Annotated in this window: 79 protein-coding genes (1 of these 79 running past the window's edge); 48 read left to right on the top strand and 31 right to left on the bottom strand. The window is 74.8% G+C overall.

The features are described from left to right. Together ACFTWP_RS23110 and ACFTWP_RS23105 are read left to right on the top strand one after the other, a co-directional pair. Positions 1-1077, top strand: the 3' portion of a protein-coding gene (locus tag ACFTWP_RS23110) for an MFS transporter (protein WP_380266561.1). It extends 213 nt beyond the left edge of the window; the window shows 1077 of its 1290 coding nt (coding positions 214-1290); the start codon falls outside the window, past its left edge; its stop codon occupies positions 1075-1077. A 173-nt stretch (positions 1078-1250) separates the two neighbouring features. Further along, complete coding sequence (locus ACFTWP_RS23105) at positions 1251-3173, top strand: glycoside hydrolase family 5 protein (protein WP_380266560.1); 1923 nt, start codon at positions 1251-1253, stop codon at positions 3171-3173. Positions 3174-3439: 266 nt separating this feature from the next. Here ACFTWP_RS23105 and ACFTWP_RS23100 read toward each other — a convergent pair whose 3' ends face one another. The 6 genes from ACFTWP_RS23100 to ACFTWP_RS23075 form a co-directional block, all read right to left on the bottom strand. Further along, positions 3440-3691 (bottom strand): hypothetical protein, encoded by a 252-nt coding sequence (locus tag ACFTWP_RS23100; RefSeq protein WP_380266559.1) that lies wholly within the window; start codon positions 3689-3691, stop codon positions 3440-3442. Positions 3692-3991: 300 nt separating this feature from the next. Further along, a complete protein-coding gene (locus tag ACFTWP_RS23095) occupies positions 3992-4519 on the bottom strand; it encodes an Imm1 family immunity protein (RefSeq protein ID WP_380266558.1) in 528 nt (175 codons plus the stop codon). Between the two features lie 46 nt (positions 4520-4565). After that, entirely contained in the window at positions 4566-4775 is a 210-nt protein-coding gene (locus tag ACFTWP_RS23090; RefSeq protein ID WP_380266557.1) for a hypothetical protein, read from the bottom strand. A gap of 78 nt (positions 4776-4853) precedes the next feature. After that, on the bottom strand, positions 4854-5882 hold the full coding sequence (locus ACFTWP_RS23085) for a formylglycine-generating enzyme family protein (RefSeq protein WP_380266577.1): 1029 nt from the start codon (positions 5880-5882) through the stop codon (positions 4854-4856). A gap of 137 nt (positions 5883-6019) precedes the next feature. Next, positions 6020-7435 (bottom strand): sulfatase, encoded by a 1416-nt coding sequence (locus ACFTWP_RS23080; RefSeq protein WP_380266556.1) that lies wholly within the window; start codon positions 7433-7435, stop codon positions 6020-6022. A 429-nt stretch (positions 7436-7864) separates the two neighbouring features. Next, the gene (locus ACFTWP_RS23075; RefSeq protein WP_380266555.1) at positions 7865-8236 is read right to left on the bottom strand and encodes a hypothetical protein; all 372 of its coding nucleotides are present in this window, start codon (positions 8234-8236) and stop codon (positions 7865-7867) included. Positions 8237-8370: 134 nt separating this feature from the next. Here ACFTWP_RS23075 and ACFTWP_RS23070 point away from each other — a divergent pair, with 134 nt between their 5' ends. Then, positions 8371-8769, top strand: coding sequence for a nuclear transport factor 2 family protein (locus ACFTWP_RS23070; RefSeq protein WP_380266553.1), 399 nt, complete (start codon positions 8371-8373; stop codon positions 8767-8769). A gap of 145 nt (positions 8770-8914) precedes the next feature. On the opposite strand, the gene ACFTWP_RS23065 is transcribed toward ACFTWP_RS23070, so the two are convergent. Continuing rightward, on the bottom strand, positions 8915-9346 hold the full coding sequence (locus tag ACFTWP_RS23065; protein ID WP_380266552.1) for a hypothetical protein: 432 nt from the start codon (positions 9344-9346) through the stop codon (positions 8915-8917). 253 nt (positions 9347-9599) lie between these two features. Between ACFTWP_RS23065 and ACFTWP_RS23060 the strand changes: the two genes are divergently transcribed. Then, positions 9600-10148: a hypothetical protein gene (locus ACFTWP_RS23060; RefSeq protein ID WP_380266550.1), complete on the top strand. Its 549-nt coding sequence runs from the start codon at positions 9600-9602 to the stop codon at positions 10146-10148. A 68-nt stretch (positions 10149-10216) separates the two neighbouring features. On the opposite strand, the gene ACFTWP_RS23055 is transcribed toward ACFTWP_RS23060, so the two are convergent. The 3 genes from ACFTWP_RS23055 to ACFTWP_RS23045 all read right to left on the bottom strand — a co-directional run bounded on the left by ACFTWP_RS23055 (position 10217) and on the right by ACFTWP_RS23045 (position 12991). Beyond that, a complete protein-coding gene (locus ACFTWP_RS23055; protein ID WP_380266549.1) occupies positions 10217-10849 on the bottom strand; it encodes a hypothetical protein in 633 nt (210 codons plus the stop codon). Positions 10850-11092: 243 nt separating this feature from the next. After that, positions 11093-12004: an aminoglycoside phosphotransferase family protein gene (locus ACFTWP_RS23050; RefSeq protein ID WP_380266576.1), complete on the bottom strand. Its 912-nt coding sequence runs from the start codon at positions 12002-12004 to the stop codon at positions 11093-11095. Positions 12005-12343: 339 nt separating this feature from the next. Then, on the bottom strand, positions 12344-12991 hold the full coding sequence (locus ACFTWP_RS23045; protein WP_380266548.1) for a TetR family transcriptional regulator: 648 nt from the start codon (positions 12989-12991) through the stop codon (positions 12344-12346). A gap of 378 nt (positions 12992-13369) precedes the next feature. Between ACFTWP_RS23045 and ACFTWP_RS23040 the strand changes: the two genes are divergently transcribed. The 3 genes from ACFTWP_RS23040 to ACFTWP_RS23030 all read left to right on the top strand — a co-directional run bounded on the left by ACFTWP_RS23040 (position 13370) and on the right by ACFTWP_RS23030 (position 18285). Continuing rightward, entirely contained in the window at positions 13370-14809 is a 1440-nt protein-coding gene (locus tag ACFTWP_RS23040) for a lipase family protein (RefSeq protein WP_380266547.1), read from the top strand. 306 nt (positions 14810-15115) lie between these two features. Further along, positions 15116-17425 carry a M9 family metallopeptidase gene (locus ACFTWP_RS23035; protein WP_380266546.1) on the top strand — a complete coding sequence of 770 codons (2310 nt, stop codon included), beginning with the start codon at positions 15116-15118 and terminating at the stop codon, positions 17423-17425. A gap of 341 nt (positions 17426-17766) precedes the next feature. Then, entirely contained in the window at positions 17767-18285 is a 519-nt protein-coding gene (locus ACFTWP_RS23030) for a hypothetical protein (RefSeq protein ID WP_380266545.1), read from the top strand. Between the two features lie 90 nt (positions 18286-18375). On the opposite strand, the gene ACFTWP_RS23025 is transcribed toward ACFTWP_RS23030, so the two are convergent. Then, positions 18376-18942: a helix-turn-helix domain-containing protein gene (locus tag ACFTWP_RS23025; protein WP_380266544.1), complete on the bottom strand. Its 567-nt coding sequence runs from the start codon at positions 18940-18942 to the stop codon at positions 18376-18378. A 47-nt stretch (positions 18943-18989) separates the two neighbouring features. Between ACFTWP_RS23025 and ACFTWP_RS23020 the strand changes: the two genes are divergently transcribed. From ACFTWP_RS23020 to ACFTWP_RS23000, 5 genes are all read left to right on the top strand, one after another. After that, positions 18990-19961, top strand: a complete 972-nt coding sequence (locus tag ACFTWP_RS23020) for a class I SAM-dependent methyltransferase (protein ID WP_380266543.1) — start codon at positions 18990-18992, stop codon at positions 19959-19961. A 199-nt stretch (positions 19962-20160) separates the two neighbouring features. After that, positions 20161-20499, top strand: a complete 339-nt coding sequence (locus ACFTWP_RS23015; protein WP_380266542.1) for a carboxymuconolactone decarboxylase family protein — start codon at positions 20161-20163, stop codon at positions 20497-20499. A gap of 508 nt (positions 20500-21007) precedes the next feature. Then, positions 21008-21811 carry an endonuclease I family protein gene (locus tag ACFTWP_RS23010; protein ID WP_380266541.1) on the top strand — a complete coding sequence of 268 codons (804 nt, stop codon included), beginning with the start codon at positions 21008-21010 and terminating at the stop codon, positions 21809-21811. Positions 21812-21963: 152 nt separating this feature from the next. Beyond that, positions 21964-22560 carry a hypothetical protein gene (locus tag ACFTWP_RS23005; RefSeq protein WP_380266540.1) on the top strand — a complete coding sequence of 199 codons (597 nt, stop codon included), beginning with the start codon at positions 21964-21966 and terminating at the stop codon, positions 22558-22560. 671 nt (positions 22561-23231) lie between these two features. Beyond that, entirely contained in the window at positions 23232-23648 is a 417-nt protein-coding gene (locus tag ACFTWP_RS23000; protein WP_380266539.1) for an SHOCT domain-containing protein, read from the top strand. Positions 23649-23742: 94 nt separating this feature from the next. Here ACFTWP_RS23000 and ACFTWP_RS22995 read toward each other — a convergent pair whose 3' ends face one another. After that, entirely contained in the window at positions 23743-25425 is a 1683-nt protein-coding gene (locus ACFTWP_RS22995; protein ID WP_380266538.1) for a hypothetical protein, read from the bottom strand. A 605-nt stretch (positions 25426-26030) separates the two neighbouring features. Here ACFTWP_RS22995 and ACFTWP_RS22990 point away from each other — a divergent pair. Together ACFTWP_RS22990 and ACFTWP_RS22985 are read left to right on the top strand one after the other, a co-directional pair. Next, positions 26031-26900, top strand: a complete 870-nt coding sequence (locus ACFTWP_RS22990; protein WP_380266537.1) for a GNAT family N-acetyltransferase — start codon at positions 26031-26033, stop codon at positions 26898-26900. Beyond that, a complete protein-coding gene (locus ACFTWP_RS22985) occupies positions 26897-27895 on the top strand; it encodes a lysophospholipid acyltransferase family protein (protein ID WP_380266536.1) in 999 nt (332 codons plus the stop codon). The genes ACFTWP_RS22990 and ACFTWP_RS22985 overlap by 4 nt, the downstream gene beginning before the upstream one ends. A gap of 33 nt (positions 27896-27928) precedes the next feature. Here ACFTWP_RS22985 and ACFTWP_RS22980 read toward each other — a convergent pair whose 3' ends face one another. Next, positions 27929-29002: a restriction endonuclease gene (locus ACFTWP_RS22980; RefSeq protein WP_380266535.1), complete on the bottom strand. Its 1074-nt coding sequence runs from the start codon at positions 29000-29002 to the stop codon at positions 27929-27931. 320 nt (positions 29003-29322) lie between these two features. Here ACFTWP_RS22980 and ACFTWP_RS22975 point away from each other — a divergent pair, with 320 nt between their 5' ends. Continuing rightward, positions 29323-29796, top strand: a complete 474-nt coding sequence (locus ACFTWP_RS22975; protein WP_380266534.1) for a carboxymuconolactone decarboxylase family protein — start codon at positions 29323-29325, stop codon at positions 29794-29796. 51 nt (positions 29797-29847) lie between these two features. On the opposite strand, the gene ACFTWP_RS22970 is transcribed toward ACFTWP_RS22975, so the two are convergent. Further along, positions 29848-30444 carry an HdeD family acid-resistance protein gene (locus tag ACFTWP_RS22970; RefSeq protein WP_380266533.1) on the bottom strand — a complete coding sequence of 199 codons (597 nt, stop codon included), beginning with the start codon at positions 30442-30444 and terminating at the stop codon, positions 29848-29850. Between the two features lie 352 nt (positions 30445-30796). On the opposite strand from ACFTWP_RS22970, the gene ACFTWP_RS22965 reads away from it, so the two are divergent. Beyond that, positions 30797-31945 carry a hypothetical protein gene (locus ACFTWP_RS22965; RefSeq protein ID WP_380266532.1) on the top strand — a complete coding sequence of 383 codons (1149 nt, stop codon included), beginning with the start codon at positions 30797-30799 and terminating at the stop codon, positions 31943-31945. 158 nt (positions 31946-32103) lie between these two features. Here ACFTWP_RS22965 and ACFTWP_RS22960 read toward each other — a convergent pair whose 3' ends face one another. From ACFTWP_RS22960 to ACFTWP_RS22940, 5 genes are all read right to left on the bottom strand, one after another. Continuing rightward, on the bottom strand, positions 32104-32448 hold the full coding sequence (locus tag ACFTWP_RS22960) for a RidA family protein (protein ID WP_380266531.1): 345 nt from the start codon (positions 32446-32448) through the stop codon (positions 32104-32106). 167 nt (positions 32449-32615) lie between these two features. After that, positions 32616-33278, bottom strand: a complete 663-nt coding sequence (locus tag ACFTWP_RS22955; protein WP_380266530.1) for an ABC transporter ATP-binding protein — start codon at positions 33276-33278, stop codon at positions 32616-32618. Continuing rightward, on the bottom strand, positions 33275-34135 hold the full coding sequence (locus ACFTWP_RS22950) for an ABC transporter ATP-binding protein (protein ID WP_380266529.1): 861 nt from the start codon (positions 34133-34135) through the stop codon (positions 33275-33277). Before ACFTWP_RS22950 ends, ACFTWP_RS22955 begins: the two co-directional genes overlap by 4 nt. Next, positions 34132-36060, bottom strand: a complete 1929-nt coding sequence (locus tag ACFTWP_RS22945; RefSeq protein WP_380266528.1) for an ABC transporter permease — start codon at positions 36058-36060, stop codon at positions 34132-34134. The genes ACFTWP_RS22950 and ACFTWP_RS22945 overlap by 4 nt, the downstream gene beginning before the upstream one ends. Beyond that, entirely contained in the window at positions 36057-36632 is a 576-nt protein-coding gene (locus tag ACFTWP_RS22940) for a hypothetical protein (protein WP_380266527.1), read from the bottom strand. The genes ACFTWP_RS22945 and ACFTWP_RS22940 overlap by 4 nt, the downstream gene beginning before the upstream one ends. A gap of 191 nt (positions 36633-36823) precedes the next feature. On the opposite strand from ACFTWP_RS22940, the gene ACFTWP_RS22935 reads away from it, so the two are divergent. Continuing rightward, on the top strand, positions 36824-37411 hold the full coding sequence (locus ACFTWP_RS22935; protein WP_380266526.1) for a hypothetical protein: 588 nt from the start codon (positions 36824-36826) through the stop codon (positions 37409-37411). Beyond that, a complete protein-coding gene (locus tag ACFTWP_RS22930) occupies positions 37402-38754 on the top strand; it encodes an ABC transporter substrate-binding protein (protein ID WP_380266525.1) in 1353 nt (450 codons plus the stop codon). Before ACFTWP_RS22935 ends, ACFTWP_RS22930 begins: the two co-directional genes overlap by 10 nt. 223 nt (positions 38755-38977) lie before the next feature. Here the strand turns inward: ACFTWP_RS22930 and ACFTWP_RS22925 are convergent, their stop codons facing one another. After that, entirely contained in the window at positions 38978-39493 is a 516-nt protein-coding gene (locus ACFTWP_RS22925; protein WP_380266524.1) for a hypothetical protein, read from the bottom strand. Between the two features lie 424 nt (positions 39494-39917). Between ACFTWP_RS22925 and ACFTWP_RS22920 the strand changes: the two genes are divergently transcribed. After that, positions 39918-40943, top strand: a complete 1026-nt coding sequence (locus tag ACFTWP_RS22920) for a helix-turn-helix domain-containing protein (RefSeq protein ID WP_380266523.1) — start codon at positions 39918-39920, stop codon at positions 40941-40943. A 240-nt stretch (positions 40944-41183) separates the two neighbouring features. Here the strand turns inward: ACFTWP_RS22920 and ACFTWP_RS22915 are convergent, their stop codons facing one another. Then, on the bottom strand, positions 41184-41807 hold the full coding sequence (locus ACFTWP_RS22915) for a TetR/AcrR family transcriptional regulator (RefSeq protein WP_380266522.1): 624 nt from the start codon (positions 41805-41807) through the stop codon (positions 41184-41186). A 105-nt stretch (positions 41808-41912) separates the two neighbouring features. On the opposite strand from ACFTWP_RS22915, the gene ACFTWP_RS22910 reads away from it, so the two are divergent. Beyond that, positions 41913-42347, top strand: a complete 435-nt coding sequence (locus ACFTWP_RS22910; RefSeq protein ID WP_380266521.1) for a DUF4345 domain-containing protein — start codon at positions 41913-41915, stop codon at positions 42345-42347. 36 nt (positions 42348-42383) lie between these two features. Here ACFTWP_RS22910 and ACFTWP_RS22905 read toward each other — a convergent pair whose 3' ends face one another. Next, entirely contained in the window at positions 42384-45626 is a 3243-nt protein-coding gene (locus ACFTWP_RS22905; protein ID WP_380266520.1) for a BTAD domain-containing putative transcriptional regulator, read from the bottom strand. Between the two features lie 950 nt (positions 45627-46576). Here ACFTWP_RS22905 and ACFTWP_RS22900 point away from each other — a divergent pair. Both ACFTWP_RS22900 and ACFTWP_RS22895 read left to right on the top strand, forming a co-directional pair. Next, positions 46577-47311, top strand: coding sequence for a hypothetical protein (locus ACFTWP_RS22900; protein ID WP_380266519.1), 735 nt, complete (start codon positions 46577-46579; stop codon positions 47309-47311). A gap of 189 nt (positions 47312-47500) precedes the next feature. Beyond that, entirely contained in the window at positions 47501-48706 is a 1206-nt protein-coding gene (locus tag ACFTWP_RS22895; protein WP_380266518.1) for a hypothetical protein, read from the top strand. 40 nt (positions 48707-48746) lie between these two features. Here ACFTWP_RS22895 and ACFTWP_RS22890 read toward each other — a convergent pair whose 3' ends face one another. Both ACFTWP_RS22890 and eccCa read right to left on the bottom strand, forming a co-directional pair. Further along, the gene (locus tag ACFTWP_RS22890; protein ID WP_380266516.1) at positions 48747-51875 is read right to left on the bottom strand and encodes a hypothetical protein; all 3129 of its coding nucleotides are present in this window, start codon (positions 51873-51875) and stop codon (positions 48747-48749) included. 126 nt (positions 51876-52001) lie between these two features. Then, positions 52002-56138: a type VII secretion protein EccCa gene (gene eccCa, locus ACFTWP_RS22885; protein ID WP_380266575.1), complete on the bottom strand. Its 4137-nt coding sequence runs from the start codon at positions 56136-56138 to the stop codon at positions 52002-52004. Between the two features lie 279 nt (positions 56139-56417). Here eccCa and eccD point away from each other — a divergent pair, with 279 nt between their 5' ends. The 19 genes from eccD (at position 56418) to ACFTWP_RS22790 (ending at position 98680) form a co-directional block, all read left to right on the top strand. Then, positions 56418-57791 (top strand): type VII secretion integral membrane protein EccD, encoded by a 1374-nt coding sequence (eccD, locus tag ACFTWP_RS22880; RefSeq protein WP_380266515.1) that lies wholly within the window; start codon positions 56418-56420, stop codon positions 57789-57791. Between the two features lie 141 nt (positions 57792-57932). Then, complete coding sequence (gene eccB / locus ACFTWP_RS22875; RefSeq protein WP_380266514.1) at positions 57933-59393, top strand: type VII secretion protein EccB; 1461 nt, start codon at positions 57933-57935, stop codon at positions 59391-59393. 132 nt (positions 59394-59525) lie between these two features. Then, positions 59526-59873 (top strand): WXG100 family type VII secretion target, encoded by a 348-nt coding sequence (locus ACFTWP_RS22870; RefSeq protein ID WP_380266513.1) that lies wholly within the window; start codon positions 59526-59528, stop codon positions 59871-59873. Between the two features lie 138 nt (positions 59874-60011). Further along, positions 60012-60317, top strand: coding sequence for a hypothetical protein (locus tag ACFTWP_RS22865; protein ID WP_380266512.1), 306 nt, complete (start codon positions 60012-60014; stop codon positions 60315-60317). A 5-nt stretch (positions 60318-60322) separates the two neighbouring features. Further along, positions 60323-60763 carry a hypothetical protein gene (locus ACFTWP_RS22860; RefSeq protein ID WP_380266511.1) on the top strand — a complete coding sequence of 147 codons (441 nt, stop codon included), beginning with the start codon at positions 60323-60325 and terminating at the stop codon, positions 60761-60763. 85 nt (positions 60764-60848) lie between these two features. After that, entirely contained in the window at positions 60849-62864 is a 2016-nt protein-coding gene (locus tag ACFTWP_RS22855; RefSeq protein ID WP_380266510.1) for a hypothetical protein, read from the top strand. 147 nt (positions 62865-63011) lie between these two features. After that, a complete protein-coding gene (locus tag ACFTWP_RS22850; RefSeq protein ID WP_380266509.1) occupies positions 63012-63452 on the top strand; it encodes a YbaB/EbfC family nucleoid-associated protein in 441 nt (146 codons plus the stop codon). Next, complete coding sequence (locus tag ACFTWP_RS22845; protein WP_380266508.1) at positions 63445-63753, top strand: hypothetical protein; 309 nt, start codon at positions 63445-63447, stop codon at positions 63751-63753. Before ACFTWP_RS22850 ends, ACFTWP_RS22845 begins: the two co-directional genes overlap by 8 nt. A gap of 59 nt (positions 63754-63812) precedes the next feature. Then, a complete protein-coding gene (locus ACFTWP_RS22840) occupies positions 63813-85784 on the top strand; it encodes an EndoU domain-containing protein (RefSeq protein WP_380266507.1) in 21972 nt (7323 codons plus the stop codon). Between the two features lie 287 nt (positions 85785-86071). Beyond that, a complete protein-coding gene (locus ACFTWP_RS22835) occupies positions 86072-87478 on the top strand; it encodes a hypothetical protein (RefSeq protein ID WP_380266506.1) in 1407 nt (468 codons plus the stop codon). A 100-nt stretch (positions 87479-87578) separates the two neighbouring features. After that, entirely contained in the window at positions 87579-90956 is a 3378-nt protein-coding gene (locus tag ACFTWP_RS22830) for a right-handed parallel beta-helix repeat-containing protein (RefSeq protein ID WP_380266505.1), read from the top strand. Further along, positions 90953-92281 carry a S8 family serine peptidase gene (locus ACFTWP_RS22825; RefSeq protein WP_380266504.1) on the top strand — a complete coding sequence of 443 codons (1329 nt, stop codon included), beginning with the start codon at positions 90953-90955 and terminating at the stop codon, positions 92279-92281. The genes ACFTWP_RS22830 and ACFTWP_RS22825 overlap by 4 nt, the downstream gene beginning before the upstream one ends. A gap of 235 nt (positions 92282-92516) precedes the next feature. Beyond that, positions 92517-93209, top strand: coding sequence for a sigma-70 family RNA polymerase sigma factor (locus tag ACFTWP_RS22820; protein ID WP_380266503.1), 693 nt, complete (start codon positions 92517-92519; stop codon positions 93207-93209). Between the two features lie 175 nt (positions 93210-93384). Next, positions 93385-93723, top strand: a complete 339-nt coding sequence (locus ACFTWP_RS22815) for a hypothetical protein (RefSeq protein WP_380266502.1) — start codon at positions 93385-93387, stop codon at positions 93721-93723. Between the two features lie 260 nt (positions 93724-93983). Next, the gene (locus ACFTWP_RS22810; RefSeq protein WP_380266501.1) at positions 93984-94571 is read left to right on the top strand and encodes a GNAT family N-acetyltransferase; all 588 of its coding nucleotides are present in this window, start codon (positions 93984-93986) and stop codon (positions 94569-94571) included. 106 nt (positions 94572-94677) lie between these two features. Then, positions 94678-95634: a GlxA family transcriptional regulator gene (locus tag ACFTWP_RS22805; protein ID WP_380266500.1), complete on the top strand. Its 957-nt coding sequence runs from the start codon at positions 94678-94680 to the stop codon at positions 95632-95634. A gap of 153 nt (positions 95635-95787) precedes the next feature. Further along, positions 95788-96786, top strand: a complete 999-nt coding sequence (gene gap / locus ACFTWP_RS22800; protein ID WP_380266499.1) for a type I glyceraldehyde-3-phosphate dehydrogenase — start codon at positions 95788-95790, stop codon at positions 96784-96786. A 174-nt stretch (positions 96787-96960) separates the two neighbouring features. Beyond that, complete coding sequence (locus ACFTWP_RS22795; protein WP_380266498.1) at positions 96961-97584, top strand: DUF4383 domain-containing protein; 624 nt, start codon at positions 96961-96963, stop codon at positions 97582-97584. Between the two features lie 10 nt (positions 97585-97594). After that, positions 97595-98680 (top strand): MerR family transcriptional regulator, encoded by a 1086-nt coding sequence (locus ACFTWP_RS22790; RefSeq protein ID WP_380266497.1) that lies wholly within the window; start codon positions 97595-97597, stop codon positions 98678-98680. 114 nt (positions 98681-98794) lie between these two features. Here the strand turns inward: ACFTWP_RS22790 and ACFTWP_RS22785 are convergent, their stop codons facing one another. Then, entirely contained in the window at positions 98795-100381 is a 1587-nt protein-coding gene (locus tag ACFTWP_RS22785; RefSeq protein ID WP_380266496.1) for an MFS transporter, read from the bottom strand. A gap of 112 nt (positions 100382-100493) precedes the next feature. On the opposite strand from ACFTWP_RS22785, the gene ACFTWP_RS22780 reads away from it, so the two are divergent. Continuing rightward, the gene (locus ACFTWP_RS22780; protein WP_380266494.1) at positions 100494-101153 is read left to right on the top strand and encodes a TetR/AcrR family transcriptional regulator; all 660 of its coding nucleotides are present in this window, start codon (positions 100494-100496) and stop codon (positions 101151-101153) included. 123 nt (positions 101154-101276) lie between these two features. Next, positions 101277-101732, top strand: coding sequence for a PGPGW domain-containing protein (locus ACFTWP_RS22775; protein ID WP_380266493.1), 456 nt, complete (start codon positions 101277-101279; stop codon positions 101730-101732). Between the two features lie 55 nt (positions 101733-101787). On the opposite strand, the gene ACFTWP_RS22770 is transcribed toward ACFTWP_RS22775, so the two are convergent. After that, positions 101788-102738, bottom strand: coding sequence for an aldo/keto reductase (locus ACFTWP_RS22770; RefSeq protein ID WP_380266492.1), 951 nt, complete (start codon positions 102736-102738; stop codon positions 101788-101790). Between the two features lie 98 nt (positions 102739-102836). Between ACFTWP_RS22770 and ACFTWP_RS22765 the strand changes: the two genes are divergently transcribed. Next, complete coding sequence (locus ACFTWP_RS22765) at positions 102837-103424, top strand: TetR family transcriptional regulator (RefSeq protein ID WP_380266491.1); 588 nt, start codon at positions 102837-102839, stop codon at positions 103422-103424. Between the two features lie 105 nt (positions 103425-103529). Here ACFTWP_RS22765 and ACFTWP_RS22760 read toward each other — a convergent pair whose 3' ends face one another. Then, complete coding sequence (locus ACFTWP_RS22760; RefSeq protein WP_380266574.1) at positions 103530-103850, bottom strand: hypothetical protein; 321 nt, start codon at positions 103848-103850, stop codon at positions 103530-103532. 330 nt (positions 103851-104180) lie between these two features. Between ACFTWP_RS22760 and ACFTWP_RS22755 the strand changes: the two genes are divergently transcribed. Genes ACFTWP_RS22755 through ACFTWP_RS22745 form a run of 3 tightly spaced genes read left to right on the top strand, consistent with a single transcriptional unit; the run spans position 104181 to position 109670 of the window. Next, complete coding sequence (locus tag ACFTWP_RS22755; RefSeq protein WP_380266490.1) at positions 104181-104777, top strand: hypothetical protein; 597 nt, start codon at positions 104181-104183, stop codon at positions 104775-104777. Continuing rightward, positions 104770-108069 (top strand): FxSxx-COOH system tetratricopeptide repeat protein, encoded by a 3300-nt coding sequence (gene fxsT / locus ACFTWP_RS22750; protein ID WP_380266489.1) that lies wholly within the window; start codon positions 104770-104772, stop codon positions 108067-108069. The genes ACFTWP_RS22755 and fxsT overlap by 8 nt, the downstream gene beginning before the upstream one ends. Positions 108070-108107: 38 nt before the next feature. Further along, on the top strand, positions 108108-109670 hold the full coding sequence (locus ACFTWP_RS22745) for a hypothetical protein (RefSeq protein ID WP_380266488.1): 1563 nt from the start codon (positions 108108-108110) through the stop codon (positions 109668-109670). A gap of 13 nt (positions 109671-109683) precedes the next feature. Here the strand turns inward: ACFTWP_RS22745 and ACFTWP_RS22740 are convergent, their stop codons facing one another. From ACFTWP_RS22740 to ACFTWP_RS22725, 4 genes are all read right to left on the bottom strand, one after another. Next, entirely contained in the window at positions 109684-109845 is a 162-nt protein-coding gene (locus ACFTWP_RS22740; RefSeq protein ID WP_380266487.1) for a hypothetical protein, read from the bottom strand. Positions 109846-110034: 189 nt separating this feature from the next. Then, a complete protein-coding gene (locus ACFTWP_RS22735; protein WP_380266486.1) occupies positions 110035-113010 on the bottom strand; it encodes an ATP-binding protein in 2976 nt (991 codons plus the stop codon). A gap of 156 nt (positions 113011-113166) precedes the next feature. Beyond that, complete coding sequence (locus ACFTWP_RS22730) at positions 113167-113565, bottom strand: hypothetical protein (protein WP_380266485.1); 399 nt, start codon at positions 113563-113565, stop codon at positions 113167-113169. 714 nt (positions 113566-114279) lie between these two features. Next, a complete protein-coding gene (locus ACFTWP_RS22725) occupies positions 114280-114756 on the bottom strand; it encodes a hypothetical protein (protein ID WP_380266484.1) in 477 nt (158 codons plus the stop codon). A gap of 252 nt (positions 114757-115008) precedes the next feature. Between ACFTWP_RS22725 and ACFTWP_RS22720 the strand changes: the two genes are divergently transcribed. Continuing rightward, the coding region (locus ACFTWP_RS22720; protein WP_380266483.1) for an SRPBCC domain-containing protein at positions 115009-115343 on the top strand (335 nt) is incomplete at its 3' end.

Raw genomic sequence — 115343 nt, 5'->3', positions numbered from 1 at the left:
GGCGCGCTGCTCGGGGGCGCCGCGGCGGACCGGTTCGGCTGCCGCCCGGCCCTGCTGACCGCGCAACTGGGCACCGCGGCGGCCGCGGCGGCGCTCGGCCTCAGCTCCGGCGACGCGCCGCTGGCGGCTTCGGCGGTGCTGCTCGGCCTCTGCGGCGGCGCCGCCCGGCCGGCCGCCGCGGCGCTGATGGCCGGCCTGCTCGGCCCCGGCGACCGGATCCGCGCCTTCTCCCTCGACTACTGGGCGATGAACCTGGGCTTCTCCGTCTCGGTGCTCCTGGCCGGCCTGGCCGTCGGCGCCGGCTACCCCGTGCTGTTCCTGGCCGACGCGTTCGCCACCCTGCTCGCCGCGGGGGTGGTGCTGCTGCGCGTCCCCGAGCCCGAGCGGGCGCCGCAGGCGGAGCGGGCGGCCGGCCGGCCGTCGGGAGAGCAGGCGGTGAGCGGGCAGGCGGAGAGCGGGCCGGTGCGGGAGCCGGGGCGGCGCGGGGCCGGTGGGCTGGGCGAGGTACTGGCCGACCGCCCCTTCCTGGGCTGCGCGGTGCTCTTCGCGGTGGTCGCCGCGATCCTCCAGCAGATGACCACGACCCTGCCGGTGGACATGGCGGCCGGCGGCCTCACCCCGGCCGCCTGCGGCGCCGTCATCGCCGTCAACGGCGTGCTGGTCTGCCTGCTCCAGGTGCCCGTCGGCGGCCTGCTCGCCGGGCGTTCGCCGTTCGGGCTGCTGGCCCTGTCGGCGGCCCTGTGCGGCGTCGGCTTCGGCCTCACGGCGCTGGCCGGGTCCGCGGCGGCCTACGCGCTGACGGTGGCCGTCTGGACCGTCGGCGAGGTCGTCGCCGGGCCGGTGGGCCTGGAGGTCACCGCCCGCTTCGCCACCGCCCGCACCCGGGCCCGGTACCAGGGCGTCAGTGCGTTCGCGTGGTCCGTCGGCGGGGTGCTCGCGGGCGCCGTGGGCGGCTGGACCTACGACCGGCACGGCGGCGGCGCCCTGTGGGCGGGCTGCGCCGGGGCGGGGCTCGCGGCGGCGGCCGGGTTCCTGGTGGCGGGCCGGTACGCCCCGGGCGGGGTCCGCCGCCCGTGACCGGCCCCCGCCCGGCGTCGTCCGGGACGAGCGCGCGGCGCCGACGGCGTTCCGTTCCGCTCCGTCGGCACCCTTGGCGGGGCCTGGGTTCGTGTGAATAATCGTCACATTACTTGCGGGTAGCGGTCTGAGAGGGCCTTCGCCCGTACTCGCCCACCACCCCGGGGCCGGCCATGAACACCCTGATCGTCCGCACGCTCGCGGTACTGGCGACGCTCGCCCTGCTGCTCACCGGTTCGGCCGCGGCGGCCGCCGGGGGAGCCGGGCCGGCCGACCGGCCGGCGCCCCTGACGGCCGCCGGCCTCGCCGCCTCCTGGACCGGCCCGCTGAGCACCAGCGGCCGCTACGTCGTCGACGCCACCGGCAACCGCTTCAAGCTCAAGTCCGGCAACTGGGACGGTGCCCAGGGGCACTGGCTGGGCAGCGGGGACATCGCGGACCCGGCCAACCACGAGCACGCGGAACCCTCCGGCAACATGCCCCTGGGCCTGGACCGGGTGCCGATCGCCCGGATCCTCGGCGACTTCCACGCACTCGGCCTCAACAGCATCCGGCTGCCGTTCTCCAACGCCCTGATCCACGACACCGCCACCGTCCCCGACGCGGCGGTCGCCGCCAACCCCGGGCTGCGCGGGCGGACCCCGCTGCAGGTGCTGGACGCCGTGATCGCGGCGCTCACCGCGGACGGCTTCGCGGTGATCCTCAACAACCACACCACCACCGCCCGTTGGTGCTGCGGTCTGGACGGCAACGAACGCTGGAACAGCGGCCAGAGCACCGAGCAGTGGATCGCCGACTGGGTGTTCATGGCCGGGCGCTACCGCGACGACAAGCGGGTGGTCGGCGCGGACCTGCGCAACGAAGTCCGCCGCGACGTGCTCGACGACCCCAACTGGGGCTGGGGCGACGCCCACGACGAGTACGCCGCCTTCGAGGCCGCCGGGAACCGGATCCTGCAGACCGCCCCCGACCTGCTGGTCGTCATGGAGGGCATCAACTGGCAGGGCGTCCCGCTCGACGGGCTGCCGCACGGCCGGCCCGTGCTGACCCCGGTGCAGAACCTCTCCAACACCCTGGTCCGTTCCGGCAAGCTGGTCTACTCGGCGCACTTCTACGCCTACACCGGCCCCAACCACAGCGGCGCCACCGGCCTCGGCGAGACCCACGACCCGCGCTACCAGGACCTCACCCCGGAACAACTGGCCCAGGCGGTCGACCAGCAGGCCCTGTTCGTCACCCGCGGCGGCCAGCACTTCACCGCGCCGGTCTGGATCAGCGAGTTCGGCGCGGGCGGGCGCGGCCCGGCGGATCCGAAGGAGCGCGCCTGGCTCGACCGCTTCACCGACATCCTGGTCGCCAACGACACCGACTTCGCCGTCTGGCCGCTGGTCGGCTGGACCCGCGACGGTGTGCCGCAGGACAATTGGGCGCTGCTCTCGTACGACGCGGCCGGCACCCGCCTGGGCATCGAAGAACCGGGGGACTGGCGGGCCGCCGACTGGCACCGGCTGGTCGACGCCGCCGGCCACACCGGGCCGGTGCCCGCCACCGAGCGCTGGAACATGCTCGCCCTCGACCACGCCGACCTCGACACCTCCGCCCGGATGCTCGCCCTCCCCGACTGGGATCGCGGTGCGCGCAAGGGCAGTTGCCCCGACAGCGAGCGGCTGGCCGGGCTCGGACGCGGCGACGGACGCGGCCTGTGCACGGACGCCGGCGGCCCGGCCCGGTCCGCGGCCCCCTACCCGGTGGTCACCGACGAGCGGTACGTTACCGGTGGGGACTGGGCCTCGGGCTACAGCAAACTCCAGTGCCCCGACGGCACCTTCGCGGCCGGGTACAGCGTGCGCGGCGACGCGATGTCGGCCCTGCTCTGCGCCCCGGCGGCGACCGCCCTGCCCACCGCCGGGCGCACCGTCTGGTTCGACCACGGCGACAACCGCCCCGCGGGCGGCGGCTCGACCGGCAGCGACTGGGCGCCCGGCTCCTACAAGGGCCAGTGCGCCGACCACGAGTACCTGGCCGGCGTCGCCTTCACCTGGCGCTGGAGTCACGGCGGCGTGCCGGACGCACTGCTCTGCCGTCCGCTGGGATAGCGAGTCGGGCGGCGGGATCGGCCGGTCCGCGGCGAGGCGGCGGCCGGAGCCGCTCGGCCCCGCCCGCGCAAAGGATTGTGAGGCGGACGGCCTCCAGCTTCGACGAGGAGCGATACAAGAAGCCCGACACCGTCGAGAGGGCCATCAACAAGCTGAAGAACTCCCGCGTCGTCGCGACCCGCTATGACAAGCGCGGCTGCGTCCTCGTCGGCACCGTGACCGCAGCCACCGCTCGTCATCCGGCTGCGAACGTGAGCCCGCCAGGTTCAGGAGATGGCCCACGCGTCGCTGCCCAGCTTGCGATAGCAGTCGTCCATCGTGTCGGAGGAGAGGCAGACCGGCCTCGTGAGCAACCGGTCGCCGGCTCGTTGCACGCACAGCGCCACGCCGAGACCCACCGACCCGAGCTCCCCTCCGGGTAGGTAGAGGAGATCCGGTTCTCGGTGCTCGGCACGTGCTTCCATCCACCGCTCCAGCTCGGAGGGAACTCGGCCGACCAGCGCTGTACCGTCCGCCAAGACCTGCAATGACGGCGGTCGCGTCGTCGACCGGCCCGAGGCGGACGGCGTCCAGGAAGGCCAGCCAGGACGTGCGGCCGGGCCCGGGGCCTGACGGTGGACCAGGTCGGGCTGACGCGCTGCATCGCCTCGCCGCCGCCTGCCCCATGAGCAGCTGACCGTCAGTCTCGCCCGCCGAGTCATTCGAACCAGCGAGTACGCAAGGCGGGTGGCCGTACCTCGAAGTACGGGGCTACCCACCTCCAATTCGATCACCGAAAGAGCGGATTCAGGCGATTTCCGGCCGAATCATCTCGGGCTTCATTTTGATTCTCGGTGGAAGGTGTCGAGCCACCCGTTGAATCGCGGTCCGTCGTGGCGTGCGCCGTCAAATTCTCCGGTAACCCAGTCGATGCACGTGGGGCGTTCGCCGGTTTCGGATGCGCAGTATTCCTCGATCGCGGCCCTGACCTGTGCTAATGGCAGGGCGCTGGCTGGTTCGTAGCACTCGCCGGAGCCCGTGTCCGCTATCAGTTCGGGTCCCGAATAGGACGGGTCCGGGTTGTCGGAGAGCCAGAAGAAGTCGTACATCCCGCCGGTTTGTGCACTGGACCACCAACTGAGGGCCCCATGGCCGCTTCGCTCGTCCGCTGTGACGCGAAGGTATGCGATGGGGCTTTGGGCATCTGGCTCACTGACGGTGAACCATGCCTCAGTGCCAATGGAGTAGATGCCGGGAGAGATTTCCTTCGGTGTGATCGACCGGAAGGCTTCGGAAGTGAGGTCGACAATTTCTTCCAGGCGCGTCGGATAGTACTCGTCGCGCTCTATTTCGACTCGGAGGATCAACTCCCACCCCCCGGGAGTTTCCTCGTTCCCAGGATCTCGGCCTCGATCATTTTACCCTCCTCGTCCAGCCAGTGGACACCCGGCTGGCGCCCGGATAGCCGCCGTCGGCGATGGCCGTCGCCCGCCGGCGGCGGCCTTCGCGCCGGACTCCTCCCAGAACCTCGATGGTCAGCAGGTGATTGGACCAGAACCCGGCGCGCTGATGCAGCCGCTCACCCGCGACCAGCGGTCCGTAGGTGTATCCCTTGATCATCACGGACCAGAGTGTCTCAGGCCCCACCGACACGTCTCCGCCGCCGGGCCGCCTGGAGGAGCGGGACAACCCTTAGCGACATCACATGGTCGGCCGGGCCGTCCGTCCCGCGCCGGTCGCGCCGGCGTCGGCGGCCACCCGGAAGCCGGTGTTCCCGGTGGAGCTGTCCGGTGTGTTGGAGCTGCGGGCCGCCACCCGGTAGCGGTTGCAGTAGGAGTCGTGGCACAGGTGCGATCCGCCGCGCATCACGCGCGCCGTGCCGGTCGGCGGCCCGGCCGGGTCGATCCGCGGCCCGGTGCGGTGGAAGTCCGCGCTGAAGCGGTCGGCGCACCACTCCCAGACGTTCCCCACCGTGTTGTAGAGGCCGAAGGCGTTCGGGCGGTAGGAGCGGACGGGCGCGGTGCCGCGGTGCCGACCGGTGTTCGAGGTCGGGAAGACGCCCTGCCAGATGTTGAGCAGTTCCCTGCCGCCCGGGGCGAGCTCGTCGCCCCACGGGAAGCGGCGCTGCTCCAGGCCGCCGCGCGCCGCGTACTCCCACTCGGCCTCGGTGGGCAGCCGGGTGCCGGACCAGGCGCAGTAGGCCAGGGCGTCGCGCCACGAGACGTGCACCACCGGATGGTTCTGGCGGGAGGCGAAGCCGGAGCCGGGACCTTCGGGATGCCGCCAGTCGGCGCCCTCCACCGCGTACCACCAAGGGGTGCCCTCGACCGTCCGGGAGGCGGCCCGCAGCGCGTCGGGCAGGAAGCCGCCGAAGACGAAGGAGAAGCCGAACAGTTCGGCGTCGGTGCGGTGGCCCGTCTCCTTCACGAAGGACGCGAACTCGGCGTTGGTGACCGTGGTCGGGGCGATCCGGAACGCGCCGACCTCGACCTCGCGGATCGGTCCCTCACCGTCGGCCGGGAAGCCCGCAGGGTCGTCGGTGCCCATCAGGAAGCGCCCGCCGGGCAGTTCCACCAGGCCGCGGGCGGCCCGCACCGCCGCCGGGGAGGGCGGGGAGGCGGGCGTCGGGGGCGCGGGGGCGGTGAGCGTGAGGAGCACGGGAGCGGCGGCCTCCGCAGCGGCGAACTCCGCTTCGAGCGCCGGGTTTCCGGGGGCGCAGCAGTCGCGCATGGGTACGTCCAGGGGGTCGTCGGGGCGGGCGGGGGAGGTCACGGCCGCCGGGCGGTCCGGAGGGTGGGGCACTCCGGACCGCCCGGGCGATGACCGGCCGTACGGGCCGGTGGGGGGGCCGTACGGGCCGTCCGGGGTCAGCCGGTCCGGTCGGCGGCCAGGGCCGCGGCCAGCGCGGGGATGCCGAGCTGCTGCTCGTCCTGCGGGGTCGCCTGGTACAGCTTGTTGGTGAGCTGGTGCGGGTCGTTGACCAGGTCATAGTACTCACGGAACAGCACCGACCCGGTGCCCGCGGGCTTGCCGGCCGCGTCGGTGTGGATCTGGTAGTACTCGGTGTACTGCCGGGTGTCGCTCACGTACGAGGACCAGGTGTGCGGGCCGCCCGCGGCCGTGCCGTGCTTCCACCACTCGACCAGCAGGTGGTCGCGGCGGTAGCCGCCGAGCAGCGAGTGGCCGTCCTGCGGGGTGTTGGGGGTGATGCCCGCCGCGTCCAGGATGGTCGGGGCGATGTCGATGTTGGCCACGATCCGGTCGTCGGTGGTGCCGGAGCCGAGCCCGCCGGCGGGCCAGGACACGTAGAACGGCACCTCGATGGACGGCCGGTAGGGCACCGACTTCTTGAGCCACCCGTGGTCGGCCCAGGTGTAGCCGTTGTCACCGAGGTAGAAGACCAGGGTGTTGTCCAACTGGCCCAGGGCGGCGAGCTTGTCGTGGATGGCCTGGACCGCGTCGTCGACCGAGAGCAGGGTGCGCAACTGGCGGCGGCGCAGTGCCTGCGCGTCGGCCAGGGTGGCGGTGGCGTTCTGGATGAAGTCCGGCTTGTCGCTGCGGTCCGGCTCGGTGACGCCGGGCCGGCCGTTCCAGGCGGGGACGGGGGTGTCGGCGTACTTCGCCTCGGGCGTGTTCGGCTCGTGCGAGGCCTTGGGGGCGACGAACGCGAACCACGGGCGCGGGTCGGTGGCGGCCTTGTCGAGGAAGGCGAGGGTGCGGTTCTTGATGACGGTGGTGCTGTAGCCGGGGATGGTGTGCACCGTGCCGTTGTCGTTCCAGGTGCCGTCGTTGTAGACGACCGGGCTCTCCAGCAGCCACTCCTCGAAGTGCGGCGGGTTGTCGGCGGCGTGCCAGGCGTTGAGGTACTTGCCGAACAGGCCGGTGCGGTAGCCGGCCTGCTTGAGGTAGCGCTGCACGGTGGTGTTCTGGTCGAGGTTGTACGGCGAGGAGTTGTCGAGGACGCCGTGGTTGTGGGCCTGGCGGCCGGAGAAGATCGAGGACCGGGAGGGCGCGCAGAGCGGGGTGGCGACGTGGCCGGCGGTGAAGCGGACGCCCCGGTCGGCGAGCCAGGCGACGGTCTTGGGGGTGGCCCACTCGGTCTGCTTGGGCTGGTCGTCGGTGAGGATGACCAGGATGTTGGGGCGCGCGGCGGCGGGAGCGGCGGCCGCGGGGGTGGCTGCCGCGAGGGCGCCGAGGGAGGGTGCGGCGCCCGCTGCGGCGACGGCGGCGGCTCCGGCGAGGAATCCCCGCCGGCCGACGTGGTTCCGGTCGTTCCGGCTCATCAGGCTTTCCCTTCGTTCACGGGTGGACGGGTGGACGGGTGCGCGGTGGTCGGCTCCGGCCCGGGCGTGTTCGCTCCGGTCCGGCACGTCGGGTCCCGTCCGTGGCGTGCGCGCCCGCGGGGCCGGTCCGTGGTGTCCGCGCTGGGCCGTGCGGCCGCCCGGTCGGCGGTCCACTACGGGTACGGCGACCGGGCGTCCCCGGCCGGCACGGGCGCTTGGGGAACGATCTCCCGTACTCCCGGAAGCGACGGTAGGGTCCGCCCGAAGCCGTCCGCAATGCGGTCACGGCGTTCATCATGTGCATTTCACGATCCCGTTGCGCGACGTCACGCGCCGGTTGCCGACGTACCGTCAGCGGACGCACCACCCCGCTAGCCGGGACATGTCAAATAGTGCCGCCGGCCCGTGGGCAACCTCCGGCGCGACGGGTCAGATCCCCGGCCCGTAGCCGGGATTCGTCCGCAGGCGCGGGTTCCACCACTCGCTGAGGCCCCACGCCCCGAGCCCGAGGACGGCCAGGGCGGCGAGCGCCGCGATCCAGGGGCGCCGGGACAGCCGCAGGGTGAGCGTCCAGGTGAGGAGCGGTAGCAGGACGCCGCCGAGCACGATCAGCGGCAGGTCGACGAAGAGGACGCTCAGGTCGCGGCCCTCGCCCTCGAACCCGCCCCGCAGGCTGGGCGCGGCCCGCGGTGCCCACACCAGCGCCGCCGTCGCCGCGCCGAGGCCGGCGAGGAGGTGGCCGACCGTGCCCACGGCCCTCGTCCTCACGTGCGCCGCCCGGTCCTCGGATTCCTGCCCCATGTCCGCTTCGGACGCGCGGGCGCGGCGGACGGTTCCCGGCGCCGGGCCCGCCCCCATGGAATCCGCCCCCGCGAGTGCGGCCCGAGCGGCGAGGGCCCCGGGACGGCGGTGGTCGGGCGGTGTTACCGTCTCGCATGTCCAAGAGCGAGATCGACGCGGTGACCGCGGAATTCTTCCGGGCCTTCGACAACCGGGACGGCAGGGTCGTCGACGTGGCCCGGATCCGCCGGCTGGTCCTGCCGAGCTGCGTGATCGTCAAGACCGGCGCGGAGCTGACGGTCTACACCGTGGACGAGTTCGTGGAACCCCGTCAGCGGCTGCTGACCGAGGGGCGACTGACCGGGTTCTCGGAGTGGGAGACCTCCGAACGGACCGACATCGCGGGCGACATCGCCTCGCGGTTCGGCGAGTACCGGAAGTCCGGGATCATGGACGGCGAGCCGTTCGAAGGCGGCGGGACGAAGACCATCCAGTTCGTCCGGACCGCGGAGGGCTGGCGGATCGCCGCGTTCGCCTGGTACGACCGGCCCTGACCGGGGGATTCCGTCCGCAGTCGCGACCGGTCCGGTGCCGCGACCGGTTCTGAGACGGTCGACGTTTCGAGCGGGTCGACGTCCGGCCTTCGATGCCGCCGTCCCGGGTCCCGGCCCGGGACGGCGGCCCTACTCGCCGCCGGGGCTACTCGTGGAACTCGAACCGCCACGCCTGGGCGATGTTCCCGGGCTCCGCCGGCCGAAGCGCCGTCATCGGCGGGAAGATCCGCAGCAGGCTGAGGTCCGCCACCAGTTCGACCCCGTCGACCGGGCCGCCGGGGACGACGACGTGGAACGTGGACGGCTCGGCGGACTGCCGGAGCTGCCACTCGGTGGCCTGCGAGGAGCCGCGGAGCATCTTGTTGACCTCGGGCACGCCGTCGAAGCTGAGGTACGTGTCGTGCCGCAGGTTCTTGAGGGTGACGTTGCCGTTGGAGAGTCCCTCGACGTGCCACTCCTGCTCACCGGGCTGACCGGTCGGCGGCAGGACGACCGCGGGGGCCTTCGCGTCGTTGAGGGTCAGGTACTGCTCGCCGCGCCTGGCGATGCCGTAGGGGCCGTTGGGGATCGGTGCCATGACGGTGTTCTCCTCTGCAGGGGAAGGGCTTGGTGTGCCACCCCGGGTGGAGCGCACACGGATGATCCTTGCGCTGGTGCGACGTCACATGGGGGCAGCTCGCCCAACCATCGCCCGATCGGGTGAGTGGTCGGAGTGCGGGGCCGTCTCCGCCGCACCGGTGGCCCACGGGGTGGCCTGCCAGGCAATGTCAGCGGCGCGCGGGGTGTCGCAGCAGGTACGGTGCAGTTCGTGATCGAGGGGGGTGGGCCGGATGCGCCCGGCACTGCTGGTGGACGTGGACGGACCGCTCAACCCGTACGCCGCGAAGCCGTACCGGCGTCCCGAGGGCTATCGGACGCACCGGCTGCTGACGCCCGCCTGGGAGGCCGCGGAACGGCGCCGGCTCACCGAGTGGGGCCTGCCCCACAAGGAGGTGAAGCCGCTGCGGGTCTGGCTGAACCCGGACCACGGGCCGGCGCTGGCGGCGCTTCCGTTCGACCTGGTCTGGGCCACCACGTGGGAGGAGGAGGCCAACGACTTCCTCGCGCCGCTGCTGGGCCTGCCCGCGCTGCCCGTCATCACGTGGTCGTCGCCACGGCGCGAGCCCGGCGACGGGGTCTTCTGGAAGACGCCCGAGATCGTCGCCTGGGCCGGGGGCCGCGCCTTCGCCTGGGTGGACGACCAGGTCACCGACGCGGACCGCGCCTGGGTGGAGGCCCATCACGACGGACCCGCCCTCCTGCACCGGATCGAACCCCGGGTCGGGCTGGTCGCCGACGACTTCACGGCCCTGGGCGCCTGGGCCGCGGAGCTGAACTGACGGACCGGCTGGTAGGGGGCCGGGCGGCAGCGCGTCGCCCGGCCGTTCGTCGGAGCCCGCGGCACGCGCTACCCGGTGTAGCGGGCGACGGCCGTGGTGGCGGCGTCGCTCGCCCGGGCCGGCGACGTCCCGTACATCAGCAGCTCGATGTTGGCGCCGTCCGCCACCCGGGCCCGGAGTTCGACGGTGTTGCCCGACGCCTCGACGGTGCCGTCCACGTTGCCCGGGCCGCCGGGAGCGGACCGGACGGCGACGTTGATCGTGGCGCCGGCGGCGTCGAACCGGGAGCACAGCTTGAGGGCTTCGAGGAGCGGGGTCTCCTTCGCGCCGGTCACGACGAACTCGGCGATGCTCAGGTCCTGGTCGCCGCTCTCGAAGCCGACGAACGAGTCCGCCTCCTTCCCCAGATCCGCCAGCGCGGGGCAGCCGGGGGCCGTGCTCCGGCCGCGTCCTGAGGAGTCGACGCGCTGAACCGCCACGCCGAGGATGCGCTCGGCGTCGGCCTGGGTGAGCAGGGCGTGCCGTACGCCACCGGCAGCAGCGGTGGCGGTGGCCGGGCCGGCGGACGCGGTCGGGCTCGCCGATCCGCTGTTCGCACCCGTCGGGCGCGGGGACGTCGGCGGGTCGGCCCCGCAGCCGGCCAGCAGGGCGGCCGTGGTCGCTGCGGCCAGCAGGAGGGCGAGGCGCCGGCGGCTGCTCACGGTCCACCTCCGATGGGTCACGACGGTACAGGCAGGGCGAGGCGCGGCCGCTGCCCGGGCGGGGCCGGTGTCGTCGGCGGGGTTCGGTCGCCAGTCCTACTGCTCCCCACCCGGCGGCCCTTGTATGCGGTGCTCCGGCAGCCGGAGCGGCGCGCGGGTCGCCCGGGCTCCGCCCGGGAGCGCGCGCCTCGGGCGGCGAGGGTGGTCGCGGCCGGCCGGGGCCGTCGCCGGCCCGTCGGGGACTCAGGCGCCGGTCAGTGCCCGGGCGATGGCCGTCTGCTCCGGGCGGAGGGCGACGGCGCCGTCCGCGATGTCCCAGAGAGCGTTCTGCAGGACGCGGCCGAGGGTCCACCCGACCGCCCTGTCCCGGTCCAGGTCGAGGACCTCCGTCATGAGGTGGAAGCGACGGCGCACGGCACCGGACACGTCCCCGGTGGCGACGACGTCCTCCCACCGGTTCCGCAGTGCGGGCAGCAGGTCGAAGGCGGGGTCGCCGGCGAGGGGCTTGGGGTCGATGGCGAGCCAGCGGGCCCGCCCGGGGGACTGTCCGGTCGGCAGGGGAGCGAGGACGTTGTCGTAGTGGAGGTCCCAGTGCAGCAGCCGGTCGCCGGGCTCGTCGAGCAGTTCCCGGACCGCGGCCGCGCAGGTGGCCAGCAGCCGGCGCTCGGTACGGTCCGCGAGCAGGGGCGCGCACGCGGGGGCCCGGTCGACCATGGCCCCCGCGAGGTCGGCCAGTTGACGCAAGCCCCCGGGAGCCGGAACGGCGCTGAGCTGCGCCAGCAGTTCGGCGAGGCACTGCAGGGCGGCCGTGCCGTCGGGCTCCGCCGCGAGGGTCCGGGTGGCGTCGAGGCGTTCCAGGAGCAGGGCCCCTGTGGCCGGATCGTTGTCCAGTACCCCGACCGCGTGGCGGGGGCCCCAGGTGCGCAGGGCGAGTGGCTCGTCCCTGGTCTCCTCGTCGACGGGTTGGAGCTTGAGCGCCGCCGGCGAGCCGTCCGCCCGGAGCACCGGGAGCACGAGTGCGACGGCGCCGTGGGCGGGTCGGCCGTCCGGCCGCAGGCTCCAGCGATCCAGGAACTCCTCGGCCAGGGCCGGCAGGGCGGCGGTCCACGCCCGCCAGGCGTCGCCCTCCAGCGAGGCCGCCAGGGCGTCCGGCACGCCGACCCGGTGGCCGGACCGTGCTTCGGGCTCCCGCGAGGCCCGGGAGTCGGACGGGGACCGGAGGTCGGACGGGGACTGGAACCGGTTGAAAGCCACGATGCTCCCGGACGTCGACGGTGGCGGGACGCCGGCCCGGCCTGCCCGGACAGGTGTTTGCGGAGTGCCGCGATCCTAGGCCGTGTCTGACGATTCCCGCCGGGCGCGCGACGCCGGGCATCCCATCTGAACGCACGCCGGAATCGCCCGAGTACGGCCCAGTACGAGGACGATCCGGGCGCACGCCCGGCCGGGCGCCCAACGCCGCGCGCTGATCCGACGCGAATTGTCAGACACGGCCTAGTAGGGGACTCCCTCGGAGGCGGCGCGCAGGGCGGTGTGCAGGCAGACGGCGAGTTCGTCGGCGGCGGCGTCGGGGGCGGCGGCGAAGCGCTGGGCGAACTCCTCCGCGGCGGCGCGCAGGGCCCCGTTGACGGTGGCCGCGTGCACCTTGACCCGCAGGTCGTCGGGGCTTCGGCCGGAGCGTCGGGCGAGGAGCGCGCCGAAGACGGGCAGCGCGTCGTCGTGGGCCTGGAGCCAGACGGCGCGCAGGGCCGGTTCGCCGGGAGTCATCCGGATGAGGTCGAGGACCGCCGGGTCGGGGTGCGGCAGCGTGCCCTGGGCCCAGGAGCGGGTGAGGAAGTCGAGCAGCGGGGTGTCCGGGGGCCAGTGCCGCAGTTGCTCGGTGGCGGCGTCCAGGCCGGCGGTGAGGAGCGGGAGGACGCAGCTCTCCTTGGTGGGGAAGTGTCGCCAGAGCGTACGGGCCGAGATGCCCACGGCCTGCGCGATCTGTTCGCCGGTGGTGCCGGTGACGCCCTGTGAGGTGAACAGGCGTACGGCCTCGCGGGCGATGTCGAGGCGGAGCGCCGTTCTGCGTCGCTCGCCGAGCGAGGGCCTGGCGGCGGGCACCGTCGCCGTGCCGTCCGCGGGTGTCGCCTCAGTTGGCATTGCTCACGTCCTCGTGTCGCCGATCCCCGGCAGCATAGCGATCCACCCATGAATGACACATGCAGAAGTCTTGTCACTGAGTGACACGCGCCCCTAGTCTCTCGATGTGACTCGCCGGTAACTACCTTGCCGTTACGAGTAGTTCGGTGATCAAGCTGTTGACGCACCACCGGTGGCGCCCCGACCCGACCCTCCCTCCGCCCGACCACGGCGCAGGCGCCGCCGCGCGATCCCGTGTGCCCGACGGGCGGCCGCATCCACCGGCGGCGGTCGCCGCACGCCGCACGCCGCCCGCCACCTGCCACCTGCCGCCCGCCGCGCAGCGGGTCGTAGCCACGGCCAGGGCCCGTACCTTCCGACGAAAGGGAAGTGAGCCGCATGAACCGCGCCCACCGCACCAGCCCGCCCGAGCCCACACCCGCCCCGAGCTCCGGAGCCGGGCCCGCCGGGTCCTCGGTGCCCCCCGTGCCCACCGGGAACGCCAGACGCTCCGGTGCGACCCGCAACCGCCTGCTCGCCACCGCCCTCACGGCGCTGGCCTGCCTGAGCGTCCAGGCGCTCCCCGCCGCGGCCGCCGGACCGGGGGAGGTGGTCTCCCGGGGCGTCACCATCCCCGCGTTCTACCAGCCGCCGGCCGCCCTGCCTTCGGCCGACGGCGCCCTCGTCCGTACCGAGCCGTTGCCGCTGGCCCTCAGCCTGCCGGGTGTCGGCGGCCCGCTCCCCGGCACCGCCACCCGCCTGATGTACAAGTCCACCGACTCCACCGGTCGGCCCGTCGCGGTGACCGGCGCCTACATCGAGCCCTCGGCGTCCTGGAAGGGCGGCGGCCCCCGCCCGCTGGTGGCCCTGGCTCCCGGGACCATGGGTCAGGGCGACCAGTGCGCGGCCTCGATGGGACTCCAGAACCCGATCACCCTGAACGGCGACACGGTGTCGGTCGGCTACGAGGACGTGGCGATCCACCGGATGCTGGCCGCGGGCGTCGCCGTGGTCGTCACCGACTACGTCGGGTTGGGCGCGACCGACCGGCTGCACACCTACGTCAACCGCCTCGACGGCGGGCACGCCCTGCTCGACGCCGTACGCGCCGCGCGCGCCCTGCCCGGGGTGTCGCTCGCGCCCGACTCGCGCGTCGGCCTGTACGGCTACAGCCAGGGCGGCGGTGCCAGCGCCTCGGCCGCCGAGCTCCAGCCCTCCTACGCCCCGGAGATCAAGCTGGCCGGTACCTACGCCGGCGCTCCTCCGGCCAACCTCACCGAGGTCCTGAAGGGCATCGACGGCAGCGCGCTGGCCGGTGCGCTCGGGTGGTCCCTCAACGGCTTCCTCCAGTCCGATCCCGACCTGCGGGCCATCGCCGACGCGCGTCTCAACGCCACCGGCAAGGCCGCGCTGAACGACCTCTCCACGATGTGCGTGGGCGACGCGATCCTCGGCTACGCGTTCAAGAAGAGCACCGCCTGGACGAACGGCGGCGTGTCGGTCGGCGCCGTCGTCGCCGCCGAGCCCAGGCTGCGGGCCGTGCTCGACGCCCAGCGCATCGGCACCCTGAAGCCGACCAGCCCGGTGCGCCTGGCCACCGGCATCCAGGACGACATCGTCCCGCACGCCCAGGCCCGCCAACTCGCCGTCGACTGGTGCCGCAAGGGTGCCGACGTCACCTACGACGCCGTCGTGCTGCCCGACCTCGGCGACGGACTGCTCACCAACCACCTGGTGCCGCTGCTCACCGACCAGGGTGACGCCATCTCCTGGCTGACCGACCGGCTCTCCGGCAAGGCCGCCGGCTCCAACTGCTGGACGATGCCCCTGCAGCCCTGACGCACGCGTGCTCCGGCCCCGCCCTCGCCGGTCGGCACGGCGCTCGATCCCACCGAGCGCCGCGTCGGCCGGCGTCCGCGTGCCGTCCGCACCCTCCGGCCCGTTCGCCCGGCCCGTTCGCCCGGTCCGTCCCGTCCACGGCGCCCGTGCCGGTTCGGCGGCGGCCGGGTGCTGACAACGTTTCGGCTTCGGGCGCGACCAGTCTCGGCAGGGGGCTTCCCTGTGGTGTGCGACATGTGCCATTTTACATGTCACACACCATGCCGCGTCGTCATGCGGCTGCTACGGCCCCGGAGGCCCCCACACATGCGTCTCTTCCGGACATGTACGTCGAGGGCGGGCCGCCTCTCGGCGCTCGCCATCGCCCTTCCCGTCGCGCTCGGCCTACTGGCTCCCCAGGCCCAGGCCCGGACCGCGGCCGAGCCCCGGCCCGCCCCGCCGGCCACCACGGCGCCCGCCTCGCCCCACGCGATACCGGTGCCGAAGTCCCCCGACGTCCCCCTCGACGGTCGCCCGCTGGCCTCACAGGCCGACGCGGCCCGGGCCAAGGCGCCGCAGGCCGGCGGCCAGGCCGACCACAAGGTCTCCAAGCAGCTCCGGTCGGCGCCCTCGGCGACCGCCGCGGCACCCTGCCGGATCTCGGACTTCACCTCGCGCACCGGTGCCGCACTCGTGCAGCAGGTCAAGGCGGCGGACCTGGACTGCATCAACTCGCTGTTCCCGCTGACCGGTTCCGACGCCCAGGGCACCTTCCGCGAGGCGCAGATGGTGAGCGTCGCCGACGCCCTGCGGGTCGACTCGGCGAGCTACCCGGGCGACAACTCCGCCTCCACCGGGCAGCTGGTGCTCTTCCTCCGCGCCGGGTACTACGTGCAGTGGATCGACCCGGCCGCGGTCGGCTCCTACGGCACCGCGCTGCAGACCTCGATCCGCGGCGCCCTCGACGCCTTCTTCGCGGCCCCCCGCTCGCGGGACGTCAGCCAGGCCAACGGCGACACCCTCGCCGAGGCCGTCACGCTGATCGACAGCGCCCAGGAGAACGCCCGCTACACCGGCGTCGTCAAGCGGCTGCTCACCGACTACGACGGCGCCACCTGGACGGGCACGATGTGGGGGGCGGTCTACAACACCAAGACCGTCGTCGAACGCGGCCTCGACCTGCCCGCCTTCGTCGGCGCCCTCCAGGCCGACCCGGGCTTCGCCGCCTCCCTGGCGTCGTTCGTCACCCGCAACAGCGCCATGATCAAGGGCAACGACCTGGCCACCTCCCTCGGCATCCAGGTCGGGAACCTGCTCTCCTACCCCGAGTTGAAGACGCAGGCCCGGCCGCTGGTGAAGGACCTGATCAACCGCTACCCGCTGGTCGGCGACACCGGTCCGCTCACCATGAACCTCGCCTGGTTCACCGAGAAGCGCGACGGCGGCAACTGCGCCTACTACGGCACCTGCGACCTGCCCACCCGGCTGATCCCGCTGGTGCTGACGGTGCAGCACACCTGCAACGCCAACCTGCGCATCCGGGCCGAGCAGATGACCGCCGCCGAACTCGCGAGCACCTGCACCAGCCTGGTGAACGAGGACAGCCACTTCCACAAGATCATCAGGGACAGCGGTCCGCTCCCCGGCGACCTCAACACCAGCCTTGAGGTCGTGGTCTTCGACTCCTACTACGACTACAGCCTCTACGCCTGGTCGATCTACGGCATCGAGGTCGACAACGGCGGCATGTACGAGGAGGGCAACCCCGCCAACCCGGCGAACCAGGCCCGGTTCATCGCCCACGAGGCCACCTGGCTGCCCTCGTTCGAGATCTGGAACCTCAACCACGAGTACACCCACTACCTCGACGGCCGGTACGACATGTTCGGCGACTTCGATGCCGGGCTGACCACGCCGACCATCTGGTGGGTGGAGGGCATCGCCGAGTACATCTCGTACAGCTACCGCGGCGAGCGCAACGCCAACGCGATCACCCAGGCCGCCGCGAAGACCTACAAGCTCAGCGAACTCTTCGACACCACCTACGACATGACCGCGGACGCCACCGTGAACTCCACCCGGGTCTACGCCTGGGGCTACCTGGCCGTGCGCTACATGCTCCAGTCCCACCCGCAGGACGTCCAGGCGGTGCTCGCCAAGTACCGCACCGGCGACTGGGCCGGCGCCCGCACCCTGCTCAAGAGCACCATCGGCACCCGCTACGACGCCGGCTTCGCCACCTGGCTGACCGCCTGCGCGGCCGACGACTGCGGCACCCTGCCGCCCCCGCAGGCACCGCTCTGCACCGCGGCCGACACGCGCCAGTTCGACAACAACTGCCGCCGCGACAACCTCGCGGCCACCACCGGCAACTACAGCTACCACTTCCTCTACCTGCCGGCCGGGGTGAAGCAGCTCACCATCACCACCGAGGGCGGCACCGGCAACGCCGACCTCTACTACAACGGCACCAACTGGGCCACCACCGGCTCCTACCTGTCCAAGTCCACCGGCTCCGGCAACGGCGAGACCCTCACCGTCGCCAACCCGCCCGCCGGTTGGGTCTTCTTCAGCCTCGCGGCCCAGCAGGGCTTCTCCGGGGTCACCGCCACCACCGCCTACACCACGGCGAGTTGACGAACTCCCGTACGGGGCCGCTGTCCTGACCGCTTCCGCAGCGCTCCCGTACGGGCACCGGTGGTCGCCGAGCCGGCCGGGCCCGCCCGGCCGGCTCGGCCGTGGGGTCCGGCCGTTCCGCCGTTCCGGTGGCCGGCCGCCGTAGCCCTCGGCCGCCGTAGCCCCCGGCCGCCGGCGGTCGGGTCCCGCCGTCCTGCCGGCGCCGCCGGCCCCTGCATCGGGCATGGTCAGGCGGGGACGCGGCGGTACCGGGGGAGAGCGGGAGAAGCGGGACGCGGCGGCGAGCGACACGGCCGCGTGCGGTGCGCCCCAGGACGGACCGGCGCCTATAGGTTTGTCGGGTGAACCGTCTCATTCCCTGGCCGCGCAGGGACCCGGCCGGTCGGCCGGCATCGCGGACGGACTACGCGGGAGCCCTCTACGGCTCCCTCCTCGCCGCCTCCGTCATCGCCGCGTCCAGCGCGGGCGGCGAGTTCCCCCGTGTCCAGCTGATGGTGCTGCTCCTGGTCACCGGCCTGGTCTTCTGGGCCGCCCACGTCTACGCCCGCCTCGCCGGCGAGCGGCTGATCGGACAGACGGTCGGCTGGGCCGAGGTGCGGATCGTCGGACGGCACGAGTGGCCGATCGTCGAGGCGGCGGTGCTGCCCGCCGCGGCGGTGGCGTTGAGCCCGCTGCTGGGGCTGGGACTCGCCGGCGGCGCCTGGCTCGGACTGGCGGTCGCGGTGGCCCAGCAGGTCGCCTGGGCCTGCATCGGGGCGCTGCACGCCGGTGCCTCACGTACCCAGGCGGGTGTCGAGGGCCTGGTCAACCTCGTTCTCGGGCTGGTCATCGTGGGTGCGAAGGCGACACTCGGGCACTGAGAGGCCCGCCTCACCCGGCGGGGGCGGGTCTCCCGTGGGCCGGGTGGCCGGCGGTCCGCTCCGAGCGCCTGCGCCGGTGGCCGCGGTCCGTCAGGACTGCTCGCGCAGGTGGCTGCGCCGCCCCTCGCGGTCGAAGATGCCGAGCAGGTCCGCCGGCCCGCCCAGCGCGCCCACCGCGTGCGGGAGCATCGTGGAGAACTCCGCCGCCTGCCCCGTCTCGACCCGTAGCCGCTGCTCTCCCAGCAGTAGCAGAGCCGTGCCGGACAGCACGGTGAACCACTCCCGTCCGGGGTGCGCCTTCAGCGCGGACGGCCCCTCGGGCGGTGGATCGGTCAGTCGCATCCGGGCCACCGTCACGCCGGGCTCACCGCGCAGCGCCCACTGCGTGAGGCCACGCGCCGCGTTGTAGGTGGGGTTGTGGACGACGTCGTCGGCGGCGGTCTCGACGAGCTGGTCGAGCGTGGTGTTCAGTGCCCGGGCGATCGAGGTGAGCTGGTCGAGTGCGATCCTGCGGTGACCGGTCTCGATCCGGCTGAGGGTGGACGGACCGATGTGGCAGCGGGCGGCGAGATCGTCCAGCGACCAGCCGTGCGCGGCCCGCAGCGCCCGGATCCGCATGCGTACGAGGCCGTCGAGATCGCCACCTTCTTGCTTCATACGCAAGAGTGTATGCGTAGCCGGCATGGATGCGTAGGGTCTCTCCCATGGCACACCCCGCACCCCAGCCGCACACACCCGAACCGCACGGCACCCAGCCGCACCACCACGGCCACGAACACGAACACGGCCACGGCCAGAGCCACGCGAACGACTCCCACGGGAGCCACGGCCACCGGCACCCGGAGGGCGCCGACCCGCAGGACGGACTCGCCGAGATGCTCGACCTCGACGCCGAGCTGTTCGCCGCCCACCTCGCCAACCTGACCGAGCGCCTCGCGCACCTGGCCGGCGACGGCGTCACGCAGGTCGTCGACCTCGGCGCGGGTACGGGCACCGGTACGTTCGCGTTGCTGGAGCGCTTTCCCGCCGCCCGGGTGACCGCCGTCGACAACTCGCCCGTCATGCTCGCCCGACTGCGCGCGAGCGCCGACGCGCGGGGCGCGGGCGACCGCGTCCACACCCTGGAGACCGACGCCGGTACCGGCCTGCCCGGCGTCACCGACGCCGACCTCGTCTGGGCCTCGGCCTCCCTGCACCACATGGACGACCCCGCGACGGCCCTCGCCGAGATCCGCGCCGCACTGCGCCCCGGTGGACTGCTGGCCGTCGCGGAACTCGACGGCCTGCCGCACTTCCTGCCCGAGGACGTCGTCCCGGAGCGGCCCGGCCTGGAGGTCCGCTGCCGCACGGCCCTGGACGCCCTCCACGCCGAGCAGGTGCCGCACCTCGGTGCCGACTGGCGCGTACTGCTGACGGCGGCCGGCTTCACCGTGGAGGAGGAGCACACCGAAGTCCTGGAGCTGCGGGCCCCGTTCCCCGCCGACGCGGGCCGGTACGCGTACCTGGTGCTCAACCGCATCCGCGGCACCCTCGACGGCCGGGTCGACCCCGTGGACCTGACCGCGCTGGACGCCCTGCTGGACGGCGGACCGGGCGACGTGCGCCACCGCGACGACCTCGTGGTGCGCTCCACCCGCCGGACCTGGACGGCCCGACGCCCCGCGGACCGCCCCTGACGCCCGGGCGACGACGCGCCCGCCGCGGGGCCGATGACCGGCCGGTCGTCGGCCGGTCTCCGGGTCGGAGGCGACCCGCCGCCCCGCAGGCGCTCCGCACCGTTGGCCCCTACGGTGGAGTGAGCTCGCCGACGCCCGCGGGCGGCCCCTCGCCGGCCGCCCCGGCGTCGGCCACCTGCCATCAGGAGGTCATCCCGCCATGTCCATCGCCTCGGAAACCCCCGTTCTGGACACCATCGCCGCCATGACCGTCGATTCCCTGGAGCGCTGCGGCCTGTCCCCGGACACGCTCATCCTCACCCGGATCGCCGCGCTCGCCGCCTCGGACGCGCCCCCGATCTCCTACCTCGCGCACATCGACCCCGCGCTGCGCACCGGCCTGACCGTCGAGCAGCTGCAGGACGTCCTGGTGGCCATCGCCCCCATCGTCGGCACCGCCCGCGTCATGACGGCGGCCGGGAACATCGCCTCCGCCCTCGGCGTCGCGATCGCCGTGGCGGAGGCGGAGATCGAAGCCGAGGTCGAAGCCGGCAGCTGAGCTCCGGCGATCCCGGCGACGACCGCCGGCCGAGCCGCAGCGACTCCGACGACCGGCCCCGCACGCCCCACCGGCGCGCGGCGGCCGGTCGTCGCACGTCCGGCCCCGGCCGATGGGCCGCCCTCCCCGCCGTGACACGACCGGCAGGGTGTCGCCGGCGGCCCCGGGTTCGGCGCGGCCCGGTGGCTCCTGAAGTCGTCCCGGTGACGGTCACCGCGCAGTGACGGTGGAAGCCCTGCGCCGACCGCTCCTCGCCGGTCGTCCGCTCACACGCGGGGTGCCGCACCCGGCCCCCAGGCCGAGAGACCGTCAAATGACGCCAGGCTGAGTGGTGTTGACGGCTCTCGGCGTATGCGAGAACGTCACGGAAAGGCCTTCTCCCGGTTACACGACCGGCTCTCTCCTCGTGTCATGCTCCCGATTACCAAAAAGTCAACACGCGTAGATCGCGGCGCCGCCGAGCGGGGCGCCGTGCTCCCACGCGTGCTCGATCGGGAAAGGCACCCCCATGCCCGTTGCGCAGATAGGCAGATGGAAGGCGCTGGCGGCGGCCGTCTCCGCCGTCCTCGTCGGTCTCACCCTCCCGGCGGTCGCCGCGACTCCGGCGAGTGCCACGACCACCGCGTACGACAGCACGTACTACAAGAACGCGATCGGCAAGAGCGGCACCAGCCTGAAGTCGGCGCTGCACACCATCATCAGCAGCCAGACGAAGATCTCGTACGACGCGGTCTGGAACGCGCTGAAGGCCACCGACCAGGACCCGAACAACAGCAACAACGTGGTCCTGCTCTACAGCGGCACCTCGCGCAGCAAGAGCCTCAACGGCGGCGCCGTGGGCGACTGGAACCGTGAGCACGTGTGGGCCCAGTCCCACGGCAACTTCGGTACGTCGGCCGGCCCGGGCACCGACCTGCACCACCTGCGTGCGGCGGACGTCCAGGTCAACAGCACCCGCGGCAACAAGGACTTCGACAAGGGCGGCAGTGCCGTCAGCGGCGCGCCCGGCAGCTACACCGACTCCGACTCCTTCGAGCCGCGTGACGCCGACAAGGGCGACGTGGCCCGCATGATCCTCTACATGGCGGTCCGCTACGAGGGCGGCGACGGCTTCGCGGACCTGGAGCCCAACGAGACCGTCCCCAACGGCAGCATCCCGTACATGGGCAAGCTCTCCGTCCTGAAGCAGTGGAACGAGCAGGACCCGCCGAGCGCCTTCGAGGAGCGGCGCAACCAGCTGATCTTCGACACCTACCAGAACAACCGCAACCCCTTCATCGACCACCCCGAGTGGGTCGAGGCGATCTGGTAGACCGCCCTGTGCCTGGGTCGAACCCTCCTTCCGGGTAAGGCGGTTCCGGCCCGCTGCAATGGCCGACGGTGACGCCCGGGCTGTTCCGGCAGTCCGGGCGTCTGTCAATGAATCCTTGACAAGAGACGGCCCGTCAAGGTTTCCTTGACAGCATGCCGACGACGAACGAGGACGCACCGCTCAGCCCCGAGGACCGGGCCCGGATCCGGGAGGGGATCGCCGCCGCCGTCCTGGGCGGCACGCAGGGGCTGGCCGAATCCCTGGAGCACGACCCCGCCGGATACCTGCGCCTGGTGGACGCGAGCAGCGTCGCCGCGGAGGAGGCGGGCCGCTTGCTGCGCGAGGCCGTCCAGGGTGCCCGGGCGGCCGGGCACAGCTGGGAGACCGTGGGCGAGGTGCTCGGGGTGAGCCGCCAGGCCGCGCAGCAGCGCTTCGCCGCCAAGGCGCCGATCACCGAGGCCGGCGGCCCCGAGCGGCGCATCCTGACCCCGCTGACCGCGTTCAACGAGATGGCGGCCCTGGCCGAGGCCGGTCGGGACGGCTGGCACCTGGTCGGCTACGGCGCCCTCTACCACGAGGTCGAGGCGTCCGACCGGCCGTGGGAGCACACCCGGAGGCCGCTGGCGGGCGGCGGACGGCAGCGCCGGTTGGAGGCCGAAGGGTGGATCCCGGTCGGCGAGGGCTGGTTCCCCTGGCGTTACTTCAAGCGCCCGCTGCACCGGGACGACAGCGGCCGCTCGGACGGCTAGCGCGCGACGGGCGGCCCGTACGGCCGCGCCACTGTACGGGCCGCCCGTCCCGACCCCGCCCCGGCGGACCGAGCCCGCGCCGGAGGACCGAGCCCGCGCCGGAGGCCCTCGCGGCGACGTCCGCCGACCCGACCGACTGCGGCGCGGCGCCGGCCCGACGCGTCGGTTCTCACCCGAACGGCCGCACTCGCCGGCTGCGATGCGCGCCGGTCCCCTCCCTCGCCCTGATCGACCCTCACGCCGAGAGCCGCCCCGACCGCCGAGCCCGTGGCGGCCGTGCCGGCGCGCGGCGCCCCCGTCGCCGGTTCCGTCCGCGGCATGGCGGTCGTCGCCGAGAAGCCCCAGCCCAAGGGCCCTCGGCCGCTGTCGCAGCACCGCGGTCCGGGTTTCTGCGGCGTCCCGGCCGTCACCGGCCGGCTCGCTGTGACGGCCCACCCCGGCTCGGCCCCCGCTGCCGCGCTGCCGCGCCGCCGGAGCCGCCGGACCCGGAATCCGGCTCCGGCCGTTGCGAGGAACCCGGGCGGCCGGATGCGCCGGTCGGGGGAGGACCGCAGCATGGGGGCATCAGCGCATGCCCGTCCATGTCGTCCATGCACGTCCATGCCGTCCACGCCGCCCTCGGTGCCGCATCCGGGAGGCAGCCGGTCCCGTCCGGACAGGAGACCCCTCCCATGAACCTCGCGGTGAACCTCGCGGCGGACTACCCGCTGCTCAACGTCTTCTGGACCATGCTCTGGTTCTTCCTGTGGATCCTCTGGTTCATGTTGCTCTTCCGGATCCTCGTCGACCTCTTCCGCGACGACTCGCTGAGCGGCTGGGGCAAGGCCGGCTGGGCCGTCTTCCTGATCCTGCTGCCCTTCCTGGGGGTCTTCGTCTACCTGATCGCGCGCGGCCGGGGCATGGGCGAGCGCGACATGCGCCAGGCGCAGGAGAGTCAGGACCGCTTCCGCTCGTACGTCCGCGAGAGCGCGGGCAGCTCCGCCCGGACCTCGACGGCCGACCAGCTGGCCAAGCTCCACCAGCTGCACGGCGCGGGCCAGATCACCGAGGAGGAGTACGCCAAGGCCAAGGCCAAGGTCCTGGCCTGACACCGGACTTCGCGCCCGCCGTGGCCCGGAGCGTGCCGCACCGCGTACGGTGCGGCACGCTCGCTCCGGGCCCGGCTCCTGGTTCCCGGGCTCGCTACGGCTGCACCGTGATCTCGGGGAGCCGCGCCGACAGGTAGCCGCCGAAGGCGACCAGGTTGAACACGCCGGTGTGGATGCCGTCGACCGTCTGCTGGATGGCGGCGTTCGTGAATCCCAGCTCCACCACCTTGAAGGTGTTCCACGCGGCCGTCGGGAAGGCAGCCGCCAGGTCCCGGCTCCAGGTCGCGAACCTGAAGTGCCCGTTCAGCTCGATGACATGGACGGGCCGGTCCCTGCTCCAGGCCCTGCAGGCGCGTCGGTTGGCCTGGTCCAGGTCGTCCCAGAAGTCCGCGAACTCGTCGACGGTGAAGATGTCCTCGCTCGACGACGAGGAGGAGCTCAGGACGGGAACGGACTTCGTGGCGGCCCTGGTCGCGGCGGCCGACGCCGCGGCCAGCTCCCGCCGGTAGGAGTCCAGCCAGGCGGCCAGCGGGTTCGTCCCGGTGGTCGGTTGGGCCTCCCGCTCCCACACCTTCGGGTCCTCGACGCGGGTCACCGTGCTCAGCAGGCGCCGGGCTTCGGGGTTGCCCTCGAAGTGGCGCCAGAGCGCGAGGCAGGCGGCCGGGTCGGCGGTGCGGCCGAACGCCATGCAGGCGTCGAAGGAGGCCACGTAGCCCGGTGCGAGCTGGGCCTCCGCCTCGCCGAACTCGGTGAGCGGGGACCGGAATGAGGCGCTGGCGAACCACCCGGCCGGCTGGTCGGGGCTCTCCCAGCCCTGCTGGTAGACGTCGATGACGGGGACGATGTGGGTCGCCCAGAAGCCGAGCAGGTGGTTCTCGGCGCCCCGCTGCCGATCCTGCGGGGTGAGGGCGGCCCAGCCGGCCCGGCGCTCCAGGGTGCCGGCGGTGAAGAAGGAGGCGACGAAGCGGTCCAACGCGGTCACGGGCGCGGGGCCGATCGGCGTGAAGGCCTCCGTCCGCAGTCGCCTCGTCACCTTGGCGCGGGACTTCTCCGGCAGCCCGTACAGGTAGGTGAGGAAGTCCCAGGCGCTCAGCGAGCGGCGGTGCCGGCGGGCGTCGTCCAGCACGAGCGCGGACTCCAGCTTCCGGGACGAGGCCAGGACGAAGGACGCCTCACGCGCTCCCTGGGCGGTGGTGGCGAGCTTGTGGAACTCGGGGATCGCCACCTCCGGGTTCCGGGTGATCCGCTCGAACCAGTCCTTGGCCCGTGCGACGTAGAGCGCCAGGTGGGCGTTCGCCTCCTGGTACGCGGCCGTGTCCGGGAGCGTGGTCGTCATGCCGCTCAGGCCGGACGCGCTGGCCTTGCCCACACAGAAGGTCAGCCGGATGTCGGGGTCTTTGACCCGGCCCAGGATCCCCTGACACGTGTGCCGGCCGTTCCGGCAGCCCTTCAGGTCGGTGCAGAGCTGGGTCTCGGCCTCGAAGCCCGGCGTGAAACCGATGTAGATGATCTGGTTCTTCGCGGACTCGACGGTGTGCATCCGCGCGTACTCGGGATGGGTGAGCGGCCCGATCCGGTAGTTGTGGACCACGGGCGGTTCGTCCGTGGACCGGAAGACGGTCGGCGGCTCGACACCGCCCACCCGGGTCAGCACCGCCATGCCGATCGTGATGGCCAGCAGGGTGTCGGTCTGGGCGTAGATCCCCACGCTCCCGCCGGCCGGGACGAAGGTGTCGGGCCCGCTGTAATTGCCGTGGCCCATGATGAAGGTGGTCAACTGCTGCTCCCGGTCTGCGGCTCACCGGCCCGCGAAGCGGGCCCCCGCACCGAAATGTACGTCAAACAGCGCACATCACAGGGGATTTGGAAGAATTAGCCGAACGGTGCCGGTCCCGGCGGCGGACCGGTGGGCCGGTGGGCCGGTGGAGCCGCCCTCGCCCCGCCCGCGTCCTTCCCGCGCCCTACTCGATCCCTGCCCGTGCCCGGCTCACATCCTGCCCCGTCCGCCCGTCCGCCCGTCCGCCCGTCCGCCCGTCCGCCAGCCCGCCCGTCCGTCCGTCCGCCAGCCCGGCGAGTGCGGGCGGCGCCGGCGACGACCCCGCGGCGATGCGGAAGGCTCCCAGGACGCCGTGTCCGGAAGGCCACGGCACACCCATCGCGAGATGACGAACGGCTGACCACCCGGGCACCCGGCGCCCCGAACGGCCCTCCGGCCAGCACTTCAGCAGGTGCACATCTCCGCTCTCCCGAATGGCCACCCGGACGCCAGCCGCCTCCGCGAGACATACGGGTGCCACCCCCTGCGGGGCAGCCGTCCGGCCGGCGAGCCGGCGCCTCGGTTGCACACGCCGGCCCCCACGCTCGCGTATCCGGAGAGTCCACATGACCACCGCTCCCGTCCTGACGCCGCCCCTGCCCGCCGCCCGTACCGCACCACCGCGGCGCACCACCGCGCCGACCCCGAGCTACTCGGTGCTGATCGCCCGCACCGAGGCCGACCTGCGCGCCGCCCAGCGCCTGCGGCACCTGGTGTTCGCCGGGGAGATGGGCGCCCGACTGGACACCCTCCGCCCCGGCCTGGACGTCGACGCCTTCGACGAGCACTGCGAACACCTGATCGTCCGCGAGGACGCCACCGGCGAGGTCGTCGGCACCTACCGACTGCTCCCGCCCGAGCGCGCCGCCCGGGCCGGCCGGCTCTACTCCGACACCGAGTTCGACCTCACCAACCTGGCCGCCCTGCGCGGCAGCCTGGTCGAGGTCGGCCGCTCCTGCATCCACCCCGACCACCGCGCCACCGGCGCCGTCATCAACCTCATGTGGGGCGCCCTGGCGCGCTACCTCGTCGAGTCGGGCAACACCTGGATCGCCGGCTGCTGCTCCGTCCCGCTGGCCGACGGCGGCACCGCCGCCGCCGGGGTCTGGGACACCGTGGCCGCCAGGCACCTCGCCCCCGAGGAGTACCGGGTCCGCCCGCTGCGCCCCTGGGACCCGGCCGGCATCACCCGCCCCGCCCGGAGCAGCCTGCCGCCGCTGCTGCGCGGGTACCTGCGGCTCGGGGCCTGGGTCTGCGGGACGCCCGCCCACGACCCCGCCTTCGGCGTCGCGGACCTGTACGTCCTGCTCTCGCTGGAGCGCACCGACCCCCGCTACCTGCGGCACTTCCTGTCGGCGGGCGCGAGCGAACCCGCTGCCGCGAGCGACCCCGGTGCCGCCGACGGACCGGTCGGGGCGACGGGCAGCGCCGGATGAGCGCCTGGTTGCCGACCGCGCCCTGCACCCCCGAGGCCTGCGTCAGCGGGTCGGTCGCCACCGTCCCGGTTCCCCGGCGGGTCCTGCGCTGCGCCGTCCTGGCGGCCGTACTGGCCGTCGGCTTCGCCCTGGCACCGGTGCTGGCCCGCCCCGGCCGGGCCGGGGCGGGAGCCCACGCCGGGCCGGAGGCACCGCCGCGCGAGCTGCCGGCGGAGCGACTGATGCGCGGCTGGACGCGGCTGCTGGTGGCCGCCCTCGGAGTGCGGATCAGCGCCGCCGTACCGCCTCGCAGCGCCTCGGCGGGCGTCGGGCCGGGGGCCCTGCTGGTCGCCAACCACGTGTCCTGGCTGGACATCCTGCTGATCGGGGCGCTCCGGCCCGGGCGCATGCTGGCGAAGACCGAAGTCCGGGGCTGGCCGCTGTTCGGCCGGCTGGCCGCCGGGATCGGCACCATCTTCATCGAACGCGACCGGCTGCGGGCCCTGCCGCGGACGGTGGAGGAGGTCGCGGCGGCCCTGCGGCGAGGGGAGGACGTGGTGGTCTTCCCCGAGGGCAGTACCTGGTGCGGACGCGGCGGCGGGCGCTTTCGGCCCGCCGCCTTCCAGGCGGCGCTGGGGGCGGGCGCCCCGGTGCAGCCGGTGGTCATCCGCTACCGCCTGGCCGGCGGGGAGCCGACGACCGCCCCCGCGTTCGTGGGGGACGACGGTCTGCTCGCCTCGGTGTGGCGGGTGGCCGGCGTCCGCGGCCTGGTCGCCGAGGTGACGCTGCTCCCCGAGATCCCCGCCGGCCGACACCTCGAACGCCGCGCCCTGGCCCGGGCCGCCCAGGCCTCCGTCCAGGGCCGGCCCGGCCGGCCGCACCCCGGCCACCTGCACCCAGGCCACGTGCACCCAGGCCACCCGGAGCCCGCCCACTCGCAGCCCGGTCAATCAAACCCCGGTCACCCACACCCCGGTCACCCGCAGCCGCGCCGGCTGGCCGGTCATCCGTCCTGAGCGGCTGCGCCGGCCCCGTCCCCGGACGCCGCCCTACGCGTCCTCGACCTCCAGGCCGTAGGCGACCACGGCCTGGCGCAGTCCGCCCGGATACCCGGCGAGGGCGGGGGTGAAGTCCCAGTCCCCGGCGGCGTCGCGGTCGAACCGGCCCAGCCGCATCGCGGTGTTGGTCGGTGCGCCGTCGGCGAGGTGCACCACGGCCGAGGCCTGGTCGGCGCCGGGTTCGAGGATCAGCGCCGGGCCCGCGAACCCGCCCATGGTCGCCGCCGGGTGGTTCTCGGTGTCGGCCGCCGCGACGATGACGAGCCGGTCGGCGTCGGGCGGCAGGGCGTCGAAGTCGACCATCAGGCAGGCGTTCGCGTCGCCGTAGCCGGTGACCAGCCGCACCGAACCGTCCGGGGTCGAGCCGTTGTTGTAGAACACCAGGTGCCCGTCGGACAGCGCCGTGTTCCCCCGGCACACCAGGGCGGCGATGTCGTACTCCTCCTCGCCGGTCCAGTGCAGGAGGAGTCGGGCGGGTTCGGTCGCGACCTCCACCTCGGGCAGTCCGCCCTCCTCGGGGGGTGCGTCGGCACCGTGGCGGGCCGAGGTGAACACCTCGTGGAAGCCGTGGTGCTTGAGCAGTCCGACCAGTTCGGCGCCGTTGATGAGGGTGATCGGTTTGCCGCTGACGAACTGGTGCGAGCTCGGGCCGAACCTGCTGGTCGTGACGAGCACGGCCTTCGTCGCGGCCTGGTCGTGCTGCAGGGTGCCGTACAGGTCCCGTACGGCCGACGGCGCCACCGTGTCCCGGTACCGCTTCACCTGCACGATCACGTTCCCACCCCGGAAGGGGTCCGTGTCGATCCCGCGCACGTCCACCCCGCCGTCCCGCGAGCGCGCCGTGAGCGCGACCTTCATGCCCATCGCCTCCATCAGCCGGGCGATCAGCTGCTCGAACTCCACCGGGTCCATCGCCAGCAGGAGCTGCAGCTCGCGCACCCGTTTGGTCATCCGGCCGCGGTTCGCGTTGGTGTCGTTGCGAAGGTGGCGGAAGAGCATGCGCTGCGCGTTGCGCTCATCGGTGTCGGGGTTGCTGAGGCGGTGGAGCTTGTGGCTCCGGGACATACGGTGCCCCCTCGGGGGTTGGCTGCGTGGTGGTACGCGCCAGGGTAGGGGTGGAGCTGACGCGGTGTCAGTCGCCTCCGGTGATTGATCGTTTTCGACAGGGATTGATCAGGATCCGCCCGTTCGTCGCGGCTGCCCCGGCGGCCCGGACGAGGCGACGGGCTCGGGCCACCGGGGCGGCCGCGGGTGGGATCGGCTGACGGGTGCGGGCCGGCTGCGGGTGTGACGCGGGTCACTGTCCTCCCGCGCGTCCCGCTGTCACGTTTCGCCGGCCGGATCCGTCAGTGCTGTGCAACCGTCCACACGGCAAGGAGATCGTCATGGAAGCCCGTCTGAACGCCTACGGCAACCCCGTCGCCGCCAGGTTCCTCAAGCACGTCAACGCGGCCGGGAGGGTCGTCACGGACTCCACCCTGCCGGCCGCGACGCAGGAGCTGGTGAAGATCCGCGCCAGCCAGATCAACGGCTGCGGCTTCTGCACCGACATGCACACCAAGGACGCCGCGCACGCCGGGGAGACGTCGGTGCGCCTCCACCTGATCGCGGCCTGGCGGGAGGCCACGGTGTTCACCGAGGCGGAGCGGGCCGCCCTGGAGCTGACCGAGCAGGGCACCCGCATCGCCGACGCCGCCGGCGGTGTCTCCGACGGGGCCTGGGCGGACGCCGCCGAGCACTACGACGAGGAGCAGCTGGCCGCCCTGGTGTCGCTGATCGCCCTGATCAACGCCTACAACCGGATGAACGTGATCATCCGGCAGCCCGCGGGCGACTACCAGCCGGGCCAGTTCGGCTGATCGCGGGGCCCGGACCTGCCGGCGCGGCGGCGGCCACCGCGGTCCCGGGCCCTACTGCCGGGGGCCGCCGCCCTGCCGGACGGCGCCGCGCAGGAGGAAGGCCGCCACGACCTCGAACAGGCCGAGCAGGAGTAGCCACAGGCCCAGCAGCCGGGCGAGCGCCACCGCGGACTCCACCGGGTACGCGAGGACGACGACGCCCGCGATGATGCCGATCGCGCCGAGGAAGACGGCCAGGCCGCGGCCCGGCACACCGCGGGCGGCCAGGGCCACGAAGAGCGTGAGGATGCCCGCCAGCAGCCAGTAGGCGCCGACGATGAGGGCCAGGAATCCGACCGTCTGCAACTGGTGACGCAGGCACAGCACACCCGCGAGCACCGACAGCAGGGAGAGCACCACCTGGAGCACGCGGGATCCGGTGGCCTCCGGGTGGGTGAAGGCCGTCACGAAACGGACCACGCCGGCGACCAGCAGTTGCAGTCCGATGATGATCGCGACGACCCGGGCCGTCTCCTCCGGCCAGGTCAGCATCACGACTCCGGCGACGACGGTGAGGACGCCGAAGCCCAACGCCCACCACCACGACCTGCCCAGGCCGGCCAGCCAGTCCTGCGGGTCCGTCGTCCCGGGTCCGACTTCTGTTGCCACGGCTCGACTCCCTCGCTGGTCAGGGCTGCCGGGGAGCGCGCCCGCGACTCGTCGGGGCACGAACCCTCAAGGGAAGTGTCGCGCTTCCGGCACCGCCCGGCGACACGGGCGGGCCGGCCGACCCGGATCCGCGGCGGGTGCACCCGGTGCCACCCTCGGACGGTGCCGGTCTGCCCGGTCTGCCCGGTGCGGGTGAGGCGGCTGAGGTGGGTGAGGCGGGTGAGCGTGGCACCGGGCGCGGGACCGTCCGGTGCGGGGCCCGGCCCCCGGCCGGTTGGTCGCGACGGCGGCATCCCGTAACGTCCACCCGACTCGGGGATTCCCCGGACAGGCGATCAAGGCGGGGGCAGACATGACATACCGGCGTGCGGCGATACCGGCACTGGTCGGAGGGCTGGTGCTCACGGCGCTCCTCTGGTGGGCGGGGGCGAGCCTGCAGGCGCTGCACCTGCGGGGAAGCGCCGGGGTGTTGGGCGCGCAGGGCGTCGCCGACCTGGAGCGCTGGCTGGCCCCCTGGGCGTACGACCCGTCAGCCCTGGCCGGGGCCGGCGCCGAGACGTCCGGTGGGATCGGGGACACGGCCGCGGCCGACACCGGTCGGTACCACTCGCTGTACACCACCGCGCTGCAGATCCGGTTCGGCGCGGTCTTCGCCTTCTTCGTTCCCGGGGCGCTGCTCCTCGTCCGCAGGCTGCCGCCGGTGGAGGGCCGGCTGCCGGCCGCGCTGCTAGCCCTGTGGACCTGGGGCCTGGTGGCCGGGACGCTGGCGGTGACCGTCTCCGCGCCGTGGCTGATCGCATCGCAGGGGCACGGCAGCTACCGGTTCCTGCCCCAGCTGGCGGGCGTGATCTCCTCCGGACGGCAGGCGCTGGTGGCGACGGCGCTGCTCGCGGCGGCCGTCACGGTGCTCGCGGCGCGGATCACCGCCAAGGGCGCCGGTCCGCTGCCGCGTGCGGCCGTCCCCGTCCGCGCCGCGCGCCTGGCCGCCACCACCGGGACGGCGGTGATCGCCCTGTCCCTCGTGGTCCTGTCCTACCAGCCGATCGCCGCCACCCTCCAGCAGGTCTCGCCGGACGGCGGGCTGTTCGTCGAACCCGGTGACCTGCTGCGCCAGTGGCTGCTGCTCGGCACCTGGGCGGGCCCGGCGGGCGGACCGATCGGCGAGTGGCTGCTCTACCGGGCCGCCGACCTGCTGGTGCTCGCCGTGGTCTGGTGGGCCCTGCGGCTGCTGCCCGGCCTGCTCGTCCGGGCCACGGTGCCGGCGATGGCGGTGGGAACGGTCTGCGCGACCGTCCTCGGCCTGCTGGCCGGCCAGCTGCTGCGGGTGGCCCTGGTCGACGCGGGCCCGCGCCAGGGGCTGCTGCACCTGCTCGGCGGCGTCGACGGCGGTGTGCCCGCCGCCCTGACCAGCGGGCTGGTGGCGGGCCTCGCGGCTGCCGTGACGCTGCGGGCGGCCACCGGTCGTACCGGGGCCGCGGCCCTGCCGGCGGGCGCCGCCTGACCCTGCGGTCCGGCCCGGCCGGCCGGGCCGCTGCCTCCGCCGTGCCGCCCGGCTCCGGTGCGCTGCCCCGGGACCGAGCGTCGGTGTCGGGCCCGGGGCTGGTTCGCGCCGTACCGGTTCGCGTGGAACCGGATCCCGGCGGTTCGGATCGTGGTGGTTCAGACCGCGGCGGTCACGACGATCTCGACGAGCACCTCGGGGCGGTAGAGCGAGGCCTGCACCGTGGCGCGGGCGGGCGTCGCCCCGGCGGGCACCCAGGCGTCCCAGGCCAGGTTCATCTCGGCGAAGTCCTTGATGTCCGCCAGGTAGATCTCGGCGCGGAGCACCTTGGTCCGGTCGCTGCCGGTCTCCGCCAGCAGACGGTCGACGGAGGCGAGCACCTGCTTGGTCTGCTCCTCGACGCCGAGGGTGATGTCCGCGGCGACCTGACCGGCCAGGTACACCGTGCCGTTGTGCACCACTGCCTCGCTCATCCGCTCGCCCGAACCGAAGCGCTGGATCATGGGGTACCTCCTGTTGGATCGTTGGGAGCGCCGATCGTATCGGCGCTCCCACGCCGTCGTCGGGCCCGTCCACAGAGTGGCCCCCACCTGCGCGGAGCGGCTGCGCGGGCGCCACCGCACCGGTTCGGCGGACGACAGGACGCCCCGGCCGACGCCCTGCCGGACCGTCAGCCCGGCCGGCCGGCGTCACCGGAGCGCAGCTCCGCCGGCTCGCCGCTGAACACCACCCGCCCGCGGCGCAGCACGTGCACCACCCCGGCAGCCGAGAGCGCCGCGGGGACGGCCGCGGCGGCCACCACGACCGTCCGGCCCTCGGCCGCCACCGCGACCAGCCGGGCGTGCAGCCGGGTGGCGACCGCCGGTGCCAGCCCCCGGTCCGGCTCGTCCAGCAACAGCAGCCGCGGGCGCGCGCCCAGCGCCCGGCCGAGCGCCGTCATCTGCTGCTGGCCGCCCGAGAGGCTGCCGGCCGGCCGGCCGAGCAGCGGCACGAGCTCGGGGAAGAGGCCGGTGGCCGCCTCGATCCCGGGGCCGAGGTTCTCGGCGACGGTCAGCGCGGCGAACACCGCCCGCTCCGCGGGGACGAGGGCGAGCCCGGCCCGCGCCCGGCGGTCGGCGGGCAGCGCGGTGACGTCCCGTCCGGCCCACAGCACCCGCCCGGCGGTCGGCCGGACCGCACCGGCCAGGGTGCGCAGTACCGTGCTGCGCCCGGCGCCGTTGCGGCCCAGCAGCAGCGTCACCCGGCCGGCGGGGCAGACCAGGTCGACCCCGTGCAGGGCCTCGACCAGCCCGTACCGGACCCGGACGGCGCGCAGCTCGGCCTCGACGGTCATCCGCCGCCCCAGGCCGCGGCGACCAGCGGGTCGGCGAGCACGGCGGCGGCGGGACCGCTGGTGCGCATCCGGCCGCTCTCCATCACGTACACGGTGTCGGCGAGCCGGCCGACGAAGCGGAGGTCGTGCTCGACCAGCAGCAGGGCCGTGCCCTCGGCGGCCAGTGCCCGCAGGACCGGGGCGAGCCGGTCGGCCTGCGCGAGGTCGAGGCCCGCGGCGGGTTCGTCGAGCAGCAGGACGGCGGGCGCGGCGGCGAGCGCCCGGGCGAGTTCGACCAGGCGCAGGGTGCCGGTGGGCAGGCCGTCGGCGGGCTCGTCGCGGAGGGCGTCGAGGCCCAGCAGGCGCAGTGCGCGGTCGGCCGCGCTGGGGTCGGCCGCGCTGGGGTCGGCCGCACTGCGGTCGGTGGCACTGCGGTCGGTGGCACCGCGGTCGGCGGGCCCGCCGCGGTGCGACCGGCCGAACGGACGCGGCAGCCCGTGGGCGCGCTGCTCGGCGCCGACCAGCGCGTTCTGGCCGACCGTCAGCCCTTGGAAGACGGCGATCTGCTGGAAGGTCCGGGCGAGGCCGAGACGGGCCCGGGCGTGGTCGGGCAGGCGGGTGACGTCGCGGCCGGCCAGCAGCACCCGGCCGGCGTCGGGCCGGGCCGCGCCGGCGAGGCAGTCGAAGAGGGTGCTCTTGCCGGCGCCGTTCGGCCCGATCAGCGCGGTGACGCGGCCCGGCGGCACGTCGAGGTCGACGCCGTCCACCGCGGCGATCCCGCCGAACCGGCGCACGAGGCCCCGCGCCGCGAGCCCGCCGCCCGCGGCCGGACCTCCCGGGCCGGGCTCCGGGGAGGTCGGGGGCGTCGGCCGGCTCATGGGCGGCGCTCCGGGAGGCGGGCGCGGAGCCGGGCCCGGGCCCGTTCCCCGTACGGTGTCAGCCGGGGCGGGGCGGCCGGCGGGCGGGGGCCGGTGCGCCGCAGCAGGCCGGCGAGCCCGCCGGGCAGCCGCCCGACGGCGGCGGCGAGGGCGCCGACGACGACGGCGGCGACGCCGGGCACCGTACCCGCGTCCAGGCCGGTCAGCAGCGCCGCGGCCAGGACGGCGCCGAGCGCGCTGTCCGCCCCGGCCACCACCACGGTGGCGAACCACAGCAGGCTCTGCACCGGGTCGAAGGCGTCGGCGGAGAAGGCCCGCCCGCCCAGGGCGGTGAGGCCGCCGCCGAGCGCGGCCAGCCCGGCACCGGCCATGAAGACCACCAGCTTGAGCCGGGGTACGTCCACGCCCGCGGCGCCCGCGCCGGCCTGGTGGTCGCGCATCGCGGCCAGCGCCCGGCCGAGCCGACCGCGGTGCAGGGCGCGCACCAGCAGCAGGGCGAGCCCCAGCAGGACGAGCTCCGCGGTGTAGAAGGCGGCGTCGCCGTCGAGGAACGCCGGCCGGTCGACGGCCAGCCCCGAGGTGGCGTACGGCTGCTGGAAGACCAGGCGACTGAGGGCGGTGCCGACCGCGAAGGTGACCAGGGCCAGCGCCAGGCCGCGGCGGCGGATCGCCGGCCACCCGGTGAGCAACCCGAGTGGCACCACGGCGGTCACCGCCAGCAGCAGTGCCGCCGCCGCGGGCAGCGCCGCCACCCCGGGCACCCGGCCGGACGTCAGCAGGGCGGTGCCGAGCGCGCCGAGGCCCGCGTACCCGGCCTGACCGAGCGACACCTGACCGCCGTACCCGGTGACGACCACGAGCGACAGCAGCACCAGGGCCAGCGCGGGAACCGCCACCGCGTGCCGCAGGTCCTCGCTGCGAAAACCCAGCGGCAGCAGCAGGAGCACCGCGCAGGCGGCCCTGGCGGCGCCCGTCGCCGGGCCCGGGCGGACCGGGGTGGCGGGCCGGGCGATGGCGCTGTCGTCGGCGGCGCCGCGCCACGGCAGCAGTGCGGCCACCAGCAGTGCGACGGTGAACAGGTTGGCCTGCACGGCCTCGGCGAGCGGCAGCAGCTGCCCGGCCGGGCGCAGCCGGGTCAGCTCGCTCTGCGCGACGCCGAGGGCGAGGCCGGTGCCGACGGCGACCGGCAGGCTGCGCAACCGGGCGGCGACCGCGACCGCCATGGTCTCCATGACCAGCAGCGGCAGCCCGTACGGATCGAGCAGCAGGAACGGCGCCAGCAGCACGCCCACCAGACCGGCGGTGAACGAGCCGAAGGCCCAGCCCGCGGCGGAGACCCGGTCGGCGTCGATGCCGGTCAGCGCGGCGAGCGGCCGGTTGTCCACGACGGCGCGCACCCGCAGTCCGAAGGCGGTGTACCGGGTGACCAGCCCCACCCCGCCCGCCAGGGCGAGCACGGCGGCGAGCTGCACGGCGGTGTCGAGGCGCAGCGCCCGGCCGCCGAGGTCGGCGAGCCGCCGCGGCCCGACGAGGGCCGGCGCGTCGGCGAACGGCGCGGTGCCCCAGAGCAGCACGACGGCGCCGACCAGCAGCACGAACACGCCGATCCCGGCCACCATCGTCTCGCCCGTGCCGGCGCCGCGGCGCTGCAGCGGGCGGAACACGGCGAGGTCCAGCAGCACCCCGAACGCGGGGGCGGCCACGAGGAGGCAGAACACCGCGGCCGGGGCGAGCGGCCAGCCGCGGACGACGACGAGCTCACGCAGCAGGTAGGCGGTGGCGACGGCCTGGGCGCCCTGCGCGAGGTTGAGCACACCGGTGGTGCGGTGGGTGACGACGAGGCCGACCCCGCTGAGCGCGGCGGCACTGCCGACCGACAGGCCGGCCAGGGCGAGGTCCGCGGTCAGGCCGGCGCCGGTGGTCACGGGCCCGGCGCCGCGGGGGGCTCGGCGCCGGCGGGCGGCGCGGGCTCGCAGACCGGGCACGGGGCGAGGCCGCGGGCGCGGACGGCCGGCGGGTCGAGCGGGGCGGCGGCCTCCTTCCCCGTGACCAGCGGGCAGCCGGGCCGGTGGTAGAGCGTGCCGCCGGGCAGGGCGAGCGGGGGGCGGTCGTCGGGGCCTCCGGTCCCGGCGGGTTCGACCGCCTTGCCGTCGGTGGCCGTGCGGTCGGTGGCCGGGGCTCCGCCCGCGGGCCCGTCGACGGGCGGTTCCTCGGTGACCAGGAGCTCGTACAGCCGGTCGAGGCGGGGGTCGGCCCCGGCACCCTGGCCGGGCGGGCGGCGGGCCGCGATCAGGACGGCGCCGGCGACGATCAGGGCCGCCCCCGGTGCGGTCGCGGAGGCCAGGTAGGGGAGCTGGCGGGCGGTGAGGCTCTCGCCGGAGACGCCGTACCAGCCGAGGACGCACAGGGCCGCACCGGCGGCGAGCGTGAACCAGCCGGGCCACTCCCGCAGGGCCCGCAGCAGACCCGCGGCGCTCGGCCGGGGGAGCCGGTTCATCCGCTTTCCTCCCGTTCCGTTACTTTGCGTCCGTTCCTCTTGCGGTTCGTCCCGATATCGGCCTTCATAGTGTCACGCGCGGTGAACCGCGCCGCAGTGACGGCTCCGGCACGAAGCCGTCTTCGAGACGAACGACCGGGGCCGGCGGCGGGAGGTCGGCCCGCAGGTCGGAAGGACGCGGTGAGGGACTCATGCGCACCACCCGCAGCGAGCCGGCCGGGGCGGCCGGACCCGCTCCCGCGCGGCGACCGGTCGCGCACCGGCGCCCCGCCACCGCCGCCGCAGCCCTCCTCGCCGCACTGGCGCTGGCCCTGACGGCCGGCTGCGGCAGCAGTTCCTCCGATTCCGGCACGGCGTCCGCGAGCGCCTCGCCGACCGCGACCGCCACGGCCTCCGCCTCCGCGGCCGGCACGGCGCCGGCCGACGTGGCCGCGGCCACCGCCGAGGTCACCGCCAACTGGCAGAAGTTCTTCGACCCGGCCACGCCGATCGCCGACAAGGCCGCCCTGCTGCAGAACGGCGAAGCCCTGCAGCCGGCCCTGCAGGGCTTCGCGTCCGACCCGCGGGTGGGCCAGGTCAAGGCCGAGGTCGCCGCGGTGGACTTCACCTCGGCCACCGAGGCCACCGTCACCTACTCGCTGTCGCTGGAGGGCAACGTCGTCCAGCCCGCCGCCACCGGCACGGCCGTGCTGGACGGCGGCACCTGGAAGGTCTCGACCGCGAGCCTGTGCGGGCTGGTCGCGCAGGCGGGCAACACGACCGTGCCGGGATGCAGCTGACCGCGTTCCGCAGAGCGGCCCGCCGCGCCGGGCCGGTAGTGGCTGCCGCGCTGCTGCTGGCCCTGGCGGGCTGCGGCAGCCGGCTGCCCGAGAGCGCGTTCGGCCCCGCCGACGCGGCCGGAAGCCAGCGGACCACCGACGTCGGCGCCGGCCCCGACACCGTGAAGATCGGCATCATCACCTCGCTCACCAGCCCCGTCGGCTCCGAGACCTTCGCCGGGCCGCGCTACGGCGCACTGGCCTTCTTCCGCGCCCTCGACGACGCCGGCGGCCTGGGCGGTCGCACCGTGCAGGTCGTCACCTGCGACGACGGCGGCAGCGGCATCGGCAACCAGGACTGCGTCCACCGACTGATCGACCGCGAGCGGGTGTTCGCCCTGGTCGCGGGCAGCGTACTGACGTACGCGGGCGCGCCGTACGTCAGCGCCAAGGGAGTACCGGACGTGGGCGGGCAGCCGATCGGCACCGCCTACGACCGCTGGCCGCACCTCTACGGCATCTACGGCAGCAGCGCCCCGCGGGACGGCCGGGCGGTCGGCTGGGACGGCACGCTTTACCAGACCACCGAGGTCTACCGCTTCTTCAAGGAGCGGCTCGGCGCGACCAGCGCGGCCGTGGTCTCCTACGACCAGGCCGACTCGGCGCGCTACGCCCGGCAGATCGAGGCCGGGCTCCGCGCCGAGGGGTACCGGGTGCTGAGCCGGACGGTGGACCTGGCGCTGCCCGGCTTCCAGGCCGTGGCCGCCGCCATGAAGGCCGACGGCACCGAACTGCTCTTCGACGCGATGGACACCCGCGGCAACGCCGCCCTCTGCCAGGCGCTCGACGCGGCGGGCGTACCGCTGCGCGCCAAGGTGACCAACGTCCAGAACTGGTCCGAGACGGTGCGCACCGACTACCGGGACGCCGCGGGCTGCCGCACCGTCCTGTGGGCGACCTCCGCGAGCCGCAACTACGAGGACACCGGCCACCCCGCCGTCCAGGCGTTCCGCACCGCGATGGCCCGCTACTACCCCGAGCGGGCGGCCCTGCTCTCCGCCTGGGAGCTGGAGGGCTGGGCGGCCGCGCAGTGGCTGACCGACGCCATGCACTCCTGCGGGGCCGACCTGACCCGCCGCTGCGTCACGGCCTTCATGGACAGCGGCACGCCGTACGACGCCCACGGACTGCTGCTGCCCGCCGCCTTCCACCCCGAACCCCGACCCTCCGGCCCCGCCCGCGCCTGCCTGGACGCCGCCCGCTGGGAGGACGCCGCGAACGGCGGCCGGGGCGGCTGGGTGACGCAGGTGCCGGACATGACCACCACCTGCTTCGACGTTCCCCAGCTGCCCTACCGGCCGTGAGCGCGGCCCGGCGTGGGGCCGGGCTCGAACCGGGCTGGGAGGCACCCGGTGGCGAGCGCAACGCGGCCTCCACCGCCCGGACGGCCGATCTGCGGCAGCGGACCCGGGACTTGATGCCGACCGTCTCGCCCTGATGCGGGTGGCCCCGAAGTGCAGCGGCGCGGCCGCCCGCCCGGAGGGGGAGGCCGCGCCGACGGAATTCACCGGACGTCAGTGGATTGTTTCAGCTGACGTACTTGATATTGATCCAGAACATCTCCATGGGACGATTCTGGCCGGTCGTGCCGATCGTGCCCGTTCGGCCGGAGTAGGTCATGCCGTCCAGCCACCCGACGTTCCTGGAGTAGGCGTTTCCTTCGACGGCGTTGAACTGTGCCCGGACCTCGACGGCCTCGATGGGGGAGTTCATCCCGGTGGTGCCGATCTGGAAGGTCCCGGAGCTCGCGCACTGCGAAACGCTGTCCCAGCCGTAGTTGCTGCGGTGGGCCCGCGCGCAGAAGGTCTCCTGATTCGCCGGGTTGATCTGGAACTCGATCGCCTCAAGATTCTTGGCCAGCCCCTGCGTGCCCGCCCACTGCCCCCCGCAGACCCAGGGCTGCCAGTCGAGGTCCTGCACGTGCGCCCGGTAGGCGAACTTGCCGCCGCAGACACCGGCCGCGCTCGCCGGCGCGGTCGTGACGGCGAGTCCGCTTCCTGCCAGTGCCACCGCGACCAACAGTCGCAGCACGATCTTCCGCATTTCCTCCCCTAACCGGACACCCCGCGAAGCGATTCGTCATTCGCGGCGGAGCCCCTCCCTGTGGCAAACCTCCGCGATCATGCCTCAGTGCTGATGGTGCGTCAATCGCTTTTGTTCCTTCCGGTGACCCTCCTGTGCAGGTGTCGGGTGGGGGTGGGAGAGGTGAACGCCGAATTGATTCCCGACCCCGAGGATCAGCCGGCCGGCGCCCCCACGCGATCGCCGGAACTCGCCGGAACTCGCCGGCACCTCCGGCCGGCCGGAGGGTGGCGAGCGGCGAGGCGGTGTTCTCGGTCGATTGTCGGCGTCCGCCTGATCGGTTTCGGCCCCCCTGCGTCACACGGGGACCCGGCAGGCGATCCTGAAGGGGTGGGGTCGCGTGAGGTCTTCGCAGTGGGTTCTTCAGTTCAGGGGGTCGTGGGGAATGGTGTCGATGATGTCCTCGGAGGACGTGCCGGCAAAGGATCGATTCGAGTGGTTTGCGGATGTCGTCGCCCATGCGTTGGCGCCCACGCAGATCAGCCACGAGGGGTCGGATGACTTCAGGGCGGAGGCCTCGGTCGTGGATCTGGGTTCCGTGAGGCTTTCGGAGTTCTCCTACGTTCCACTGCGGTCGCGCCGCACGCCGGCACTCATCAGGAAGGGCGACCCGGAGCAGTACAACCTGGCGTTCGTGACGGGAAGTCCCATGTGGATGTCACAGCGCCGGAACGAATCCGGACTGGTCACCGGTGACATGCTCCTCTGGGACACCTCCTTCCCCTACGAGTCCGGCGCCCGCGACGAAGGGCAGGCCGTCCGGGCCGCAATCCTGCAGTTTCCCAAGAGCGTCATGCCCATTCCGGTCGACAAGGTCGACCGGATACTCGCCCACCGCATCTCCGCCCGATCGGGAGTTGGGGCCGTCCTGGCGCAGATGATCGGGACCCTCGGGTCCCACGGGGCCGAATGCACGGAACAGGAGCGGGGCCGGCTCGGACGCGTGGCGCTCGACCTCGCCGGTGCCTGCATCGCCCGCCACCTGAACGCCGTCGACGACCTTCCACCCGAGTCACGGGCGACAGCCCTGAGGGCGGAGATCCATGCGTTCATCAACGACAACCTCGGCGACGGCGCACTGACGCCGTCCTCCATCGCGGACCGTCATCACATCTCGCTCCGCCGCCTGCACCTGCTGTTCCAGGGGCAGGCGGAGAGCGTCGCAGCCGTCATCCGGCGCCGCCGCCTCGAACAGTGCCGCATCGACCTGACCAGAGACGATCTGCTGCACCATCCCGTCCACGCCATCGCCGTCCGGTGGGGATTCACCAGCGCCTCGGTCTTCAACCGGGCGTTCCGCCAGGCCTACCGGACCACCCCGACCGAGCTGCGCCGCCAGGCGGGGCGGGCCGCGCGCATCGTCGAGGATCCTTGCGCGGACGGCCAACCCGTGAGGCGCGGCCGTCCCTAGGCTCGCTCGATGTACGACCGAGTCGGCGCGGGCTCCAGTTTCGACGCTGGGCAGTAGCGAAGCGATGTCCTGGGCCAGGGCGGTCAGGTGAGCGGCAGCGGCGGCGCCGTGAGGCCGGTTCGCGGACCTTCGGCATCAGCGCGCAGTCGGCGAGGTCGTTTCAGGGCCCGGGCACACCGCCCGGGCCCTGCGCTTCCGCCCTGGTGGTCGGGGGTGACCGGGAGTCGGGGCGGCCGTGGGTCAGGCCTGGTCCGGTACCGGGTCTGCGGGGAGCAGGGGGAGCAGGGGGAGCAGGGGGTGCAGGGCGCCGAGAGCGGCGCCGACGCAGATGTCGCGGAGTTCGGTGCGGGTGCAGGCGGGTTCGGTCAGCCAGTCGACGACGAGGACCTGGACGAAGACCAGCCAGCTCTTCAGTACGGCTGAGACGGTCCGGCGGGCGCTCTCGTCGGCGAGGGGCAGGACGGCGAGCAGGCGGGTGCGGAGGGCGTCCAGCTCGTTGTTCATGATCGTCTGGATGACCGGGTCGCCCGCGAGTACCCGGTTGGCGGCGAGGACGGCGTGGCGGTTGGCCACGAAGTAGTCGAGGTGGATGTCAAGGCCCTGGACGAGCTGTCCGACCAGGGTGTCGCCGGGGTCGATCCTGGTGTCGGCGAGCAGCCGGTCGGCGGCCTGCTGGTAGACGGCGGCGAAGAGTGCTTGCTTGCTGGGGAAGTGACGGTAGAGCAGGGCCCTTGAGACGCCCGCCTGCTGGGCGACGTCCTCCATCAGCACGTCCTCGTAGGCGTGGGCTGCGAACATCTGCGCGCCGACGGCGAGGAGCTGGTTTCGGCGGTCGGCGGGGCTGAGGCGTTGGCGGGGAGGCACGGGCCGAAGCTTACTTGACATGTGTCTACTAATCCGCGCACGCTGGTGTCGGGGTTAAGTAGACACGCGTCAACTACGGTGTCGGATGGGGACAGGTGGGAAGTCATGGCCAGGACTCTGCGCGTACTCGTCACTCTCATGGGATGGTCGTGCGTGGCGATCGGGTTGTTCCACGTGGCCCTCGGCAACGCCGCCATCCCGGGCGCGGGCTCTGCCGGGGCGACCGTAGACAGCTGGGGGCGGTTCATGGGGGCGAGCTTCGTCGGCTACGGACTGGCCTGGCTCTGGGCCGCCCGGCAGCGGCCCGTCCCGTCGACACCCGTACGGGTGCTGGCCGCCGTCTTCCTGCTCGGCGGGCTCGGCCGGCTGATCTCCCTGGCGGTCCACGGCCGGCCGCACTGGTTCCAGATCGTGCTTGCGGTGATCGAGCTCGGCCTGCCACCCGTCCTCCTCTGGCTCGCCCCGTCCGCGGAGCGCGCGGCGTTGCCAACAGTGCGATCCGGCGCACGAGCGAACCGCGTCCCGGCCCGGGGCCTGTGACGGGTCGTGGGCCCGGATCGCGGGCCCCGGCCAGGCTCACTGCGCCGCGCCGGGGCCTGCGGCGACCGGGCGGCTCGGGGCGGCGGCGCCATTCCGGGCCACGGCATCAGTGCACCCCGGTGGCAGGCCGACCTCCGGCGCGAGTCGACCGGCGGCGAGGCGGGCCGTTGGTTGTGGCCCGCGAGTGAACGCGGAGCGGGGTGGCAGCCGTTCTCGTTCACATGACGGTGATGACGGGGGTGGTGGTGATGTCGGTGATGACGGAGCGCGGTGCTGGCATCCTGGCGGACATGACGGAGACGGCGGGGGAGCAGGATATCCGGGCGTTGCTCGGATCGTGGTTGGCGGCGGAGGACGTCTCGGCCCCGGAGGCGGGGCGAGCGACGCACGGGGCAGCGGGAGGACCGGGAGGGACGACCGCGCGGGGCGAGGGCCCCGGCGGACCGCCGGTGCCGCCGGCGGGCGGCCGGGAGGTGGCGGAGGCGGCTCGCCGACTCGCCCTCCGCGGACTGGACGGGGCACCGTCGCCGGCGGTGGCGGACGGGCTGCGACTGGTGGCCGAGGCGCTGGTGGTGGACGAGCTCCCGTCCGCGTCCCGCTGGACGGCGCGGGAGCGGGCCGAGGCGGTGCGGTGGGTGGCGCTGCTGCTGGACCGGTTCGGCGAGGACGGCGTGCAGGAGCTTCTGGACGAGCTGGCGGGGTGACCGAGGCCGGGCGGACCTGTCCGGCGGCCGACGGCCTGCCCGTCTCCGGCCGGGAGGGACATCCCGGGCAGGTGCGGTCGGTGCGGTCGGGAGCTCGTCCACCACCGGCGAACCACCGGGACGCCGGCCTCGACTCCGAGCCCGTCCTCGGCCCGGCGGGCGCGCCCGCCGGGCACCAGGGCGAGTGCCCGGCGAGGCCGATCAGGGCACCGAGGTGGCAGGTCGGCGGCGGTTGGTCGGGGAGCAGGGACCGCCCCGGCCCGCCTGCGGACCGGGGTCGGGTGGCGGCGTCGTCGAGGGCGAACCAGACGTGCTCGGTGCGGCCGTTCGGGCCGTCCGGGGTGATCGCGTATGCCGCCCGCTCGGTGCGGCGGACGCCGCTCAGGGCGCTAGCCGTCGAGATCTTCGGCGCGGCCCCGGCGGCGCGGTCGCCGGTCAGCAGGACCTCCCTCAGGCCCGTTCGCAGGCCGGCCGGCCGGTCCGACCGGCGGCCCGCGGCACGGTGGAGGACGTCGGCCAGGTGGGCGAGCCGCCAGGCGCGCCGGTGGTCGCCGAGTTCGGCCGCCGAGGCGACCAGACCGCGGATGGTCGGCTCCTCGGAGCGGAACCAGTCCAGCGCGGAGCGGGCGTCGGGCAGTTGCAGCGCGCCCGCGGCGGCGGGCAGCGACGGCGCACCGGAGGGGTCGACGGCGGGTCGGAGCAGGGCGGCGCCGTGCGCGGCGGTCGACAGGAAGTGGTCGACCAGCGCGCGGGTGGCGGCCGAGCGGTCGGACGCGGGGCGCTCGGCGAGGAGTTCGGCGCCGTACAGCCGGACCAGGTCGGGCTGCCGGTAGCGGCCCGGGGAGTCCTCGGTGAGCAGGTGATGGGCGGCCAGTGAGCCGAGAGCCCGCCGGGCCCCGGCGGGCTCGGTCCGCAGTAGGGCCGCGGCGGCGTGCGCGTCGGTCTCCGGCCCGGGGTGGGCGGCGAGCAGTGCCAGCAGGTCCACCGCGTCGGCGGAGAGCCGGCGGACCGTCAGGCCCAGGGCGCCGCGCACGCTCATGGCGCCCTGGGTGTCCAGGGTCTGCAACCGGGTGCGCTCGTCGGCGAGTTCGGGGACGAGGTCGGCGATCGCCCAGCCGGGTTGCGCGGCCAGCCGGGCGGCGGCGATCCGCAGCGCCAGCGGCAGCCGGTCGCAGAGCGCGGCGACCCTGGCGGCGGCCTCGGGCTCGGCGCGCACCCGCGCCGGGGTCAGCAGGTGCTCCAGCAGGCCGAGCGCGTCGTCGGGGGGCAGCGCTCCTAGCCGCAGCAGAGCGGCCCCCTCGGTGACCACGACGTCCTCCAGCGAGCTGCGGCTGGTGATCACGGTGGCGCAGTGCGGCCCGGCCGGCAGCAGGTCGGCCACGTCCGCGGCGTCGCGCGCGTCGTCCAGCACCACCAGCAGCCGGCGCCCGTGACTGAGCGAGCGGTAGAGCGCGGCCCGGGCGAACCGGTCCGTCGGCAGTTCGTGCTGCGCGACTCCCAGCGCGCCGAGGAACCGGGCCAGCACGTCGGCCGGTTCGGTGCGGGGGCCGGGGCCGAACCCGTTCAGGTCGGCGAACAGCCGCCCGTCCGGGAAGGCGTCGGCCGCCGAGTGCGCCCACTGGACGACGGTGGCGGTCTTGCCGGCGCCCGCCGGTCCGACCACCACGGCCAGGGAGCCGGTGTCGCGCTGCCCGCCGCAGGTGGCCTCCAGCCAGCGCTGCTCGGCCGACCGACCGACCACACCCGCGGCCTGGCGCGGGAGTTGGTTGGCCGCGGGGCCGGGCGCGGACGTCCGGGGGCCGGCCGGCGCGGGTGGCCGGGCGGGCGCCGTGGCCGGATCGGCGGCGAGCACGTCGTCCACGGCCGACTGCAGGACGCGGCCCGGGGGTACGCCCAGCTCCTCGGCGAGCCGGTGACGGGTGCGGCGGTAGACGGTGAGCGCGTCGGCGAACCGTCCGGCCTGGTGCAGGCACCGGACCAGCAGGGCGGCGAGCGGTTCGTACAGCCCGTCGGCCGCGGCGGCGCGGTCGAGGTCGGGGATCGCGTCGGCGCCCCGGCCGAGCCGGAGCAGTCGCTCGGCCCAGCACTCCAGCGCGCGGGTGCGGTGCCGGTCGAGGCGGTCGGCGACGGCGTGCCGCAGGTCGGTCTCGGGCAGGTTGGCGAGGGCGCAGGCGCCGTGCCAGAGGTCCAGGGCCTCGCGCAGGAGCTCGGCGGCGGGTTCGTCGCCGCCGGGCGCGCACTCCTCGGCGGCGCGGGTGGTGAGCCGTTCGAAGCGCAGCGCGTCGACGAGTTCGGCCGGGCCGTCGAGACGGTAGCCGGGTGCGCGGGTCAGCAGCGTGAAGGCGGAGCCGGCGATCTGCTTGCGCAGTGCGGCGATGTGCCCCTGGAGCGCGGCGCGGGCCTGGGCGGGCGGGGTCTCGCCCCAGAGCAGCTCGAAGAGCCGCTCCACCGGGACGACACGGCCGAGTTCGAGTGCGAGCAGGGCCAGGACGGCGCAGCGCTTGGCGCCGGCCGGCTCGACGGCGTGGCCGTCCGCGGTCCTCAGCTCGACCGGCCCCAGCAGTCGAATGAACACGGATCCCCCCAGGTAGAAGCGGATCGTCTCGGCTTTCCGTCCACATCTCGGCGGCAGTCTGCCACGCGCTGTCGGCGTCTCCGATCCGCCGGCGGACGGCTGTGCACCGCCGAACGGTCGGTGCTCCGTACCCCGGCGGCGGCCCGATCCGTGCCTCGCCGCCCGGCGTACGGGTGCCGTTCGGTCGGAGTTTACTGACGTGAAGTCAGGGGTTTGGCGGCACTACGTGGGCCGCGTGGTGCCCGAGGGGCCGCGGATCCGTGCGGTCACTGGGAGAGCCGGGCCCGGGGGCGGCCCGGTGGCCTGGGCATCGCCCGGTTGCGGGGGTGGACCGACCGTTTCGTGGGTCGCGGGCGGAGCACTCCGGGGCGGGCGTCTATGGACATGCCAAGCCTGCGCATCGGGTCATGGGGATGTGCCCGAAAGGGCGGCCCCTTCGGGCAGGTTTTCCGCCGGGCTCCCGGCAGGCCGCCTGCCCGGCGGCCGGCGGAGGGCGGGTCAGGCAGGGGCCGGCAGGAGGTCGGGCATGAGGTCAGGAGGCTGCTCAGGAGGGTGCTCGGGCGGGTGCTCAGGGAGGTGCTCAGGCCGTCAAACGGTTAAAACGGCCGTCGCCGATCAGCGCCGCCGGCTCGCGGGCCGCCCGGCGCGTGCGGTGACCGCGCCGGCCCGGCTCGAACGCGGCCCTTGCGGCGAGGTGGTCGTCGAACGGCGGTTCCACCACAGCCCGGCAGCAGGCGCCGAAGGAGGCCGGTGGTCATGGCGGTCGCTCCCTCGGTCGCGGGCTGCGGCGCAGCGTCCACCCCGCTCTACGGCCCGCCGCCGCGGCACAGTTCAGCACCGTGCTCGGCCGCCGGGAGCTGAACCGGACGGCGCCGCACCGCCGTAGAGGAGGTGCGGGGCCCGCGGCCGCCGGCGGCGACCCGTCCCGCGGGACCTGGAGGAGATGAGTGATGAAGCACGTTCGAGCGGCCCTGGTCACAGGTGGCGCCGTCACGGCGCTCGCCGTGGCGGGCTCCGGGACGGCACTGGCCTGGAACCCGTCCGACGCCTCCCTGAGCGTCGGCTGCCGCACCGAGGCGGGGCGGGTGGACCTCGTCCTGGGCAACAACTACCGTGCGGCCGGCGAGTACACGCTGACCCGGGTCGGCAGCGAGGAGAAGTACCACGGGACGGTGGAGGCCCACGGTTCGGTGAAGGTGACGGTCGGCTACTCGGGCAAGGGGGACACCTGGCGCTACCGGTTGGCCGACACCCAGGTGGAGAAGCGCGTCGCGGACGTGCCGCTCTGCACCACCCCGACGCCCACGTCCACGGTCACCCCCACCCGCACGCCGTCGGCCACGCCGTCGAGCCCGGCGCCCACCACGGTGTCGCCGAGCGCGACGGTCACCCCGAGCCGGACGGCGTCCGCGTCGGCGACTCCCAGCGGGACCCCGAGCCGGACGGCGACGTCCTCGGCGAGCGCCCGGCCGACGTCCACGCCGTCCGGGTCGTCCTCGCCCTCCGCCACCCGGAGCCCCTCGGCCCCGACGTCGGCGACGGCGGTCCCCGTGGCGGCGGACCTCGCGCACACCGGTGGTGGCGGCGGTGCCGCGCTGCTCGCGTGCTTCGGCGGCGGAGCCCTGCTGCTCGGCGGCAGCGTGCTGGCCGCCGCCCGGAACCAGCGCAGGCGCCGGACCTCCTGAGTTCTGCCGGAGGTGCGGTGGAGCCCGTCCCGCCGCCGTGCGGGCCAGACGGCCGGTGAGGCGCCCCGGTCGGGCCCGCTCGGGCCTGCGGCCGGCCGGTGAACCCGCGGTGTCCGGTGGGCCGTCGAGCAGGGTGCGGGGCCGACCGGTCCCGCACCCACCGACCTGGGGAGGGCTCCCGTGCTGCGGATGAGCGGAGCATGGCGGATCACCGTGATCGGCAAGGACGCCGACTTCGACCAGCGGGCGGTGGTGCGGACCCCGTACGGCACGTGGGTGCTGCCCGGCCGGGTCGGGGCCCACCTGGACGTACCGGCGCAGGAGTGGGAGCTGACGCTGGAGCACCGGGCCCCCGGTCGCGGCTGGCAGCCCAACGTCCGGGTGCTCCCGGGCCCGTTGCAGGATTCCGGCGGCCACCGGAGCCGGATCGTCCGCAGCAAGGACGTCGACTGGGCCGGGGGTGATCCGGCCGAGCGCAACTTCACCCTGCAGCTGGCCTGCCTGGACGCCCGGGCACCGCGTGAGGTGTCCGCCCCGGCGCCGATTCCGGCGGCCACCCCGGTGGCGCGTACGTCCTCCGATCCGCACCTCGGGGTCGGCGGGGTGGGTGGTGCCGTCGGCGCCGTCCGGTCTACCGGCGGCTCTGAGCAGAGGCACGGGCAGGGGTACGGGCAGGGGTACGAGCAGGGACGGCGGACGCGCGGTGCGGCCGAGCACGCGGGCGGCCGCCCGGCGCCGGGCGGCCGGGGTGCCGCGGAGGCGTGGGCCGGCCTGGATACGGCGGGGGAGACGTCCGCCGGGTGGCGGAACGCCCCGCCGGTGCCGGAGGGGTGGGAGTACGTCCCGGTGCCGGACTCCCGGTTGGGGCCGGGGGAGACACGGGCGATCCGCCCGAAGACGCGGGAGCTGCCGGTGGGTCAGCAGGCCCTGCACGGGCTGCTCGCCGGGCAGGAGGCGACCCGTGCCGTGCCCGCACGCCGGCGGGCGGATTCGGACACGCCGGTGGAGCAGGACACCGTGCTGGAGGTGCTCGCGGGGCGGGAGACGGTCCGCGGCGTACCTGCCGGGCGGGAGGGGAACGCCGAGCGGACGAGTACACGGGAGCCGTCGGCCGAACGGGTGGTGCCCGCGGTGTGGAACACCGGGGAGGACCTGCCGGCCGGGCCGGAGGACTCCCGGGATGCGGCCGGCGGGTGGCCCGACTGGGAGCCGTCCGGCGCTCGAAGGACGGTTCAGGGCGGCCCGACCGGGGCCGAGACGACCGGGAGCCGGTCGGTCGAGGCCGTTCGCGGCGTTCCGGTGTCCGCGCCGACGGCCGCGCGGGCGGTCCCCGCGGCAGAGGTCGGGCCCGGGGTGGCTGCGGTCGAGCAGGGCACCTCGGCCCGGCAACGGTGAGGCCCGGCCGCCGGTGGTGAAGCCCTGTTGGTTGTCGGCCTTACTCAGGATCGGGTTCGGGTTCGGGTTCGGACCCGGGGCCGGGTTCGGGAGCGGGGACCGGTAGCAGTTCGACGCCCGGGGTGAGGTGGAAGCGCTCGGGGTTCTCGACCCGCCGGCGGTCGCCCGGGGCCAGCCGGTCCCTTCGGTCCAACCACGCCTGAAGGCGGATCAGGGCGCTGCGGTCGCGTTCGGCCGGATCGGCGCCCGCCACGCCGCCGGATTCGCGCATCAGCACCCGGGTGGGGCCGTCCGAGGGGTCGGCGGGGACGACGGCGAGCACGGTGAAGACCGTGCCCGGGGTGAAGGTCACCCGCAGCTCGTCCACGCCGGTGGCGAAGGCGGAGGTGCGCCGGCCGGTGGCCGACCAGATCACGAACTCGACCGATGCGCCCGGCAGTTCGGCGGCGGTGGCGGTCAGGCCGGTGACCGGGGCGGGCTCGGTCAGCTGCCGCCCGACCGGGTAGTGGGCGACCAGTGCCGCCGGGTCGGGGCCGGGCGGGGCGCAGAGCAGGACCGCGCCGTGGTGGCTGGGGAGCCGGCGCAGGCCCGAGCCCAGGCAGCGCAGGAAGGGCGCGAGCTCCGGATCGTTCGAGCGCGCGGCCGCCACCAGGGTGGCACGGTCGACCGGGATCCCTGTGTCGCCCTGGTACAGCAGGACGGCGGCGAGGTCGGGCTTGATGTCGTCCCTGGAGGTCGAACGCAGCCCCGGAAGCCGGGTGGAGACCTGGTCGACCCGGCCGGAGCACCGGTGGTAGTGCTCGCCGAGCAGTGTCCGGACGGCGTCGCGGTCGTCGGCGCCGCTCACGGCGACGGGAGCGGGGAAGTCCTCCGGACGGAGGTGTCGGACGAGGGGCGGAGCGGGCGCCGGGACGCCGCCGGGGCCCTCGGCGGGCTCCGCCGGTGGATCCTCGGTCGTCGGCGGGCCCGGCGACGGATCCGGTGCCGTACACGGTGCACCGTCAGGTGCCGTGCGCGCTGCACCGTCAGGTGATGGGTCCGGTCCCGTGCCCGGTGCCTCGTCCGGATCGGACGCGGTTGCGGCAGGGCGCTCGGGCCAGGGCTCCCCGAGAGGCTCGGCGGCCGGCCCGATCCGGGGGTTGCCCTCCGTCGCGGCCGGCGGGGAGGCCGGTGCGGCCGGGTCCACTGCGTACGCGGAGGCAGCAGCGGAGTGGACCGGTGCGGAGGCCGAAGTCGCGGGGAGCCCCGGGCCCCCGGTGGTCGCGGTCCTGGTGGGCGGTCCGACCGGCCCGGGCAGCGGGTCGGCGGAGGTGGTCACCGCGGCGGGTGCGGGAGCGGGTCCAGCAGCGGATGCGGCGGTGAGCGGTCCGGCCTGTGAGCCGGCCTGTGATTCGGCCTGCGGTCCGACGAGCGGCCCGGCCTGCGGTCCGACGAGCGGTCCGGCCTGCGGTCCGACGAGGGGCCCTGCGAGGGGTCCGGCGAACGGCGCGGCCGGCGTCCCGGACAGCGCCGCCACCGGGGCCGGCGGCGCGGCGGCGGCCGGTGCGTGCTGCGCCGCCGGCCGGCCGGCCGTCCCGAACCGCGGCCGCGCCGCCGGGTGCCCCGTCCCGTAGGTGACCGCTGCCACGTCGGGTGGGGCCCCGGCGGGCTGCTCGGGGCCGAGCCAGTCCAGGTCGTGCATGCGGGCGACGAAGCGGGCGATCCGCTCGGTGGACGGCTCCAGCAGCCCGTGGACGAGCAGCCCGAACCCCTCGGTGCCCGCCGCCGGCAGGCGGTCGAGCAGGCCGCCCAACTCCTCGAAGACGTCGGGTGACACCGGGCGGTCGCGCTCGCCGACGATCAGCAGCGGGCGGGCCGGTTCGGGCCGGCGGAAGCGCGGGGTGAGCACGTGCGGCGGCTCGGGGCGCAGCCAGAGTCCGGCCGGTACGGCCTCCAGCGCCCAGTACGGGAAGGCCTCGAAGACGGCCGGACCGTCGGTACGCCAGCTCGCACCGCCGTTGCGCCAGCTCACGGGCGCGGTGCCGTCGCCCGGCGCCGCGGCGAGGCGCAGCAGGTACGGCTCCCAGCGGGCGTGGCCGTGGGCGTCGAGGATGCGGGAGGTGGGGCCGCCCGGCCCGAGGACGGGCAGGCCGATCGCGGCGTGCACGGGTCGGGCCAGTCGGGCGCAGAGGGCGCCGGTGAGGGCGGCCAGCTCGTCGGGGGCGGCCCAGGGGGCGCTGACCAGCAGTCGGGCGGTGTCGACGGGCAGGTCGGCCACGGTCTCCGCGAAGTCCTCGGGCAGCAGGACGGGCCGGGCCGGTGTGCCGACGACGAGGACGGTGGTGCCGGGCGGCGCGCCGGTCAGCGCGAGGCCGGGGAGCGGGCCGGCGGGCGGGGCGGTGGGGTGGGTGAGCCAGTAGCCGGCCGGCAGTCGCAGCACCTGGACGGCCGGTGGGCGGCGGGGCGGGGCGGCGGGGCCGTCGGCCGCGAGGTGGCCGGGCCACTGGGCGACGGCGGCCGGCACGGCGGTGGGGAGGGGTTCGACCGGGGCGGTGGCGCCGATCGTCTCGCGGGCCCGGCGCGGCGCGGTCCCGGGGGCGCAGTGCCACCAGGAGGCACCGGCGAAGGCGCCGTCCGGGGCGGTGACCTTGAGGTTTCCGTCCGGGGTGATCTCCACCAGGCCGTCCGGTGCGATCACCGGCAGGCCGGCCCGGTCGGCGACGACCTCGGCCGGGCGGCGGCCGTTGGGGGCGAGCGCGGCGAGGCCGGAGGCGGCGAGTACCAGGGTGGCGGCGCCGCGGGAGCGGGCGATCACCCCGAGGTCGGCCATTCGGTCGCGCAGCACGGGGGCGGAGTCGGGTGCGGCGGCGACCACGATGATGCTGCCCGGCACCGGGCGCAGGGCGCCGACGGCCGCGGACAGTTCGTCGTCCCCGGCGGTCAGCGGGGCGATGACGAAGTGCGGGCCGACCGGGCGCAGTTCGGACCTGGGTACGTCCGTGGCGGACCCCGGTACGGCAGGCGGGTGGGTGGCCGGGGGGTGGGTGGCAGGCGGGTGCGCGCCGGGGTGCGGGGTGCCCGACCCGGCGGGCAGTGCGGCGGCCGCGCCCCGCCGGCGGGCGAACCGGCTGCGGGGTGCGGCGGTCGGCGCGGGGTCGCCGGTGGGCGGGCCGAGGCGGGAGAGGCTCATCGTGGGGGTATACGGGCGTCGGCCGGTCGCGGGTTCACCGGCCGTCCCCGCGACCGGGACCGGTGGCGGTCGGGGCGCCCTGCCGGCCGCGTCGTGCCGGCCCTCCCCGCGGCCCGCCGGACGAGGTCATCCGGTCCCCCCGCCGGTCCCGCCGGCCGCACCGGCGCCGACCTCGCCGACCACGTCGTCCGCGCCGTCCGGGTCCGGCATCAGGCCGGTCTGCACCTGGACGGTCCGTCGCCGGGTGATGTGCAGGGCGCGCCCGGGCGGCAGCTGGCGCGGCTTGACGTTGCCGAACAGGGTGCCCTCGCTCGGCGGGCAGGAGAGCAGCGCCACCGGGGTGTTGACGTCCTGGAGCCGGCGCAGCAGCTGGTCGGAGTAGGCCCGCCCGATGCCGTTGGCGGAGCGGGCGACGATCAGGTGGAGGCCGAGCTCGGCGCCCTGCGCGAGGTGGTCGAGCACCGGGCCGAACGGGTTGCCGCCGATCTGGCTCGGGATGAGGTCGTAGTCGTCGACGATGACGAAGAGTTCCGGGCCCGTCCACCAGTCGCGCAGCCGCAGCCGGGCGGGGGTGATCTCCTCGCCGGGCAGCCGGGCCTCCATGGCGCGGGCGGCGCCGGTGACGACCTGCTTGAGGACGTCCACCGCCACGGCGTAGCCCAGCCGGTACTCCTCGGGGACGCTCTCGTAGAGCCCGCGCCGGAAGTCGACGAGCATGATCCTGGCTTCGGCCGGGGTGTAGGCGGTGGTGATGGCGGAGACCATCAGGCGCAGCAGGTTGGTCTTGCCGCTCTCGCTGTCGCCGACCACCAGCAGGTGGGGCGACTCCTCGAAGTCGTGCCAGAGCGGGGAGATCGCGGTGTCCTCCAGGCCGATGGCCACCCGCAGCCGGCCCTCGGGCGCGGGCAGTGCGGCGGCGTCGAGCTGGAGCGGCAGCATCCGCACCTGGGGGGCGCGCGGGCCGGTCCAGTGCTCGTTGACGGCGTCCACCAGGTCCGCCACGCCGTCGGTGAGGTCCTCACTGTCGCCGACCCCGTCGATCCGGGGGAGGGCGGTGAGGAAGTGCAGCCGGTCCTGGGTGAGGCCGCGGCCGGCGGTGCGGGGGACGGTGTCGGCCGCCCTCATGTTGATCATGGAGTCGATGGGGTCGCCGAGCCGCAGTTCGAAGCGGGTGCCGAGCTGGTCGCGCAGCCCGCTGGAGATGTCGCCCCAGCGGGCGGCGGCGACGACCAGGTGCACGCCGTAGTTGAGACCGCGTCCGGCGATCAGGGTGAGGGCGGGCAGGTAGTCCGTGAACTCCTGGCGCAGGGTGTTCCAGCCGTCGATCACCAGGAACACGTCGCCGTGACGGTCGTCGGCGAGCGCCGGGTCCCCGGCGGCCCGGCGGCGCCGGAAGGCGGCGGCCGAGTCGATGCCCAGCTGGGCGAAGCTCAGTTCGCGGCGGGCGATCACGGCGTTGACCTCGGCGAGGGTGCGTCCGACCCGCTCGGGTTCGTGCCGCCCGGTGACGCCGCCGACGTGCGGCAGCCCGCGCAGCCCGGAGAGCGTGCCGCCGCCGAAGTCCAGGCAGTAGAACTGGACCTCCTGCGGCGTGTGGGTGAGCGCCAGGCCGGTGACCAGGGTCCGCAGCATCGTGCTCTTGCCGCTCTGCGGGCCGCCCGCGATCCCGACGTGGCCGCCGGCCCCCGAGAGGTCGGCGGTGAGCAGCTCGCGCATCTGCTGGAACGGGCGGTCGACCACGCCGACCGGGACGCTCAGGGTGCCGACCGCCGCGCGGCCGTCGGGGGCCAGACCGTGGTGCGGGGTGGGGGCGAGCGGGGGCAGCAGCTCGTCCAGGGTGGGCGGGGTCTCCAGCGGCGGGAGCCAGACCCGGTGGGCCGGCGGGCCGGCGTCGAGCATCCGCTCCGCCGCCAGCTCCAGCAGGGTGACGGTGTTCTCCTCCTCCTCGGCCCGGCGCGCCTGCGCCGCCGCCGCCAGCGTCTCCGGGTCGGGACGGCGAGGCGCGGTGTACTCGGTGCCGTACGGGACGATCTGGCCGGCCGCCGCGGCCTGCTGGGCCGCCCCGCGCCGGCGGCGGTACGGCCCTGAGACGTAGGCCGCCTTGAACCGGGTGAGGGTGGCGGTGTCGCTGCGCAGGATGCCGTTGCCGGGCTGGGAGGGCAGCTGGTAGGCGTCGGGCACGCCGAGCACGCCGCGGCTCTCCATCGCGGAGAAGGTGCGCAGGCCGATCCGGTACGACAGGTGGGACTCCAGGGCGTGCATCCGGCCCTCGTCGAGGCGCTGCGAGGCGAGCAGCAGGTGCACGCCGAGCGAGCGGCCGAGCCGGCCGATCATGATGAACAGGTCCATGAAGTCGCGGTGGGCGGAGAGCAGTTCGCTGAACTCGTCGACCACGATGAAGAGCGTCGGCAGCGGGTCGAGCTGGGCGCCGCCGGCCCGGGCGCTCTCGTAGTCCAGCAGCGAGCTGTAGTTGCCGGCCGAGCGGAGCAGCTCCTGGCGGCGGTTCAGCTCGCCGTGCAGGGCGTCGCGCATCCGGTCGACCAGGGCGGCCTCGTCGGCCAGGTTGGTGATCACCGCGGAGGTGTGCGGGAGTTCGTCCAGTCCGAGGAAGGTGGCGCCGCCCTTGAAGTCCACCAGGACGAAGTTCAGCGTCTCGGAGGAGTGGGTGAGCGCGAGCGCCAGCACCAGGGTGCGCAGCAGCTCGGACTTGCCGGAGCCGGTGGCGCCGATCAGCATGCCGTGCGGGCCCATGCCGCCCTGCGCGGACTCCTTGAGGTCCAGTTCCACCGGGTTGCCGTCCGCCCCGACGCCGATCGGCACCCGCAGCCGCTGACTGCGCGGCCGGGCCGCCCAGCTCGCCGCGACGTCGTGCTGGTGCAGGTCGTTGACGCTCAGCAGCGCGGTCAGGTCGAAGTCGGTGCTGAGCGGCTCGGAGGCGTCCAGCGAGTCGCCCAGCCGGTGCGGTGCCAGCACGGTCGCGAAGCGGGTCACGGCCGGGAGGGGCAGGGCGTCCGGGCGGCCGAGCGGGGTGAGCTCGTCGTGCCGGTTGCGGTCGGCGGTGACCAGGTCCAGCCGGCCTCCGGTGATCCGCAGCCGCAGCCGGAAGGGCGCGTGCTGCCAGTCCACCGCCCCGGCCAGGTCCAGCAGGACGGCGTTGCGGTAGCCGGCCAGCAGCGCCCGGCTGCCGCCGGGCAGTCTGACCCCGTCCAGGACGATCACCGTGAACGGCTCGTCCCGGCCCGGCTGCGCGTCCGGCTCGTACGGGGGGCGGTCGGTGAACTCCGGGCCGAGGAGCTGCTCCAGCTCCAGCAGGGAGTCGGCGACCAGCCGCACCGGGCCCGCGCCGTCCGTCTCGGTGGGGTGCAGGGCGTGCGGGAGCCACTTCAGCCAGGCCCACTCGGCGCGCAGCTCGGGGGCGACGGCGGCGGCGATCCGCAGCTCGTCCGGGGCGTGGAAGAACGCGAGTTGGGCGAGCATCGCGCGGGCGAGCGCGCGGGCCGGGCCGGGGTCGGCCGCCGGGCCCGGGGCCTGGGCGGAGGCCGGCGCGGAGCCCGGCGCACCCTCACCACCCGCGGCGCCGATCAGGCCCGCGGGCGCCGGATCGCCGGCCGGGTGCGCACCGCCGCCGTCGGCGTCGTCGCCGGGCTCCTCGCAGCGGATCAGCAGATGGGCGTAGCCGCGCACGTGGACGGCGATCGGCTGGTCGGCGATCGAGCCGTACGCGTGGATGAACCGGCGCAGCGCGTGCGCGCACAGCGGCTCCAGGTCCTCCACCGGCTGGGTGGCCAGGGGCGCCAGCCGCACCGCCAGGCGCTGGGAGCCGGTGGCGATCCGCACGTCGCCGAAGTCCGGGTGAGCCGCGCGGCGCTCCCACAGGCGGGAGGTGCGCACCAGCGAGCCGAGCGCGCCCGGCTCGGGGTGGCGCCAGGCCAGCGCCAGCCGCTGGTTCACGATGTGACGGCGTACCTGGCGGCGCATCTGGGAGAGGTAGCGCAGGTAGTCCCGGCGCTCGGCGCGCAGTTGGCGCTTGCGGTCGCTGGCGCCGCGGATCAGCTGGGTGACGAGCATGCCGACGGCGGACAGGCCCATCATGCCCATCGCCACGTACGTCAGCGGGCCGCCGCCGGACTGCGGGTTGAGGAAGATCATGACCATCGAGAGCGAGCTCAGCGCCATCGGCGCCATCGCGATCATGTTGGACATGCCGCTCTGCTGCTCGGGCAGGACCGGCGGCTCCTGGAGCTGGAGCTCGCCGTCCGGCATCGCCGGTCCGGGACGCCGGGGCGGACGGTCGACCAGGACCACGCTCAACGGGGGTTCTCCTCTCGCGGCGCCGGTGACGCCGCCGGTGGCGGTGGGCCCGGCGGCTCGGGCCGCGCCGCACTCAGGCGTACGGCCCGCGGGGCCCCGGCGGTTCACCGGACACCGGACGCGGCGGCGCCCGGTCGACCGCCGACCGGCCCGGTGAACCGCCGGCCGGGTGCCGCCCGTACCTCTGTGACGGGACACCGGGCAGGCCGGCACCCCAGGAGGGCGCGACAGGTGAGCGGTACCACGGTGGCGGCAGGACTGGTCCGGCTGAGGTTTCGCGCGCCCGAGGCCGCGTTCGAACTCGCCCTCCCCGGTGACGTCGTCCTCGCCGACCTGCTGCCCGCCGTCCTCGGCTACGCCGGCCCCGGCGTCGAGGAGAGCGGCAGCGAACACTCCGGCTGGGTGCTCCAGCGCCCCGGCGGCCCGCCGCTGGACGAGGAGCGCACCCTGGAGGGGCTCGGGCTCCACGACGGGGAGGAGCTCTTCCTGCGCCCGGGCCTGGAGGCGCTGCCCGAGGTGCACTTCGACGACCTGGTGGACGGCGTCCGCGCCGGCACCACCGCCCGCGGCGACTCCTGGCGGCCCGCCGCGACCCACCACCTCGCCCTGGCCCTCGCCCTGACCGTGCTCGCCTGCGGCCTGCTGCTGCTCGCCCTGCCCGGCCCGGCCGGCCCCCGCTGCGCCGCCGCCGCCGTCACCGCCGTCCTGTTGCTCGGCGGCGGCGCCGCGGCCACCAGGCTCGTCGGCGACCCGCCGGCCGGTGTCGCGCTCGGCGTCGCCGGCGTTGGCTACGCGGCGGCCGCCGCCGCCCTGCTGCCCGGCGTCACCGGCCCGGCCCGGCTGCTGGCGGGCGGGTCTGCGGCCGTCGGCGCCACCGTGCTGGCGCTGGCCGTTGTCGGCGCCGGCCCGTTCTTCGTCGGGCTCCTGGTGGCCGCCGTCCTGGCGCTCGGCGCGGGCGGCCTCGCCGCGTACGGGGTCCCCGCGACGCACTCCGCGGCCGTGACCGCCGCCGCCGCCGTGCTGTTCGGCGCGTTCGTACCCGGGCTGGCCTTCAAGCTGGCCGGGCTGAGGCTGCCCGCGCTGCCCCGCAACGCCGACGAGCTCCAGGAGGAGATCGAGCCGTTCCCGGCCGAGGACGTGCTCGCCCGCAGCCTCGTCGCCGACGGGTACCTGGCCGGCTGCTTCATCGCCGTGGGGGCGGTGTGCGCGACCGCCCTCGCGCTGCTCGGCACCGCCCGGGGCGGCGGCTGGGGCGTGACCGTGCTGTCCGCCGACCTGTCGGCGCTGCTGCTCCTGCACGCGCGGGACATCGGCGGCGTCCGCCAGCGGCTCGCCCTGTTGCTGCCGGGGGCGCTGGGCTTCGCCCTGCTGGCGGTGCGCTCCGGGCAGGACGCGGACCAGGGCGGCCGGCTCGTCCTGTTCACCGTCCTGCTCGCGGTCGCGGCCGGACTCGCGGTCACCGCCTGGACGGTGCCGGGCCGCCGGCTGCTGCCCTACTGGGGCCGGGCCGGTGACCTGCTGCACTCGCTGGCCGCGCTCGCCCTGCTGCCGCTCGCGCTCCAGGTGCTCGGCTTCTACCAGGCGATGCGCGGCCTGGCGGGCTGAGCCGGCGCGCCCGGCGGACCCCGCCCGCCGTCCCGCTGCCCTCGGACCCCGCCCGCCGCAGCCCGCCCGCCGAACCCCCCGCCCGCCGAACCCCCCGCCCGCCGAACCCCCGCCGCACCCCGTACTCAGGAGGACGACCGCATGCAGTCCCGACGCGACCAGGTGCAGGCCCACCTGTTCGTGATGAGCCGGGTCGCCGCCGGCGTGCTCCGCGCCGAACCCGACGCCCCCGACACCCCCGTCGGCCGCACCAACAGGGGCGCCGCGCTCGGTCTCGCCGTCGCGCTGCTGATCGGCGTCGGCGCCGGCGTCTACGGTCTGGTCAAACCCGGCGGCGCGAGCGGCTGGAAGAAGCCCGGCACCCTGGTGGTGGTCAAGGAGACCGGCGCCAGCTACCTGTTCGCCGACGGCCTGCTCCACCCCGTGCTCAACGAGGCCAGTGCCAGGCTGCTCGCCGGCGACCAGCTGACGGTCGCCCAGGTCTCCGCCCGCTCGCTGGCGGGCGCCGAGCGCGGCGTTCCGATCGGCATCGTCGGCGCCCCCGACGGGCTGCCCGGCGCGGCCACGGTCGCCGGCGCCGACTGGCTGGTCTGCAGCGTCCAGACCGCGGGTTCCGGCGCGGTCAAGTCCGTTCCGCAGCTCACGGTCGGCGTCGGCACCCGCCAGCCCGGCCGGGACGCCGGTGAGCAGGCCGTCCTCGTCGGCGCGCCCGACGGCACCGTCCATCTCCTGTGGCACGGCAGCCGGTTCGCCCTCGACGCCGCCGGCGGGGCCGTCCGCGCCCTGGGCTACGCCGCGGCCGTCCCCGTGCCGGTCACCGCCTCGTTCCTCGCGGCCTTCCCCGTCGGGCCGGACCTGCGCGCCCCCGAGCTGCCGGGCCGGGGGAACGCCGGCCCCGCTCTGTCCGGCCACGCCACCCGGATCGGCCAGCTGTTCACCGGCACCGGCACCGGCGACGAGCGCTACCTGCTCACCGAAGCCGGCCTGGTGCCCGTCACCGCCACCCAACTCGCCCTGCTCCAGGGCGATCTGCGGACCCAGCGGGACGCCTACGGCGGCGGCCAGGTCACCCCCGCCCCGGTCGGCGCGGCCGATCTCGCCGCCCACTCCGCGCCGGCCGCCGCCACCGCCGCCCTCAACCCGGCCGGCCTGCCCGGCCGTCCGCCGGCGCTGCTGCTGCCCGGCGCGGAGCGCGCCGTCTGCGCGGCCCTGCACCCCACGGCGGACGGCGGCGACCTCGAACTCGCCGTCCCCGACGCCGTCACCGTGCTCGGCCTGCCGCCGGCCCTGCAACCCGGCGTCATCCCGAGTTGCACGCCCGCCGACCGGATCGCGGTGCGCCCCGGCGGCGGCGCGCTGGTGCGGGCCCTCTCCGGCGGGGGTTTCGGCAGCACGCTCTACCTCGTCACCGACACGGGCGTGAAGTACCCGCTGGCCTCCGCGGCGGTGGCCGAGCGCCTCGGCTACGCCAAGGCCGCTCCCGCCGCCGTGCCCGGCCGCCTGCTCTCCCTCCTGCCCACCGGACCCAGCCTCGACCCGGCACCGCTCGCCGCCGGCGTCGTCCAGCCCCCGGCCGCCGCCGAGGGCCGCTGCGCGCGGTGAACCGCCGGGGCCGGGACGGTCGGTGAACCGCCGGACGCCGCCGCGCCGTTCACCCTGGCGGGCCGAGTTCGCCGGCTCCGCGACACGCCTCGCCGACCGTTCCGGGCCGGCGCCATGCGAGGAGGGACTCCCGTGAGCACGCCGACGTTCAAGAACACAGATGCGGCCATCGACCAGGTGATCGCCTGGGTCCAGAGCCAGTACGACGCCATGGAGAAGACCAGGCAGCACATCGACGGCATCACCGACGCCGTGCGGGAGAGCTTCAAGGGAGCGGCCAGCTCCGCCTACCAGGGCAAGATGGCCGAGTGGGCGGTGGAGTACGCCAAGGTGACCCGGGCCTACCAGGACTTCGAGGCCAAGTTGGCAGCGGGCAAGGGCCAGTTGAGCGAGGCGGGCACCCACAACCTCAGCGTGGTCAACCGGATGGGCGGCGGCGTCGACATCCCCGGCGGCATCGAGGCCGTGCTGAACCCCTAGACGAACCCGGCGGGCCGGCCGCCCGGACGGGCACGTGCAGGGCCCGGACAACCGGTTGCCCGACGGGCACGCGATCCACTGTCGGACCGGTCGCCGCAACGGGCGGTGGCCGAGCACATCCAGCGAAAGGGCCGAACCATGAGCGGCGACATGGAGCTCCACTACGCCAACCTCGAAGTGGCGATCGAGGACCTGGGCACCAGCTTCCAGCAGATGGTCCACCAGAACGAGGAGACCATGGGCAAGCTGAAGCAGCACCTGGGCACCGACCTGATCGGTCAGTTCTCCGGTGCGGCCGACGCCTTCTCGCTCCAGCTGAGCGACGCCGACTCGACGATGTCGACGAAGATCGGGGAGGCGAAGTCCGTCCTCGGCCAGATGCGCGACACCATCCGGGACGCGGACATGCTGGCCAGCACCCACTTCGACCACACCAGGGGCTGAGCCCGGTGGGGAAGCCGACGGACGACCCGGACGACGGCGGCAGCGGTGGCGGCGTCAAGATCACCGAGAACTACCTCGCGGAGTTCGCCGACCAGAAGCTCAAGGGCCTGATCGACGACCTCGACACGTCCGAGGCACTCGCCAGGATCATGCTGTACTCGGCCGGCGGGGACGGGAAGAGCGCCAAGAGCCGGCTGCTCGCCGGCACGTCCGTGGACGGCTATCCGTCCCCCACCTCCCTCGTCGCGGGCCTGGGGACGTACACCGGGGGCCTCCAGACGTACATCAAGGGGCTCTCCTCGCAGGTCTCGCTGATGCGCGAGGACCTCAAGCACGCGGACTGGGTGCAGACGGAAGGCAACGACAACGCGCTCACGGCGGCCCAGCTGATGTGGCTCATCGACGACGTCCTCAAGGGCGGCGGGAGCGCCCCCGGCGGAGCCTGAGTCCGACGTCGTACGGGGACCGGCCTTCGGCGCGGGGTCGGTCCACCACGTCCGGTAGCCGCGCCCAGCCAGGAAGGGACTTGCCGTGGACCAGTGGGAAGACGTGCTCAGCATGCTCGCGCCGTCGAACCTGACCGCCCGTGACGGCCGTACGGGCCTCACCGACCCGAAGGTCGAGTGGATCGGCGGGCACAACGTGGAGATCACCAACGGCATCAAGGGGGCCGATCTCGGCGGGCAGGCGTTCGACTCCTGGTACTCCTGGAACTTCTCGTTCACCTCCGGCGGTACGTCACACACCGGAAGCGTCGCGGTCGGCCTCACCCTCAAGTGGGAGGACTTCCTGGCCGAGACGACCCCGTGGGGCAAGTTCCTCCGGGACGGGCCCAGGGTGCTCTACCCGCTGTGGGCCGCGAAGGCGAACGACCGGGTCAGCGTCGCCAGTTTCGAGGACGCGGCCACCATGCTGGAGCAGGTCACCCACTTCCTCGACGGCTGGATCCCCGTCACCAGGAAGTGGGCGACCGACGTCGACGCCCCGGACGGTGACTGGCAGGGCAGCGCGGCGGGTTCGTTCCGGGCCGTGCTGACGGCCTACAGCCGTGAGCTGGAGACCCTGCGCGGCAGGCTGGCCGACGCGGGCGTGGCGGCCTCCCTGCGGGAGAACGGCAAGGTCGTGCGGGACGCGCTCGGACCGCTGGTCACGGCCTGGGAGAGCTGGCGCGGCAGCAAGGTGTCCAGCCCGCTGAACGCGCTGGCGAACGCGCTCTACGAGGGCCTGGTGGGCGCCAAGGTGCAGCTCAAGTACTCGTCCTCCACGAACGACCCGATGGACTTCTGGGGCAAGTCGGGGGAGGGGCTCAAGGGGGGCCCCAGCAAGGCGTCCGGCTTCAGCGTCACCTTCAGCGGCGCCAAGTTCGGCGACCCCTACAAGGACGAGTTCTGGGTCGCGGTCAAGGAGCGGGCGAAGGCGATCTGGGAGGGCAACCTCGCACCGCTCGACGCCGCCGCGAAGAAGGCGATGCAGGACCTGGAGACCAGCTTCAACAAGACCCGCACCCTGATGGAGCGCCACCCCGTCGGCAACCCCACCCTGCGGATGCCGATGGCCACGCCGCCGAAGACGGACGTCGGCGACCCGGACAAGGACCCGACCAAGGACATCACGGACAAGATCGACAAGGATCTGACCGGAGGCGGCGGGCCCGAGACCAAGGACCTCGGCGGTGGCGGTGGCGGTCCCGAGATCAAGAACCTCGGGGCGGGCGGCGGCGGCAGCGGCGACGGTCTGACCCTGGGTGGCGGCACCGGCTCGGGAGGCGCCGGAGGCACGGGCGGCGGCACCGGGGGGCTCGACCTGATCGGTGGCGGCCTGAACGGCGGCGGATCCCTCGGCGACGGGTCGTTGCCGGGCGGCGGCAGCGGGTCGAACAAGCCCGTCACGGTGCCGACCGGCTCGCGGATCACCGAGGACGGGCGGGTCGTCGACGCGAACGGCAAGCCCGTCCTGGACGCCAACGGCAACCCGATGGTGGTGGGCAAGGACTACACCATCGGCCCGGACGGCACCCTGCGGGACGGCCAGGGCTCCCCCGTCCCCCAGTACCGGCAGCTCCTCGCGGACAGTTACGCGGGCGGCGGTGGCGGCGACGACCTGCTGACCCCGAGCAACTTCGGCTCCGGCGGCTTCGCGTACGGCACGAGCGGGCTCGGCGCGGGGCTGTCCGGCTCCGGCGCGGGAGGGCTGATCGGCACCGGCGGCCTGCCGGGCATCACCGGCATGGGCGGCGGCCTGAGCTCCCGCAGCCTGGCGAACGGCGGCGACCCGGTGGCGGTGAAGGCCGCGGTGGAGCAGGCCAACGCCGAGCGGCTGGCCGCCGAGAAGGCCGCCCGGGCCGCCGCCCAGGAGCAGTCCCTGCTGACCGGCCGGCAGACCACCACCAGCTCCGGCGGGATGCCGCCGATGATGCCGCCCGGCGGTGGCATGGGCGCCCCGGGCGGCCAGGGCGAGAAGGACCGCCGGCGCACCACCTGGTTGGCGGAGGACGAGGAGGTCTGGGGCACCGAGACCGGAGCCGTGCACGGCGTCATCGGACGCTGAGGGCGCCGTACCCGCCGTACCGCCCGCCCGTACCGCCGTACCGCCCGCCCGCCCGTACCGCCGCGCCGCCGGCCCGTCCCGGCGGCGCGGCGCCCCGACCCGACCGGGCGCGGCACCCGCGCCCCGACACCGAGGAGAAGGAAGCACATGAGCAACCCGTTCGCCGAACAGATCGCGTTGGCGATGGACGAGATGCGGACCGAGCTGGCCAAGGCCGAGGCCGTCCAGAAGGAGATGAACGAGCTCACCGCCTCGGCCACCTCCAAGGACCGGACGGTCACCGCGAAGGTCGGCGCGCAGGGCCAGGTGGTCTCGCTGACCTTCCACACCGACGGCTACCGCGAGATGGCTCCCGCGGAGCTCGCCAAACTGCTCACCGACGTGCTGAACGAGGCCCGCGCGAGCGTGGGCGAGCAGGTCGCCGAGCGCATCGGCCGGTTCGAGGACCTGGGCGAGACGCTGCGGATGTCGATGACCGGCGGCACCGAGCTGGACGAGATCCTCGCCCCGCTCTACGCGATGCGTCCGGGCCACGAGCCGGCGGACCAGCAGAAGAAGACCGCCCGTCAGGAGGAGTTCCATGGCTGAGGTCACCTCCAAGACGTCGGGGCTCAAGAAGACCTTCACCGAGTTCTACGAGCTCCAGGACCTCGTGGCGCAGGTCAAGGCCGACGTGGACATCGTCAACGGCATCAACCTGAAGGTCGGCGGCAAGGACGAGATCGGCAAGCAGTACCACGCGCAGGTGGACGAGGGGACCACGATCCTCACCGAGCTGATCGTGAAGATCCACACCACCGTGGGCGAGGCCGGGGTGAACGGCGAGGCGCTGGCCACCACCCTCGACAACGCGGACGACCACACCACCACCATCATCGGCCGGCTCTGACGCGCCGACGGCGCGCAGGGCACCCCGGAGAACGACCCGAAGCGGCAGGCTGATCCCACGTGTCCCACTCCTCCATCGAGGTCAACCGGTCGACGGCGGCCTTCTTCACGCTCATCACCGGCATGCCCTGGCCGGAGGTGCGCGAAGGGGACCTGCGCGACGTGCGGGACGCCTACGAGCGACTGGCCCAGGAGCTGCCGGAGCTGCGGGAGCTGATCGCCAAGGTGGCGGTCGCCTGCCGGCAGCAGTTCGCCGGCGAGTCCGCCGAGGCGTTCGCCCTGCAGATGAAGACCTTCATCGGCGGGACCGGAGGGGACGACTACGTCTCGGCGGCGGCGACCACCGCGAAGAAGCTCGCGGAGTGCGCCAACGACGTGGCCAACGCCGTCGAGTACACCAAGTGGATGGCGATCGCCCAGCTGGTCCAGCTGCTGATCGAGATCACGCTCGCCGTCTTCTGGGCGCCGTTCAGCTTCGGCGCCAGCCTGTCCGGGCTGGCGCTGCGCCGCATCCTCACCAAGGTCGCGCTCCAGGCGCTGATGAAGTTCCTGCTCAAGACGATCTTGATGCACACCTTCGCGGGCGTGGTCGGCGGCCTGCTGATGGACGGGATCATCCAGCACATCCAGATCGGGCAGGGCAACCGCAAGGAGATCGACAAGGAGTACACCAAGCAGGCGGCCCTCTTCGGACTCATCGGCGGTGTCCTCGGCGGCCCGCTGGAACTCCTCGGCATGGGGCTCGGCAAGCTGCTCGGGAAGCTGCTGGGCAAGAGCGGCGGCCGGCTGCTGGCCGACCAACTGAGCAACTACCTGGTCCACGGGGACCTCCAGGGCCTCAAGGGCCTGCTGGCGGCGGCCGCCAAGGCAGCCGAGAAGGAGGGCCTGACCGGCTCGCTGAGCTCGATGAGCAAGAAGGTGCTGGCGGCCTCGGAGAAGGAGCTCGCCACCCTCGCCTTCACCAAGAAGGAGGCCAAGGCCTTCGCGCGGGAGCTCGGCGGGCTGATGGAGTCGGCGACCGAGCACCTCCAGCACGGTTTCGGGAAGACGGGCAAGGGCACGCTCTCCGAGATCTTCGTCGAGGACATGGAGAAGATCTTCGGGAAGCACCTCGGCGAGAGCCTCGGGGGCAAGGAGCTCGCCGGCAGGCTCGGCCGGGAGTTCGGCGAGGCGTTCGTCAACAACTGGGGGGCCAACGCCGCGGAGAGGGCCGGCCTCAAGGACGCGCTCGGGGCGGCCCTCGGCCACGAGGCCGGGGAGAAGCTCTCGTCCCGCCACGTCAAGCTGCTCGCCGAACACCTGCCGGACCTCGCCGAGCACATGCCCACCGGCAACAAGGCCTACCACCTCGGCGTCGCGCTCGGCGGATACCTCAAGGCCGGCGTGCAGAACGTCCTCACCGAGGGCTTCTACAACCTCATCTTCGGCGAGAACCACGAGTTCAGCGTCACGGCGGGGAGCTTCCTGGGCGGCGTGCTGACCGGGGGCATGGGCCACGTGCTGCACCTCGGCGCGCAACCCGTGATGAAGAGGTACGTGACCTGGGTCCAGGCGACCCAGCACCAGGCGGTGGCCGACGGGGCGTCCGAGCACTTCCCGCTCTACCACCCGATCAGCTTCGCCGCGCTGGCCTGCCTCGCCTCCGGCAAGGTGGTGCCGTTCCCGGTGCCCCGGATGGGCCACAGCGGGGCCTACGACCTGGCCAGGCTGCACGGCGGCTCCCTGGAGGACTACGCCGACGCCATCGGCCACGCCTCCGGGCAGCGGATCACCTCCCCGGAGGCCGATCCGGAGGTCGCCGAGTGGATGCAGTCGATGCTGCAGTACGCGGACTTCCTGACGGACGAGCACGCCGTGAACGAGCCGACGGGCCTGGCGAGCCTGCACTTCCTCGGGGACCTGAGCAGCGACGTCCCCGCCCCGCCGGCCACCACCCGGCCGCCGCGCACCTCCGGTACCGACCCCCTGCCGTCGACCACCGCCTCCGAGCCGGCCGGCGGCCCGAACCGGCACACCGCCACCACCGCGGCCGGCGCCCCGCCCGTCCGGGTCCAGTCGCACGACGACCCGTCGACGGCGCCGAAGCAGGAGCCGCCGAAGGCCGGCGTGCCCGACGCACCGACCCCCAGGGCCACCCAGTCCGCCGGCGGACTGCCACCGGTGCAGCGCGGCCGGGCCGACGCGCCCGGCGAGCCGGCGACGCCACAGACCGCCACCGCCACCGCCACCGCGAGCGGCGACCTGGGCCGGCCGGCGCCCGTCCCCACCACCTCCACCGCCCACCAGGGCCCGACCCCGACGCCGCCCGCCGCGCCCCGCCCGCCGGCCGGCGCCGATCCCACCGGGCGCCACCCGGTGCAGGAGCCGCACACCGGGCCCGAGCGGCAGACCGAGAGCATCGCGTCGATCCTCCTGGGCCAGGACACCGGCCGGGACCGCCGCACCCCGAACGGCGAGCCGCCGACCCCGCCCCGCGAACCGGCCGCCACCGCGGGACACGACGGCGGCGACCGGGACGCACCCCTGCCCCCGGACCAGGCGGCGGGGCCGCTCCACCCGGCCGCCGACCAGCTCCCGCCCGCGCCGGACCTCGGAGCCGACCTCCGGACGGACCACCGGTCGGACCTCCGGACGGACGGTGACGCCCCGTCGACCGGCGACGCGGCGCAGCAGCCGTTCGTCCAACCACTGCCCGCCGTGACGGACCCGGCGAACTTCCCCGGCTGGCAGCCGCACCTGGACGCCACCGGCGCGCCGGCCGCGCCGCTGCGCCCCGACCGTACGCCCGGCCCCGACCGTACGCCGGGCCCGGGCCCGGTTCGGGACCCGAACGGGGTCGTGCGGGACTATCAGGGCTGGCGGCTGAACCCGGGCGTGGCCCCGGGGGCGCCGATCACCGCCTTCCCGTCCCGCTGGCACCGGCCGGCGGACGCGCCGGAGCGGGTCTACTACCCGGAGCACTGGAGCGCCGCCGAGACCGAGCGGCGGGTGGGCGAGGCGCTGCGCGACCAGCCGCAGCTGTGGTGGCGGGAGGACGGGCTGCTGGGCGCCGTCGGCGAGGCCGGGGGAGTGCGGATCGAGGCCGTCCTCGACCCGCAGGGCGCCCTGCTCTTCCACCGTCCGGCCCGGCAGCAGCCGGGCCCGGCCGACCACCGGGCCTGGCACGAGGCCGGCGTGGTGGGCCGCGGGGACGCCGTCGACCTCACCGGGCACGGGCCGCTGAGCCTGCGTCGGGTGCGGTTCGACAGCGGGCAGGAGGGCTTCGAGTTCACCGCCCGACTGCATCTGGAGCCGTCCGCCGGCATGACGCGCGACGAGCTGGGGGCGACGGAGCAGCGGCTGCGCACCCTCGCGGCCGAGTACACCGCCAGGCAGCAGCTGGGAGTCGACGACCGGCTGCTCACGCTGCGCCTGGAGTTCGTACCGGAGCCGTCCGCCGACTCCACCACCCTCACCGTCCGGCCCGGCGCGGCGCCGACGCTGCGGGACGCACTGCCCCGCTTCCTGGACATGACGGGCCAGCACGAGCTGGACTTCGTGCTCGGACCGGACATGGACGGCGCCCCGCCGGTGCGGGACGTGCACGTCGGCGAGAGCCTCACGGCCGCGCTGCGGCCGTCGTTCACGGAGTCGGCCTGGGAGAACCCCCGCCGGGGCCTGCCCCCGGAGTGGACCGCCGCCGACGCCCGCCACGCCGCCCACCGGGTGCTGGAGTCGGGGCTCGCCGAGCCGGTGGGCGAGCCGGTCGCCGGCGGCCGGGCCCCCGCCGTCCACCGCGGCGAGTTCGCCGGGGTGCGGCTCAACGTCCGGGTGGAGAGCGGCGTCATCACCGACGTCTGGGGCGAGCCGCACCAGCGGCTGCGCCCGCAGCTGTCCGCCCCGAGGCCCGAGCCGCAGGTGGTGCTCGGCACGCGCGAGATCCGCCCGCCCGCGGACGCCTTCACCCGGAGCGTCGCGGTGCGGTACGTCGAGTCCTTCGACGCCCGCCGGCTGCGCCTGCCGGACGGGGACACCGAGACGGTGCTGACCGTCCGGGTGCACCTCGACACCTCGGGGCTGGACAGCGCGCGGCCGGAGACCGCCCGGGCGCTGGAGGCGCTGCGGCAGCGGGCACGGGACGGGGTCGGGGACGTCTACAACCTCGGCCAGCGGCTGCCCAGCGGTGACCTGCTGCGGGTCGAGGTCGAGTTCGTGGACCGGCCGGCGGACGCCCACCACACCGCCACCGTCCAGGCCACCCCGCGCCGGGAGAACCTGCGCGAGTGGAGCCTGACCACCAGGGCGGACGTGCTCGCCCACGAACTCGGCCACGCGATGGGTCTGCCCGACGAGTACCGCGAGGGGAGCAGCACCCGCCGGGCGCTGTACCCCGAGAGCGGCCTGATGGGGACGGCGTACGTCGACGAGTTCGGCCGCTTCGCGCTGGACGGCGACCACCGCGACTTCGACCACCTCGACATGTCCACCCGCCGGGTGCTGCGGGCACGGAACCTGTGGCAGCTGGGCGGGGTGGTCGACGCCGCCTTCGGCCCGGACCGCGGCCCGGTCGCGGACGGCGACCGCCCGGCCCGGGCCCGGTTCGGCGAGGACGTGCGGCGCGCCGCGCTGTACGGCGGCTCGCACGGGCGCGGTGGTCATCTCTACGCGCCGCCGGGTTCGGAGCGCGAGCGGCCGGAGCGGCTCCCCGGGTCGGAGCACCGCAACGGCACGTTCAGGGTGGTCGGCGGGCCGGCCGACACGGCGTCGACGCGGGTCGGGGCCGTCGCCGGCGACCTGGCCGGGCCGGTGCGCGGCCGGACGATGTTCCCCGAGCACTGGACGGCGGACGACGCCGTCTACGCGGCCGAGCAGGCGTACCACCGGGCCGGCCGCACCGGCGGGGTCACCTCGACCGGGCCGTACTCCCACCACTGGGTCGGCGAGTACGGCGGGGTGCGGATCGAGGGCGAGGTGCGGGCGGGGGAGTTCGTCTCCTTCCGGCCGTCCGAGGAGCAGGGCGACCTGGACACCCCCGTGCACATGCCGTGGCGGTCGACCGGCGGTGAGTTCGACGTGCGGGTCGAGGACCTCGTCCGCTTCGGTGACCGGCAGACCCTCACCGGGGTCCACCACGCGCCGGTCGAGGCCGCGGCGGTCGCGCACGGGCTCAGGCTGGAGGAGACGCCGTGGCGCGTCAACGACAACGGCACCTACCGGGCCGGCGTCTGGTTCCTCGACCCGACGGTCGCCCCCGGGGCCCCGCTGTCGGGCTTCGCCGAGTACTGGCACCGCCGCGCCGACTGGCGGACGCACACCTTCTACCCCGAGGGGTGGACCACCCACGACGTCCTGTCCGCCGTCCGCGAGGCCTATGCGGCCCGGCGTGACCCCCGGCCGCCGGGCCCCGGGGCGGAGCACTGGGTCGGCGAGGCGCGCGGGGTGCGGATCGAGGGGATCACCCGGGACGGGCGCCACCTGGTCCACCGCCCGGCCACCGAGCAGCCGCTCACCCACTGGCGCGAGGACGACGTGGTCGCGCGGTCCGCCGGCCGCCGGGTGGAGTTCGGGGCCGGCGACACCGCGGTGACCGTCCGGCACGCCCGGTTCGCGAGCGGCCAGGAGGGCGTCGAGCTCACCGCCCGGGTGCACCTGGACTTCGAGGCCGGGACGCCGCCCGAGCGGGCCGCGGAGTTCCGGGCCGCCGTGCAGGAGGCCGCCGACGCCCACGTCCGCCGGCAGCGCGCCGCCGGTGATCCGCCGGTCCGGCTGACGATCGAGTTCACCGACGGCGCGGCCGGCGCGCACTCCAGCACCCGGGTCCGGGCGGACGCCCGCACCGACGGCCTCGACCTGCGGACCTTCCTGCCCGAGTTCACCGACCCGGCGGCGCCGCCGCTCTCCGCAGCCGTCCGCCGCCTCGCCGGCGACGCCCCGGCCACGGGGTGGACGGCGCACGGTGGCCCGCGACCCGTGGCGGCGCCGCTGCGCGAGCCCGGCGCGCCCGGGACGGGTGAACGCCCGCCGACCGTCACCCGGTCGGACGGCGACCTGCTGACCTCGGACGCCTTCGCCCCGACCCTGCGGCCCGACGCCGGCCGGGACCTGCCGCCCGAGTGGACCCCCGCGCAGGCCAGGCACGCGGCCCTGCACGGGACGGTGGTCGAGCCCGAGCGGCGGGACCCGGCGAACCCGTCCGTGCTGGTCAGCAGGGTGCGGTTCGGCGGTGTCACGCTGGAGGTCCGGCGGGACTGGGCCGAGTACCAGATCACCGACTTCTCCGGCGTGGACAACCAGGCGGGCTTCCCGCCGCAGCGCTTCCTGCCCGTTCCCGAGCCGGCCGCGGCGCCGTCGGTCGAGCCCCCGCCCGCGGCGCCCGGATCGTCCTCCGCGCCCGCACCCGCCGGGGCCGTCCCGCACGTCGTCGTCCCGCCCGTCGTCGCTCAGGCCGCGCCGGCGCCCGGGTCCCACCTGGTCGAGGGCTTCACGGCTCGGCAGATCCGTTCACCGGAGGACCCCTTCCTGCGGTTGGTGTCGAACAACTACTCGCGCGGTTTCGAGGCGCGGCGGGGCACGCTGCGGGGTGCGGACGGCGCGTCGGCAACCGAGATCGTGGTCCGGATCCACTTCGACACCACCGGCCTGCCCGAGGGCGTCGACCACACGGGCCGGATCGAGCAGCTGAAGGACCGGGCGTACGCGGGCGTCGACGAGGTCTACAACATCGGCCAGCGGCTCCCCGACGGCGACGAACTGCGGGTGCGGATCGAGTTCACCGACACGGCCGGAGCCGCGCACCACACCGTGCGGCTGAACGACGACCCCGAGCACCGCGAGCACTCGCGGGAGTGGAGCCTGGCGACCGAGCCGCGTACGGTGGCGCACGAACTCGGCCACCTGCTGGGCCTGCCGGACGAGTACCGGGAGCGGGAGAAGGGCGCCCGACCCGTGCACGCCGACGGCGGGCTGATGTCCGCCACGTCGCTCGACCACTTCGGCCGCATCGGCGTCGACATGGCGACCGACCTCGTCAGCTCGGGACAGGAGACCACCGTGCTGGCCCCGCGCAACCTGCGGGAGATCGGCGCGTCGATCGACGAGGCGTTCGGCCCCCGGGTGTTCGCGGACGAGCGCGGTCTCCCGTCGCGCGCCGCCTTCCGCGAGGACGTCCGACACCGGGCGCTGTACGGCACGTCGCGCGGGGAGGGCGGCCACCTCTGGCCGCCGCTCGGGTCGGAGCGGGTGCGGCCGGTCGTGGTGGGCGAGCCCGGGGCGAATCTCACCTTCCGGGCCCGCTACGGGGCACAGGGCCCGCTCGCGGCGCTGTCGGCCCCGGATGTCGTCACCCTCCCGCGGGCCGGTGACGTCGCGACCTCGGTGCGCGGCGACGGTACGCGGACGATGTTCCCCGGGCACTGGAACGAGGAGCACGCGGTGTACGCCGCCGAGCAGGCGTACCTGGACGCGCGGCGCCGGAACGCCGTCACCGAAGCGGGGGGCGGGACCAGGCGCTGGGAGGGCGAGTACGCCGGGGTGCGGATCGAGGGCCTGGTCCGCGGGGACCGCTTCCTCTCCTTCCGTCCGGCGGACGACCAGCCGGACGCCGGCCCGCCGGCGCACGCGCCGAGCAGCCTGGTGCAGCCGCTCCGCTTCGGCCAACGGGCCGAGGACGTGGCCCGCTACGGTGACCGGCACACCCTCACCGGTGTGCACCACAGGCTGCCGGACGACGTCGCGTCGCGGCACGGCCTGCTCTTCGGACAGCCCGCGGCGACCTTCCAGAACGGCACCTACCGGGCGCCCGTCTGGTTCCTCGACCCCAAGGTCCAGCGCCACTCGACGATGGGCATCGGCTTCCCGTCCCGCTGGCACCGGCGCGCGGACTCACCGGGCCACATGATGTACCCGGACAGCTGGCGCAGCGCACAACTGACACTCCAGCGGGTGCAGTGGGCCTTCGAGGACCGCGACCGGACGGTGCTGCTGCCCGACGGCCGAACGACCTACTGGGTCGGCGAGGAGGCCGGGGTCCGGATCGAGGGACTGGCCCGCGACGGCCGGATCCTGGTGCACCGCCCCGCCGATGTGCAGCCCCACGACGCCGCCGACTGGCCGGGCCATGACCTGGTCGGCCTGACCCAGACCGGCCGGGTCAGCCTTCACGACCGGCCGCTGACGCTACGTCAGGCCCTGCTGGCCGGAGGAAGGGAGGCCGTCGAGGTCACTGCCCGGCTCCACCTGACGTCCCAGCGCCCGGGCCCGGAGGGCGCGGCGGTCCGGGACCAGTTGCAGCGGGCCGCCGACGGGTACGTCGCGCAGTACCAGCAGCCGGGCAAGCCGCTGATGAAGCTGCGACTCGAATTCGTGGACACATCGGACGACGCCTACGCCAGCGTTCCGATCACCCGCGGGGCCACCCTCGCCGACTACCTGCCGGGGCTCGTCCACCCCGGCCCCGGGTTCCGTGAGCTGATGGCCGGGTTCAAGAGCCTGGCCCCCTCACTGGACGCCGTCCGGGCCGCCGCCCGCCCGGACCACGTGCCCGCCGACCTGCGCGAGCCGGGGCCGCTGCGCCCCGGCGAGCACCTGCCCGCCACGACGCCCAGGGCGATGGACGTCGAGGGCCGGCGGGTCGAGTTCACCGATCCCGCCTGGCAGGAGGCGGGCCGGAGCCTGCCCCGGCAGTGGACCGACGACGAGGCCCGGTACGCCGCTTCCCAGGTCCTCCGGAAGGAGAACGCCGCGCTCGCCGAGCAGGGCCGCCCGCCGATGACGGACGGGGTGGTCTACGGTCACCACGTGTTCGTCCCGGTCAACCTCCGGGTGGAAGGCGGCCGGATCAGGGACTTCTGGGGCGAGCCGGATCTGTCGACGGTGAACGAACGCTCCCAGGCGCTGCCGGAACCGCAACGACGGCTGGCCTCCGCCGAGGTCGGCCCGCCGCAGGGCGCCGGCTCCGGGGACGGGCCGCGCTTCGAGGCCCGCCGGGTCCAGCTGATCGACGGGGACACGGCCACCGTGCTCCGCCTGCGCGTGTTCCTGGACGAGAGCCGGTTGGCCGGCCCGAACGGCACGGACACGGAGGTCTCCGACCGGATCGGCCCCCTGAAGTCCCGACTCATGGCGAGCGCCGACGACTTCTACAACCTCGGTCAGCGGCTGCCCAACGGTGACCAGCTCCGGGTCGTCGTCAACCTCGTCCACCGCGCGGAGGAGGCCCACCACACCGTCGAGCTCGAACCTCGGGGCGACCGCCTGGAGCCGGGGCGCTGGGGCCTCGACGTCTCCCAGCCCGCCGTGGTCCGGGAAGTCGGCCGGCTGCTCGGCTTCCGGGGCGAGGAGCGGTTCGGCCGTCACCTCGTCGACCGGCCCGACCGCACGCCGATCTCCTCGGTCGAGTGGAACTCCGCGCTCCGGCCCCGCGACCTGCGGGACACCGGCGCGGCCCTCGACACGGCCCTCGGCGGGGCCGGTCACGCCCCGCCCGCCGACGGGACGGGACTCCCGTCGCGCGCCGGCTTCGGTGCGGACGTCCGCCGACTCGTCCTGCACGGCGGGCCGGACGGCACCGGCGCCCACCTCGCCCCCGCACCGGGTGAGAACCGACCCGCACCGTCGCCGGTGGGCGAGCCGCACCCCAACGGCACCTTCCGCGCGGTGGACCGGCAGACCGGCGCGAGCGGTCACCACCCCGCGGGCGAGCCCGCCGGGTCGGCCCCCGCCCCTGCGCCGGAGCGGACCGTGTTCCCCCCGCACTGGACCGCGGACGAGGCGGTCTACGCGGCCGAGCAGGCGTATCTGGACGCCCGGCGCAACGGCCGGGTCGACCGGCCGGACGACGACGGGACCCGGCGCTGGGTCGGCGACTACGCCGGCGTCCGCATCGAAGGCGAGCTGCTGAACGGCGAGTTCACGTCCTTCCGGCCGTCGGACGACCAGGCGGGCCTCGACGCGCCCCGGTTCGCACGGCTGCGCCCCGCCCCCGCGGACTTCGGCCACCGGGCCGAGGAACTGGCCGTGTTCGGTGACCGCCGGACGCTCGCCGGGGTCCACCAGGTGCCGCCGCGGGCGCTCGCCCGGGAGCACGGCGTCGTCGTCGACCGGCCCTGGAGGACCAACGAGAACGGCACCTACCGGGCCGCGGTCTGGTTCCTGGACCCGCTCGTCGAGCCCGGATCGGCGGAGGCGGACCTCCCCGGCAGCTGGCACCGGCGCGAGGACTGGCAGGCGCACACCCTCTACCCCGAGGCCTGGACACCGGGACACGTCCTGGACGCGGTGCGCAAGGCGTACGGAGAGTCCGACCCGGACCTGGACCCGGCCACCGGCATCGAGCAGTGGGAGGGCGAGGCGTTCGGGGTCCGCATCGAGGGCCTGACCCGGGACGGCGTGCACCTGGTCCACCGTCCGACCGCCGACCAGCCGCACCGGGAGTGGGGCCCGGACGACGTCGAACGGAGCTCCGAGGTCAAGGCCGTCGAGTTCGGCGACGACGACGAGTGGACGGTGGACGTCCGTCAGGTCTTCTTCCACAGCGGCCAGGTGGGTGCCCATCTCACCGCTCCGGTGCACCTGGACTTCGATCCCGCCCTGTCGGCCGCCGAACGGGCGAGCGTCAGGGAGCGGCTGCAGAAGGCCGCCGACCGCTTCGTCGCCGCCCACCGGGGGCCGGACGACGACATGCTGATCCGGCTGGAACTCAGGTTCACCGACAGCGCGGACGGTGCCCACTCCAGCCACCTGATCCCGGCGGACTCCAGTGTCCCCGGCCTGGACGCCCTGCTCCCCGACCTCGTGGACTACCTGCGGGACGACCTCCCGGAAACGGCGAGGATCTTCGCGGACGAGGCGGCCACCGAGGGCGGTTGGACCGACGGCGCGACCGCTCACCGACCTGCCCCCCTGGACGTGCCGGAGTCGGCCGGGGCCGGCACCCGCCCGCCCACCAGCCGGCGGGTCGAGGCGCTGCCGCCGATCGAGGAACCGGCCGCCGCGCCCGCCGCGCCCGCCGAGCCCGGCGACGGGCAGCCCGGGCCCGTGCCCGTGGCCCATGAGCCCGCGGTCCATGAGCCGGTGGTGCATGAGGAAGGGCAGTTCGCGCCTCCGACGGCGGCCACGCCCCGGCAGCCGGCCGGGGACGGCGGCCCGCTGTACAGCGGCATCGTCGGGTCCGCCGGGTCGGACACCCTGGCGGTCGGGAACCCGGCCGCCGGCGCCGCCGCCGGCCTGCCGCCGGCCCGTACCCTCCGCCCCGCCGGCGGCGTCTGGCACCCCGTGGCGAACCCGGACGGGACCCCGGCCGAACCGGTGCGTCCCAGTACCCGGCCGGCCGGCGGTCACAGCACGGACCACAACGGTGTCGTGCGGGTGCACGACTGGCGACCGGTCGACGGGGTCGCCCCGGGGTCGCCGGAGGCGGCCTTCCCGGAGAACCTGCGCCGGCCCGCGCAGGACCGGGGCAGGGCGACGTACTACCCGCTGGACTGGACGGCGCAGATCGTCGACCAGCGGGTCCAGGAGGCGCTGGCTACCAGGTTCCACACGGAGCGGGTGCCGGCCGACGCCCTGCACTGGGTGGAGGGGGCGACGGGCCGACACCTCCAGCCGGTGGGTACCGGCACCGCGCACCACTTCGTCGGTGAGGCGGGTGGCGTCCGGATCGAGGGCATCGCCCTCAACGGCCGGGTCGTCCTGCACAGTCCGACCCTGGACCAGCCGCACGCGCCGCACGACGGCTGGGCCGGTGAGGAGCACGTGGTGCACGTCGGGGAGGCCCACGTGCCGGTCGACGTGGACTACGGACCGCCGCTGACCGTCCGTCGGGTGCTGTTCGACAGCGGGCAGGAAGGCCTGGAGATCACCGCCGGGTTCGACCTGCAGCACCCCGGAGGCCTCGGGCACCCGGACGCCCGGGCGATGGCGGAGCACCTGCAGGGGCTCGCCGACGCCTACGTCCGGGACGCGGCGCTCGACTCACCCGACGCGCCGCCGGTCCGGATCCTGCTGGAGTTCGACGACACGCAGCCGGGCCGCCCGCGCATCGACATGCGGGAGGACGTCGTGACCAGCTTCGACGAGCTGGCGCCGGAGTTGGCCGCGGAGGTGGAGCAGAGCGGGTTGCAGGGCCTGCTGGACGAGCTCGTCGACGGCATGCCGCCGATGGACCCCGGGGCCCGGCGGTTCGCCGTGGCGGCCTCGTCGCCGCACGACGGCGCCGGGCCGGGCGACGGCTGGGTGCACGGGCAGGCGGAGGACGTCACGGCGTCGTTCGCGCCCGACCTCGCGGCGGACGCCGGCCGGCGGCTGCCGGAGGGCTGGTCGGCCGACCAGCGGCGGTACGCCGCACACCTGGTCCGGACGGACAACGCGGGTACGCCCCTGGCGGAGGCCGTCGGCGGAGTGGCGGCACCGCTGGTCCACCGCGGCGGCTTCGGCGGCCTCCGGATCAACGTCCGGACCGAGAACGGTCTGATCACCGACTTCTGGGGCGAGGCACACCACCGCACCGTCTCCCCCACCGAGGACCTCGGGCGGCCCCTCACCACCGTGGAACCGCCGCAGGGGGCGTTCCTCCGGGGGCTGGAGGCCCGCGAGGCCCAGCGGTTCGAGGTCCACCGGCGCGAGCTGCCGGGCGGGGACCACGAGAGTGTGCTGACGGTGCGCCTGCACCTGGACACCCGCGGCCTCGCACGGTCGGACGGCGGGATCCGGCAGGCGCTGGACGCGCTCAGGGCGCGGATGGCGGAGGGCGTCGACCGGACGTACAACCTCGGTCAGCGGCTGCCCAACGGCGACCTGCTGAGGGTCCGGGCCGACCTCGTCGAGACCCCCGGCCCGCCCGCCCAGACCGTGGTGATCGCTCCCGGGCCCGGGCGCGAGCACCACCAGCAGTGGCACCTGGGCACCGACGCGACGACGCTCGCCCACGAGCTCGGGCACCACCTCGGACTGCCCGACGAGTACACCGAGGCGAGGCCGGGCCGTGGACGCCGCCCCGGCTACCAGGACGGGGGCCTGATGGGCTCCCTGCAGACGGAGTCCGACGGCAGGCACACGATCGGCGCGGACCAGCCCGCCGGGGTGCCGCTGCGCCGCACGACCGACGCCGTCCTGCAGCCGCGCAACCTGCGCCAGCTGGGCGCGGGCATCGACCGGACCCTCGACGGGGTCACCACGGGCTACACGGCCGACGGACTGCCGAGGCGGGCGAAGCTCGACGCCGACGTCATCCGCACCGCGCTGCACGGCGCGGACGGCGCGCGCGGCCGGGGCGGCCACCTGTTCCCGTCGTCGACCGGGGGCGGGGAGCGGCCGCGCACGGTGGCCGGCTCGCTGAACCGCAACGGCACCTTCGAGGTGGCGGGGGAGGCCGTCGAACGGACGGTCCGGACCAGCGCCCTGGCCGGCGACATCGAGGTGCCCCGCTCCGCTCCGACCACGCGGATGATGTTCCCGCGGCACTGGACGACGGAACAGGCCGTGTACGCGGCCGAGCAGGCCCACCACGCCGCCCTGCGGGCGGGCGAACGGCCGTCGGACGGCGGCGCGCCGGGCGACGGCCACCCGCTGACGGCCCGCCGGGAGGAGGGGTACCGGCGCAGCCGGGCGACGGCGGCGAGCAGCGCGCCGGAGCGCGGGGCGGACGCCACGTACCACTGGCTGGGCGAGTACGGCGGCGTGCGGATCGAAGGCGAGGTCCGGGGCGACCGGATCGTCTCGTTCAGGCCGTCCGCCTGGCAGGGCGGCCTGGACGCGGCCGCCCATGTGCCCTACCGTGCCGCCGGCCGGCACACCACGGTCGCCGAACGGTTCCAGCACTACGGGGACCGCCGGGAGCTCACCGGTGTCCACCACCACCGCAACGCCGTCGCCGCCCGGTTCCACGGTGTGCGGGTCGAGCCGCACACACGGTCGGAGACGAACGAGAACGGCACCTACCGGGCCACCGTGTGGTACCTCAGGCCCGGGATCCACCCGGACTCGGTCGAGGCGAGGTTCCCCGGCAGCTGGGAACGCCGGCAGACCGGCGCGGAGGGCCACACCTTCTACCCCGAGCAGTGGACGCGGAACCGGATCGAGACCGCGGTGGAGGAGGCCTACCAGCGCCGTGGGCGCCCGCTGGAACTCCTGCCCGACGGCTCGGAGCGATGGAGCGGCCTCGGTGACGGCGTGCGCATCGAAGGCATCACCACCCGCGACGGCCGCCACCTGGTGCACCGGCCGGCGACCGCACAGCCGCACAGCCGGTGGAGCCGCGACCAGATGTGGCGCACCGAGGGCCTGGCGCTGGACCTCGCCCCCGGGCGGCGCCTGATCGCCCACCACTTCGTCTTCGCCGGCGGACAGACCGGCGTCACGATCGACGTCCCCGTCCACGTGCCCGCGGAGGTCACCCCGCAGGAGCGGAGGCTGCTGCAGAACCGGATCCACGACCACCTCACCGAGCCCGCGGGAGGGCCGCTGGCCCGGGTGCGGTTGGTCTTCGTCGACGACCCCGCGCAGGCCCGCAGCACCGGCGCGAACCCGATGACCGTCCTCCACCAGGCGGAGAACCGGGCCCAGCAGGCGCCGGAACAGCACCGGGACGCCATCCGCAGCGAGGGCCGGCGCAACGCCCTGATCGCCCTGATGCCCGACGTCATGGACCTCACGAGCACCGGCCGCAGCCTGCCCGACATCGTTCGGGACCTCGCCGGGCCGATTCCGCCGACCATCTCCCGGACGACGTACGAACCCCCGCGGACGCAGCCGCTGCGCACACCGGACCCGTCCCGTCCGGCGGTGCGCCCGGAAGCCTCCGGGCTGGTCGACATGGCGGCATCGGCCGCCGAGCGGGTGAGCGACGCCGCCATGCCCGGGCTCGCGGCGGGGGCGGGCCGCGGCATGCCCGAGGGCTGGTCGCAGGCCGACCGCAGGAGCCTGGCCCGCGAAGTCCTGGAGGAGTTCCGGCAGCGGCGTGCACTGGAGGGAGGGACTCTCCCCCGGGTGGGGACCGTCCTGCACGTCTTCCCGACCCATCGGGTGATGGTCCGCTTCGAGGACGGCCGGGTCACCGACTTCTGGGCCGAGCCGAACCCTGCCGCCGGGAACCAGCCGGGCCCCGGGGCGTCCGTCCGCACTCCGTTGCACAGCCCGTTGCAGCCGCAGGACGGGCGCACACCGGTGACCGAACCCCGTAGCGGGACGGACGAACGGGCGTCGGCCGGGAGCGAGGAGGCGCTCCCGGACAACCAGGTGCTCCTGGACGCCGACACCGACGTCGAGTTCGAGCCGGTCGGACCGCGGGTGACGGTGGAGAGCGACGGCCTCTGCCTGCTGCACGCGGTGGCCGTGAGCGCACCCGATCTGGTCACGCGGTGGACGGCGCGGTCCGAAGACCCGATCGAGGGACTGCGGCGTCATGTCGAGGACCACTACCGGCAGTTGGACGCGGCGGCCTTCCCGGCCGAGGTCGTCCGGGCGCTGCGCTGGGAGCAGCTCGGGAATCTGAGCGCGTTGAGCGACCGCGAGCTGCTCGCGCACATCCCGGCCGAGGACCGGAACGCGTTCGCGGGGATGCGCCGCGGGGAACTGGAGCCCATCGTCGCGCAGTTCATCACGGAGGCGGCTCCCACGTCGGTGCTGCCGCACGAGCGCGCGACGCTGCTCCGCACCATCCGGCACTGGCAGGCCGACTGGGAATCGGTGGCGGGAGAGATGCTTCCGCCGGCGCTGGCCCATGCGCTGAACCTCAGGCTCCGGGTGATGAACCACGACGGCGTCCACGACTTCGACGGCTACGGGCCGGCGGACGGGCGACGGGTCGCGGTCTACTACGACGTGGGCCGCCAGCACTACGACGCCAGCGAGCCGATCGAGCCGCACGTGCCGATCGAGCCGTCTGCGCCCGTCGAGCCGTCCGCGCCCGCGGAGCGGACCTCGGGAGGGGAGTCGTCGCAGCAGAACGCCGATTCGTCGGCGGAGCGCAGGCTCGCCGAGGAGCGGGAGGCGGCCCGGAGGCTTGCCGAGGAGCAGGAGGAGACAGCGCGCAGGCTCGCCGAGGAGGAGCAGCTCCCGCCGCAGGTCGGGGCACCCCTGCCGGTCCGTGGGGAGGACGGCCTCAGCCTGCTGGAGTCGGTCGCGAGCAGCGCGCCCGAGATGGTCCGGCGCATCCTGCGCTACGCCCCGGAGCGGGCGCTTCCGGACCGGCCGGCGGCACTCCTGCGGGAGGCGGTCTCGCAGTACGTGCACACCGAGTACCGCGAGTTGCCGAGGGAGATCATGGACCTCGTCGACATCGAACACTGGCGGGAGCTGAACCCGGAACTGCGGCAGGTACTCGTCCGGAACCGGTTGAGGGCGATGGTCGACGACTGGGTGGCCACGGCGAACGGTCCGGGGGCCGCGGTGCTGCCGGCCGTGGTGGCCCATGCGCTCGGCGTCCGGCTCCAGGTGGTGCGGGAGGGTGCGGGCGGGGTGGAGCCGGTCGCGGAGCTCGGGCCCCGGGACGGTGAGGTCGTGTCCGTCTATCACCGCGACGGCAGCCGCTACGACGCCAGTACGCCCATCTCCCGGGAGTCCCGGTCCACCGAGTCGGAGGGGCCGGGGCACGAGGAGTCGGGGCACGAGGAGTCGAGGAACGAGGAGTCGGGGCGGGACGAGTCGGAGGGGTCGGAGAGGCGGGACGAGTCGGACGCGTCGCAGGGCGCCAAGCGCGAGGCGTCGGAGACGTCGGACGAGTCGGAGGCCCACGACTCCGACGGGGAATGGTCGCAGTGGGACGACTCGCGCTCCGAGCGGTCCGAGATGTCGGATCGGGACGAGGCCGACTCCCGCCGGGGCGACCTGTCCTCGGAGAACAGGCCGACGGACCGCGATCTCGACGAGTCGGCCGAGCGGCGGACTCCCGTGCCGAGCGAGATCGTCGAGGAGCCGTTGCCGCTCCCCGAGCCGCCGAAGCCCGCCGTGCCGCAGGGCCCCGCCGAGCGCGGGCGGATCGCCGGGACGGACCTGCTGATCGGCCTCACCGAGAACGAGGGGGAGGTGCGGAAACAGATCGTCGACCTGGTCGAGAGGACCATGGGCGGCGACCGGACGGCCGCCCGGGCCTTCGCCGACGCCTACTTCGGCCCCGGCACGCTGCGCCCGCTGCTCACCGCGCTCTCCCGGGGCGAGGTGTGGGTGGCACCGTTCGACGGCAACGGCTGGAGCGGCGGCATCTCGCTGCGCGGCACGGTCACGGAGTCGACGTACCTGCGGACGCAGAAGATCGAGTTCGAGAACGGCGCGGACCGTTCCGTGATGACCGGGACCCGCGGGGACGTCCGCTGGCAGTACAACATCGGGCTGCAGGCCAAGCACGCGAGCGGGACGGGGGAGCTGGCCGAGCTCGTCGGCTACTTCCACGACCGTGGCCACGGCGAGGTCGGCCTGGACAGCGGTGGCATGGTGGCGCGGTCGAAGACCGCCGAGCCCGCGCGGGTGTACGACTCGAAGATCCGCCTGGAGATCGACTACGGCAACCTGCGGCACGAGGGTGCCCTGGTGCGCACCAGGACGGGGGAGCTCACCGAGTCCGTCGAGGTCGGCGCGACCGTGGCCGTCCCCGAGCGCCCGTCCACGCCGGAGGGGGAGCGGAGGGTCCCCCCGAGGCGCCTGCGGGACGGTCGGGTCGGCGGTCAGGAGATCGTGCTGGACCTCTCGCCCGACGGCGGGCCGCAGGGCCGTCGGCCGATGGAGGTGCTGCTGGAGCCGGTCGAGGCGGCGGCCCGCGAGGCGCTCCGCCGGCACTGGCCGGCGCTGCGTGAGAAGCTGCTGGCCGAGGTCGACTTCGGCCGCCTCCAGCGCGATCTCAAGAGCATGACGGCAGGTGAGCCGGTCACGGTCGCGGTGACCGACCGGCGGGGTCGGGTGGTCGCCTCGGTCGAGATCACGGCCCGGGTCGGGGACCTGCGCCAGGTGGGTACCACCGAAGACACCGAGTTCAACATCGGCACCGTCGTCCAGCAGGTGCGCAGCAGCCTGAGGAACCGCGGCCACGCGGGACAGTTCCCGGTCGTGCCCACCTTCGGGCCCAAGCTGGACGGCGTGCTGGTCGGAGCCGGCGCCACCGGGCGGCTGGGGCGGGAGCACGTCGAGGTCTCGGGCCACAGTCGGGTGTCCCAGCTCACCAGCAAGTCCAAGGTGCCGGGCGTGGTCTACGACGGCACCGTCCGGTTCGACCTGGCCTTCAACGGCGGTGACGTCCGGCACGAGGCCGGCACGGCGGTCGTCCGGCTGCTCGTCGACCGTGCGGACACACAGCCGACGCAGGGGCCCGCGCCGGTGCCCCCGCCCGGCTCCGAGGAGGCCCCCCGATCGTTGACGCACGAGGTCCCCGGCCCCCCTGACACCGTCTGGCACACCGGCGACGGCCCGCGCGGGCTGGGCGAGTCCGTCGTCCTGCGCGACCTGGAGAGCACGGCCCAGCTGCGCACGGAACTGGAGACCAGGGGCAGGGAGCTGTTCAAGGACGGGTGGGACGCGATCCGTGCCGAGGTCATGCACCTGTTCAGCCAGCCGATGCTGGCGTCGCGGTTGACCGCGATGACCCGGGGTGAGCCGCTGGAGTTGAAGCTCCACGGCAAGGACGGCATCGTCGTCACCGCCGTCGCCAGGGTCGAGACCATGACCTACCGGCGGGAGGACGGCAAGGCCGAGCTGAACCCGGTGAACGAGACCGGTGCGTTCAGCGCCGAGCGCCGGCTGCTCGCGCGCACCGCCGCCGCCCAGGGCCAGCTCGGCGCGGTCGCGGGCAGGAACCTGCCGGGCGGCGACGTCCTCGTCAGCGCAAGCGGCCAGCAGCGCGACCGATTCGCCTGGCGCGGCCGCGAGGCCGACCGGGTGTACGCCAACGGCAAGTACGGGGCCGCGCAGGTCGTCTACGGTGCCGAACTGGTGGTGGACGTCCGTCTGGGCAAGGGCCGCGTTCGGCCCGACGTCTCGGCGTCCGTCCACGTCGAGGTGGGCATGGAGTCCCGGGAGACCGCCAAGGTCGAGGTCCCCCGCAGCGCGGACGGATCGGTCGTCTTCAGGCGGCCCGAGGAGGACGGCAACGGGTCGACCGACGGGAGCCACGTCGTGGAGGGGTCGACCGGCAGCTCGTCCCGGGACGCGGACCAGCTCGGCACGTACACCGCGCCGCGCAGGATGACCGAGCAGCACGAGCTGAACGCCTCCTACGTGGTGCACACGCTGAGCGACGCCGACCAGGTGCGCCGCACGATCGTGGAGGCCGTCCGGGCGAAGTACGGCGAGCCGTCCGACGAGGTGAGGCAGCGGATCGGCGAGACCTTCGACCGGGTCGCGCTCAAGACCCAGCTGTCCCGGCTCACCCGGGGCGGGAGGATCACCGAAACCGTCTCCGGCCGGCTCTGGAGCGCCGAGATCACGGTGACGGCGAAGCTGGGCGACGCCACCTACCGCTCCATGACGGGGAAGTACGAGTTCGAGTCCGGCACCCAGGCGTCGAACGGCCAGGGCTACGCCCGGGACCGGCTCAACCGCTACAACGGCGGCGTGCTGGGCAAGTTCAAGTCGAAGTTCGTCGACGTCACGGGCGGCTACAGCTACCGCCTGGACCGCACCTACGGCGATGCCACGGACACCGTCGGGTCGGTCTCGAACCGGGGCAAGCACGTCGAGGCGGCGGTGTTCTTCGACGTGGCCGCGGAGTACGACGTCAACGTCACGTTCAGGCGGCTGAGCGTGCCGGACGGCTCGCCGTTCACCGACACGGTGACGGCCACCGCACGGGTGGCCGTGCCGTTGCGCGACGCCGACCCGGCGGGCACCCCGGCGGTGCGGACCACGGAGAAGCAGCCGGCCGGCTTCCTGGACGTCCGTCGGCTGGACTCCTCGGCGATCGTCACCGACGTCTTCCCGGTCCACCCGGGCGGCCCCGCCGCGGAGGGGAACACCGGCCGGGCGGGTGGCGGCGGCAGGCGCACGCTGGGCGAGTCGATCCTCGACCAGTTCGACGCGAAGCCCTGGCCGAGGCCGGACCGGCAGCCGGTGACGAGGTCGAGGCCCGAAGGGTACTCGTCGAACGGGCCGGACCGGCCGCCGGGCAGCGGCCCGCTGCCGCCGCGGACGCCGGTACCGGAGCGGACGGGGAGCAACCCCTTCCGGAGCGACTGGGAGGGGCTCCGCCGCAAGCTGGTGGACGAGCTCACCCCCGACCGGCTCCAGGCCAGGCTGAAGGCCATGACGGCCGGCGACGAGATCGTCGTGCGGCACGGGCGGACCACCGTGCGCGTCGGCGCCGTGCTCCTCGACCGGATGGACCACCTGGGCGAGTCGGGTACCACCGAGTTCAACGCGGCCACCCAGGTGCAGCGCACCTTCGCCAGTTCCGACGGCGTCACCAACTTCGGCGCCGGCCAGGGGCACAACGTCAGCGTCGCGGTGGCGGGCACCGTCCCGGTGGCAGGGGCCGTCCCCGTGACGGTCGGGCTGGCGGGGAACTTCGGCTGGGGCAAGGACCACCAGGACCTCCTGAGCCGGACCACCGCGGCCGGGGCCGCCACCAAGGCCAAGGTGCCCGGCAGCGCCTTCAGCGGAGAGGCGGAGCTCCGGTTCCAGATCACCCGGCGGCCCCTCCTCGGGGCGTCCGTCCAGATGATGCGCACCGCGAGGATCGGCTTCGAGACCATCGTCGAAGCGGGTGAGACCCGGCCCGTGCCCGAGCCCACCGCGACGCGCGATCCCCGGGCGGTGTCCGAGCAGCTCACCGTCCCCGTTCCGCCGGACCGGGTCTGGACCACCGGGCTGCGCGACACCGACGTCCTGCGCTGGCTCGGCGACGTCGGCGGCGTCCAGGACGTGGTGCGGCTGCGCGGGCGGGAGTACTTCGGTGCAGGGGCCTGGCGCCGGATCGGGAACGCGGTCGAGAACATCACCTCGCACAGTCACCTGTCCGCGCTGTTCGGCACCGCGAGCCAGGGCATGGAGATCGCCTCGGCGTCGCCCGGCCGGTGGCTGCTGGGCGAGGACCGCGGAGTGGAGGTCCGGGTGAAGGTGGTCGAGCTCGAACACCGTTTGACCGACGGCGCGGTGGAGCTGAGCCCGGCCAACGCGACCTCCTTCGGGTCCGTCCTGACCGAACTGTCGGCGAAGCAGGCGGGCCTCCAGGGCCAGGTCGGCGTCAAGCTCTCCGGTGACATCACCAACACCCCGGCGGTCACCGGCGGCGCCCAGCGCCTGTGGCGCGACGGCGGTGTGCTGGGCGACTCCGGCCAGGTGATCGCGAACGGCAAGTTCCCCACCCCGATGGCCCGTTACGCCGGCGCGGCCACCATCGAGGTGACCTTCTTCGACGGGACGCGCCAGTCGGTCACCGAGCGGGGAGCCGTCCCGTTCACGGTCGACATCCCGCTGGCGGAGACGATCGGACGGGACGTGCCGGCCGAGTTCACCCTCGCCTTCACCGACCGGACGAGGAACGGCGACCTGCGGGTCGCCGGCGACGCCAGGCTCGTGGACGACGTCCACGAACTCCTGGAGAGCGGACGGGACGAGCCGCGGGCCCGCGCCGCCCTGACCGCCGCCGAGGGCGAACAGCTGGTGGAAACCGTCCGGTTGGGCCGGCTGGCCTACGACACGGCCTTCACGACCAGGAACGAAGCCGGTCTGGCCCACGTCCGGGCGACCCGGCAGCTGGTCGAATGGGCCGCGGGGGCCGCGACGGACACCGCCACCCTGGTGCTGGACCTGCTCGGACTGCCGGACGGTACGGCGCTGCGGGCGGACGAACTGCGCCGGGTGGTCGACCACATCGAGCGTGAGACGGCCCGGGGAGCGGCCCCCACCCTGGCCGACCTCAGGGCCTGGGCGGCGATTCGCCGACCGGCGGCCACGCCACCACCGCAGTTCAGGTCCCCCCTTCCGCCGGAGCCGTTGCCCCCGGTGGAGCCCGCCGGACCGGCTGAGCCGGCGCCCCCGACGGTGGTGCCCCGGGAGCGGGACGTGGCGCCGGACCTGCCCGACCTGGTCGGTTCGTCCCTGGCGGACGACATCGCCAACGCCCTGAAGGGATAGGGCGGATCCGGCGGAGTGCGTCGGGCGCACGGCCGGATCCGCCGCCGACGCCGGGCGCCGCTCCGCCGGACCGGCCCGACCGATCCGGCGGTTCACCGACGCCCGGTGAACCGCCGGACCCGGCCGGGCCGTAGCTACGGAGTGGGAGCGTCCGCGGCCCGGTCGGGCGGGCGGTCCCGTCGACGGGGCAGCACGACGGGTACCTCGACGACGGGTACCTGCACGACGGGTACTCGGGCGCCAGGTACGTGCACGACAGGGACTTCATGCGGAGCCGAGGAGCTGCGGTGGGCACGAGCACGGGTGGGAACGAGTCTCAGGGCGGGGCGGCGGGCATTCAGCTGCCCTCGGTGGCCTGGGAGATGGAGGAGGGCGGCGGGGCCGGACCCGCCCCGGCGGCGCCCTCGGCCGCACCGCCCGTCGTACCGCCGGTGTCGGTGCCCGTGCCGGGGCCGGCCGCCGTGCCGCAGTACGGCCGGGTCGCTCCGCCGGCGGTCGCTCCGGCGGCCCCGAAGCCGCCGGCGACGCCGCCCTCGGCCTTCCCCTACCTGACACCCGTCAGCGCACCCGGGTCCGGTCCCGCCCCCGGCCCCGCCCCCGAGCCGGCGGTCGGCCCCGAACTGGTCGGCCCCGAGCCGGTCGGCCCGGGCCCGGACGGGCGACCGGAGCGACGGGGCCGGTTGAAGCGGCCGGTCCTGGTCGCCGCCGCCACCGCCGGCGTGGTGCTGATGGGCCTGCCGTTCCTGATCACCGACAGCGACCGGGGCGGCAAGGCCGACGGCCCCGGGCTCAGCCAGGCGGACCTGTCGCTCGCCGTGGGCCCCGAACTCGGCGACCCGGCGCCGTCCCCGGGAGCCACCGGCCCGACCGCCACCGCCGTGCCCACCGATCCGGCCCTGGTCACCGAGCCCACCCCGGGCAGCACGGGCGCGCCGACGGCCGAAGGCGTACCCGCCGCAGGGCCCGGCGCGTCTCCCGGTACGCCCGGAGCGTCCGCCGGCCCGAACACCCGGCCCGGCACCGGCACCGCGCCGGGCGCACCGGCGCCGACCAGCGGCACCGGCACGGGCACCACCCCGGGGGGCCCCGCGCCCCAGCAGCCCGCACCCCAGCAACCCGCCCCGCAACAGCCGGCGCCCCAGCAGCCCGCACCCCAGCCCGCCCCCGCCGCGCCGAGCTTCAGCGCCGTCGCCGGCGCCGGCTGCAGCAACACCGGCGCCGGCTACGTCCAGACCGGCTGGTGGGAGCAGGGCTCCACCGGCTGGACGAACAACTCGACCGGCGGCTACGCCGGTTCGGGCTGCAGCAGCAAGTACGCGGCCATGCCGATGTCCGGCGCGGCGGCCAAGGACGACGGCAACTCGGTGCTGTGGACCTTCACCACCGCCCCGGTCACCAGCGGCAGTTGCAAGCTCTCCGTGTTCGTCCCGAACAACAGCGACCCCAAGGTCGTCGGCGGCAAGCCCTCCTACTACACCGTCCAGAACACCTTCACGCCCGGCAGCGGCACCACCAAGGCCTTCACCATCGACCAGACGACGACCCGGGGCAGCTGGGTCAGCGCCGGCACCTTCCCGCTGAGCGGCGGCCGGATCGCGGTGATGCTGCACTCCCGGGGCGTCGACTGGGGCGGCGCCGGCGTCGACAAGGCCCACCACGCGGCCTCCGCGGTGCGGGCGGACTGCACCGGCTGACGGGCGTCCACCCGGTCCACCGACGACGTCGGACCGGTCAACGGAGAGTCGGGCCGGTCAACGGCGGGTCGGACCATTCAACGGAGAGGAAGGCCACACCATGTCGCGCCACGTGCTGACGGTGTGCCCGGAGCAGCGGGACGGCCGGTACCGCACCATCGGCGAGGCACTGGCGGCGGCCCGCAGCGGGGCGGTGATCTCGGTGCGCCCCGGCCGGTACGAGGAGAACCTGGTGATCAACAAGCTGGTCACCATCACCGCCGCGGAGGCCCGGGGCAGCGTCCGGATCACCGCCCGGCGCGGCTGCGTGGTCCAGGTGACGGCCGAGGCGGTGCAGCTGACCGGCCTGATCCTGCAGGGGCAGGACGAGGAGATGCCCGCCATCGACGTGCCCCGCGGGCAGGCCGCCGTCCAGGACTGCGAGGTGGTCGGCAGCTCCTGGACAGCCCTGCTCACCCGCGGCGACGGCTCGCTCGCGATGCGCGGATGCCGCGTCACCAACCCGGCGGGCGCCGGCATCGTGGAGACCTCCAGCGGCAACAGCGTCATCGAGGACTGCGTCATCGAACACCTCGGCAGCTCGGCCGTGGTGATCGGCGAACGCGCCAACCCGCTGCTGCGCAACTGCGTGCTGCGCGACGCCCGCGGCAACGGCGTCTGCGCCAACGGCGATGCCCGGGGCACCTTCGAGGGCTGCGAGATCTCGGTCACCGACAAGCCCGGCATCGCGCTGGAGGAGCGCAGCACCACCCGGCTGCTGCGCACCACCGTCCGCGACACCACGATCGGCGTCTACATCAGCTCGACCGCCCAGGTCGTCCTGGAGGACTGCACCGTCACCGGCACCTCCGGCCACGGCTTCGCGCTCGCCGGGGGCACCGACCCGCAGCTCCGCCGCTGCCGCGCCACCCGTACCGCGGGCCACGGCATCCACGTCACGGCCCGCTCGCGCGGCACCTTCGAGGACTGCGAGGTGGACGGTGCGCAGGGCACCGGCATCCACGTGGGCGAGTCCTCCGGCCCGACGCTGGCCCGCACCGTCGTCCGGGACTGCGGCGCCGACGGGGTCGAGCTGACCGGGGACAGCTCCGCGGACTTCGACCGGCTGGAGGTCCGGGACGTCGCCGGCACCGGTGTGCTGATCAGCGAGGGCGCCAATCCGCGACTGCGCCGGGTCGCCGTCCACCGCGCGAAGGGCGACGGGGTCACCGCGATCCGGGACGGGCGCGGGCAGTTGGAGAACTGCGAGGTGCTGGACGCCGGCCGGGCCGGCATCCGGGTCGCCGAGGGCGCGGACACCCGGGTCGGCGCCACCGTGGTGCGCGGCTCCGGCGGCTCCGGCGTGCTGGTCGGCCGGGTGGGCACGGCGACCCTGCGCGACTGCGACGTGACCGACTCCGCCGAGGACGGCGTGACGGCCGAGGACGGCGCCGAGCTGACCTGCACCCGGGTCCGGGTGACCGGCAACCGCCGGCACGGCGTGCGGCTCGCCGCCGGGGCGCGGGCCGTGCTGGTCCAGCTCGCGGCGGCCGAGAACACCGGCGACGGCGTCCGCACCGACTCCGTCGAGGCCGTCCGGCTCACCGACTGCACGCTCTCCCGCAACCGGGGATCCGGCCTGCGCCAGGGCGTGCCCAGCGAGCGACTGGCCCTGGAGGAACTGGTCAGCGAGGAGAACGGTCTGCCGGACGCGCACGGCACCGCCACCGCCGGCTCCTCGCCCGCCCCGGCGGCCGCGCGGCCGGGCGGGGCGGTCGCCGGCTCCGCGCCGGCGCCGGGCGCCACCGAGGAGCGGACCCCCGGGAGCGCGGCCCCGGCGCCCGACCGGCCCGGCCCGCTGGAGGTGCTGGAGTCGCTGGTCGGCCTGGCCGGCGTCAAGGAGCAGGTCGCCACGCTGGTCAACCTGAACAAGCTGGCCCGGCGGCGGGAGCTGGCCGGCATGCCGGCCCTGCCGATGAGCCGCCACCTGGTCTTCGCCGGGCCGCCCGGCACCGGCAAGACCACCGTCGCCCGGCTCTACGGCAGCATCCTCGCCGAGCTCGGCGTGCTGCGCAGCGGGCACCTGACCGAGGTGGCCCGCGCCGACCTGGTCGCCTCGATCGTCGGCGGCACCGCGCTCAAGACCACCGAGGTGTTCCAGTCCGCGCTCGGCGGGGTGCTCTTCCTCGACGAGGCGTACACGCTCTCGTCGGGCTCCGGCAGCGGCGGGCCCGACTTCGGGCGCGAGGCGATCGACACCCTGGTCAAACTGATGGAGGACCACCGCGAGGACATCGTGGTCATCGTGGCGGGCTACTCCGCCGAGATGACCGACTTCCTCGCCTCCAACCCCGGCCTGGCCTCCCGGTTCAGCCGCACCGTGGAGTTCGCCAACTACGCCGTCGACGAGCTGGTCACCATCGTCGAGCGGGCCGCCGCCGGGCACGGCTACGAACTGGCCGACGGCGCCCGCGACGCCCTGCTCGCGCTCTTCGAGCGGCTCCCCAGGGGCGAGGACTTCGGCAACGGCCGGGCGGCCCGCAAGGTGTTCGAGGAGATGGTGGACCGCCAGGCGACCAGGCTCGCGACCGAGCCCGAGATCTCCGACGAGGACCTGGCCCGGCTGCTCCCCGAGGACGTCGCCCCCGCCGAGGCCCGGCCGGCCGAGCGGAAGGACGGCACCGAACTGCTCGCCGAGCTGCGCGCGATGGTCGGCCTGCCCGCCGCCAAGGAGCAGGTCGAGGACCTCGTCGACCTGATCCGTCAGGTCCGCCGCCGGGAGGAGGCCGGGCTGCCCACCGCCAGCATCGGCAACCACCTGGTCTTCGCCGGGCCGCCCGGCACCGGCAAGACCACCGTGGCCCGGCTGTACGGGCAGCTCCTCGCGGAGCTCGGCGTCCTGCCGGGCGGCCAGCTGGTCGAGACCGCGCGCGCCGACCTGGTCGGCCGCTACGTCGGCCACACCGCCCAGCTCACCAAGGAGGCGTTCGACCGGGCGCGCGGCGGGGTGCTGTTCATCGACGAGGCGTACACCCTGACGCCCCGCAACGGCGGCGGCGGCGACTTCGGCCAGGAGGCCGTGGACACCCTGATGAAGCTGATGGAGGACCACCGGGACGAGGTGGTGGTGATCGTCGCCGGCTACGAGGACGAGATGCGGCACTTCCTCGCCTCCAACCCCGGCCTCGCCTCCCGGTTCTCCCGGCAGGTCGAGTTCGGCCACTACACCGACGACGAACTGGTCACCATCGTGGGCCGGCACGCCGAGTCGGCCGGTTACACCTGCGCGCCGCAGACCCTGACGGCGCTGGCCGAGCTCTTCTCGGCGGTGCCGAGGGACCGCACCTTCGGCAACGGGCGCTTCGCCCGGCAGACCCTGGAGGGCATGATCACCCGTCAGGCGCGCCGGCTCGGCCGGCTCGACTTCGCGGACGTCTCCGAGCTGAGCCTGCTGCTGCCGCAGGACATCGCGGTGGAGCGGCTGGGCAGCGCGGTATGACCGCCCGGACCGCCCCGTCCAGTCCGGGCGCCCCGTCCGCCCCGAGCGCCCCGACCGGCACGTCCGGTCCGAGGCGGCGGGTGGCGGCCCGGGCCGCCCTGTGCGCCGCCGTGCTGCTGGCGCCGGCCCTCCTGGCCCCGGCCTGGCCGGCCGCCGCCGACAGCCCGGCGCCCTCGGCGCCCGAACTGCCGGCGCTCGCCCAGACCCTGCCCGACGTCCGGGAGAACGGCTGTCGCAAGCCGTCCACCCGGGCCGCCGACCGGACGCCGTGGGCGCAGGTGTACCTGCACCCCGAGGCCGCCTGGCCGTTCGGCCGCGGCGCCGGCGTGACGGTCGCGGTGCTCGGCTCCGGCGTCGAGGCGGCGGCCGGCACCGGCTCCGGCGCACTGGCCGGCCGGCTCCGACTCGGCCCCCGGCTGCACGGGCAGGGCGACGCCGGCCGGGACTGCGTGGGTCACGGCACCTTCCTCGCCGCGCTGGTCGCCGGCCGGCGCACGCCCGACGGGGGGCCGGCCGGGATCGCCCCGGAGGCGACGGTGTTGGCCGTCGCGGTGACCGACGACGCCGGGACCACCACGCCCGACCTGCTCGCCCAGGGCATCCGGGCGGCCGCCGACGGCGGAGCGCGGGTGGCCGTGGTCGGGGTGCCGGTACCGGCGCCGAACCAGCCGCTCGCCGAAGCCGTCGAGTACGCCGCGGCGAAGGGCGTGCTGCTGGTCGCCCCGGCCGCCGCGGACGGACAGCAGGAGAAGGGCGCGGTGTACCCGGCGGGCTTCCCCGGCGTGCTCGCGGTGGCTGCGGTCGGGCCGGGCGGATCGGCCGCGGGCGGGTCGGCGTCCGGCGACGCCGGCACCGGAGCGCAGGCCGCTGCGGGCGCCCGGGTTGACCTGGCCGCCCCCGGGGAGGCGCTCCAGGCCGCCGGGCCCGGCGGCGGCCACTTCACGTCCTCCGGGCCCAGCGGAGCCGCCGCCCTGGTCGCCGGCGTCGCGGCCCTGGTGCTCTCCCGCGAGCCCGCTCTGACGGCGGCCCAGGTGGCCGAGCGGCTGAGGTCCACCGCCTACCGCCCGGGTACGACGCTGCCGGACCCGGCCGTCGGCTGGGGCACGGTGGACGTGGTGGCCGCGACGGCGGCCCTCCCCGCGCCGCAGTCCACCGGCGGCCCGGGGAACGCCGCCGGGCCGGTGACCGTACCGCCGGCCCCCGACGGGACCTCCGTCACCCGGGCTTCGGCACTGGCCGGCGCGAGCGCCGGGCTGGTCGCCGTGGTCGCGCTCACCGCGGCGGCGGTCCGCAGCGGACGCCGGCGGGCCGGCGGCGCGCGGTAACGACCGTACGGTCAGGGGCGATCCGCCCGGTGCCGACGAGGCACCGGCGCAAACGAGCCACCGGTGCCACCGGTGCCCGACGGGCCTACGGCGCCCAACGGTGCCGCGCGAGGTGCGTTGGCCGCGACTTGGCCCGGTGTTGGCGCCGCCCGGGACGGTGGGCAGCAGACGGGGAGGGGCGGCCGGAGCGGCTCGCCCCAGGTACCGACCAACTGTTGCGAGGGGCTCAACCGCCGTGGCCATCGACGCTACCGCTCACGCCGAGGACACCCACCCGGCCGCCGTTCCGGCCGCCGCCGGGGCGGGCACCGAGGGCACCGCAGGGCCGCAGGGCGCCTCGGACACCGCCGGCGCCCAGGACCGGCCCACGCTGGACCAGCAGACGCTGGACCGGCCCACGCTGGACCAGCACACCCTGGCCGAGCTGTACCGCCTGCACGGCGGCTACCTGCTGCGCGCGATGCTCCGCGTCACCAGCGGGGACCGCGGCAAGGCCGAGGACATCGTCCAGGAGACCCTGCTGCGAGCGTGGCAGAACCCGGCGGCGATCCGGCGCGGCCCCGAGTACAGCCGCCCCTGGCTCTTCACGGTGGCCCGCCGGATCGCCATCGACCACTTCCGGATGCAGTCCGCCCGCGCCCAGGAGGTCGCCGACGAGAACCCCGAGGAGCACGCCGGCGTGCACGACCCGTACGACGAACTGCTGGCCGCCCAGGACATGGCGGTGGCGCTGGCCGAACTGCAGCCGCACCACCGGGACGTCCTGGTCGAGCTCCACATGAGGGGCCGCTCGATGGCCGAGGCCGCCGCCGTCCTCGGGGTACCGGTCGGCACCGTCAAGTCCCGCAGCTTCTACGCCGTCCGCGCCCTGCGCCCGATCCTCGAAGCCCGGGGCACGGCCTCCGCCGGTGGTCCGTCCGACCGCTGAGCGGGGTCCGGGCCGTGCGTCGGTCGCCCGGGGGCGCTCGGCGGTCGACGGGGGGCTCGTGCCGGACGCGGCGGGCGCTCGACCGAGTGGGTGGCTTCGGCGGGTCGGTGCGGGCGGGGCATGGTTCGTCGACGGATCATGCTCCTGGCTCTGCTCCCAGACACTGGAGGATTTCATGCGTTCCACCCTCGCCAAGATCGGCGCTGTCACGCTGCTGTCCGGCGTCGCACTGCTCGCCGGCGCGACGACGGCCGGTGCGTACAACGCCCACGACCACGGTGTGCCGCCGCGCGGGGCCTACACGGTCGGCGGCGACGCCGACGGCGCCGACAACGCGTGTGCCGTGGGCGGCGACGCGCTGGCGGCCAACGGCTTCGCCTGCGCGGTGGGCGGCGACGCCTTCAGCACCGGCGGCGACCCGTCGCTCGGTCTGGCCGTCGGCGGCGACGCCGGTGCGGCGAACAACGGCTGGGCCTTCGCGGCCGGCGGCGACGGTACCACCACCGGTTCCTGACCCCCCGTCCGCCACGGTGGCCCGGCCCGGAGGATCCGGACCGGGCCACCGTGGCGTGCGACGGCGGGTCGGCGCGGGCGGGCCGCTCGGCCGCTCGGACCGTCCCGACGACGGCCGGCCCGAGCGGGGGAGCGGCGAGGGTCGGCACGGGGTTTCGGCCGGATCCGGACATGGGACGGGTCGCCTCCGGGAACCAAGGCCGAGGGGCGACGGCACCGTCGAGACGCCCGGACGGACGACGCCCCGTCCAGGAGGTTCCGTTGACCCTGCCCGCACCCGTCGAGCTGCGTACCCCCCGCCTGGTCCTCCGCCCTTGGCGACCCTGCGACCGGGAGCCGTTCGCCCGGCTGAACGCCGACCCCGAGGTCATGGAGTACCTGCCGGGCCCCCTGGACCGCGCGGCCAGCGATGCCATGGCCGACCGGATCTCCGCGGCCCTGGAGAGCGAGGGCTGGGGCCTGTGGGCGGTCGAGTCGCTCGCCACCGGTGCCTTCCTAGGCTTCACCGGGCTGGCGCGGACGACCTTCGACGCCCCGTTCACACCGGCGGTGGAGGTCGGCTGGCGGCTGGCCAGACCGGCGTGGGGGAACGGCTACGCCACCGAAGGCGCCGCGGCGGCCGTCCGCTTCGGGTTCGACGTGCTGGGCCTGCCGGAGGTGGTCTCCTTCACCTGCACGGCCAACCGCCACTCCCGGGCGGTGATGGAGCGCCTGGGCATGACGCACGACCCGCGCGAGGACTTCGACCATCCACGGCTCCCGGCCGGCCATGCGCTGCGCCCGCACGTGCTCCACCGGCTCGCCCGCGGTCGCGCGATCGTGCCGGCCGCGCCCGGTCCGGAGCGCTGAGGCCGGGCACGGGCTCGGACCGGAGGACGGCGGTGGACGGCACGATCGCGCGGCCGTGACCGATGTGGTGCCCGGGCGCGGCGAAGGCGTGCGTATCCTCGTCCCCGTGCCAGCTCCACGTCTGAACCGCGTCGCCGTCCTCGTGCTCGAAGGCGCGAAGCCGCTGGACGTCGGGATCCCCGCGCAGGTGTTCACGACCCGGGCGAGCATGCCGTACGAGGTGCGGGTGTGCGGCGCGTCGCCGGGCCTGGTCACCGGCGGCGACGGCCTGTCGTACTCGGTCGCCCACGGCCTGGAGGCACTCGGGTGGGCCGACATCGTCTTCGTCCCGGGCTACCGGCACCCGGACCGGGACGATCCGCCGCGGGCCGTGCTCGACGCGCTGATCGCCGCCCACGAGCGGGGCGCGCGGCTGGCCGCGATCTCGACCGGCGCCTTCGCGCTCGTCGCCACCGGCCTGCTCGACGGCAAGCGCGCCACCACGCACTGGCACTACACCAGGGCGCTCGCGGCGAAGCGTCCGCTCGTCCGGGTCGACGAGAACGTGCTGTTCGTCGACGAGGGCAGCGTGCTGACGTCGGCCGGCGCCGCCTCGGGCATCGACCTGTGCCTGCACATCCTGCGCGGCGACCTCGGGGTGGCCGCGTCCAACCACGCGGCGCGACGCCTGGTCGCGGCCCCCTACCGCAGTGGTGGGCAGGCGCAGTACGTGCCGCGCAGCGTGCCCGAGGCGCTCGGCGAGCGGTTCGCCGCCACCCGGGAGTGGGCGCTGCACCGGCTCGGCGAGCCGCTCACCCTCGACCTGCTGGCCCGGCACGCCGCGGTGTCGCCGCGCACGCTCTCGCGGCGCTTCGTCGAGGACACCGGGTACACCCCGATGCAGTGGGTCATGCGGGCCCGCGTCGACATGGCCCGTGAGCTGCTGGAGCGTTCCGAACGGGGCATCGAGCAGATCGCCGCCGACGTCGGCCTCGGTACCGGTGCGAATCTTCGGCTGCACTTCCAACGCATCCTCGACACCACCCCGAGTGAGTACCGGCGCACCTTCGCCCAGGGCGAGTAGCCCGGCACCCGCCGCCCTCGCGTGAGCCCGCACGGCGTGGCCCTTCATGGCGTCAGACGTCGTGGCGCGATCCTTTCGGACCCTGGCGATCACGCCGCTGTCCGCGCCGGACGCCGCGCGAGAGCCTGGTGGCAACCCGAAAGGACACCACCCATGACTCGCATCGCCATCAACGGATTCGGCCGCATCGGACGCAACGTGCTCCGCGCACTGCTCGAACGCGACAGCGACCTCCAGGTCGTCGCCGTCAACGACCTCACCGAGCCCGCCACCCTCGCGCGGCTGCTCGCCTACGACACGACGGCGGGCCGGCTCGGGCGCCCGGTGACCGTCGAGGGGAACACCCTCGTGGTCGACGGCCGCCGCATCACCGTGCTCGCCGAGCGCGAGCCGGCGCAGCTGCCGTGGGCCGAGCTCGGCGTCGACATCGTCCTGGAGGCGACCGGCCGCTTCACCTCCGCCAAGGCCGCCCGGGCCCACCTCGACGCGGGTGCGAAGCGGGTGCTGGTCAGCGCGCCGGCGGACGGCGCCGACGTCACCCTCGCGTTCGGCGTCAACACCGCGGCGTACGACCCGGACCTGCACACGATCGTCTCCAACGCCTCGTGCACCACCAACGCGCTCGCGCCGCTGGCCGCGGTGCTCGACGACCTCGCCGGCATCGAGCACGGCTTCATGACCACCGTGCACGCCTACACGCAGGAGCAGAACCTCCAGGACGGCCCGCACCGCGATGCCCGCCGCGCCCGCGCCGCCGCCGTCAACATCGTGCCGACCACGACGGGCGCCGCCAAGGCGATCGGCCTCGTCCTGCCGAACCTCGACGGCAAGCTGTCGGGCGACTCGATCCGGGTGCCGGTCCCGGTCGGCTCGATCGTCGAGCTCAACACGACCGTCGCCCGCGAGGTGACGCGCGAGGAGGTGCTGGCGGCCTACCGCGCCGCGGCCGAGGGCCCGCTCGCCGGCGTGCTGGAGTACTCGGAGGACCCGCTGGTGTCGTCCGACATCACCGGCAACCCGGCCTCGTCCATCTTCGACTCGGCCCTCACGCGGGTCGAGGGCCGCCACGTCAAGGTGGTCGCCTGGTACGACAACGAGTGGGGCTTCTCGAACCGGGTGATCGACACGCTCGAACTCCTCGCCGCCGGCTGACCTCCCCGCGGCCCGGAGCCCGACGCGGCCCCCCGGCCGTGACCGCCTCCGCACCCGTCGTCGGGCTCGAAGCGCTGCGGGAACGCTGCGAGTGGGCCGACGACGGGTCGAGGCCGACGGTGGTCCCGAGGGCACCCGCCCTCCCGACCCCGTCGATCGCAACGGAGCGCGCTCATGGACTTCCGCGACGAACTCCCCGTGGACCACCGGCTGGCGCAGGTCTACCGCGTCGGCGCCGGACTGTGCGGCGCCGCCCTGCTGGTGTTCGGCTGCCTCGGTCTCGCCGACGGCCTCGCGTTCTTCAGCACCACCGGCGAGCGGATCGCCGGGCTGTCCAGCAACGGTCTGCTCAGCCTGATCTCCATCGTGACCGCCTGCGTGCTGATCGCCGGCGCGGTGATCGGCGGCAACGTCGCCTCCACCGTGAACATCGTGGTGGGCACGCTGTTCGTGCTCAGCGGATTCGTGAACCTGGCCCTGCTGGACAGCGGGGCGAACGTCCTCAGCTTCCGGATCCCGAACGTGGTCTTCAGCTTCGGGATGGGCCTGCTCATCGCGACCTTCGGCATGTACGGCAGGGTCAGCGCCAAGCTGCCGCACGACAACCCGTACTGGCGCCACCGCCACCCCGAGACCGCGCGGGCCGAGAGCTCGCAGGCCGAGAGCTCGCGGGCCGGGACCGTGCAGGTCGGGACCGCGCCGGCCGGGATCCTCCAAGCCGGTGGTAGCCTCACGGCCTCGACCGGGCCCCGGCTCGCCGAGCGTGCCGCACGACGCCCCGCACCCCGGACGCCGTAGGCTCCCGACCGTGAATCGAGCCGCCGAACCAGCCGCCGCGCAGCCGCCCGCGGAGGCGAGCGTCAGCACCGGCGGGGTAGCCCGCAGGCTCGGCGTGTCGCCGACCACCGTCCGCTCCTGGGAACGCCGCTACGGCATCGGACCGGCCCACCGGGAGGCCGGACACCACCGCCGCTGGAGCCCGCAGGACATCGCCGTCCTGGAGACCATGTGCCGGCTGACGGCCAGGGGCATTCCGCCCGGCGAGGCGGCCCGGTCCGCCCTGGCCGGCGCTTCGGCCGCCCAAGCGCCGACCGGCACCGCCCCGGCGGTGGAGGACTCGTCACGGCCGACGCCGCCGCCCTCGGCACCGGCGCGGAGCCCCGAGCCGCCGTCCGGGACGGTCGGGGCCCCCGAGCCGTCGGGAACCGTGCCCGGCCCGAAGACGCCGGGTGGTGGCAACACCCTGCCGGTCGGCGCGGTCCGGCCCGAGTGCCGGGGGCTCGCCCGGGCCGCCGTACGGCTCGACACCCCCGAGGTGGCCCGGATCCTGCGTGCGGTGGTCGACGACCTGGGGCCGGTCGCGGCCTGGACCGAGGTGATGATGCCGGCGCTGCGCGCAGCCGGCCGCAAGTGGGCGGCCGAGGGCGAGCGGTACGTCGAGGTGGAGCACCTGCTGTCCTGGCACGTCTCCAGTGCGCTGCGGCGGGTCGCCGACCGCCCGGGCCCGCTCCGGGTCGGGCCGCCCGTCCTGCTCGCCGGCATGCCGGCGGAACTGCACACCCTGCCGCTGGAGGCCGTTGCCGCGGGCCTCGCCGAACGCGGCCTCCCCTTCCGGATGTTCGGTCCGGCCGTCCCCCCGGAGGCACTGCTGGAGGCGGTCCGCCGCACCGGCCCGGCGGCGGTCATGCTCTGGTCCCAGGCCCGGCCCACCGCCGACCGGGCGCTGGCCCGGCGCGCGGCGCAGACCGTCTGGGGCGGTCGTGGATCGCGCGCCCACCCGCTGCTGCTCACCGCCGGCCCCGGCTGGTCCGGTGCCAGAACCCTCCAGGGCGCGCTGCGGCCCCGTGATCTGCCGGGGGCCGTCGACCTGCTGGAGCGGCTGCTCGTCGGCTGACCGCCCAGGCGGCGCCGGCCGCCGCGGGCCCGGCGCTGCTCCGGCCCGCGCCGCCGGGGGCCCACCCGGACCGTGTCGGGTGGGCGGGCCGCCGGCGGGGCGGCGTCGATCCGGTCAGGCCGTCGGCCGGGTGCGGGCGGTGGCCGCGACGGTGGTGGTGGGCCGTGCGCGTGGTGGGGACTGCGGCGGCGGCGCGGCCTGCCCGGTGCGGCCCGGCAGCGCGAGGGCGCCGAAGGCACCCAGGAGGCAGACCGCGGCGGCGACCAGGCAGGCGACGTGGAAGCCGTGCAGGAAGGACGCCTGTACGGCGGTGAGCAGGTCCTGCCCGGCGGGGCCGGGGGTGGCGGCCGCGGTGCCGAGCGCCGCGCCGACCGAGTTCCGGGCCTGGTCGGAGACGTGTGCGGGCAGGGCGGCGAAGGACGTGCCGGCCAGGTGGGCGGCGTAGAGGGAGGTGAAGACGCTGCCGAGGACGGCGACGCCGAGGGTGCCGCCGGCCTCGCGGGTGGCGTCGTTGACCGCCGAGCCGACGCCGGCCTTGGCCGGGGGCAGCACGCTGAGGATGGATTCGGTGGCCGGCGCGGTGGTGAGTCCGAGGCCGAGTCCGAGCAGCACCATCTGCCCGACGACGACGGTGTACGACACGTACGTCGGTGAGACGGCGATCCAGCCGAACGAGGCGCCGAGCAGGAGGAGCCCGCAGGTGACCACCGTGCGGGTGCCGATCCGGGCGACCAGCGCGACGCCGCCGAGGGACCCGAGCGCGATGGTGAGCGCGACCGGCAGGATCCGCACGCCGGTGGAGAGCGTCCCGTAGCCGCGGATGAACTGGAAGTACTGCGTGACGAGGAAGATGAACCCGAAGAGGGCGAAGAACGCCACGGTGACCGACCCGCTCGCCGCCGAGAACGCGGGTGTCCGGAACAGCGTGAGGTCGATCATCGGATGCCTGCGCCGCCGCTCGACGAGGACGAAGGCGACGGTGAGCGCGGCGGCGGCGGCGAAGCCGGCGGTGGTCGCGGGGGCGCTCCAGCCACGCGCGGGCGCCTCGATGATCGTGTAGACGAGGATGCCGATGGCGGCCGTCGAGGCGATCAGGCCGGGCGGGTCCAGGCGGGCCTGTGCCGGGCTGCTCGACTCGGGCACCCACACCCAGGTCGCGGCCAGGGCGACGAGCGCGACGGGCACCAGGGCGAGGAAGACGGACGGCCAGCCGAAGCGGGTCAGCAGCAGGCCGCCGACCACCGGGCCGACGGCGACGCCGAGACCGGTGACCGCGCCCCACAGGCCGACCGCCTTCGCCCGCTCCCGGCGGTCCGGGAACGTGTTGGTGATGACCGACAGGGTGGTGGGGAAGATGGTGGCCGCGCAGGCCCCCATGGCGAAGCGGACGACGATCAGGGCCGCCGGTGAGCCGGCGACGGCGCCGAGCACGCTGGTCGCCGCGAAGCCGGCCAGGCCCAGGAGCAGTGCGGGCCGGCGCCCGAAGCGGTCGCCGAGGGAGCCGGCGGTGAGCACCAGCGCGGCGAAGGCCAGGTTGTAGCCGTCGACGATCCACTGCAGGTCGCGGGTGGTCGCGCCGAGCTCGCGGCTCAGGTCGGGCAGGGCGACGTTGACGATCGTCGTGTCGAGGTTGATCGCGAACGCGGCGAGGCAGACGGACGCGAGGACGAGCGGGCGCCGGTGTGCGGAGTGGTGGGGCATGAGTGCCTCCGGCCGGACGGGCGAATGTTGTCGCTGACAACATCGGTTTATCGACATCCTTCTCCGCAAAGTGGACAATGTCAACATCTCGGACATTTGCGGAGGAAGCTGGATGAACCGGACCTATCATCACGGCAATCTCCGGGCTGCCCTGGTGGAAGCGGGTGTGGCCCTGGCGCGGGACGGCGGGCCGTCCGCCGTCGTCCTACGAGCCGTCAGCCGAAGGGCGGAGGTCTCGCACAATGCCGCCTACCGCCACTTCACCAGTCACGGAGACCTGTTGGCGGCCGTCGCGTCCAGCTGCATGGAGCGGCTCGGGCAGCTGATGATCAGCCGCACCGCCGCCGTCGGCCCGGACGACCCCGTCCCACGCGCCTGGGCCAGGCTGGAGGCGATCGGCCTCGCCTACCTCGACTTCGCCCGCACCGAACCCGGCTGGTTCCGTACCGCCTTCGCCGGCGCTGCGCCGGGCACCCCGAAGCGGGTCGACCCGCACGTCACCGATCCGCACGTCACCGATCGGCAGGTCACCGACCCGCACGTCACCGACCCCGGGGCGGACCCGTACGCACTGCTGGCCGCCCGCCTCGACGAACTCGTCGACGTCGGCGCGATCCCCGCGGACCGGCGCCCCGGCGCGGAGTACGCCGCCTGGTCCGCGGTGCACGGCCTCTCCAGCCTGCTCGTGGACGGGCCGCTGCGCGACCTCCCCGACGCGGAGGTCCGGCTCGCCGCCAGGACCGTCCTCGCGGTGATCAGTCGCGGCCTGTGAGGACGGCCCCCTTCCCCCGGGCCGGTGCTGCTCCACCGCCGCCGGCCCGCGGCACGAGGCGGGCCGGAACGCCACCGCCGACCCACGGTGCCGCCGGCCCACGGCCCGCACTATGGTGGGCGGATGGGCGAACAGCGGCAACCGGGAGTCGAAGCACCGGCGAAGACGGATCACCCGGTGACGCGGGTGGTGCTCGCCGTCTCGGGGGCCGTCCTGGTCCTGGTCGGCGTGCTCCTGCTGGTGCTGCCCGGCCCCGGACTGCTGCTGGTCCTCGCCGGCCTGATCCTGCTCTCCCGCGCGGTACCGGCCCTGGCCCGGTACGTCGAGCCGGTGCGCGCCCGGGCGATGCAGGGCGCCGAGGCCAGTGTCGCCTCCCCGTGGCGGATCGCCGGCTCGACCCTGGCCGGCCTCGGCCTGATCGGCGCCGGCGTGGCGTGGGGGCTGCTGCCCCGGCTGCCGTACTCCGGCTGGAGCACCGGATCCAGCCTGATCCTCTCCGGTGTCGTCCTGCTCGCCCTCCTCGTCTGGAGCTACCGGAGGGTGCACGGCGCTCGCGGGGAGGCTCCTTCCGGCGGATGACGCCGCGTCTGCCCGTGCCGGGCGGCAAGGGCAGCCGCGGTGGGTGCGGGCGCCGTCAGCTCAGGCGTCCGGCCAGGCGTCCGCCGAGGCCGCCGTCGGGGGCGATCTCGGCGATGCGGGCGAGGTCGGCGGCGGTGAGCGTGAGGTCGGCGGCGGCGATGTTCTCCGCGACGCGGCCGGCGTTGCGGGAGCCCGGGATGGGGACGATGTAGTCCTTCCGGGCCAGCAGCCAGGCGAGGGCCAGTTGGGAGAGGGTGACGCCCCTGCTCCTGGCGAGCCCGGCCAGCTCGTCCGCGATGGCCACGTTCGTCTCGAAGTTCTCCGGCTCCCACCACGCGATGCGGTGTCGGAAGTCGCTCGCGTCGTAGTGGTCGCGGGACTTGACGGCGCCGCCGAGGAACCCGCGGGCGATCGGCGAGTAGGCGACGAACCCGATGCCGAGCTCCTCCAGGACGGGGAAGAGCGGCTCGACCTCGTGGGTGAAGATCGAGTACTCGTGCTGCAGCACCGAGATCGGGTGCACCGCGTGGGCCCGGCGGACGGTGTCCTCGCCGGTGTTGGACAGGCCCAGGTACTTCACCTTGCCCGCGTCCACGAACTCCTTCATGACGCCGACCACGTCCTCGACGGGTACGTTCGGGTCGGGCATGTGCTGGTAGAGCACGTCGATCGTCTCGATGTCGAGGTTGCGCAGGCTGGCCTCGACCACCTCGCGAATGTGCTCGGGGCGCGAGTCCTGCCCGTAGCCGGGCGTGAAGCCGAACTTGGTGGCGACGGTCACCTCGTCGCGGATCGGCGCGAGAGCGCGGCCGAGCAGCTTCTCGCCCTCGCCCCAGCCGTACATCTCGGCGGTGTCGAAGTGCGTCACGCCGAGTTCGTGCGCGCGGCGGATCGCGGTGATCGACTCGGTGTCGTCCGAGGGCCCGTAGCCGATCGCGGTACCCATCGCGCCGTAGCCGATCGCCGAAGCGGTCAGCCCCTGGCTGCCCAGTGTCCTTGTCTGCACGGGATGCTCCCTTGGTCAAACCAAACAGTTCGGTTTTACCGTACGCCCGGCTCGTGGAGGGAGGCAAACCAAACGGTTCGGCCCGGTAGATTGGGCCCATGACCATCTCGACCGGAACGGACTCCACGCGCGAGCGCGTCATCGCGGCGGCCACCGCCGAATTCGCGCGGCACGGGATCGCGGGGGCCCGGATCGAGCGCATCGCCAAGGCCGCGCGGACCAGCAAGGAACGCCTCTACGCCTACTTCCGCAGCAAGGAGGAGCTGTACGCGACCGTCGCCGCCGGCGAGCTGGCAGCGGTCGCCGACGCCACCCGGCTGGACCCCACCGACCTGCCCGGCTACGCCGGCCGCGTCCACGATTACTTCACCGCCCACCCCGAACGGCTCCGCCTGATGAACTGGGGCCGCCTCGAATTGGCCGGGTCGACCGCCCCCGACGACCCCCTGCAGGCCACCGTCCGCCACAAGACCGGGCAACTGCGCGACGCACAGCGGGCCGGCCGGCTGGACCCGGCCTGGGATCCCGCCGACGTCCTGGTGTTCGTCAACCAGCTCGCCATGTCCTGGGTCGGCCAGGCCGACCTGCTGCCCGCGGACGAGGAGGCCCGCGCGTCGTTCCTGGCAGCGCGGCGGGCCGCCATCGTGGCAGCGGTACAACGCCTGTTCCCCGCCACCACGGTCTGACGGACCACAGGATCCGCCGGACGGAGGGCACCGGGCCGTCCCGACGGTCCGGGAGCGCGAAGTGCGGCCCGCGACGCTCGCGGTCGACCTCGGTGACGCGGCGTCCTATGCGGTGTCGGGACCATCGAGGAACCGAAGCAGTACGGCGGCCTCCGCACGGAGCCGCGCGGCCCGGTCGGCATGCGCGGGCGCAGTCAACTGCACGGCGACCTCCAGCCGTTCGGCGACCTCGGCCCGGACGATGTCCACCACACCGCGCTCGCTCAGCTCCCGCCGCGCCGCCTCGGTGGCACCGGCACCGACCGGCGACCGCTCGAGGGCCACGCCGCGGAGCGCGGCCGCGTCCACCGGTACCGCCTCGGCGTTGTCCAGCGCGGCGAGCGTCGCGCGCAGCGCACTCACCGCGACCTTGTCACGGGCGCGCATCGCCTCCGGCAGGGCTTGACGCATACGAAGACGTAGGGACATGCCGGCGACCCTACGGCGGCGCCCCTCGCTCCACAACGCGATATCGGCACCGGCACCGATACCGCCATGCGAGGCGGCGGGAATTGCCCCGTGGGGCTGGCGTGGTGACGGCCGGAGTCGCGGGCGAGCGGGTCGACGTCGGGTGTCGCCGGGTCTGGCATCGAAAGCCTCCGCCTGCGGGCGGGGGACTTGTTGGCCGGCTCGAAGCTCCCCGTCCACCGGCGGGGGCCTTCTGCGCGGCGCCGGGGCATGTGATGCTGGGAGGCCGTGGAGACGGAGGGGGCCTGCGTGAGTGTGCCGTGGCTGGAGATGTCGCTGACGTTCCGGGACGACGACGGTCCCGAGAGCACGGAGCGGGACATGGAGTTCCTCCTGGAGGAGTTGGCCGGCCTGCCTCTCGATGTAGCGCCGGCCGGAGCCGGTCCGGCGCCGGCCGGGACCCGCACCGGAGATCTCACGGCCTACGCCTCGCTGGCCGTGGGGCTGCTCGGTGGCGCCGCCGGCGTACGGGCGCTGATCTCAGTCCTCGGCGACTGGCTCTCCCGCCGGAACTCGGGCGAGATCGAGTTGACCGCGGGTGGGCACAGGCTGCGGATGACCTCGGTGTCGCGTGCCGACCAGCACAAGGCCATCGACGCCTTCATCGCCGCTGTGAACTCACCGGCCTCGCCGGAGCCGGTGCTACGAGGGTCCGGGCCCGTGCCCGCCACAACGTCGGAGCCTGCCTCCGTGCCCTCGCCCGTCCCCGAGCCTGACCACGGCCCGACCACTCCCGTGGCCCAGGAGACCCGCGCGCCCGCCTCGCCGGCGGAACCCTCCGCGCCGGTCGACGCGTCGCCCGCAGGCGCAGCCGACACACCTACCGGTGAGGCTCTCGATGGCTAGACGCGCCCTGGTGATCGCCAACGAGCACTATCAGGAAGGCTTCACCGGCCTGCCCGGTGCCACCGCTGACGCCTCCGCGCTCTACGAGGTCCTCTCAGCCCCCGAGATCGGCGGCTACGAGGTGGAGATCCTCCGCGACGCGACCGCGCTCGACTGCCGCATCGCCATCCAGCGGTTCTTCGCCGCCGCCGGTCCGCACGACCTACTGCTCCTGCACCTCTCCTGTCACGGACGCAAGGACCGGCGGAACCGCCTGCACTTCGTCGCCTCGGACACCCGCGCCGACGTCCTGGAGGCCACCTCCGTCAGCGCCGAGTTCGTCACCGACCAGATGGAGAGCGCCCGCAGCCGCCGCATCGTCACGCTGCTGGACTGCTGCTACAGCGGCGCCGTGACCAAGGGACTGCGAACCCGCGGTGAGCTGCAACTCGTCGACATCGAGGCCGACTTCCAGGGGCAGGCCCAGTACATCATCACCTCCTCGACCGCACTGCAGTACAGCCACGAGGGCGACTGGGTGAGTCGCCGGGAGGCCGAACCGTCGGTCTTCACCGCCGCCGTGGTCGAGGGTCTGCGCACCGGTGCCGCGGATCTCGACGGGGACGGCCGGGTCAGCGCCGACGACCTGTTCGCGTTCGTCCAGCAGCGGGTCCGTGAAACGGTGGCAGGTCAGACGCCGACCCGTCTCGTCACCGCCAGCGGCGCCGCTCTCGTGGTGGCCCGCAACCCCGCGATGGCGCCGGGGATCGCCCTCGTTCATGTTCCGCAGGACCGGCTCTGGGCCGAGTGGATCGCCGAGGTACTGACCGGCGCGGGCCTCCGGGTCGTCATGGCGGACGTCACCGCGCTCGGCCTGCCCGACGTCCAGGAGGCACAGCTGCCCGTCCTGCTGCTGTCGGCCGGCTTCCGCGGTTTCGAGCAGGGGCGCCTGCTGCCACCCACGCGCTGGCCGGCCACGCAGGCCGTCCCGATCCTCCTCGACGGCGCCGGCTCGGTCGCCGACCCCGGTCCCGGTAGGGGTGCCGATGATGTCCCCGATGACCCGCACACCGGGGTCGCCCTTGCCGGACTGTCGGAGGACCAGGCGGTAGCCGCCCTCCTCGGTGCCTTCGGCGGGCGCTCAGCCGGACCGGGCACGCCGCCGCCGGCGAGCGGGCTGCGCTTTCCCGGATCGGCTCCCGCCTCCGTCCACCTCCCACCACGGAACACACAGTTCACCGGCCGGGAGGACGTGTTGGAGGCTCTGCGCAAGAGCCTTGGACGCCGCCCGGTGGTCCTCCTCGGCCTCGGGGGGATCGGCAAGACCCAGCTGGCCCTGGAATACGCCCACCGTTACGCCTCCCAGTACGACCTTGTCTGGTGGATCAGCGCCGAGCAGACCGAGCTCGCCCTCGCGGGTCTCGTCGAGATCGCCGCCGAGCTCGGACTCCCACCCGGCGACGATCTTCTCCGGACCGCGCGGGACGCCTGGGCGGTGCTGAGCCGAAGGGCGCCGTCCCTCCGATGGCTGCTGATCTTCGACAACGCGACCGGCCTGGAGGCCGCCGAGCACTTCCCGATCGGGGACGGACACATCATCGTCACCAGCCGGAGGGCCGTCTGGGCCGAGGAGGCCGCCGTCATCCCGGTCGACGTCTTCCGGCGCGCCGAGAGCGTGAGCCTCCTCCGCCGCCGGGCCCCGCAGCTGTCGGCGAGCGAAGCCGGCGCGGTCGCCGATGCGGTCGGCGACCTCCCAGCGGCGGTGAGCACGGCCGCCTCCTGGCTGGAGACGGCCGCAGTACCGGTGGAGGGCTACCTCGATCAGTTGCGGGAGACCGGTCTGCAGACCCTCGCGACCCCGTCCCCGGCGGACCGCCCGTTCCCGCTGGGAGTCACCTGGAACGTATCCATCGAACGCATGCGGGCCGCCGATCCCGCCGCCGTCCGGCTCCTTGAGCTCTGTGCGTTCCTCGGGCCGGAACCGATCGCCGCCGAACTCCTCTACACCGACGGCGTGCTGGCGCTCCTCGCCCCGTACGACCCCGATCTGCGCAGCACCTTCGGGCTCAGCAGACTGTCCCGAGGCCTGGCGCGGTACGGGCTGGTGGCCCTCGACGAGGGCGGCAGGCACCTCCAGGTGCACCGTCTGGTGGTCGACGCCGTGCGTCGGGAGATGGACGCCGGGACGGCGCAGCGGACCGCCGACGCTGCCCGCCGGCTCCTGCTCGACGCCCGTGCGCAACACGGCCCCGTCACCGATCCGGCCACCTGGCCGCTCGTCAGCCCGATCTGGCCGCACCTCGGCGCCTCCGGCATGCACGACTGCGGCGATCCACAGGGGTACGACCTGGTGCTGGACCGGGTGCGCTACCTCCTCCTCACCGGGACCCCGCCCCACGGGCGTCTGATGATCGAGCGCCTCGCGCCGACCTGGCTGGCCCAAGCGACCGAGGATGTCGGGCTCCGCCGCCACCACACCCGGCTCCGGTGCCTGCTGGGGGCGGCCCTCCGACAGGAGGGACGGTACGCGGACGCCCTCGCGGTGGATGCGGAGGCACGGGAGGAGCAGCGGGCGCGGTTCGGGGAGGATGACTCGGACACCCTGGCCGCCGCTCTGGCCCTGGGCGGCGACCTTCGAGGCCTGGGCCGGTATCGGGACGCGCTCGAACTCGATCGGGAGATCCACGTCCGGTGCCGGGACCTGCTCGGCACCGACCACCCGTTGACCTCGGACGCCGCGCTCGCGCTCGCCGTCGACCACCGCCTGACGGGCCGCCCCGACACCGCGATCGCCATGGCCGCACACCTGTACGCACAGGCCGTCCGAACGCCCGGGCGCCCGCTGGCCGCCCTCGCAGCCCGCTCCGCCCTCGCCCTCGCCCTCATACCGGCCGGCGGCCCGGGGGCGGAAGGGGAAGCCTCCGGAAGCGACGCAGTGGGCCACGCACTGGCGGTGGCGGACGAGGCGGCCAGGACCTTCGGCCGCACCCACGCGCACACCCTCACCGCCCAGCTGAACCTCGCACGGGCCCACGCGGCAGCGGGCCACCCGGAGCGCGCCGTCCGAGTGGGGGCCGACACCCGTGCGGCCTTCGCCGAGCGGCTCGGCGCACTGCACCCCCTCACGCTGGTCTCTCAGGCCAACCATGCGACCGACCTGCAGGTCGCCCCTGATCCGGAGGACTCCGCCGAGCCGTCAGGGCAGGCGATGTCAGGCCTCGAACAGGTCCTCGGCCCGGAACACCCGATCGTCACCACCCTCCGGAACGGGCGCACCGTCACCCTCGATCTCGACCTCACACTGCCGTTCTGACCGGCCGGAGAGGAGCGCCCGGGGCTAGAATCGGCGCTTTGCCCGATCAAGGGGAGCTGCGGACCATGGCCCATCACCCACGGACGGCCGAGCAGATCTGGGCGGCGGCCGACCTTCCGGCCCGTCGGCTCGCCGGGGTGGCGCTCAACCCCGCCACCGGTACCGACGTGCTGCTCAGGCTGCTCGCCTGCGACTCGGCCGCCGTACGGATGACCCTCTGCCGGGACCGGGACCTGCCGGAGGAGGTGGTGGACGCGGTGGTCGCCCACCCCGATCACCGGACCCGGAGCTTCTTCGCCGCCAACCCGCACGTCGACCCCGCCCGGCGCGCGCGGCTGGTGGACGACCCGCACTGGCTGGTCCGGGCCTGGCTCGGCGAGGGACCGGGCTGGGCGCACGGGCGCAGCGAGCTCCCGGAGCACACGGTGGTCCGGATGCTGACGACCCACGACCCCGAGTACCTCGGCACGATCTACCGGCAGGTCCCGAGGTCGGCGCGGTGGACGTTCCCGTCGCACCCCGAGCCGAAGGTCCGTGCCTACGCCTGCACCTGGTGGGGGGAACTGACCGAGGAGGAGCGGTCGGCCCTGCTCGCCGACCCGGACGTGGAGGTGCGCGAGCGCGCCCGGGGCGTCGGCCGGCACCTCGATCCCGCCTACGTCGAGCGCGAGCTCCCGGACCGGCCCTGCCACGCCCGGACCCACCTGCTGATGCACGGTGCGCTCTCCCGCCGCGTGGTCGAGCAGGTGCTGGCCGCCCCGGTGGGGCGCGAGGACCTGTCGATGATCGCCGGCAACCCGAGCCTCCCGCTCGACGTCCTGGCCCTGCTCGTCCGCGATCCGGACCCCCGGGTGCGCGAGACGGCCGCCGGCCGACCCGAACTGACGGTGGCACAGCGCCAGGCCCTCGCCACCGACCCGGACCCGGCGGTCCGCACCCGGATCTCGGTGCACCCGGCGCTCACGGAGGAGGAGCGCGCCGCGATCGACTACCGGGTCGGTTCGGACGAGACCTTCGGCCGCTCCGAACTCCCCGCCTGGATCCACGACCCGGCGCGGTCCCGCCGGCACGCCCTCAGCGGTCACCCGCTGCTGCGCCGTCGGGCCGCCGTCGACCCCGGCCTGCCACCGGACCTCGTGGCGCGCCTGTCGTGCGACCCGGACCCGGGCGTGCGGGTCCTGCTCGCCCAGAACCATCCGCAGGCCCCGGCCGCACTGCTGCTGCGCGGCTTCCTGGAGTACACCGGCCGCGAGCGGTGGTCACTGACGACCCGTCCGAACTTCCCCACCGGAGGGCTGGCCGGCTACGCCGAGGCCGCGGACCCCATGGTCCGACGGCTCGCACTCCTGAGCCCGCGGACCCCGCCGGCCACGGTGGACCGGCTCTCCGCGGACCTCGATCCGGACGTCCGGGCCGACGCGGCCCGGCACCCGCACCTGTCGTCGCAGCGGCTCGTCGAGCTCCTGGAGGACGAGGAGCTCGCCCACCGGGCGGCCGCCAATCCGGCCCTGCCGTCGTCCGTGCTGGACCGCCTGCTGGCGGCGCTCGACCAGCCGGCCGGGCCGACCGGCGGCGCCGACGGCCTCTCCGTCCGGGCCTGAGGGCGGCGGGCGGTCAGGCCGGGCCGGGGCGGCTCAGCCTGGCCAGCCGCACCAGGGCCGGCGGGTGGTGGGCGGCCTTGCGGGGGGAGGGGGAGATCCACACCGTGGCACGGGTCTGCTCCGGGTCGCACGGCGGCGCGGCGGCCGGGTTCAGCGCGTGGTGACGTGCACTCATGTCGTCGGAGCCTTCCTGGGAGTCGGGGGAGCGGCGGCCGTTCCCGCCGCCGACTCCAGGGAACCGCTCCGGACCGGCCGGATCAATGCGGGCGACTACCCATCGACCTGGGCGAACACTGGGGGACGGGCCCGCAGCCGGGAGGATTCGCCCCCCGGGGCGTCCGCCGCCGGGCCGAGCCGTCGGGGCTCAGGGCGGCGTCCGGTCCGCCGTTCCGTCCCCGGCGTCCTGCGCGTCGGCCCCGGCGAGTGCCCGGGCCGTCCCGGCGCGGCTCGTGCCCAGCTTGTGGAGCACGTTCGCGACGTGGTGCTCCACGGTTCGGGGGGAGAGGAACAGGGCCTGGGCGATGTCCTGGTTGCCGGCGCCCTGGGCGAGGAGCTCCGCGACCTGCCGCTCGCGCGGTGACAGGCGCTTGCCGTAGCCCCGGCGCCCCGGCGAGCCGGTGTTGCCGAGGTCCAGGTCGCGGCGGAGCTTCTGGCAGCGGGCGAGGTCGGAGGTCGCCGTCACGGCGAGGTAGACCCGCTCCGCCGCGGCGATCCGCTCGGTGGCCCGGGCGCGGTCGTGCGGGGCGAGGGTCGCGGCGATCCGCTCGTCGGCGCGGGCTGCCTCGTACGGCCGGCCGATGTCCTGCCACCCCTCCCGGGCGCGGGTGAACGCCTGGTCGGCGCCGGGCTCCCCGGCCGCGGTCAGCAGCAGGCCCCGGGCGAGGTCGAGGGCCGCTGCGACGGCGGGCGCGTCCCGGCCGGTGAGGGCGTCCGCGGCCTCCTCGGCGACGGTGGCCGCGAGGGCGTGGCCGCCGGTGGCGATCAGGGCCTCGACGGCGACCGGCAGCAGTTCGGCGGTACGGGCCCAGGCACCGGCCTGGCGCGCGGTGGTGAGGGCGGGGGTGACCGTGGCGGCCGCCGCGACGGCGTCGCCCTCCAGCAGCTGCAGGCCGGCGAGTCCGGCCGCCGCGCGCAGGGCGGCGGTCACCTGGGACTCCCGTTGGCCGTACCGGCCGGCGATCTCGAACTCCTCGCGGGCCAGGGCCAGCCGGCCGCGGGCGGCGGCCAGGCGTCCGAGCAGCAGGGAGCGTTCGGCCCCGGCCATCGCCAGGTCGTCGAACTCCGCGCCCAGGCTGTCGAAGCGCTCCTCCAGCCCCTGCCAGCGGCCGGCCAGCATGTCCAGCCGGATCAGTGCGAGGCGGCTGTAGCACTCCAGGTAGGGGATGGCCGCCTGTCGGGCCAGTCGCCGGCTCTCCGCCAGCAGGTGCGAGGCCCGGCGGTCGCAGCCGAGTTCGATGGCGATCTCACCGGTGTTGTACAGCGCCCGGGTGGTCTGTCGCACGACCTCGGGCCGCTCGGAGGACCGGGGCAGTTCGTCGAGGCGGTCCCACACCGCGGGGTCGCCCTCCCGGGCCAGGAAGGTGAGGGAGGTGGCCCGTACCGCGGCGGCCACGTCCTCGTCCGGACTGCCCGCCAGCAGGGTGTCCGCCCGCGACAGCCAGGCCGCGGCCTGGCGGCCGGCGCCGTCGCGTTCGTCCATGGCGATCGCCACCATGGCCCGGGCCGCCCGGGAGGGGCGCTCCGCCAGCTCGTCCAGGGCTTCGCGGATCCGGTCGAACCCGGCCCGGTTGCCGCTGTGGACGGCGGTGAGGAAGCCGAGCGCGAGGCGGATCTCGCCGCGGTCGGCGACCGGCAGCCGGGGGTCGGCGATCATGCCGCTCAGGGCCTGGATGCTGGCCGCCGGGTCGACGTCGTCGGCCGCGATCCGGGCCAGCGCCAGCGCGGCCCGACCGCGCCGCTGCGGGTCCAGGCCCGGTTCGTCCAGGAGGCCGCTCAGCATCGTCCGGGCGCTGCCCGGGTCCCCGAGGGCCACGGCCTGGTCGGCGGCGGCCTGGGCGAGGTCCTGCCAGGCCCGGCGGTCGCCCGTGGCCAGCGTGTGGTGGGCGATCTGGACCAGCGGCCGCGGCAGGTGCGCGTCGAGGGCCTCGACCGCCCGGCGGTGCAGGATCCGGCGCTGCGGACCGGGTACGCGCCGGTAGGCGACCTGCTGGGCCAGCACGTGGCGGAAGGCGTAGCGGTCGGGCCCGCTCTCGTGCAGGACGGCCGCGTGCAGGGCCTCCGTCAGGCCGATCGCACCGGCGGTGGCGTCCAGGCCGGCGACGGCGGTCAGCAGGTCCTCGTCCGCGGGGACGGCGAGGACGGCGGCTGCCGCGGCGACGGCGGCGCCGTCCCCGCCGAGGCGGGCGAGCCGTTCCGTGACGGCGTCCCGCAGCCCCTGCGGCACCTCGCTCCGGGCCAGCTCGGCGGCCAGGTCGGCGCCCTGCTCGCCGCCGCCCGGACGGCTGCCGGTCCGGGCCTCGGTCGGGGGGCGTTCGGCGATGGCGAGCAGGTCCTCCTCGGCGGTCAGGGGCAGTCCCTGGCTGCGGTCGAACAGCACCCGGGCGAGTTCCGGGGTGGCGCGCGGGCCCAGCGCGGCGCGGGCCAGCTCGTGGACGTCCGGCGCGGTCAGCGGGCCCAGCCGGATCAGCGCACCGGCCACCTCGGGCGGGTGCCGGTAGGCCGCACCGAACGCCGGGGCGTCGGGCGGCATGTCCTCGGCGCGGTAGGTGACCGCCAGGGTGAGCCGCGGCGGCATGTCGCGGGCCAGCTGGAGCAGCAGGTCACGGGTCGCGTCGTCGGCCCAGTGCAGGTCCTCGATCACCAGGATCGCGTCGTCGAGCGCGCCGAGCAGCGCGCGCAGGCCCTGGACCAGCAGGTGGCGCCCGGAGAGCGGGCCCGGGCCGTCGGCCGGCGCGGGAGGCAGGTGCGGTGCGAGGTCGGGCAGTACCCGGCGCAGTGCTCCGGCGCTGGGCGGGAGCTCTCCGGGCGGGGGCAGCAGGTCGGCGGCGTCCCGCAGCGCGTCGATCACCGGGCCGAACGGCAGCGGTTCGCGCAGCGGGTGGCAGAGGCCGCGGAGCACGGTGCGCCCCGCCGCGGCGTGGGTCGCGACGGCCTCGGCCACCAGGCGGGACTTGCCGATTCCGGCCTCGCCCTCGACGAGGAGCACGGCCGGCGGGCGGCACAGCGCGTCACGTGCGCGGGCGAGGTCGCGCTCCCGGCCCACGAGCGCGAATCCGGCGCCGCGGGCCGTCGGCGGCCGGTGCGCGCCGCCGTGGGCGGTCGGCGACTGGGGCCGGCTCATCGCCGCGGTGCCCGGGGGCGGTGGTGGCGGGCGGCGTATCCGGTCTGGGCGGGCATGCCCCCATGATGCCCCCGCCGCGGGCGGACGGGTCCGACGGCCCTGCCCGAGCGGACGGGTCGGACGGTGCCGCTCCGTCCCACCCGGCCGGTCCGGGCGTCACCCGCGCAGGCCGGACGGGACGCCACCGAGATCCCGGTCCACCGGCCGCACGACGCGGCCCGGGGTCTCGACCACCTCGCAGCCCGCCCGTGCCAGCCGGGCGACGGTCGCCGCGGCGGCCCGGTCGTCGAGCGAGAACACGAACGGCCCGGGGACGAGGACGACGTCGACCCACCCCTGCTCGGCCGCCGTCAGCAGGTCCTCCAGGGCGGGCAGCGGGCCCCTGGCGGACCGGCCGTGGTCGGCGTACACGTCCGGGAAGGGCAGCCCCAGTCGGACGGCCAGCAGCTCCATGGCGGTGCGCACGTACTCGGCCCCGCGGGTGTCGTAGGGGTGGCACCGCAGGTACATCGCGGGTCGTCGGACCGATCTCACCGGTGCGGGGGCGTCGTCCATGCCGTTCACCTGGCCTTGCTCGTGGTGGAGCCCCGTGCGGGGGAGCCGCTCGTGGAGCCGGGCGTGAGCTCCGTGTGAGGGGCCCGTCGCACCGGGCGCGATGCCACCGGCGCCCCGATGGCGGCCCCGGCCCGCGTGGTGCTCCGGGCCGGTGGTCAAGCGGACCTCGGAAACGGTGGGGGGAACAATGCGGGGGACTACCCATCCCGCACGCCGTAAGGGTCGGCCCGGGCGCCCTGACGGCGGCTCGTCGTGGTGGGGCATGATGGTGGCCATGGACGAACGGACTTCCGACTGGGTGACCCTCTTCTGGTTCGAGAACGTCGCCGGCTGCCCGCAGCCCGGCCGGCTGATCTCGGTTTGACTGCGTGACCGGGGGATCGACTGGTACCCCTTCGGCGAGCACGACGTCCGGTTCGACCACATGTGCGGGGTGGATCCGGACGGGCGCCGGCACGGGACGATCGTCGTCCGTGTCCGCGCGGACGTCCTGCGACGGTTCGGGCTCCATCCCGACCAGCCGACCGGGGCTCCGGCCGACCCGTTGCCCCCCAAGTGGTGGGGGCCGTGGGCCAACTGAGTCGTGGTCCGGCCCGGCTGCCCCGGTCGCCGTCGGGCCGGTCGCAGTCGTCGGGTGGGGGCCCGACCCGGAGGGCCGGTAGGGATGCTCGTCCGGTGGGGCCCGGAACAGTCGGGGGCCGGGTGGGGTGCCGCTCAGCAGCAGCAGTCCGGCCCGTCGCTCACCCTGCCCGCGGCGGCCAGCATCTCGGCGTCGGCGAGGAAGGCCAGGGCGGCTCCCAAACCCCCGCCGTCCCGTTCGGAGGCGGCCAGACCGATCCAGGTCACGGCGCAGTTGCCCTCGATGTGACCCGGCTCGAGACCGTGCAGCCGGCAGAGCCGTTCGTGGGCCGCGGAGAGGTAGGCCGCCCAGTCGCCGTCGTCGGCGAGGTCCAGGCCGCTCAACCGGCCGAGCCAGGAGTCGACATGGGCCCGCAGGACGACCTCCGGCGCACGGAAGTCGTGTACCCATCCGCACCGCTGCCCGGTGCCTGCGTCCGGTCGTACCACCGGGCGGAATCCGTCCAACCACCCGTCGGCCGCTCCGCGGTGGCTCTCGCACAGGGTCACCGTCACCGCCGGTCGGGGACCGGCGGCGTCCACGGCCGGCTCGAACCCTTCGACGACGACCACGGGGGCCTCGTCGCAACGATGGATACCACGCAGTACGGCACTCACTCGCAACCCCCCGATGGAACCGGTGAACCGCGCAAGGCTACGGCAGGCGCCGCCGACGGCGACAGGCGTTTCCGCTCGGTGAGGGCGGGCACGATCGACTTCGGCGCTCCGGCGCCCGTCCTTCGTGCAACGGCTCGGTTGCACGACTTTCGGCTGACGTGCAATAATCAAGTTGCACTCAATGGTGGCACCTGAAGGAGTTTCCTCGTGAGCGAAGACATGATCGAGCGTGACACTCTGATTGACGCGTCGATTGAGCGTGTCTGGTCGTTGGTCTCCGCGCCCGGCTTCTGGGTGGCCGATCCGGAGAGCGTGCGGGGTACCACCGCGGTCGAGGGTGAGTCGACGGTGGCGAGGAACCCGGAGCACGGTGAGTTCCCGGTGAGCGTGGTGAAGGTGGAGCCGCCGCTGTACGTGGCGTACCGCTGGGCGCCCGCCTCGCCGGGGCAGGAGCTGACGGAGGGCAACAGCACCCTGGTGGAGTTCACGTTGTCGGCGGAGGGTGACAAGACCCGTCTGACCGTGGTGGAGAGTGGTTTCGC

This window comes from Kitasatospora sp. NPDC057015 (assembly GCF_042673745.1).
Lineage (GTDB): Bacteria > Actinomycetota > Actinomycetes > Streptomycetales > Streptomycetaceae > Kitasatospora.
This window is presented reverse-complemented; position numbering and strand designations above follow the sequence as displayed.

What these genes read in the sequence shown, in the direction of transcription:
- ACFTWP_RS23105 (WP_380266560.1), top strand. Translation starts at nt 1,251, where the DNA reads ATGAACACCCTGATCGTCCGCACGCTCGCGGTACTGGCGACGCTCGCC.
- ACFTWP_RS23085 (WP_380266577.1), bottom strand. Translation starts at nt 5,882, where the DNA reads ATGCGCGACTGCTGCGCCCCCGGAAACCCGGCGCTCGAAGCGGAGTTC.
- ACFTWP_RS23080 (WP_380266556.1), bottom strand. Translation starts at nt 7,435, where the DNA reads ATGAGCCGGAACGACCGGAACCACGTCGGCCGGCGGGGATTCCTCGCC.
- ACFTWP_RS23075 (WP_380266555.1), bottom strand. Translation starts at nt 8,236, where the DNA reads ATGGGGCAGGAATCCGAGGACCGGGCGGCGCACGTGAGGACGAGGGCC.
- ACFTWP_RS23070 (WP_380266553.1), top strand. Translation starts at nt 8,371, where the DNA reads ATGTCCAAGAGCGAGATCGACGCGGTGACCGCGGAATTCTTCCGGGCC.
- ACFTWP_RS23065 (WP_380266552.1), bottom strand. Translation starts at nt 9,346, where the DNA reads ATGGCACCGATCCCCAACGGCCCCTACGGCATCGCCAGGCGCGGCGAG.
- ACFTWP_RS23060 (WP_380266550.1), top strand. Translation starts at nt 9,600, where the DNA reads ATGCGCCCGGCACTGCTGGTGGACGTGGACGGACCGCTCAACCCGTAC.
- ACFTWP_RS23045 (WP_380266548.1), bottom strand. Translation starts at nt 12,991, where the DNA reads ATGCCAACTGAGGCGACACCCGCGGACGGCACGGCGACGGTGCCCGCC.
- ACFTWP_RS23040 (WP_380266547.1), top strand. Translation starts at nt 13,370, where the DNA reads ATGAACCGCGCCCACCGCACCAGCCCGCCCGAGCCCACACCCGCCCCG.
- ACFTWP_RS23035 (WP_380266546.1), top strand. Translation starts at nt 15,116, where the DNA reads ATGCGTCTCTTCCGGACATGTACGTCGAGGGCGGGCCGCCTCTCGGCG.
- ACFTWP_RS23025 (WP_380266544.1), bottom strand. Translation starts at nt 18,942, where the DNA reads ATGAAGCAAGAAGGTGGCGATCTCGACGGCCTCGTACGCATGCGGATC.
- ACFTWP_RS23020 (WP_380266543.1), top strand. Translation starts at nt 18,990, where the DNA reads ATGGCACACCCCGCACCCCAGCCGCACACACCCGAACCGCACGGCACC.
- ACFTWP_RS23015 (WP_380266542.1), top strand. Translation starts at nt 20,161, where the DNA reads ATGTCCATCGCCTCGGAAACCCCCGTTCTGGACACCATCGCCGCCATG.
- ACFTWP_RS23010 (WP_380266541.1), top strand. Translation starts at nt 21,008, where the DNA reads ATGCCCGTTGCGCAGATAGGCAGATGGAAGGCGCTGGCGGCGGCCGTC.
- ACFTWP_RS23005 (WP_380266540.1), top strand. Translation starts at nt 21,964, where the DNA reads ATGCCGACGACGAACGAGGACGCACCGCTCAGCCCCGAGGACCGGGCC.
- ACFTWP_RS23000 (WP_380266539.1), top strand. Translation starts at nt 23,232, where the DNA reads ATGAACCTCGCGGTGAACCTCGCGGCGGACTACCCGCTGCTCAACGTC.
- ACFTWP_RS22990 (WP_380266537.1), top strand. Translation starts at nt 26,031, where the DNA reads ATGACCACCGCTCCCGTCCTGACGCCGCCCCTGCCCGCCGCCCGTACC.
- ACFTWP_RS22985 (WP_380266536.1), top strand. Translation starts at nt 26,897, where the DNA reads ATGAGCGCCTGGTTGCCGACCGCGCCCTGCACCCCCGAGGCCTGCGTC.
- ACFTWP_RS22980 (WP_380266535.1), bottom strand. Translation starts at nt 29,002, where the DNA reads ATGTCCCGGAGCCACAAGCTCCACCGCCTCAGCAACCCCGACACCGAT.
- ACFTWP_RS22975 (WP_380266534.1), top strand. Translation starts at nt 29,323, where the DNA reads ATGGAAGCCCGTCTGAACGCCTACGGCAACCCCGTCGCCGCCAGGTTC.
- ACFTWP_RS22965 (WP_380266532.1), top strand. Translation starts at nt 30,797, where the DNA reads ATGACATACCGGCGTGCGGCGATACCGGCACTGGTCGGAGGGCTGGTG.
- ACFTWP_RS22960 (WP_380266531.1), bottom strand. Translation starts at nt 32,448, where the DNA reads ATGATCCAGCGCTTCGGTTCGGGCGAGCGGATGAGCGAGGCAGTGGTG.
- ACFTWP_RS22955 (WP_380266530.1), bottom strand. Translation starts at nt 33,278, where the DNA reads ATGACCGTCGAGGCCGAGCTGCGCGCCGTCCGGGTCCGGTACGGGCTG.
- ACFTWP_RS22950 (WP_380266529.1), bottom strand. Translation starts at nt 34,135, where the DNA reads ATGAGCCGGCCGACGCCCCCGACCTCCCCGGAGCCCGGCCCGGGAGGT.
- ACFTWP_RS22940 (WP_380266527.1), bottom strand. Translation starts at nt 36,632, where the DNA reads ATGAACCGGCTCCCCCGGCCGAGCGCCGCGGGTCTGCTGCGGGCCCTG.
- ACFTWP_RS22935 (WP_380266526.1), top strand. Translation starts at nt 36,824, where the DNA reads ATGCGCACCACCCGCAGCGAGCCGGCCGGGGCGGCCGGACCCGCTCCC.
- ACFTWP_RS22930 (WP_380266525.1), top strand. Translation starts at nt 37,402, where the DNA reads ATGCAGCTGACCGCGTTCCGCAGAGCGGCCCGCCGCGCCGGGCCGGTA.
- ACFTWP_RS22925 (WP_380266524.1), bottom strand. Translation starts at nt 39,493, where the DNA reads ATGCGGAAGATCGTGCTGCGACTGTTGGTCGCGGTGGCACTGGCAGGA.
- ACFTWP_RS22920 (WP_380266523.1), top strand. Translation starts at nt 39,918, where the DNA reads ATGGTGTCGATGATGTCCTCGGAGGACGTGCCGGCAAAGGATCGATTC.
- ACFTWP_RS22910 (WP_380266521.1), top strand. Translation starts at nt 41,913, where the DNA reads ATGGCCAGGACTCTGCGCGTACTCGTCACTCTCATGGGATGGTCGTGC.
- ACFTWP_RS22900 (WP_380266519.1), top strand. Translation starts at nt 46,577, where the DNA reads ATGAAGCACGTTCGAGCGGCCCTGGTCACAGGTGGCGCCGTCACGGCG.
- ACFTWP_RS22895 (WP_380266518.1), top strand. Translation starts at nt 47,501, where the DNA reads ATGAGCGGAGCATGGCGGATCACCGTGATCGGCAAGGACGCCGACTTC.
- ACFTWP_RS22890 (WP_380266516.1), bottom strand. Translation starts at nt 51,875, where the DNA reads ATGAGCCTCTCCCGCCTCGGCCCGCCCACCGGCGACCCCGCGCCGACC.
- eccCa (WP_380266575.1), bottom strand. Translation starts at nt 56,138, where the DNA reads ATGCCGGACGGCGAGCTCCAGCTCCAGGAGCCGCCGGTCCTGCCCGAG.
- eccB (WP_380266514.1), top strand. Translation starts at nt 57,933, where the DNA reads ATGCAGTCCCGACGCGACCAGGTGCAGGCCCACCTGTTCGTGATGAGC.
- ACFTWP_RS22865 (WP_380266512.1), top strand. Translation starts at nt 60,012, where the DNA reads ATGAGCGGCGACATGGAGCTCCACTACGCCAACCTCGAAGTGGCGATC.
- ACFTWP_RS22850 (WP_380266509.1), top strand. Translation starts at nt 63,012, where the DNA reads ATGAGCAACCCGTTCGCCGAACAGATCGCGTTGGCGATGGACGAGATG.
- ACFTWP_RS22845 (WP_380266508.1), top strand. Translation starts at nt 63,445, where the DNA reads ATGGCTGAGGTCACCTCCAAGACGTCGGGGCTCAAGAAGACCTTCACC.
- ACFTWP_RS22830 (WP_380266505.1), top strand. Translation starts at nt 87,579, where the DNA reads ATGTCGCGCCACGTGCTGACGGTGTGCCCGGAGCAGCGGGACGGCCGG.
- ACFTWP_RS22825 (WP_380266504.1), top strand. Translation starts at nt 90,953, where the DNA reads ATGACCGCCCGGACCGCCCCGTCCAGTCCGGGCGCCCCGTCCGCCCCG.
- ACFTWP_RS22815 (WP_380266502.1), top strand. Translation starts at nt 93,385, where the DNA reads ATGCGTTCCACCCTCGCCAAGATCGGCGCTGTCACGCTGCTGTCCGGC.
- gap (WP_380266499.1), top strand. Translation starts at nt 95,788, where the DNA reads ATGACTCGCATCGCCATCAACGGATTCGGCCGCATCGGACGCAACGTG.
- ACFTWP_RS22795 (WP_380266498.1), top strand. Translation starts at nt 96,961, where the DNA reads ATGGACTTCCGCGACGAACTCCCCGTGGACCACCGGCTGGCGCAGGTC.
- ACFTWP_RS22785 (WP_380266496.1), bottom strand. Translation starts at nt 100,381, where the DNA reads ATGCCCCACCACTCCGCACACCGGCGCCCGCTCGTCCTCGCGTCCGTC.
- ACFTWP_RS22780 (WP_380266494.1), top strand. Translation starts at nt 100,494, where the DNA reads ATGAACCGGACCTATCATCACGGCAATCTCCGGGCTGCCCTGGTGGAA.
- ACFTWP_RS22775 (WP_380266493.1), top strand. Translation starts at nt 101,277, where the DNA reads ATGGGCGAACAGCGGCAACCGGGAGTCGAAGCACCGGCGAAGACGGAT.
- ACFTWP_RS22765 (WP_380266491.1), top strand. Translation starts at nt 102,837, where the DNA reads ATGACCATCTCGACCGGAACGGACTCCACGCGCGAGCGCGTCATCGCG.
- ACFTWP_RS22760 (WP_380266574.1), bottom strand. Translation starts at nt 103,850, where the DNA reads ATGCGCGCCCGTGACAAGGTCGCGGTGAGTGCGCTGCGCGCGACGCTC.
- fxsT (WP_380266489.1), top strand. Translation starts at nt 104,770, where the DNA reads ATGGCTAGACGCGCCCTGGTGATCGCCAACGAGCACTATCAGGAAGGC.
- ACFTWP_RS22740 (WP_380266487.1), bottom strand. Translation starts at nt 109,845, where the DNA reads ATGAGTGCACGTCACCACGCGCTGAACCCGGCCGCCGCGCCGCCGTGC.
- ACFTWP_RS22735 (WP_380266486.1), bottom strand. Translation starts at nt 113,010, where the DNA reads ATGAGCCGGCCCCAGTCGCCGACCGCCCACGGCGGCGCGCACCGGCCG.
- ACFTWP_RS22730 (WP_380266485.1), bottom strand. Translation starts at nt 113,565, where the DNA reads ATGGACGACGCCCCCGCACCGGTGAGATCGGTCCGACGACCCGCGATG.